Below are 113892 nucleotides of genomic sequence, written 5' to 3' on the forward strand. Positions count from 1 at the left end.
GAATGCATCTGTACCCATCTGCGTCGTGCCGCCCGTGGGGTGAGCCGGCATTACGACGAAGCCCTTGCCGGCTTTGGGGTCAATGTCGCCCAGTTTTCCCTATTGCGTCATCTGCAGCGGCTCGACCGCCCCAGTATCACCACCTTGGCAGAGGCCATGGGCCTGGAGCGCAGTACCCTGGGCCGCAACCTGCGGGTGCTGGAGGCTGAAGGGCTGGTGGCCTTGGCCGATGGCGACGACCAGCGCAACCGCGTGGTGCTGCTGACCGAGGCCGGTACGCAACTGCTGCGCGCTGCCCATCCGGCCTGGGAACAGGCCCAGGCCGATCTGGTGGAACGGCTGGGGGCAGGGCAGCGGGATGAACTGGTGCGCTTGCTGGATCAACTGGCTTGAATTGATACGACTATAAGCGGGTATGTACCCGTAAAAACCTTGCGATGTGCTGGAGATAACAATGACTTCGGTGTGGCGAACCAGCGGGTGGGTATTGGTGGGAGCAGCGTTGATCCTGGCGCTATCCTTGGGTGTGCGGCACGGCTTCGGCCTGTTCCTGGCGCCAATGAGCGCCGATTTTGGCTGGGGGCGTGAGGTGTTCGCCTTCGCCATTGCCTTGCAGAACCTGATCTGGGGGCTGGCGCAACCGTTCGCTGGCGCCCTGGCCGACCGCCTGGGCGCGGCGCGGGTGGTGATCATTGGGGGTATTCTCTATGCGGCCGGGTTGGTGCTGATGGGCATGGCCGACTCGGCCTGGTCGTTGTCGCTGAGCGCCGGCTTGCTGATCGGCATCGGCCTGTCCGGTACCTCGTTCTCGGTCATCCTTGGCGTGGTCGGGCGCGCCGTACCGGCGGAGAAGCGCAGCATGGCCATGGGCATTGCCAGCGCTGCCGGTTCTTTCGGCCAGTTCGCCATGTTGCCGGGCACCCTCGGCCTGATCCAGTGGCTGGGCTGGTCCGCCGCGTTGCTGGTGTTGGGCCTGTTGGTGGCGCTGATCGTGCCTTTCGTCGGCCTGTTGCGCGATCGCCCGTTGCCCAGTCATGGCGCCGAACAGACCTTGGGCCAGGCCCTGCGCGAGGCGTGCTCGCACTCCGGCTTCTGGTTGCTGGCGCTGGGCTTCTTCGTTTGTGGCTTCCAGGTGGTGTTCATTGGCGTGCACCTGCCGGCCTACCTGGTCGACCAGCACCTGGCCGCGACCACCGGTACCACGGTGCTGGCGCTGGTGGGCCTGTTCAATATCGTCGGTACTTTCACCGCCGGCTGGCTGGGTGGGCGCATGTCCAAGCCGCGCCTGCTGACCGGGCTATACCTGCTGCGTGCGGTAGTGATCGTGCTGTTCCTCTGGGCGCCGGTGACTGAATTCAGTGCTTACCTGTTCGGCATTGCCATGGGTCTGCTGTGGCTGTCCACGGTGCCGCTGACCAACGGCACCGTGGCCACGGTGTTCGGCGTGCGCAACCTGTCCATGCTTGGCGGCATCGTCTTCCTGTTCCACCAACTGGGCGCCTTCCTGGGTGGCTGGTTGGGTGGGGTGGTGTACGACCGCACCGGCAGCTACGACCTGGTCTGGCAGATTTCCATCTTGCTCAGCCTGCTGGCCGCCGCCCTCAGCTGGCCCGTGCGCGAACGCCCGGTCGCCCGCCTGCAGGCCCAGGCCGCATGAACCGCTACCTGGCTAGGGGGCTACTGGCCGGCGCCGCCTTGTTACTGCTGGCGCTGGTGTGGTGGGGCTGGCACAAGGGCGGGATGGCGTTGATGCAGCTGGGCATGAGTGTTTGTTAGGCGCTACCCTGCAAGTTCGAGGATTGTCTTGCGGGAGAAACGAGTCATGCGTGCACATTGGTTGACGGTGCCGGTGCTGGCCCTGCTTGCCAGCGCATCGAGCTGGGCTGCTGATTGCCCGGCGTTGTTGCAGGGCAGCCTGCCGGAGCTGCGTGGCAAGGGGCAGGTTGACCTGTGCGAGCGCTTTGCCGGCAAGCCGCTGGTGGTGGTGAACACGGCCAGCTATTGCGGTTTTGCGCCGCAGTTCGAGGGGTTGGAGGCGACGTACAAGGAATATCACCAACAAGGCCTGGAAATGCTTGGCGTGCCATCCAACGACTTCAAGCAGGAAGATGCGGACAGCGAGAAGACCGCCAAGGTCTGCTATGCCAACTACGGTGTCACGTTCACCATGACCAAGACGCAGCCGGTGCGGGGCACGGATGCGATACCGCTGTTCGCTGAACTGGCCAGCCAGAGCAGTGCGCCGAAGTGGAACTTCTACAAGTACGTGGTGGACCGCAAGGGCAAGGTGATCGGTAACTTCTCCAGCCTGACCAAGCCGGATGATCCTGCGTTCCGGGCTGCCATCGAAAAGGCTATTGCCTCGCAGCCATAACTGGCTGCTCTTGCTCTTGCTCTTGCTTCTAAGCGCGCGATAGTTCAGGCGCCGCCGATTGCGACTTCAGGAGGCCGAGCGAAGGGCTTGCGGAGGGAGGTGACGGGCATGGATGCCCGTCAAGCGCTGAGGCCCCATGGATGGGGCCTGCAGCGCGTACTCCCGGGAGCAAGCCCGTAGCGAGGGGACCCCGTAGCGCAGCGGAGGGGCCGGATGATAGGAGCCAGCGTTTTTTGGTTACTTTTTGTCGCGTTTGACAAAAAGTGACCCGCCGTAAGGGCGGAAGGGTGAATAAGCGCCACCTTCGAAAATGAATGTTGACCCCGTTGTTGATGCCCACGCTTGAAAGCGAAGAGCGAAGAGCGAAGAGCGAAGAGCGAAGAGCGGAAAAGTGCTGGTTTTGATCTCGCGCATAGTCCATTTACGATGGCGACGCTTACTCACCTTTTCGCCCTTACGGCGAGTCACTTTTTGTCAAACGCGACAAAAAGTAACCAAAAAACGCTGCGCTCCCATCATCCGGCCCCTGCGCTGCGCTCCGGGGTTCCCTCACTCCGGCCTTGCTCCCGGGAGGACCGCGCTGCAGGCCCCATCCTGGGGCCCAGCGCTTGACGGGCATCCATGCCCGTCACCTCCCTCCGCAAGGCCTGCGTTCGGCCTCCTGAAGTCGCGAAGATCAAGATCAAGATCAAGATCAAGATCAAGATCAAGATCAAGATCAAGATCAAGATCAAAGTCAAAAGCAGATAACGTGGCCGGGGTTCGGGTTATTTCACTTTGCATGCACCGTGATCGCCACCAACCGCACCACCACCGGCCTGACCATCAACACACAAACGAACGCCACAGGCATTGCCAACTGGTACGCCTTCAGCACGTTGCCGAGGTATTCGGGGTTGACCCCCGCATTCGCTGCAGTGATCACGAAACACATCAACAGTGCCATGATCGACGACATGTAGAAGGCAAAAACGTAGGGCGTGGCGCCCGGGTGCAATTTGCGTCGGCTGCGTGCCTGGGGCAGGTTGCTCATGCGAACTCCTGAAAGATGAGTAGAGGCGCAGGTTAGCAACGCACCGGGCAGCACCTGTAGACCAGTCGTATTGAGTTCTTTATAAAGAGATTCTTACGAATCCAGGGGCTCAGCATGGACCTGCTCAATGCCATTCGCTGCTTCATCAAGGTGGTCGAAGCCGGCAGTATCGCCGCCGGCGCCCGCAACCTGGGCCTGAGCCCGGCCGCGGTTAGCCAGAACCTGGCACGCCTGGAAGGCCACTTGCAGGTTCGCCTCCTCAGCCGCACCACACGCAGTATGGCGCTGACGCCCGCCGGTACCCAGTACTACCAACGCGTCAGGCACATCGAGCGCGACCTGGCCCTGGCCGAACAGGCCGTCACCACCCCCGACAGCGAACCCCAGGGGCGGCTGTGCATTGCCTCGACGTCCGCCTTCGGTCGCCACGTCCTGGCACCCTTGATACCCGCATTCAGTGCCCGCTACCCCCTGCTTTCGATAGAGTTGGTAACGACTGATCGCCGAGTCAACCATGCGCGGGAAGATGTGGATGTGAGCCTGCGCATTGCCCCACAACTGGAAGACCAGTTGCTGGCCCGGCACATCGCCCGTATCCCGTTCATTTGCTGTGCCTCGCCCGGTTACCTGCAAGACGCCGGCGTGCCGGCCACGCCCGAGGCCTTGCGTGACCACCGCTGCCTGGTGTTCCGCTACCCGGTGGATGGGCGCTTCCTGCGTTGGGGGTTCATGCGCGACGGGCTGCGGTTCGAGGCAGAGTTCGGCAGTGTCCTGATCAGCGACGACATCGATGCCCTGACCCAGATGGCACTGCACGATGGCGGCATCACCCGCTTGGCCGAATTCATCGTGCGGCCGTATCTGGCCGCCGGGGCGCTGGTACCGTTGTTCGAATACAGCGATAGCGGCCAGGCCTATGCCCAGACCGAACCGATGGATATCTACCTGTGCCTGGCCGACCGCTTCGCCATGACCACTAAAGTGCGTGTGTTCATGGACTACCTGCGCGAATGCCTGGGCGACAGTTGGCAGATGCAGGCATGAAAAAACCGCCACGAGGGCGGTTTTTCATGTAACGCGTACGAATCAGAAGCGGTAGGTAAGGGATGCACCGATACCGTGAGCACTGTTCTCATACTTGGCCTGATAGGTGCCTTTCAACGCCTGTTGTGTCGGCGAACCGGACACATTGTTGACCTTGGTATCCTCTTCCCACAGGTACGAGTAGGCAACATCGATGGTCATGTCATCGTTCGGGCTCCAACCGGCACCAAAGCTGACTGCCTTACGATCGCCGGTAGGAATGCGCGGCGAACGATCGTGGTTGTTGGTCGGCGATTGGTCGACGGAGAAGCCTGCACGCAGGGTCCATTCCTTGTTCACCTTGTAGGCCGCACCAATGGCGTGTGCCCAGGTGTCATGCCAGTTCTGCTCTTCGGTGATGGTCTGCAGTGGGTAACCCGCTGGTGCTTCGTTCTTGACAACGATGCTCTCCAGGCGGCTCCAGCGTGTCCAGGTGCTACCGGCATAGAGCGTCCAGTGGTCATCCAGTTCATGGGTGACCGAGAAGTCCACCGACTCCGGCGTCTTGATTTTCAGGCTGGCGTCGAACTTGCCGTTCAGACCAAGCTGGGGAATCGGGTAGGAAACACGGGTATCGCCTTCAAGCTTGTAGTCGACCATCGAGTGATAGGTCAGACCCAGACGGGTACGGTCTGTAGCTTGTACGAGAACGCCGATGTTGTAACCGATCGCGGTGTCGTCGCCCTTGATCTTGATTTCGCCATCAGGGCCGGTGGGGCCCAGCAGCGCCTTGCTGGCCAGGTTCGAGCCCAGCTCACCCTTGATGCGGTTGATGGTCGGGCCAAAACCGATCGACACCTTGTCATTGAAGGCGTAGCTGATGGTTGGTTGGAAGGTGACAACCTCGACCTTGCTCTTCTTGCCCCAGTAGCGGGCTGCGTCACCGCTACCGTAGTCGGTGATCAGGCCGTATGGCACGTAAACACCGAAACCAACGCTCCAATGATCATCGATCGGCTTGACGTAGTAACCCATGGGCACGCCCACGACCGGGACCATGTCGCCATCGGTTTCCCCCCCGAAATTGCTACCACGACCCGAAATATCAGACTTGGCAATGACGGCTGCGCCACCCACGGTGACCTGTTCGCGCTTCAGGCGCGACATGCCTGCAGGGTTGCCATACACCGTACTGGCATCTTCGGCAGAAGACGAACGTCCCGCAAAACCGGTTCCCATGCCGCTGATGCTTTGTTCGTTCAGCGCGAAGCCTGCGGCGAGCAGTTGGCTGGAAGCAAGTGCAACGGCAACGCCGAGGGAGGCTTTGAGCATTACTTTTTTCATTATTAGAACTCCTTGGGATCTCCGGGGCGAAAAGCTACCAACAATTCACGCGCCGCGCTATAGCCTCAATCGCAGGAGATAGAGCGGTTTTGTAGGACAATCCGACCAAAATTCCCTTTTTTCCGGGTACTTTGTAGGACACGTCTTAAGATGCCTGCGGCAATCTCTGGTCTATGCAGGTATGCCAGGCGTGGGTGAAGTCGCGCAGGCGACCTTGGGGGTTGAAAATCTGTCGCCAGATCCGTGCCAGCGCGAGAAGGTCGTCGGCGGCAGGCAGTGGCGTGGCCTGCTCTTCGACGAGCATCCAGGCAATGGCTGTGGAATAGCGCAGGTTGACGGTGAGTTCCAGATGCGGGCCGCCGAGGAAGGCGTGCTGGCTGGCCAGGCCGCGGACCAGGCTGGCCAGGTCGGGGTCACGGGCAAGGTAGTCGTCCCAGATTGCCTGGTGGCGGTGTTCGCCGATGCGGTACAGGCCATGCCCACGTCGGTCGTGCAAGGCCGACCCCAGGGCCGACTGGCTGGCGGCGATGCCCAGCAACAAGGCTTCGGCGCTGGCGCAGTGACGGTTCAGGTAGACCAGAGTGGGTCGTATCACATACTGACACAATTCATTCGCCGCGATACCCATGATGCCCTCGAGCAGGTAAGGGCCGGACGGGCGCTGGAGCTTGGCAGCTGGTGAGTGATCAGGCCCGCCGGAAGCGGTAAGCACCGCTCGAGTTGAAGTCTAGTGTGATAATCGTGGTGTAAAGGGCTGTTTTTAAATCAATTGCTGCCTGACGTACCGGGCTATATGCCTTAAGGCAATTATGCCTGGAACATTCAGGCAGGCTTGCGATGGAATGATTCAGCGCTTGAATACCGCAGTATTCGCCGCTCACGCGGTGAGCGACTGGCGGGTTCGGGCGATGACCGCCTGCAGCGGTTCACTGCGGCTGTACTGTTCGGGGTACAGGCGCTCGGTGTGGCAGGCGACGCCGTGTTCGTCTACCAGGGTGAAGCTGAAGCTGCCTTTGCGAGGGGCAACGATAAGGCACTTCAACGGCGAGAAGGCCTGGGAGAGGGTGCCAATGGCAGCCTGAATCTGATGATGAGTTTGCATATTGTTGGAGGTTCCTGCTTTAAACACGGGGTTATGATCCGTGCATGATAGAAACGTTCCAGTGACGCCTTTATTAAGGGACGAACGAACCTGACTGGAACAGGGCAGCCAGAGGGAGCGCAATCAAAAGTGGGCGCATGGGCTGACTGGTAGGTACTTCAGAGGGCAGGCAGCACGCCGTGGCCAAGGTTCTAGGCCGTCGGTGTGGGATCCTGATCAATTGTCACGTGATTCGTGCTTGAACAGCGCAGGGCTGGCGAGTGAATCATCGAAAAGGCCGGTCCTGGTTTCAGCAGCGTCACTCTTGGGGGGAGCGGGTCTGCAAGGACACTTGAGGCCAGAATTGACTTTCAGCTTGGTACTAACGAGGGGCACCTTACCGAAAATACAGGCGCTTGGCAAGCCTTTCATGTTTGTTCAGGTGAGCCGAGCAGTATGGCGTGTATTTGCACTGCTGGGAAGAGGGGGTAAAAGGCCCGCAACCGGCCTGATGTACCGATTTTGTGCACTCAAGTGAAGGCTTATGGTGCACTTGTTCACATTCCGGGCAGCGCTTGTAACTGCCCGGCAACACGCCGCGACAGCCTCGCCAATGCCTTGACTGGGCGGTTAAGTCAATGAAAAAAAACACTATTTTTAGCTGGTGAAAAAATCGTCAGTTTGACCGAAAGCCCCAATTTACGGGGGTTTGCGGGGTATGGGAGGGGGTTGTCCACCGAGTTATCCACAGGAACTGTGGATTGTCCCACGCGCTTGCTCTAGGACGGGCGTGCCAGCAATACAGCGAACTGTCCGACAATCGACATGCTCGGAGAGACCAGTTGGTCATCCACTTGAAAACGTCAAGAAAAGATCGTTGAAATTTTTTTCAATTCTCCGGAAATCGAAAGGCCAGGGCGCAGAAAAAAGGGTAGAGTGGCGCGCCTTTCGAGTTGCCAAACCTGTTGCTCATGAAGTTTCGCGGTAAACACCTCGCCAGCCCCGCTGCATCGACGCCTGCGCCTCCCCCCAAACGTTTCTCCCTCAAAGTGGCCTTGTGGCTGCTCGACAACCCGCGCCTGGGTGACAAGCCGCAGGTCAAGCACCTGGCCGGGCGCCTGTTGAAGCAGCCGGCGCGCCAGGGTGTGGTAGTGGCGCAAAGCCGCCTGGGGCAGATGTTGTGTCGTGATTGCGGCAATGCCCGTGACCGGCGTATTGGCCATGAACTGCTGCGTCAGGCCGCCCGCGCCGGTGATCGGCGGGCGCAACTGGAGTATGCGCGGCTTTGCCAGCACAGCGAGCCGGAGCAGGCGCGGTACTGGCTGGAGCTGGCGGCGGGGCAGGGGTCGCAGGAAGCGCGGCGGCTTTTGAGGCAGTGGTTCCATGCCTGAGGTGGGTTGCCTGTTCTGGCCTCTTCGCGAGTAAACCCGCTCCCACCGGAATAGCTATACCTCGGATACTGTGCAATCCCTGTGGGAGCTGGTTTACCCGCGAAGAGGCCGGAACAGGCAACACATCGCTCAGGCTGATAAGCTGCGCTGCATTCATCCAGGATCATTCGGGGTAAGCATGACAGTGGATCTGGCCAGCATTCTGCTGGGCTTGGTGGCAGGTGCATTGCCCTGCCTGGGTTGGGTCATGCAGGTGCAGCGCCGACAGGGCGCGCGACAAGGCGAGCAGGCCTTGCTCGAAGAGCGCCTCAATGCTGCCCAGCTGGCCCAGGCCGGCCTGCAGGCGCAACTGGACGCTTGCCGCGACGAGGTCAGCGACCTCAGCGAAGCCAACACCGTCAAGCAGACCCAGCTGGCCGCCCAGGGCCGTGAGCTGGAACTGCTGCAGATCGAACGCGACAACGCCCGGGACGCCGCCCACGCCTGGAACCTCGAGCGCGCCAACCGCGAAGCCGAACTGCGCCGCCTGGAGGCCCAGACTGCACGCCTGGACGCCGAACTGCGCGAGCAGCAGGAAAGCCACCAGCAGCGTCTGGAGGACCTGCAGGAAGCCCGCGATACCCTGCGCGCCCAGTTCGCCGACATGGCCACCAAAATCTTCGACGAGCGCGAGCAGCGCTTTGCCCAGACCAGCCAGCAGCATCTCGGCCAGTTGCTCGACCCGCTCAAGGAGCGTATCCAGGCCTTCGAAAAACGCGTGGAGGAAAGCTACCAGCAGGAAGCCCGCGAACGCTTCTCGCTGGGCAAGGAGCTGGAGCGTCTGCAGCAACTCAACCTGCGCCTGTCCGATGAAGCCACCAACCTGACCCAGGCCCTGAAAGGGCAGAAAACCCAGGGTAATTGGGGGGAACTGATCCTCGAACGGGTGTTGGAGCATGCCGGCCTGGAAAAGGGCCGCGAATACCAGACCCAGGTCAGCCTGAAGAGCGCAGACGGCGAGCGCTTCCAGCCCGATGTGCTGATCATGCTGCCCGGTGACAAGCAGGTGGTGGTGGATGCCAAGGTCAGCCTCACCGCCTACCAGCAGTTCGTCGCCGGCAACGACGAGGCTGCGCTCAAGCAGCACGTGCAGTCGCTGCGCAGCCACGTCAAAGGCCTGTCGAGCAAGGACTACAATCGCCTCGAAGGCCTGCATAGCCTGGATTTCGTGCTGCTGTTCGTGCCGATCGAGGCAGCTTTCTCGGCGGCCCTGCAAGCCGAGCCGAACCTGTTCCAGGAAGCCTTCGACCGGCAGATCGTGATCGTCAGCCCGACCACCTTGCTCGCTACCCTGCGGGTGATCGACAGCCTGTGGAAGCAGGAACGCCAGGGCCAGAACGCCCGCGAGATCGCCGAGCGTGCCGGCTGGCTGTACGACAAGTTCGTACTGTTCATCCAGGACCTGGACGAACTGGGCAACCGCTTGCAGCAGGTGGACAAGGCCTATGCCGCCGCGCGCAACAAGCTGTGCGAAGGGCGCGGCAACCTGGTCAGCCGCAGCGAACAGCTGAAGCTGCTGGGCGCCCGTGCCAGCAAGAGCCTGCCGGCCGACCTGCTGGAGCGGGCGCTGTCCGACGAGGCGTTGCCGGACGAAGCGCTTACTGAACCAGGCTCAGATGGCGATTGAGCAGGGCGCGCAGGGCCGCCGGCTTGACCGGCTTGGCCAGGTAGTCCAGGCCCGAGGCATGCACCATGGCGATGGTTTCCTTGCTGCCGTCGGCGCTGATCACCACGCCCGGCACCGGTTCACCCAGGCGCGCGCGTAGCCAGCCCATCAGCCCGGTACCGGTCTCGCCGTCGTCCAGGTGGTAGTCCACCAGCGCCAGGTGCGGGCGCATGCCCTTGGCCAGCAGGGCTTCGCATTCGGCGCGGTTGCGCGCGGTCCACACCTGGCACCCCCAGCGGCTGAGCAGGCTGTTCATGCCGATCAGGATGCTGTCTTCGTTGTCCACGCACAGTACCTGCAGCCCGGCCAGCGGCTGGCCGCCCTGTTCCACTGGGGCGCTGGGCACCGGCGCGGCCTGGCGGGCAATCGGTACGCTGACGCGGAACACCGTGCCCTTGCCCGGCCACGAGCGCACCTCCAGCTTGTGTCCAAGTACCCGGCACAGGCCATCAGCGATCGCCAGTCCCAGGCCCAGGCCCTTCTCGGCGCGGGTCTGGTGGCTGTCCAGGCGCTTGAACTCCTGGAAGATCACCTGCAGTTTGTCGTCGGCGATGCCCGGGCCGCGGTCCCACACCTCAAGCCACAACTGTTCACCCTGGCGCCGTGCGCCCAGCAGGATCGGGCTCTTGCCATAACGCAGGGCGTTGGTCAGGAAGTTCTGCAGTACCCGGCGCAGCAGCTTCATGTCGCTGTCCACCCGCAGGCGGCTGCCGCGCAGGCGGAATTCCAGGCCCTTCTCGGCGGCCAGCACCTTGAATTCGGCGCCCAGGGTGTCGAACAGTTCGTTGAGGGCGAAGGGCTTGGCATCCGGGGTGATCTTGCCGTTTTCCAGGCGCGAGATGTCCAGCAGGTCGCTGATCAGCTCTTCGGCCGAGCGCAGCGAGCTGTCCATGTGCTGTACCAGTTGCCGGGCTTCTTCATTCATGCCCTCGGCCTGCTGCGACAAGGCGGCGGAGAACAGCCGGGCAGCGTTCAGCGGCTGCATCAGGTCGTGGCTGACCGCGGCCAGGAAGCGGGTCTTGGACTGGCTCACCGCTTCGGCACGGCTCTTGGCTTCGGACAACGCCTGGTTCAGTTGCGACAGCTCGTGGGTACGCTCCGCTACCCGTTGCTCCAGGCCTTCGTTGGCGTCGCGCAGGGCCTGCTCGGCCTCGCGGAACGGGGTGATGTCGGTGAAGCTCATGACGAAGCCACCGCCCGGCATCGGGTTGCCGATCAGTTCGATCACCCGGCCATTGGGGAACAAGCGCTCGGAGGAGTGCGCACGGCCCTGGCGCATCCAGTGCAGGCGCCGCGCCACATGCACCTGCGCCTCGCCGGGGCCGCACAGGCCACGCTCGGCGTTGTAGCGAATGATGTCGGCAATCGGCCGGCCCACGCTGATCAGCCCGTCGGGATAGTTGAACAGTTCCAGGTAGCGGCGGTTCCAGGCCACCAGGTGCAGGTTCTGGTCGACCACGCTGATACCCTGGTTGATGTTTTCGATGGCGCCTTGCAGCAGGGCGCGGTTGAACTGCAGCACCTCGCTGGCCTCGTCGGCGATACGCACCACGTCTTCCAGCTGCATGTCGCGGCCTTCGATGGCGGCCTTGACCACGGCGCGGGTCGATGAGGTGCCGAGTACACCGGCCAGCAGGCGTTCGGTGTGTTCGATCCAGTCGCCATCGGCGTTCTGGTTGGGGTTGAAGCCCTTGCCCTGGCGGTAGGCGAAGCGGATGAAACTCTGCCGGGCGCGCTCCTCGCCGACAAAGCGTGAGGCCAGGGTCAGCAGGTCGTCGATCTGCACCGCCAGCAGCGGCTTGCTGCTGGGTCTGGCGCTGGTCTGCTGGCCGATGAAGCGGCCGGCCTGCCAATGCTCGGAAACCCGTGTGCGCGACAGCACCGAGACCCAGGCGAACAGGGTGAAGTTGCCCGCCAGTGACAGCACCACGCCCTGGGTCAGCGGGCTGATCGGCAGATTCAGCGGGTTGCCGTGCAGCCACGCCAACCCTGGGAACAGCTGCAGCGACCAGCCCACGCTGTGCGCGGCAATTGGCAGCACCAGGGTGTAGAACCACAGGAAAATACCTGCGGCCAGGCCGGCGAACACGCCACGGCGGTTGGCCTGCTTCCAGTACAGCGCACCGAGCATGGCCGGGGTCAGCTGGGTCACGGCGGCAAAGGCGATCTGGCCGATAGTCGCCAGGCTGGCGGTGGAGCCCAGCAGGCGGTAGCTGACATAGGCCAGCAGCAGGATCACCACGATGCTCACCCGGCGAACCGAGAGCATCCAGTGGCGGAACGCCTCGAATGGCCGCTCGGCGTTGGTACGGCGCAGCAACCAGGGCAGCAGCATGTCGTTGGAGACCATGGTCGACAGCGCCACGGCCTCGACGATGACCATGCCGGTTGCCGCCGAGGCGCCACCGATGAATGCCAGCAGGGCCAGGCTCGGGTGTGCTTCGGCCAGCGGCAGGCTGATGACGAACGAATCCGAGATCACCGTGCCCGGCAGCAACATCTGCCCGGCCAGGGCGATAGGCACCACGAACAAAGCGGCCAGCGCCAGGTACATCGGGAACACCCAGCGCGCCAGGCGCATGTCCTGGGGTTCGATGTTTTCCACCACGGTGACGTGGAACTGCCGTGGCAGGCAAATGATCGCCATCATCGCCACGGCGGTCTGCACCACCATCGACGGCCAGTTGATGGTCTCCTGCCAATAGTCCTGCAGGTGGATCGACTGGCGGGCCTGGTTGAACAGGTCGTCGAAGCCGTCATACAGGTTGAAGACGACGAAGATGCCCACGGCGAGGAAGGCCAGCAGCTTGATCAGCGATTCGAAGGCAATTGCCAGGACCATGCCACGGTGGTGTTCGGTCACGTCCAGGCTGCGGGTACCGAAGACGATGGCGAACAGTGCCAGTACCAGCGATACCACCAGCGCGGTGTCCTGCACGCGGGTGCCTGTGGCGTCGGCATTGGCGCCGATCAGCAAGTTGACGCCGAGCACGATGCCCTTGAGCTGCAAGGCGATGTACGGCAGCACGCCGACCAGGCAGATCAGCGCCACGACTACCGCCAGGGACTGCGACTTGCCGTAGCGCGCGGCGATGAAGTCGGCGATCGAGGTGATGTTCTGTTGCTTGCTGATCAGCACCATCTTCTGCAGCACCCAGGGCGCGAAGATCAGCAGCAGCACCGGGCCCAGGTAGATCGGCAGGAATGCCCAGAGCTGTTCGGCGGCCTGGCCGACCGCGCCGAAGAAGGTCCAGCTGGTGCAGTACACGGCCAGCGACAGGCTGTACACCCAGGCACGCAGCTTCGGCGGCAACGGCGTGCTGCGGCGGTCGCCGTAGAAGGCGATGGCGAACATGATGGCCATATAGGCCAGGGCGACCACGGCGATCAGCCCGCTGGACAACGACATGAAGACTCCGAAGCAAAAAGATAACGCGGTCCCGATCAATCAGTCTGGCACGCAGGTGCCGCTTCGTCAGCGCAGACGATGGTCGCAGTGGCAGGTGGTCGCAGGGTTCTCTTTAACCTGTGCCGGCCCTTTCGCGGGTGAACCCGCTCCCACAGGTACGGCACAGGCTTCGAAAGCGGCGCTGTCCCTGTGGGAGCGGGTTCACCCGCGAAACGGCCAGCAGAGCAAACATCATCCTTTACGGGTACCCAGCCAATAAAACACCCCTGCCAGTATCACCGACAACACCAGCAGGTAGAAGATCGCCCCCGGCCACAGGTGCACCAGGGCAAACCCCACCATCACCGGCCCCAGCGCCGCGCCGAGGTTGGACAGGTTCTGCGCACCGTAATACACCCCACGCAGGTGCTCCGGCGCGATCAGGTCGATGAACATGTACTCGGCCGGGATCACGATGATCTCGCCCAGGGTGAACACCAGCATCGCCAGGCACCACGCCAGCGCCGAGCCGGCCAGGGCAAAGCCCAGCAGCCCGGCGATGAACAGGCCCATGCCGGCCAGCAGCCAGGGCATCAGGCGCTGACGGCTGATGCGTCGGCCAATCAGGTACTGCAGGGCAATCACCGTCACCGCGTTGGTGGTCACCAGGTAACCGACCAGGCGCGCTGCCTCGGCCGGGCTGCTGGTCACCACCAGGTACTGCGACAGGTAGGCGGTGAACTGGCCGAACACCACTGCGCTAAGCACCCCGCCCAGGGTGAAGCATACCAGCCGCCGGTCACGGGCCAGCCCCAGCGCCACCTGGGCAAAGCCGACCCCGGGCTTGTCCGGCGCACTGGCCTGCAGGCTGCGATCACCCAGGCGCCAGTAGGCCAGGCACATACTCAGGCCTAGCAGGGCAGAGGCGATGAACGGCATATGGTCGTTCAACTCCAGCATGGCCACGCCCAGCAGCGGGCCGGCCGCGTAGCCGACGTTGCTGAGGGTGTACTTGATGGCGAACACTTCGGCCCGTTCCTCCACCGGCAGCAACGCGCAGAAGCCCGCCTTGGCGGCGATGTCGACCACTGCCAGGGCCAGGTTGATCAGGACCAGGCAGAGAAAGAACAGCAGCGCCGAGTTGCTGACGACCGCGCCGACGAAGGCCAGGGCAAACAGCAGGGTGCTGGCGCTGACCAGTGTGTGGTTGCGCAAGGTATCCACCAGGTGACCGCCATACAGGCTCAGCAGCGAGGCGATGATCAGCGCGCCACCGATCAGCAGGCCGATCTGGCTGATCGGCAGCTGGAAGTTGTCGGCCAGGTACACCACCAGGTAGGGCAGGGTAAGGGCGCGGGCGACAGTGAGGGTGAAGGTGGTGGTAAGCAGCAGGCGAACGGTGTGCGGGTAGCGTTTTATGGCGGCGAGCATGACCACATCCTTGTTGTTCTGTTTTGCCGGAGGGGCAGCATATGCCAACAGAGGCCTGCTGCGCAGGCCTTTCGCGGGCACGCCCGCTCCCACAGGTACGGCGCTGCCCTCAAGGCATGTGATATTCCTGTGGGAGCGGGCGTGCCCGCGAAAGGGCCGGTACAGTCCTCCAAAATCCTCGAGCGCTTGCCAGCCAGCGTATTTCCCATGCAGATTTGTGGCTTGTCGCGCCCGGCGCGCCTCCAATTGAAAAGCCCTCAGGACCAAGGACGATGAGTCACTCCTCGCAATTCACCTTGCTCGGCAAGCGGCGTTTCCTGCCGTTTTTCATCACTCAGTCGCTGGGTGCCTTCAACGACAACCTGTTCAAGCAGTCGCTGATCCTGGCGATCCTGTTCAAGCTCAGCCTGGGCGACGGTGACCGTTCGATCTGGGTCAACCTGTGCGCCCTGCTGTTCATCCTGCCGTTCTTCCTGTTTTCGGCGCTGGGCGGGCAGTTTGGCGAGAAGTTCGCCAAGGACGCGCTGATCCGGGCGATCAAGCTGGCCGAGATCGCGATCATGTCGGTCGGCGCACTCGGTTTCATCACCAATCACCTGGGGCTGATGCTGGTGGCGCTGTTCGGCATGGGGACCCACTCGGCCCTGTTCGGGCCGGTGAAGTACTCCATCTTGCCGCAGGCCCTGCGCGAGGAAGAACTGGTCGGCGGCAACGGCCTGGTCGAAACCGGTACCTTCCTGGCCATCCTCGCCGGCACCATCGGCGCCGGGGTGATGATGTCGGCCGACAGCTATGCCACCGTGGTGGCCGGTGGCGTGGTCGGCACCGCCGTGCTCGGCTACCTGGCCAGCCGCTGGATCCCGCGGGCCGCTGCCGCCTCACCGCAAATGCCGCTGGACTGGAACATCTTCAAGCAGTCGTGGGCGATCCTGCGCATGGGCCTGGGGCAGCCGCCGGCGGTGTCGCGTTCGATCGTCGGCAACTCGTGGTTCTGGTTCGTCGGTGCCATCTACCTCACGCAGATCCCGGCCTACGCCAAGGACTGGCTGCACGGTGATGGCACGGTGGTGACCCTGGTGCTGACCTTGTTCTCGGTGGGGATCGCCCTGGGTTCGCTGCTGTGCGAGCGGCTGAGCGGGCGCAAGGTGGAAATCGGCCTGGTACCGTTCGGCTCGTTCGGCCTGAGCCTGTTTGGCCTGCTGTGGTGGTGGCACTCCGGCGATGTACCTGCTGCGGCAGTACCGCACGACTGGCTGACGCTGTTGGGCATGGGCCAGGCCTGGTGGATCCTGCTGTCGATCGTTGGCCTCGGGGTGTTCGGCGGCTTCTACATCGTGCCGCTGTATGCACTGATCCAGGCCCGCACCGCCGAAGACCAGCGCGCTCGGGTGATTGCAGCCAACAACATCCTCAATGCCCTGTTCATGGTGGTCTCGGCAGTACTCACCATCATCCTGCTGGGCCTGGCCGAGTTGACCATCCCGCAGCTGTTCCTGGTGGTGTCGCTGCTCAACATCGCGGTCAACGCCTATATCTTCAGGATCGTGCCCGAGTTCACCATGCGCTTCCTGATCTGGCTGCTCAGCCATTCGATGTACCGCGTGCAGCACCGCGACCTTGAGCGCATCCCTGACGAAGGTGCGGCGTTGCTGGTGTGCAACCATGTGTCGTTCGTCGATGCACTGCTGCTGGGCGGGGCGATCCGCCGCCCGATACGCTTTGTCATGTACTACAAGATCTACAGCCTGCCAGTGCTCAACTTCGTGTTCCGCACCGCAGGCGCCATCCCGATTGCCGGGCGCAACGAAGACCAGGCTATCTACGAGCGTGCTTTCGCGCGCATTGCCGAGTATCTGGCCGATGGCGAGCTGGTGTGCATCTTCCCGGAGGGCAAGCTGACCGGGGACGGCGAAATCGATGTGTTCAAGGGCGGCGTCAACCGCATCCTCGAAGAAACTCCGGTGCCGGTCATTCCGTTGGCGTTGCAGGGGCTGTGGGGCAGCTTCTTCAGCCGGGACCCGGCCAAAGGTTTTTTCAAGCGCCTGTGGTCGCGGGTGACCATCGTGGCAGGCGCCGCCATCCCGGTGGAAGCGGCGCAGCCAGAAGCGTTGCGTGAGCAGGTCAGCCGCCTGCGCGGCGACCTCCGCTAGGGGGGCGTTAGCTGGCGCTGACTTTCAGGCCGACCAGGCCGGTAACGATCAGCGCCACGCTGGCCAGGCGTACCAGGGCCATGGACTCGCCGAACAGGATGATGCCGGCGATCACCGTGCCAACGGCGCCGACGCCGGTCCAGATGGCATAGGCGGTGCCCAGCGGCAGCTCTTTCATGGCCAGGCCCAGCAGGCCCAGGCTGATGGCCATGGCGGCGACGGTGAGGACGGTGGGCAGTGGTTTGCTGAAGCCGTCGGTGTATTTCAGGCCGACGGCCCAGCCGACCTCGAACAGGCCGGCGAAGAACAGGATGATCCAGGACATGGAGCGTCTCCATCGTTGTAAATGATGGGGCCGTCCCCGGAGTGGTCACGCGGTGCGTCGCGAGGTCGTCCTCGCAGTGGGTACCATGGTGCACATATGCAGCCCTCTGGGCAAGCCTGTGCGGGCCTCTTCGCGGGTAAACCCGCTCCCACAGGAATCTCCACAATTTTCATACCTGCGCAGTACCTGTGGGAGCGGGTTTACCCGCGAAAGGGCCAGTGCAGACACCATCAATGCCTGGCCGGCTCCCCACCTTCAGCTTCGGCCACAGGCTCCCCCATGCGCCGGAACCAGGTCGACAGCAGCGCCCCGGAAATATTGTGCCAAACGCTGAACAACGCACTCGGCACCGCAGCCAGCGGCGAAAAATGCGCCGCCGCCAGTGCTGCGCCCAGCCCGGAGTTCTGCATGCCCACCTCCAGTGCCAGCGACTTGCGCTGGGCCAGTGGCAGCTTGCACAGCCTGCCGGTCAAGTACCCCAGCAAGTAGCCGAAGCTGTTGTGCAATATCACCACCGCCATGATCAGCAGCCCCGACTCGGCGATCTTGGCCTGGCTGGCCGCCACCACCGCGCACACGATCATCACGATGCTCACCACCGACACCAGCGGCAGCACCTGCACCGCCGCCTGCACCCGGGCGCCAAGCAGCCGTTGGGCCAGCACGCCGAGCACGATCGGCAGCATCACCAACTGCAGGATCGACCAGAACATGTCCATGAAGGACACCGGCAGCCAGGCGGAGGCGAGGAACCAGATCAGTGCCGGGGTCAACAGCGGGGCGAGCAGGGTGGTCACCGCAGCGATCGCCACCGCCAGCGCCAGGTCGCCCTTGGACAGCCAGACCATCACGTTCGACGCCGTGCCACTCGGGCAGCAACCGACCAGAATCACGCCTACGGCGATTTCCGCCGGCAGGTGGAATAGCTGGCACAGCAGCCAGGCCACGCCCGGCATGATCACGAAGTGCGCGACCACCCCCAGCATCACCCGCCAGGGCTGGCGGGCGAGGGCGGCAAAGTCATCGAGCTTGAGGGTGAGGCCCATGCCGAACATCACCAGCCCCAGCAGCGGCACGATGGCCACCTTCAGGGCGATGAACCATTGCGGTTGCAGGAAGGCCAGCACGGCGAACACCAGCACCCACAGGGCGAAGGTGTTGCCGACGAAGCGGCTGAGGGCGGCGAGGGCACGCATGGGGCAAGTCCTTTTCCATTTACAGCGTTATTGAATTCACTGGCCCTTTCGCGGCGGTTCGACGCCTCGAAAGGGCCGGCACTGCCAAAAAATCACTTCAAGGCCAGCACCGGCATTTCAAAACACATCAGACCCCTTGCGGAATCTCTTCCCCACCCAGCGCCTCGAACAGCACCGGCAGGAATTCGGCAAAGGTCATCATCATCAACTGGAAGCTGGCATCGAACTGCTGGGCAGCTTCGTCGCCACCATCCTGCTCGGCCTGTTCCTGCAGCAGCTCTTCGAACTTCAGGCGCTTGATCACCATCTTGTCATCCAGGATGAACGACAGCTTGTCCTGCCAGGCCAGGGCCAACTGGGTGACCACCTTGCCAGTGCTCAGGTGCAGCTGGATTTCCTCGCCGGTCAGGTCCTGGCGCTTGCAGCGCACGATGCCGCCGTCTTCGGCGGTGTCGCGCAGTTCGCATTCGTCCAGCACATAGAAGCCTTCGGCAGCTTCCTGCGACTTGACCCAATCGGTCATGGTGGCAACCGGTGCGATTTTCACGGTGGCCGGGCGCACCGGCAGCGAACCCATCACTTCACGCAGGGTCGACAGCAGGTCTTCGGCACGCTTGGCGCTGGCCGAGTTGACCAGGACCATGCCCAGGCGCGGGGCGATGGCGGCGAAGATCATCGAGCGGCGAATGAACGCGCGCGGCAGGAAGGCCTGGATGATCTCGTCCTTGATCTGGTCGCGTTCCTTTTTATAGACCTTGCGCATCTGCTCGGTCTCGATCTCTTCGACCTTCTCCTTCACCGCGTCGTTGACCACGCTGCTGGGCAGGATGCGCTCTTCCTTGCGTGCGGCAATCAGCAGGTACTCGCCGCTGACATGCACCAGGGGAGCGTCTTCGCCTTTGCCGAACGGCGCGACGAAACCATAGGTGGTCAGCTCCTGGCTGGCGCAGGGGCGGGCTGGCTTGCTGGCCAGGGCCGCTTCCAGCGCTTCAGGCTCGAATGGGACATCCTGGGTCAGGCGGTAGGTCAGCAGGTTCTTGAACCACATGAGGGGCAATCTCTCCTTAATGCATAAGGCGGGCATTATTCTCCGAGCGGTGCTCTCAGGCCAACCCTGTCGGAGTGCCAGTAGCGGTTGCTGGAGGTAAAGATGCGCGTAGCAACGCTAGGTCTTTGAAAGGCCTGAGGTTTTTTTTGAAAAAAGTTAAAAAAGTGCTTGCCAGGGTACAGGGCCGTCCGTAGAATGCGCGCCACACCGAGACGAAGGGTGATTAGCTCAGCCGGGAGAGCATCTGCCTTACAAGCAGAGGGTCGGCGGTTCGATCCCGTCATCACCCACCACTCGATGTTTAGCGCAGCGGTAGTTCAGTCGGTTAGAATACCGGCCTGTCACGCCGGGGGTCGCGGGTTCGAGTCCCGTCCGCTGCGCCATATTTCACTTCCAGGGCCTACTGAACACCCGGAAGTAACAGAGAAAGCGACCTTAGGGTCGCTTTTTTTGTGCCTGTGATTTGGTGTTTCGCCGAAATTTGCAAAAAGTTCGATAAGTGCTTGCCAGAGCGTAAAGTCGCCCGTAGAATGCGCGCCACACCGAGAGACATGGGTGATTAGCTCAGCCGGGAGAGCATCTGCCTTACAAGCAGAGGGTCGGCGGTTCGATCCCGTCATCACCCACCACTCGATGTTTAGCGCAGCGGTAGTTCAGTCGGTTAGAATACCGGCCTGTCACGCCGGGGGTCGCGGGTTCGAGTCCCGTCCGCTGCGCCATATTTCACTTCCAGGGCCTACTGAACACCCGGAAGTAACAAAGAAAGCGACCTTAGGGTCGCTTTTTTTGTTTCTGCATTGAGCAAAAAACCAACAGGCGATGCCTGGCCCCTGTGGGCGCGGGTTTACCCGCTCCCACAGAGGATCTGTAGCAATTTCAGCTACGACGTTCTTCTTCTCGCAACGTCAGCACTTCAAACCCATCCTCGGTCACCGCCACCGTATGCTCCCACTGCGCCGACAGGCTGTGGTCACGGGTAATCACCGTCCAGCCATCCTTCAGCGTGCGCGTCCCGCGCCCACCCTGGTTGATCATCGGTTCGATGGTAAACACCATCCCCGGCTTCAACTTCATGCCCATCCCGCGCTGGCCAACGTGCAGCACCTCAGGCCCTTCATGCATCTGCTGGCCAATGCCATGTCCGCAATACTCACGTACAACGCTGTAACCCGCCGCTTCGGCATGGGTCTGGATGGCATGGCCGATATCACCCAGCGTCGCCCCGGGGCGTACCTGTTCGATGCCTTTCCATAGCGCGTCATAGGTGGTGTCGACCAGGCGCTGCGCCTCATCGCTGATCGGCCCGATGCTGTACATCTTCGACGAGTCGGCGATATAGCCGCCTTGCTCCAGGGTGATGTCGACGTTGATGATCGAGCCTTCCTTCAGCACTTCATCGACCTTGGGCATGCCATGGCACACCACATGGTCCACCGAGGTGTTGAGCGAGTAGGGGAAACCGTACTGGCCCTTGCTTGCCGGGCGGGCCTTGAGCGTGCCGATGATGAACGCATCGGCACGGTCGTTGATCTGCATCGTGGTCACGCCGGGGCGGATGAAGCTGTCGAGGTCGGCGAACACCTGGGCCAGCAACTGGCCGGCGCGGCGCATCAGGTCGAGTTGGGCGGGGGTCTTGAGAATCACCTGGGACATGGGGGAGGGCAGTGGCTCATGCTGGAATGTGCCCCAGCATAGCGCCACGGGGTGCGGGGTTGCCACCGCATGGTGCGCTCCTGTGCCGGCCTCTTCGCGGGTGAACCCGCTCCCACAGGGACTGCACAGTCTGCAAACCTGTGGTGATCCTGTGGGAGCGGGTTTACCCGCGAAAGGGCAGGCACAGCTGGCCCATTAATTGCTGATCTACCGCTACCCAGGGCTATCAACGTCGACAGCCCACAAACCTTCACGACAAAGGCGCCGTGTTGCCCCGCTTGCCCAGCAAGCAGGGGCAGCCGGCGCCTTTTTGCGTTTCTCACAGGAGCCCGCCCATGGCCAACAGCGAAGTGCGCAGCGTCTGCCCTTACTGCGGCGTCGGTTGCGGCATCGTCATGAGCGTTGCCGATGGCAAGGTCGGCAAGATCAGCGGCGACAAGCTGCACCCCAGTAACTTCGGCCGCCTGTGCACCAAAGGCCTCACCGCACACCTGCCGCTGACCGCTGCCGGCCGTATGGAAGATGCCTATGTGCGCCAGCAGCGCAGCCAGCAGCCAGCGCGTACCGGCATCGACCAGGCCATCGCCACTGCCGCTAGCCGCCTGCTCGGCATCATCGACCAGCACGGCCCGGACGCCGTGGCGCTGTACGTTTCCGGGCAAATGTCGCTGGAGGCCCAGTACCTGGCCAACAAGCTGGCCAAGGGCTTTATCCGCACTCGCCACATCGAGTCCAACTCGCGCCTGTGCATGGCCAGCGCTGGCAGCGGCTACAAGTTGTCGCTTGGCGCCGATGGCCCGCCCGGCAGCTACCAGGACTTCGAGCACGCCGACGTATTCCTGGTGATCGGCGCCAACATGGCCGACTGTCACCCGATCCTGTTCCTGCGCCTGCTCGACCGGGTGAGGGCGGGCGCCAAGCTTATCGTCATCGACCCGCGGCGCAGCGCCACCGCCGATAAGGCCGACCTGTTCCTGCAAGTGCGTCCCGGTAGCGACATGGCCTTGCTCAATGGCCTGTTGTATCTGTTGCAGCGCAACGGCCACACCAACCCCGACTTCATCGCCCGCCACACAGAAGGCTGGGACGAACTGCCGGCTTTCCTCGACGACTACACCCCTGAACGCGTGGCCGCCATCACCGGGCTGGCCGAGGCCGACATCATCAGGGCCGCCGAATGGATCGGCGGCGCCAGCAACTGGATGAGCTGCTGGACCATGGGCCTGAACCAGAGCATCCATGGCACCTGGCACACCAATGCGATCTGCAACCTGCATCTGGCCACGGGCGCCATCTGCCGCCCCGGCAGCGGGCCGTTCTCGCTGACCGGCCAGCCCAATGCCATGGGCGGCCGCGAGATGGGCTATATGGGCCCGGGTTTGCCAGGCCAGCGCTCGGCGCTGGTAGCGCAAGACCGCGCCTTCGTCGAGCAGCAGTGGCAACTGGCACCGGGCAGCCTGCGCAGTGAGGGCGGCGAGGGCACGGTGGCGCTGTTCGAACAGATGAAAAGCGGCGCGGTGAAAGCCTGCTGGGTCATCTGTAGCAACCCGGTGGCCAGCGTCGCCAACCGCCAGCAGGTGATCGACGGCCTGCGCCAGGCCGAATTGGTGATTACCCAGGATGCCTTCCTCGACACCGAAACCAACCGTTACGCCGACATCCTCCTGCCGGCCGCACTGTGGGCTGAAGGGGAAGGCGTGATGATCAACAGCGAGCGCAACCTCACCCTGATGCCACGCGCCGTCGAGCCGCCCGGGCAGAGCCTGCCCGACTGGCAGATCATCGCCCGGGTCGCCTGCGCCATGGGCTACGCCGACGGCTTCGACTACCCCGATGCCGAAGCGGTGTACGAGGAGATCCGCCGCTTCCATAACCCGGCCTCCGGCTACGACCTGCGTGGTATCGGCTATGCCGAACTGCGCGAGCAGCCGCGCCAGTGGCCCTGCGCCCCGGGCCGCGACAACCCGCGCAGCCCGCTGCGCTACCGCAACGACGGCAGCAGCCAGGCGCTGTTGCACGACGCCCAGGGCGAATGCCCGGCGTTGGCCTTCCCGACCGCCAGCGGCAAGGCCCGTTTCTTCGCCCGGCCCTGGTTGCCGGCAGCGGAGCTGCCGGATGCCGATTACCCCATGGTGCTCAATACCGGCCGCGTACAGCACCAGTGGCACACCCTGACCAAGACCGGCAAGGTGCCGGCGCTGAACAAGCTGGAGCCTGGCCCCTTCATGGAGATCCACCGCGACGATGCCGCCCGTCTGGGCATCGCCGAAAAGGACCAGGTGGCCATCCGCTCGCGCCGTGGGCAGGCCGTGCTGCCCGCGCGAATCAGCGACCGGGTCATGCCGGGCAACTGCTTTGCCCCATTTCACTGGAACGACCTGATCGGCGAGCAGCTGGCGATCAACGCCGTGACCTGCGATGCGGTCGACCCGCTGTCGCTGCAGCCGGCGTTCAAGCACTGTGCCGTGACCCTGGAGCGGGTTGCAGGCGAGCGGATCGAAGCCCTTGATCTGAACACTGCCATTCCGCCGACCGCCGCCCTGTCCCGTCTGCTTGGCCTGGACACCCTGCCAGCCCCGGTACTGCCCGATGCTGCGCTGGCGGCGCCACGGCACCAGGTGTTGTGGGCCTCGCAGACCGGCAACGGTGAGTTGCTGGCCGAACGCTGTGCCGAGCGCCTGCGTGGTGCCGGCCTCGATGTGCAGCTCAGTTGCATGGACGCGGTCAGCCCGCGTCAGTTGCAGGGCGCCGCCAGCGTGGTGCTGATCGCCAGCACCTTTGGCGATGGCGACGCGCCCGACAGCGCGGCGGCGTTCTGGCACGCCTTGCAGGGGGAGCAGGGCGCCCACTGCGCCGAACTGCGCTATGCCGTACTGGCCCTGGGCGATTCCAGTTACGACCAGTTCTGCGGCTTTGGCCGCAAGCTTGACCAACGTCTGGCCGAACTGGGTGGGCGGCGCCTGCTGCAACGGGTGGACTGCGAGCCGGACTTCGACGACGCCTTCGCCGCCTGGCTCGATGCGCTGTTGCCTACGCTGGGCAGTGCCGCCGCACCGCAACCGGTCACCGAGCCTGCGCCCGTGGCGGCTTACAGCAAGCAGCAACCCTGGGCTGCCACCTTGCTGGAAAACCGCCTGCTCAACGGCCCGGGTGCCAGCAAGGAAACCCGTCAACTGGTATTCGACCTGAGCGGCAGCGGCTTCACCTATGCCGCGGGCGATGCCTTGGGCGTGTGGCCGCGCAACTGCCCGCAGCTGGTCGACGAACTGCTGGCGCTGATGCAGCTCGATGGCCAAACCATGGTCGAGCTCAAAGGCCAGCCCGCCATGCCGCTGACTGAAGCCCTGCAAGCGCACCTGGAGATTGCCAAGGTCACCGCGCAGCAGTTGCAGGCCTTCGCCAGCAATGCCCCGGACCTGCAGCGCCTGCTGCAGCCCGAGTGCAAGGCCGAGCTGCAGGACTGGTTGTGGGGCCGGCAACTGGTCGATGTGTTGCGCGCCTTCCCCCAGCAGTTGCCGCTGGCCAGCTGGCTGGCCCTGCTCAAACCGTTGCAGCCGCGCCTCTATTCGATCAGCTCCAGCCTGCTGGCGCACCCGGAGCAGGTGCACCTGACCGTTTCCACGGTGCGCTATGGTGCGCGCAAAGGGGTGTGTTCAAGCTTTCTTGCCGACCGCGCACAGGCGCTGAAGGTGGCCATCTTCCCGCAGGTGTCGAAGCACTTCCGCCTACCCGAGGATGACAGCGTGCCGGTGATCATGGTCGGCCCCGGCACTGGTATTGCGCCGTTCAGGGCCTTCCTCGAAGAACGAGAGGCACGCGGGGCGAAAGGGGCTAACTGGCTGTTCTTCGGCGAGCAGTACGCGGCCACCGATTTCTATTACCAGGAGCAGCTACAAGCTTGGCAGGCTGCAGGGCACTTGCGGCTGGACACGGCGTTTTCACGCGACCAGGCCGAGAAGGTCTACGTGCAGCAGCGCATGCTCGAACAGGGCGCGCAGTTGTGGCAGTGGCTGGAGGCGGGGGCGTACTTCTTTGTGTGTGGCGATGCGCAGCGCATGGCCAGGGATGTGGATGCGGCGTTGCGGGCCATCGTGGCCGAGCATGGCGGCATGGATGCGGCGGCGGCGGGGGCTTATGTCGAAGCGCTGGGCAAGGCCAGGCGGTATCGGCGGGATGTGTATTGATGTGCGCCAAGATGGGGAGTGATGCACTTGGAATGTGCACTTGCCGTGCTGGCCTCTTCGCGGGCACGCCCGCTCCCACAGGTACTGCACAGGTCTGAAAAACGTGGAGGACCCTGTGGGAGCGGTCGTACACCGCGAAGAGGCCAGTACAGGAAACAGGGTTGGCACAGTCCCTGCTTTATCCCAGTTACAACAAAGCCCACTGATCAACGGCGATCAACCCGGGCCCACTACCGCGATGAATACAGGCAAAGGCGCCTGGAGCTTCGGCTCCAGGCGCTTTTTTTTTGATCGAGGATCGGCTTATGAAGGCAACAGCGAGCAGCGGGCAACGAGAGCGACTGGTCATCGTCGGCAACGGCATGGTCGGCCACCATTGCGTCGAACAACTGGTCAGCCGCGGCGCCCTGCAGCGCTTCGAGGTGCATGTGTTCGGCGAAGAGCGCCAACGCGCCTACGACCGCGTGCACTTGTCCGAGTACTTCGGCGGCAGCTGTGCCGAAACCCTGGCCCTGTGCGGGCAGGACTTCTACGGCGCCAACGGTGTGCACCTGCACCTCGGCGAAGCGGTACTGGAAATTGACCGTGAGTGCGGCGAAGTGGTCACTGCTGAGGGCCGCTACGGTTACGACCACCTGGTGCTGGCCACAGGCTCCTATCCCTTCGTGCCACCGATCGAAGGCTCCAGCGGCAATGCTCGGCTGGTCTACCGCACCCTCGACGACCTCGACGCCATCCGCGCTGCCGCAGCCAGCGCCCGCCGTGGCGTGGTAGTGGGCGGTGGCCTGCTTGGCCTGGAAGCGGCCAACGCCCTCAAGTCGCTGGGCCTGGAAGCCCATGTGGTGGAGTTCGCCCCACGGCTGATGCCGGTGCAGCTGGACGGCGAGGGCGGCGCCGCGCTCAAGGCACAGATCGAAGCGCTGGGCGTGGGTGTGCATCTGTCGCGTGCCACCCAGTCGATCAGTGCGGGGGAAGACTACCGCTACCGCATGAACTTCGATGGCGGCGAGCACCTGGAAACCGACCTGATCGTGTTCTCCGCGGGTATCCGCCCGCAGGATGCCCTGGGCCGTGCCTGTGGCCTGGATATCGCCGCGCGTGGCGGGGTGGTGATCGACAACCACTGCCGCAGCAGCGACCCACGCATTTTCGCCATCGGTGAGTGCGCCTCGTGGAACGGCAGCGTGTTCGGCCTGGTTGCCCCGGGCTACAGCATGGCGCGCAACCTGGCGGCGCTGCTGATGGGGGAAGCCGCTGGCGAATTCACCGGTGCCGACATGTCCACCAAGCTCAAGTTGCTGGGCGTGGATGTCGGCTCCATCGGCGATGCCCATGGCGCCACCCCGGGGGCACGCAGCTACCGCTTCATTGACGAAGCCAACAGCGCCTACCGCCGGCTGGTGGTGGATGCCAGCGGCAAGCACGTACTTGGTGCGGTGCTGGTCGGCGACAACAGCTACTACGACACCCTGTTGCAGTACGCCCAGAACGGCATTGCCCTGCCGGCCGACCCGGCGGCACTGATCCTGCCGCAAGGCGGCGGCGCACCGGCCCTGGGCGCCGATGCGCTGCCCGACAGCGCGACCATCTGCTCCTGCCACAACGTCAGCAAGGGCGCGGTCTGCGCCGCCATCGACAGCGGCTGCGGCGACCTTGCCGCCGTCAAGGGCTGCACCAAAGCTGCCACCGGTTGTGGTGGATGCGCGGCCCTGCTCAAGCAGGTGTTCGAGCACGAGCTGACCGCCCGTGGCGTGGCGGTGGACAAGAGCCTGTGCGAGCACTTTGCCTACACCCGCCAGGAGCTGTACGGGCTGGTGCGGGTGGAGGGCATCCGCACCTTCAGCGAGCTGCTCGAACGTCACGGCAAAGGCCATGTTGGGTGCGATATCTGCAAGCCGGCGGTGGGCAACATCCTGGCCTCGTGCTGGAACCAGCCGATCATGGACCCGGCGCTGGTGCCGCTACAGGACACCAACGACACCTTCATGGCCAACATGCAGAAGAACGGTACCTACTCGGTGGTGCCGCGTATCCCCGGTGGTGAAATCACCCCCGACAAGCTCATCGTGATCGGCCAGGTGGCCAAGAAGTACGACCTGTACACCAAGATCACCGGTGGCCAGCGCATCGACCTGTTCGGCGCCCAGTTGCACGAACTGCCGCTGATCTGGGGCGAGCTGATCGAAGCCGGCTTTGAAACCGGGCATGCCTATGGCAAGTCGACCCGCACGGTGAAATCGTGCGTCGGCAGCACCTGGTGCCGTTACGGCGTGCAGGACAGTGTTGGCATGGCCCTGCGCCTGGAAGACCGCTACAAAGGCCTGCGCAGCCCGCATAAGCTCAAGTTCGCCGTATCTGGCTGCACCCGTGAATGTGCCGAGGCGCAGAGCAAGGACATCGGCGTGATCGCCACCGACAAGGGCTGGAACCTTTACGTGTGTGGCAACGGCGGCATGCGCCCGCGGCATGCCGAGCTGTTCGCCACCGACCTTGATGACGAGACCCTGGTACGCCTGATCGACCGCGTGCTGATGTTCTACATCCGCACCGCCGACAAGCTGCAGCGCACCTCGGTGTGGCGCGAGAACCTGGAAGGCGGGCTGGACTACCTGAAACAGGTAGTCATCGATGACAGCCTGGGCCTGGCCAGCGAGCTGGAAGCGCAGATGCAGCATGTGGTGGACCAGTACGAATGCGAGTGGGCCAACGCCCTCAACGACCCCGAGAAGCTCAAACGCTTCCGTACCTTCGTCAACGACCGCCGTGCCGATCCGGACGTGCATTTCGTGCGCGAACGTGAACAGCGCCGGCCTGCTACGCCGCTGCACCTGATCCCAACTGTCGAGGAGGCTGTCTGATGAACCTGTCCAATGCTGCTGTGAAAACCCGAGAAACCTGGCAGGCCGTGTGCCAGGCGGATGACCTGGTGGCGGATTCCGGGGTGGTGGTGTGGCTTGACGGTGCCCAGGTGGCGCTGTTCTACCTGCCAGGGCAGGCGCAGCCGCTGTACGCGGTGGACAACCGCGACCCGCGCTCCGGCGCCAACATCATCGGCCGCGGGCTGGTGGGCAGTGTGCAGGGCGAACTGGTGGTGGCGGCGCCGTTGTACAAGCAGCACTTCAGCCTGCGGAGCGGGGAGTGCCTGGAAGATTCCGGGCAGCGTTTGCGGGTGTGGCCGGTGCGTTTGAGTGGTGAGACGGTGGAGTTGGCTGTGGCCTGATATTCATCTGCTGCCTGTCCCGGCCCTTTCGCGGGCGCGCCCGCTCCCACAGGGATCTGCACAGGTCTGGAGAACTGTGCAGATCCCTGTGGGAGCGGGTTTACCCGCGAAAGGGCCGGTACAGGCTATCTGCATGCGGTAAGCTTGAGCCCATGAACCTCGACACCCGCATCAAGTACCGCCACCTGCTGTGCTTCCTGGAGATTGCCCGGCAGGGCAGCCTGGCCAGGGCTGCCGACATCCTGGCAATCAGCCAGCCGGCCATCTCCAAGACCCTCAAGGAACTCGAAGAGCTGCTGGAAACACGCCTGTTCGCGCGCAGCCGCCAGGGCGTCGAGCTGACCCCGGCCGGCACGCGTTTCATGCGTTACGCCGGACCCAGCGTGCAAGCCCTGCGCGATGGCGTGAGCAGCCTGCGTGGTGAAGCGCGGGCGCCGTCGCAGGTGCGTATCGGCGTGCTGTCCACGGTCGAAGGCCTGCTCATGCCCGAGGTGCTGTGCCGCCTGCACCAGCGGCATGACGCGTTGGTGATCAGTGTGGTCACCGGGGTCAGCGCGCAACTGCTCGGCCAGTTGCGCCTGGGCGAACTGGAGCTGGTGGTCGGGCGCATGACCGACAGCCCGCAGATCCAGGGCCTGTCGTTCGAGCACCTGTACAGCGAGTCGATGAGCCTGGTGGTGCGGCCTGGCCACCCGTTGCTGGCCGGCACGCCGGTGGAGCGGGCGCAGGTGGGGCGTTACCCGTTGGTATTGCCGCCCGCAGGCACCACGATCCGCCAGCATGCCGACAGCCTGTTTGTGCAATGTGGCATCCAGATGCCGGCCCAGCGCCTGGAAACCCTGTCACTGGCACTGAGCCGGCGCTACCTGCTGGGCAGCGATGCAGTGTGGGTGGCGCCGCGCGACGCGGTGCTGCTCGACCTGCGCCGGGGCGAGCTGGTCGAGCTCGACCTGGGTGTGCGCGAGCCGGGCGGCTCGGTCGGTATCTGTCGCAATGCCGCCTTGCCCCAGAGCGTGCCGGGGCAGTGGGTGTGCGAAGTGCTGCGCGAGGTGGCGGGGCAGTACCGTGAGGGCAATTACCCCTGAGGGCCAATGCAGGCTTCTCGGCATTCAGCGAAATAAATCCCCCGCAAAACCGGGCAAAGGCGGCATAACCGGTCAATACTGGCCAATGGCTGCACATCCTTTGATGAATAACCGTTTAACTACTGAACTTCCTTACCAAAACCCGCTCCTATGCCGGTAGCCATTGGTCATGGCCGCCTGCTAAGCTCGCGGCTTTACCCTGATTGCCCTTATGGCGCATGAACAAGGAAATAGCATGAAACAGCATCGTTTGGCGGCTGCGGTTGCCCTGGTAGGCCTGGTACTGGCTGGCTGTGATCAACAGACCAGCAGCCCCGAGCTGAAGACTCCGGCACAGAAAGCCTCCTACGGTATCGGCCTGAACATGGGCAAGAGCCTGGCTCAGGAAGGCATGGAAGACCTTGATTCGAAAGCAGTCGCCCTCGGCATCGAAGACGCCGTTGGCAAGAAAGAACAGCGCATCAAGGACGAAGAGCTGGTAGAAGCCTTCACCGCGCTGCAGAAGCGTGCCGAAGAGCGCCTGGCCAAGGCCAGCGAAGAAGCCGCCTCCGCCGGCAAGAAATTCCTTGAGGAAAACGCCAAGAAGCCAGGCGTGGTCACCACTGCCTCGGGCCTGCAGTACGAAGTGGTCAAGAAGGCCGACGGCCCGCAGCCCAAGCCGACCGACGTGGTCACTGTCCACTACGAAGGCAAGCTGATCGATGGCAAGGTGTTCGACAGCTCCGTCGAGCGCGGCAGCCCGATCGACCTGCCGGTCAGCGGCGTGATCCCGGGTTGGGTCGAAGGCCTGCAACTGATGCACGTCGGCGAGAAGTACAAGCTGTTCATCCCGGCTGAACTGGCCTACGGCGCGCAGAGCCCAAGCCCGCTGATCCCGGCCAACTCGGTACTGGTGTTCGACCTGGAACTGATCGCCATCAAGGATCCGGCCCAGCTGCAAGGCGCCGAGCCGGAAGCTGAAGCCCCTGCTGACGCTCCAGCCGAAGCGCCTGCCAAGTAACACTGGCTGGCCCACGCAAAACGCCCCGTCCTGACGGGGCGTTTTCGTTTGTGCAGGGTGGTTGGACGAACCTGCAACTGCTGATACTGTCCGAGGAAATGCAGCGTGAAGCAGCAAGATGCTTCTGACGCAAATCGTTTGCGACGTAGGCACCCATGGTGTGAAACGACTGTGTAAAAAACGCCCGATCTGACCGGGGCCCTTGCCTGGCAGGCACCCGGGGTCAGAAACGTCGCCCTGTTCACAAGGTTATCCACAATAAATGTGGATAACCTTTTCCGCCTGGAGGCTCCATGAGCGCACCCTGGAATTTCGCCCGTTTCCTGCCCTTGGCCGAGCGCCTGCTCAGCCGTGGCCGGTTGCCGGCCTTGCTGTTCGCAGTCGCCCGCAAAGGCCCGCGCATCGGCCAGCTGCGTGAAGACGTGAAGCTGCTGCAGTCGTTGTGCCTGGCCTGGTGGCGCGGCGAGTACCGTGCCATCAGCCCCAAGGCCCTGGTCACCATCGTCGCTGGCCTGCTGTATTTTGTCAGCCCCATCGATGCCATCCCCGACTGGTTGCTGGGCGTGGGTTTCCTCGACGACATCGCGGTGCTGGGTTGGGTACTGAAGACCGTGGCCGACGAACTGGCGCGCTTCAAGGCCTGGCGCGACAGCCAGGCGCCCGAGCGGCTGCGTGTGGTCGAGCGCCTGCCGGCCACTCCCGAAGCCCTGCGTTTGGAGCGCAATACGCAGTGAAACTGGCCCGAGCTACTCCTCAACTGCACAGACCCCGGAGTTGGTAATATAATTGGCATAAGGGTTATGCCTACGGATTACATGCTGTAATCCTTTTTAAAGGGGTTTGTAATGGGTATTCAGGTCATCAGCCGGGACGGTCAGCCCGAGTACGCCGTCGTTCCCTGGGAGCAGTACCAGGCACTGCTCAAGGCTGCGGGGCAGGCGCCTGCCGAGGTGGTTGCCATTGAAGCGCAGGGTGATGCAGCCAGTGCGCCATTGCCGGCCTTCAGCGAAGTGGCACAGATTCGCCAGGCCAAGGGCATAGCCCCTGAGCAACTGGCGCGCAATGTCGGCGTGAGCCCGGCTTATCTGGCCATGATCGAATCGGGTGAACGCCAGCCTGATGCTGCCATCCGCCGCGCCCTGGCCTGGCATCTGGGGGTGGCTGGCTGGAGCGAGCCATCATGAGCCAGGTCAGGATCAGCCGTCAGCACTGGGATAACCTGCTGGGCGAGCTTGACCTGGCCCGTCGTCAACGTCACTTGCTGACATACCGAGCGTTGATCGAACGCTTGCAATTACCCAGCCCGGCCATGCAGACGCTGACCGCCGCGCTGGAGTACCTGGCGGTGCTGGACGCCCGCGCCGAGCAACCATTGCGCAGCTCGCTGGTGATCAGCCAGGGTGCCAGCCGTTTGCCGCGTACCGGCTTCTTCGAGTGCGTTGAACGGTTGGGCCGATTTTCCGGGCCGGTCGACGGCATGGAGGCGGCCTCATGGCATGCCTCCGAGGTGGTCAGGGTGTTCGAGTACAGCTACCCCGAATCGGCCTGACTCGTTGCCTGTTCCGGCCTCTTCGCGGGTAAACCCGCTCCCACAGATACAACACAAGGCTCAAGATCCGTGATGAACCTGTGGGAGCGGGCGTGCCCGCGAAGAGGCCATAACAGGCAGTGCATGCCTGTGAATCAATCCACAAGCCCGGCCATCGGCATCCACCACCTCCAATGCCTCCAGGTGCTGATGCCGGCCAAACAGCTCCAGCAACTGCCCAATCGTGGCATTGAGCCGCACCGTCGGCTGTTCGGCCAACGGCAGCTTCATCAGCGCCGGTAGTGGCAGGCTTTCGCGTACCCCCAGCTCCTGCGGCCGCCCCAGCAGGTAACCCTGCACCAGGTCCACGCCCATCTCCATCAGCACCGCCAGCTCCTCCGCCAACTCGATGCCTTCGGCAATCACCTGCGCCTTCGACGCCCGGGCGATCTGCAATATCGACCCGACGAACTCACGCTTGAGCGGGTCGCGGTGGATGCCGTCGATGAAATGCCGGTCGATCTTCACATATTCGGGGCGCAGCTCCGACCACAGGCGCAGGCTCGAATAACCCGCCCCCAGATCGTCGATTGCAATCGAGAAGCCCATGTCACGGTAGTGGTGCAGGGCATTGGATAGCAGCTGGAAGTCGTCGGTCGGGGTATGTTCGGTCAGCTCGATCACCACCCGGCTGGGCGACAGGCCGACCTGCTCAAGCAGTTTCAGGGTCTGGCCGGATGGGTAATGCGGCTCCAGCAGCGTCTCCGGCGAGACGTTGAGAAACAGCTTGCCCTGCAACTGCTGTTCGCTGAAACGCCGGCAGGCGCTTTCCCGGCAGGCGGCCTCCAGCTCGGTCAGGCGACCGGCCTGGCGGGCGATGGTAAACAGGTTCAGCGGTGCGTGCAGTGGGCTGTTGGACGGCCCGCGGCTCAGCGCCTCATGGCCGTAAACCCGTTGTTCGCTCAGGCACATGATCGGCTGGAACAGACTGTGAATGCTGCGTTGAGCCAGGATGGCACTCAAGGCACTGAGCTGCTCGGCAACGGTCATGACGTATTCCTGAAAATGAAAGGGCCGGGCGTTTCCACGCCCGGCCCCTCCATTTCACGACAGCGCGATGACTGCTTGATGACAGGTCGCATTATTCTGCCATCATTGCCATTGCGCCTTACTTCTTGGCCACCTTGGTGCTCGCACTCAGGTAGTCGATCAGGATGCGACCGGTTTCCGACAGGTAGGCATCGTCTTCCGGCTTGGTGTTCTCATCCTCGGTCGGCAGCGCATCCTCGTCCTCTTTCTTCAGCTCTTTCAGCGGCTCTTCACCCTTGGCCTTGCGACGGATGTTTTCCAGCGCCAGCTGCTTGGCCTCGATCTCATCGTGGCGTGCGCGGCGGTCCTGCTCGTTGAGGCTGACGGTCTTCTCGTTCAGCAGCTTCTGGGTCAGGGCCAGGCGGTCGCGGATGTAGGTGAACTCCGCGTCCTTGTCGCTGCGGGCTTCATGCTGGGCTTTCAGCTGGGCCAGGAACGGCTTGAACGGGTCGGCCGCCGGCTTGACTACCGGGCGGATGGTGTCCCACGGCATGGCCTCGGGCAGGGCGCTCTCGCCGATTTCCTTGGTGTCGATGATCGATGGGTAGTCGATGTCCGGCAGCACGCCCTGGTGCTGGGTGCTCTGCCCGGAAACCCGGTAGAACTTGGCCAGGGTCAGCTTCAGCTCGCCATGGTTGAGTGGCTGGATGGTCTGCACGGTGCCTTTGCCGAAGGTCTGGCCACCGATGATCAGCGCGCGGTGGTAGTCCTGCATGGCACCGGCGAAGATCTCCGAAGCCGAGGCCGACAGGCGGTTGACCAGCAACGCCAGCGGGCCCTTGTAGAAGGCACCTGGGTTTTCGTCTTCCAGCACGTCGACGCGGCCGTCGCTGTTGCGTACCAGCACGGTCGGGCCTTTTTCGATGAACAGGCTGGTCAGTTCGGTGGCTTCCTGCAGCGAGCCGCCGCCGTTGTTACGCAGGTCGATGACCACGCCGTCGACTTTCTCTTTCTGCAGTTCGGTGAGCAGTTTCTTTACGTCACGCGTGGTGCTCTTGTACTCCGGATCACCGGCGCGGTAGGCCTTGAAGTCCAGGTAGAAGGCCGGGATCTCGATGATGCCCAGCTTGTAGTCACGCCCGTCCTGCTTGAGCTTGAGCACCGACTTCTTCGCCGCCTGCTCTTCAAGCTTAACCGCCTCGCGGGTGATCGCCACGATCTTGCTGGTCTGGTCGCTAGGCGCGTTGCTGGCCGGGATGATCTCCAGGCGCACCACCGAGCCTTTCGGGCCACGGATCAGCTTGACCACTTCGTCCAGGCGCCAGCCGACCACGTCGACCATTTCCTTGTTGCCCTGGGCCACACCGATGATCTTGTCGGCCGGGGCCACCTGCTTGGTCTTGGCCGCCGGGCCTGCCGGCACCAGGCGCACGATCTTGACCTGGTCGTTGTCGCTTTGCAGCACCGCACCAATGCCTTCGAGCGACAGGCTCATGTTGATGTCGAAGTTCTCGGCGTTGTCCGGCGACAGGTAGTTGGTGTGCGGGTCGTAGGACTGGGCGAAGGTGTTGATGTAGGCCTGGAAGATATCTTCGGCACGGGTCTGGTCCAGGCGCGCCAGCTGGTTCTTGTAGCGCTTGGTCAGGGTTTCCTGGATCTGCTTGGGTTCCTTGCCGGCGATCTTCTGGCGCAGCACTTCGTCCTTGACGCGTTTGCGCCACAAGTCGTCGAGCTCGGCCTGGTCCTTCATCCACGGGGCATCCTTGCGGTCGATCAGCAAGGTTTCCTTGGCGTTGAAGTCGATCTTGTCCACGCCTTTGTTCAGCTCGGCCAGGGCGAAGTCCAGGCGTTGCTTGACGCGGTCCAGGTAACGTTTGTAGATGGTGAAGCCCGGGTCGAGGTTACCGCTCTTGAGGAAATCGTCGAATTGCGTTTTCCATTTGTCGAATTCGGCAATGTCGGCAGCGGTGAAGTAGCTGCGCGCCGGGTCCAGCAGCTTGATGTAGCTGTCATAGATGATGACCGAGCGGGCGTCGTCCAGCGGCGGCTTGCTGTAGTGGTGGCGCTTGAGCAATTCCACCACGTTGAGGCTGGCGACGATCTCGTCGCGGTCCGGCTGCAGGCTGTCCCACTTGTTGGCGGCCGCCGCATTGCCGCCGAGCGTGAGGCTGCCCAGGCCGATCATCAGCGCCAGGGCGGTGCTTGGGAGGAAATGCTTCATGCTGATTCGACGTGGAGACAATTGATCACGCATAGTAGGCCGTCTTTTCTGTTCACCGGTTGCAAAAAACCGGATGCATACTGCAAAAAGCCTGGGGACTTGGCGTTCCCAGGCTCGGTCATATGATTCAACTATGGAGGCACTGTGAAGGCATTGCAAGGCGTTGACGGACATGTGGCCTGGGTCGAGGCCGAACGCCCGACCTGCGACGCGGGCCAAGTGCGCATTCGCGTGGCTGCTGCGGGGCTGAACCGCGCCGATCTGCTGCAGATGAAAGGTTTGTACCCACCACCGCCAGGCGCCAGCCCGTACATGGGCCTGGAGTGTTCCGGCGTGATCGAAGAAGTGGGCGCCGGTGCCGACTGGCGCGTGGGTGACCGTGTTTGCGCGCTGCTGGCCAGCGGCGCCATGGCCGAGGAAGTGGTGGTCGATGCCCGCCACGTGCTGCCGGTACCCGAGGGCCTGAGCCTGCATGAAGCGGCGGCGTTGCCGGAAGTGTATGCCACTGCCTGGCTGAACATCTTCCAGCTGGGTGGCGTGAAAGCTGGCGAGAAGGTGCTGGTGCACGCTGGCGCCAGCGGCGTTGGCTCGGCCGCGATCCAGCTGTGCAAGGCGTTCGGCAGCCCGGTGTGGGTCAGTGTCGGTTCGCAGGACCGCCTGGCCTACTGCGAGGCGCTGGGCGCTGCCGGTGGCGTGGTACGTAACGAGAACCTGGAGGCGCTGGAAGGTTTCGGCCCGTTCGATGTGATTCTCGACCCGGTGGGTGCCAGCTACGGCGAGCTCAACCTCAAGCTGCTGGCCCGTGACGGCCGCTGGGTGATCATCGGCCTGATGGGCGGGCGCAAGTTCGAGCTGGACCTGGCACAGGTACTGGGCAAGCGTCTGGAGATTACCGGTTCCACGTTGCGCAACCGCGATGACGGCTTCAAGGCCGAGCTGCTGCGCGAGTTGCAGCAGCAGGTGTGGCCGCTGTTTGCCGAAGGGCGCCTGTCGCCGCAACTGGTGGATACCTACCCGGTGGAGTTTGCCCAGGCGGCGTATGCCGAGCTTGAGACCAACCAGGTGTCGGGCAAGCTGGTGATGGTGATAGACCCTGGCTTGGCGTAGGCAGGCCCGGCCTCTTCGCGGGTAAACCCGCTCCCACAGGGATTACCACAGGCTTGAAAACTGTGTGGTCCCTGTGGGAGCGGGTTTACCCGCGAAAGGGCCGGTGCAGGCGATGCGATTACCTCAGGCCCAGCTCAGGATCGGCCACTTGTTGATCTCGGCATGCTCCCGCAACACCGCATCCGGGTTCACCACATGCGGATGATCCACCTTCAGCAACAGTGGTAAATCATTCCGCGAATCGGAATAGAAACTTGCCCCCTCCAGGTTCTCCTGCTCCTGGTCCAGCCACTCCAGCAACCGCGTGATCTTCCCTTCGCGATAGGTCAGTACCCCATGGGTGTTGCCGGTATACACCCCGTTCACCGCCTCCAGCTCGATCGCCAGGTACTCGTCCACCCCCAGCCGCGCCGCAATCGGCCCGACCAGGTGCGTACCCGAAGCCGAAATGATCAGGATGCGATCCCCGCGTTTGCGGTGCTCGGCAATGCAGCGGCAGGCGTCGCCGTAGATGATCGGCTCGATCACCTCTTCGACCCATGGCTCCACCAGGTGCTCGACCTCTTCCAGGGTACGCCCGGCAATCGGCTCCAGGCTGAAGGCCATGTACTCCTCCATGCGCAGGTGGCCCCTGCCGTAGGCTTCCATCAGTTCATGGTCGCGGCGCAGGAATGCCTTGCCGTCGACCCAGCCCAGCCGGGCCATCTGCTCACTCCACAGCGACGCGCAGTCGCCATGGATCAGGGTTTCATCCAGATCGAAAATTGCCAGTGCCATGTGTTGATGCTCCTTAGGCCACTTCCCGTAGCGCCGTGGGGTCGATCGACAAGCTTACCCGTTGCCCGTCCGCATGCAGGTCGGCCGGTGAGCGGTTGAGCACGTCGACCACCAGTTCCACCTCGCGCACCTGCACCCGGTAGCGGATCACGTTGCCCAGCAGGCTGTGGCTGCGCACTTCGGCGTCCAGTTCGCCGTTGATACCCAGGGTGATCGACTCGGGGCGGATCGCCAGGCGGCTGGCCACCGGACGTTGCAGCAGGCGGCTGGCGCTGTCGGCGTCGAGCAGGTTGTAGTTGCCGATGAAGCCGGCGGCAAACAGGTCCACCGGCGCGGTGTAGAGGGTTTCGGCATCGCCGCTCTGGACGATGCGCCCCTGGTTCATCAGGAAGATGCGGTCGGACAGGGTCAGCGCCTCTTCCTGGTCGTGGGTGACGAAGATGGTGGTCAGCCCCAGCTCACGCTGGATGGCGCGGATCTGCTCGCGCAGGTGCTTGCGGATGCGCGCATCCAGTGCCGACAGCGGCTCGTCGAGCAGCAGCAGGCGCGGACGGGTGACCAGTGAGCGGGCCAGGGCCACGCGCTGGCACTGGCCGCCGGACAACTGGTGCGGGTAGCGCCCGGCGAAGTTGCCCAGCTCCACCAGTTCCAGCGCCTCGCGCACCCGGGCCTGGCTTTCATCGGCCTTGACCTTCTGCATGCGCAGACCGAAGGCGACGTTCTGCTCCACGGTCATGTTGGGGAACAGCGCGTAGCTCTGGAACACCATGCCAATGCCGCGCTTTTGCGGGCTCAGCGGCACGATGTCATGGCCGTCGAGGAGGATCTGCCCACTGTCCACCGGGGTCAGCCCGGCGATGCAGCGCAACAGCGTGGACTTGCCGCAACCGGACGGGCCAAGCAGGGTGACGAACTCGCCCCGTTCGATATGGCAGTCGATGTTCTCGAACACCGGGCTGCCGGCGTAGCTTTTTTGCAGTTTCTGTACGCTGACGAAGCTCATGTCAGGTCTTGTCCTTGTTCAGGCGGTTGGCGACCCAGGTCAGTACCAGCACGAAGGCGAAGTACGAGATCACCAGCGCGCTGTTGAAGTGGCCGCTGCTGTTGCGCATGTTGTTCAGGTACACCTGCAGGGTCTCGTAGCGGGTACCGACCAGCAGGTTGGCGAACACGAACTCGCCGAACAGGAACGAGAACGACAGCAGCAATGCCACCATCAGGCCCTTGCGCAGGTTCGGCAGGACCACCAGCAGCGCCGCCTGCCAGGTGTTGGCGCCCAGCAGCTGGGCGGCGTCCATCAGGTCGCGCAGGTTGATCGCCTGCAGGTTGTTGGTGATGGCCCGGTACATGAATGGCAGGGCGATGGTGAAGTAGCAGCCGATCAGGATCCACGGTGTACCGACCATGGCCATGGGGCCGCTGCCATACAGCTGCAGCAGCCCCACCGACGACACCACCGGCGGCACCGCGAACGGCAGCAGGATGAGGATGTTCATCAGTGCATCGAGCCTGGGGAAGTGGTAGTGCACCACGAACAGCAGCGGCAGGATCAGCACCACTGACAGCAGCAGCGCGCCCACGCACACCAGCAGCGACTGGCCGAAGGCAGCCAGGAAGCGCGGCTCGCTCCACAGCGCGATGTACCACTTGAAGGTCAGACCGCTGGGCAGCAGGCTGGCCGACCAGCTGGTGGCCAGCGAGTAGAGCAGGGTGCCAGCCAGCGGCAGCAGCAGGATGAGGAACAGCAGGTAGACCACGACGCGGTGGTACCAGCCGCCGGAACGGGCGTCAGCGCGCATGGTAGCTCCTTTTCAGCAGCCATTGATGCACCACCGTGACCAGTGTCATCAGCCCCACCAGGACCATCGCCAGGGCGCTGGCCAGGTTGGGGTCGAGGCTGATGTCACCGGCTACCAGGCCGGCGATGCGGATCGGCAGTACGTTGAAGTTGCCGGTGGTCAGCGCGTACACGGTGGCGTAGGCACCGAGGGCGTTGGCCAGCAGGATGACGAAGGTGCCCAGCAGTGCCGGGGTCAGCACCGGCAGGCCGATGTGCCGCCAGAACTGCCAGTGGCTGGCACCCAGCAGCGCAGCCGACTCGCGCCAGTCTTCACGCAGGGCGTCGAACGCGGGGTACAGCAGCAACACGCCAAGCGGGATCTGGAAATAGGTGTACACCAGGATCAGCCCGCTCTTGGAATAGATGCTGAAGTCTTCCAGCAGGCCGACCTGCTTCAGCAGCAGGGTCAGTGCGCCGTTGAAACCGAGCAGGATGATGAAGGCGAAGGCCAGCGGCACCCCGGCGAAGTTGCTGGTCATGTTGGCGAAGGCGCTGACGAAGTCGCGCAGCTTCGAGTCCACCTGGCGCAGCGAGTAGGCGCCGACCGTGGCGATGACGATGCCGAACAGGCTCGACCAGAAGCTGATCTCCAGGCTGCGTTGCAGGGCCTGCAGGTAGAACTTCGAGGCGAACACCTTGCTGAAGTTGTCCACGCCCCAGCCCGCTTCCGATTGCAGGCTGTTGATCGCCACCCAGGCCAGCGGGGCGATCTGGAAGATGACGAAGAACACGGCGAACGGTAGCAGGCAGAGCAAGGCCAGGTAGCGGCCACGGGTGCTGCTGCTCTTGGCTGTAGTCACTTCAGCAGCTCCCGGCAGACGCTCTTGTCATGTGGCGCGCCGAGCAGCTCGCAGATGGTCCCGCACAGCTCGGTCTGCAGCGGTTTGGCTGCCGGGTCCAGGCTGAAGGCATCGCCGAAGACGAACAGCGGCACTTCGCGCTCCTCGGCCAGCAGGCCATTGTGCGAGCGGTCGTTGTTCATGCCGTGGTCGGCGGTGACCAGTACCTGGTAGCCTTCCTCAAGCCAGTCTGGCAGGTAGTCGGCCAGCAGGATGTCGGCGCTGCGCGCGGCGTTACGGTACTGGCTGCTATCCAGACCATGGCGGTGGCCGATGTCGTCGATACTCATCGGGTGCACCAGCAGGAAGTTGGGGGCGTGGCGGCGGCGCAGGTATTCGCCATCGGCCAGCAGGTGCGAATCGGGGTAACGGTCGTCCCAGTAGAACAGCCCGTGCTGAATCGGCAGCTTCGGCGCGTGGGTATGGCGGTCGCGCTGCGGGTCGAAGGGCGAGCGGTTGTACAGCTCGCTGATCCAGTGATAGGCCGCCGCCGCAGTGCCCAGGTTGGCCTCGCGGGCGTAATGGAACACGCTGCGCTGGTTGGACAAGCGGTTGACGTTGTTGTGCACGATGCCGCTGTCGATTGGTGGTACACCGGTGAGGATGCACTCGTACAGTGGCCGCGACAGCGACGGCAGTTCGCATTCCACGCGGTACAGCGCGGCACGGTCGGCCTCGACGTAGGCGTGCAGGTGGCCCATGGCGTGGTGGGCGACCTGGTAGTTGAGGCCGTCGAGCAGGACCAGGATGACGTTGTGTTGCATGGTGGCTCCAGTCATAAACCGCGTTGGCTTCTTCGCGGGTAAACCCGCTCCCACAGGGTCATGCGCCAGCCTTGAGACGCGTGCTTTACCTGTGGGAGCTGGTTTACCCGCGAAAGGGCCCGTCCAGGCGCTAGAGAAGCTAGCCCCTTACTCCATCTCGATGATCACCTGCTCCTGCCACATCTGCGGCAGTTTCTTCGAGCTCGCTTCCCAGGCCTCGGCATTCTTGATCGGCTGCGCGGCCTTGTACTGTTCGTTGGGCAGCAGCTTGGCCTGCACGTCTTCCGGCAGCTTCAGGTGCTCGGCACGGATCGGCCGTGCATGCCCTTTGGCCAGGTTGATCTGCCCGGCGTCGCTGAAGATGTATTCACGGGCCAGCTTGGCCGCATTCGGGTGCTTGGCGTACTTGTTGATGATGGTGGTATAGCCGGAGATCACCGAGCCATCCGACGGGATCAGTACGTCGAAACGCTTGGGGTCGATCTGTTCACGGTAGCTCAGGCCGTTGAAGTCCCACACCACGCCCACTTCCACCTCGCCCTTTTCCAGGGTCTGGATGGTCGGGTTGGCCAGCGACAGGCGCTTCTGCTGGGCCAGCTTGGTGAACAGTTGCAGGCCCGGCGCCAGGTTGGTTTCGTCACCCTTGTAGGCGATCGCCGCAGCCAGCACGCCGTTGGCGGCCTGGGCGGCGGTGCCGACGTCACCGATGGCGACCTTGTACTTGCCTTTTTCCAGGTCATGCCACGAGGTTGGCCGCTCACCTTCCTTGACCAGGTCCTTGTTGATGATGAAGGCGATGGTGCCGGTATAGGCCAGCGCCCAATGGCCGTCCTTGTCCTTGGCCCAGGTCGGTACCTGGTCCCAGGTGCTCGGTTTGTATGCCTGGCTCACGCCCTTGCTCACGGCGATCGGGCCGAAGGCGGCACCCACGTCGCCGATGTCGGCGCTGGCGTTGTCCTTCTCGGCTTCGAACTTGGCGATTTCCTGGGCCGAGCTCATGTCGGTGTCGCTGTGCTTGAGGCCGTACTTGCTGGCCAGGTCTTCCCAGGTGCCTTTCCAGTTGGCCCAGGCGTCGGGCATGCCCACGCTGTTGACAGTGCCTTCCTTGCGGGCGGCGTCTTCCAGGGCCTTGAGGTCGGTGCCGGCGGCCATGGCCGTGGTACACAACGCGATGGCCGAACCGAGCAGTGACGCCATGAAGAACTTTTTCATCCGAAGCTCCTTTGGGTGGGTGCCTTTGCGATCGTTGTTCTGGGTAAAACCGTTGCAAGCCGTTGACTGGCACCTTTGGTCTAGGTCAGCAAACCTTGAGCCAAGGTAGGCCGCTTGCATGACAGTTTGATGTAGGGAAGGGCCGGTGAAGGCCCTGAAGCTACAGCGTAGACCACGCAACCAACCCGGTTCTGCTGGCTTGGCGCGTTTCTGGTAGTGTCTGGCCAAAGCCTTTGTCACAGGATGTTCATCAGCCCTGCCTAGGCTTGCACTATTCTCCACATGCCCTGTGATGGGGCTGGACTAGTCCAGATAGGTAACCTTTCGATGCAGTCGATGCCACCGCGTGCGGTAACAGCCATCTGCCATGCCTTGCAGGAGCAGATCGAGCACGGCCTGCTGGCGCCGGGCGGCAAGCTGCCGGCCGAGCGCAGGCTCAGCGAGGTGTTCGATACCACGCGCATTACCCTGCGTGAGGCGCTGGTGCAGCTGGAAGCCCAGGGGCTGATCTATCGCGAAGAGCGCCGTGGCTGGTTCGTCGCGCCCGAGCGGCTGACCTACGACCTGATCGAGCGCAGCCACTTCCATGCCATGGTCCGTGACCAAGGGCGGGAGCCCAGTACCGAACTGTTGTCGGCGCGGCTGCAGCCGGCCTCGGCGGCCATCTGTGCGCGCTTGCAGCTGCCAGCGTTGTCCAGCGTGGTGCGTATCTGCAGGTTACGGCGGATCGATGGTCGGGCGGTGCTGTATGCCGAGCACTACCTCAACCCCCGGTACTTTCCGGAGATTCTCGAACAGGACCTGGCGCAGTCGCTGACCGAGATTTATGGGCGGGTGTATGGCATCCAGTATGGGCAGGTGTGCTTCGAGATCTTGCCGACGGCGTTGCCGGTGGAGGCGGCCAGTGCCTTGAAGGTATCGGCGGGAAGCCCGGGGTTGCATATCACCCGGGTCAACAGTGACCAGCATGGGCACCTGATCGACTGTGACCTGGAGTATTGGCGGCATGATGCCATCCGCATCCGCGCTCAGGCTGGATGAAATGTTGGCCTCTTCGCGGGTAAACCCGCTCCCACAGGGACCGCACAGGTTTCAGCCTTTGCGCAGTACTTGTGGGAGCGGGTTCAGCCGCGAAGAGGCCCTAACTGGAGGAACCGGCAGTCACTACCTGCACTGACAACCTTGGCGTTGCCAAATCCAGCCCGGCCTCATCCAGCTGCCGCTTCAACGCCAGGTTGAACGCCCGCGAAACCTCCCACTGCTTGATCGGTGCGGTCTTGAACCGCGCCCGCAAGATCGCCGAACCCGACTCGAAGCTCTCCACCCCCTGCAGCTCCAGCGGCGACCAGATGTTGCGGCGCATCAGCGGGTCGTTGCGCAGCTTCTGCCCCACCTCGCGAATCAGCGTGATCGCCTGGTCGATGTTCATGCTGTGCGGGATCGCCACGCGGAAGATCGCGTAGCCGAACTCGCGCGAGTAGTTCTTGATGCTCTTGATCTCGCTGAACGGGATGGTATGCACGATGCCGTCGATATCCCGCAGGCGCACGGTACGGATGGTCAGTCCCTCCACCGTGCCCAGGTGCCCGCCCACATCCACGTAGTCGTCGATGGCCAGCGAGTCCTCGATGATGATGAACAACCCGGTGATCAGGTCGGCCACCAACGACTGCGCACCAAAGCCGATGGCCAGGCCGATCACACCGGCACCGGCCAGCAGCGGGGTGACGTTCATGCCCATGTTGGCCAGGGCGACGATCACCGCGATGATGAAAATGACCACGAACATCACGTTGCGGATCAACGGCATCATGGTTTGCGCGCGGGCGTTGGCCAGGCCCCGGCGCGAACGCACCAGGGCGTGGTGCACGGCGGTGTCGGCCAGGATCCACACCAGCCAGGCGACGATCAGCGTGCCGGCCAGGCCCAGCAGGCGCACGCTGATGTCGTGGCCGTCGCCCTCGGCGAAGCCGATCATCGACAGGCCCCACACGCGCAGGCCCAGCTCGATGAACACCAGCCAGATGAACAGGTGCACCAGCAGGTAGCCGAAGTTGCGCAGGCGTTCGGCGTACACTGCCTGGCGCTTGCTGGCGCGCTTGGGGTTGGCGGCGTGGCGGCGCACCAGGCCGTTGAGCACCATGCACACCACCACCAGCACCGTGCACATCAGCGACTGGCGCAGGGCGGTGCTGGTATCGCCGGCCGAGATGAAGGTAGCGAACAGCGAAATCGCCACCAGGATCAATGCCGGCACGAACCAGAAGCTGCCGAGGATCTCGATGGTGTCGCTGAGGGTGCGCCGGGTCAGGCGCCGTGACAGCGGCTGGTTGCGGATCAGGTGGGCGATCGGGCGGCGGAAGCGCAGAATGAACAGCCCGGTGCACAGCGCCGCAATCACGTTGGCCAGGGTGGCCAGGGCGTGGGCCAGGTGGGTGCCGAGGGCGACAGTCAGGCGCGGGTCGCTCATCGCTTCGCCAAACGCGGCGAAGCTGCCGATCAGCCACAGCGGGCGGAACGCCTGGTGGCGCAGGATGTGCAGGGCGCGGTGGCGGTGCGGGCCGTCGAGCAGCGAGAAGGCGATCACGCAGATGGCCGAGAAGCAGGTGCCGACCACCAGCGCGTAGGCCAGCACCATGGCCAGCGATTTGCCCAGTGACGGTGGTAGCACGACGCTCAGGTACACGGTGAACACCAGTGCCACCAGCCACGGGCCCAGCTTGCGCAGGGCAAAGCGCACCAGGTCCCAGGTGCGCGGGTGCTGCGGCAGTTCCTCGCTCAGGCCAAAGCGCAGGCGTACCCGGTGGCCGACCCAGTTGAAGGCGTAGGCCAGCACGCTCCAGACGGCGATGACGGCGGCAAAGCCGAACAGGATGGCCGGCCACTGGTGTACCGGCACCATCAACTCGGTCAGTTCGGCCTGGGCCTGTTCGATTTCCGCGGCCCAGCGATGGAACGGGCTGGCATCGCCGCTGAACTGTTTTTCGAAGTCATTCAGGGCGCCGCCGATCAGGCCGAGCACGCCCTGTTCGACGGTGGGTTGCGATTGCCTGGTGGCGTCGCGCAGTTTTTTCAGGTCGGCCAGCAGCTTGGCCCGCTGCTGGTCGTTTTCCAGGTTCTTGATCACCTCGTCCAGCGACTTGCCCAACGGTTCGGTCGCTTCCGGCTGTGCGGGCGCACTGCCGCCAAGCAGGCCGGGCAGGCCAGCGGCCTGTACCGGGGTGACAAACAGGAACAGCAGCAGGAAAAGGCAACGCAGAAGGGCAGGCACTGGCAAAACTACCTCAGGTCAAACGATTGACCGAGTGTAGAGGTTCACGACGGCAGTTGCTCCAGGATTTTCCAGCAGGTGAGGCCGAAGATCCCCAGCGTGCCGACCCACATCATCAGTACGCCGATGTTGCGCTCGCGCAGGCTGAAACCGATGGTCAGCAGCATCAGGAACAGGAACACCGGCACGAACAGGGAAAGGAACGGGGACATGGACAGCAATCCTTTTGCAGTGGGGCCATGTAACAAGCATAGCGGGTGGCAGGCGAAGCGGGATTGACCTTGAGCAGGCCTGGCCTCTTCGCGGGTAAACCGCTCCCACAGGTACCGCACAGCTCCTGAAGGTTGTGCGGTCCGTGTGGGAGCGGGTTTACCCGCGAAGAGGCCGGGCCTGACTACATCAAGGCAGCTCGCGGCTACGGTAGAAGGCGCTCAGCACTTTCACCAGGTGCGCCAAGTCATGGCTACCGCACAGCTCGCGAATCGAATGCATGGCAAAGGTTGGCAAGCCGATATCCACCGTACGCACGCCCAGGTGGCTGGCCGCAATCGGACCGATGGTCGAGCCACAGCCCATGTCGCTGCGCACCACAAAGCTCTGCACCGGCACTTCCTCGGCCATGCACAGATGGCGGAAGAACCCGGCGGTCTCGCTGTTGGTGGCGTAGCGCTGGTTGTTGTTCACCTTGATTACCGGCCCGGCGTTGAGCTTGGGCCCGTGGTTGCCGTCGTGCTTGTCGGCGTAGTTGGGGTGCACGCCGTGGGCGTTGTCGGCCGACACCATCAGCGAGCGCTGGATGGTGCGCACGTAGGCGTCACCATCCGGCAGCAGGCGCTGCAGGGTCTGCTCCAGCATCGGGCCGTCGGCACCACAGGCCGAGCAGCTGCCGACTTCTTCATGGTCGTTGCACACCAGTACGCAGGTTTCGTCGCTGTCGGCGGCCAGCAGGGCCTGCAGGCCGGCGTAGCACGACAACAGGTTGTCCAGGCGCGCACCGGCGATGAAGTCGCCGTTCAGGCCGACCAGGGCGGCGTCCTGGGTGTCGTAGAAGCTCAGCTCGTAATCCAGCACCACGTCGGCGATCAGCTCGTGCTCGCGGGCCAGTTGCTCGGTGAGCAGGGCGCGGAAATCGATGCGCTCGTCACCCGCCACCTGGGCCAGGATGGGCGGCAGCTCGTTCTGCGGGTTGATCGCCCAGCCTTCGTTGGCGGTGCGGTTGAGATGGATGGCCAGGTTGGGGATGATCGCGATCGGCAGCTTGAAGTCGATCAGCTGGCTTTCGACCTTGCCGTCACGGCGATAGGTGACCCGGCCGGCCAGCGACAGGTCGCGGTCGAACCATGGCGCCAGCAAGGCGCCGCCATACACTTCTACACCCAGTTGCAGGAAGCCCTGGCGCTGCAGTTCAGGCTGCGGCTTGACGCGCAGGCACGGGCTGTCGGTGTGGGCACCGACCATGCGGATACCGTTCAGCAGTGGGGCTTGCTTGCCCAGCTTGATGGCGATGATCGACGAGTCGTTACGGGTGACGTAGTAGCGACCGCCAGGCACTGTGGCCCAGCTGTCGCGCTCGTCCAGGCGCTGGTAGCCGGCAGCTTCCAGGCGCTGGGCCAGGCTGGCGGTGGCGTGGAAGGGCGTGGGGGAGGCCTTGAGGAAGTCGATAAGGCCAGAATTCAGTGCGTCGCGCATAGCTCACTCCAGACAGCAGTGGCGCGAGTTTAGCGTATTAAGTCGACAAATTGTGTCTGCCTCTTCGCGGCTGCAGCCCCACAGGTACTGCACAACCCTCGAAAGCGGTGCGGTCCCTGTGGGAGCGGCTTTAGCCGCGAAGAGGCCAGTACAGGCTGTACACATTCAGAAGGGCGCAGGGCACTCGAACTTCAGCCGCTCCCCGGACACCGGGTGGGTAAAGCTCAGCATCGAGGCATGCAGGCACAACCGCTCATGGGCCGCCAGTGCCTCGGGGTTGGCATACAGCCGGTCGCCCAGCAGCGGGTGCCCGATCGACAGCATGTGCACGCGCAACTGGTGCGAGCGCCCGGTAATCGGTGTCAGTTCTACCCGGCAGTAATCACCGCAGCGCTCGACGATGCGCCAGAAGGTCAGCGCGTGCTTGCCCTGTTCGTGGTCCACCACATGCCGTGGCTTGGTCGGCGGGTCGTAGCGCAGCGGCAGGTCGATGCTGCCGCTGTCCAGCGCCGGTTGGCCCCAGCACAGCGCGGTGTAGGCCTTTTCGGTTTCGCGGTCGTGGAACTGGCGCGACAGCTCACGGTGGCTGTCGGCATCCCGGGCCAGCAGGATGATGCCAGAGGTTTCCCAGTCCAGGCGGTGCACGATCAGCGCGTCGGGGTAGCCGTTTTCCTGCAGGCGGGTGATCAGGCAGTCCTTGTTGTCCTCGGCGCGGCCGGGTACCGACAGCAGCAGGGTCGGTTTGTTGATCACCAGGATGGCGGCGTCTTCGTGCAGGATCTGGATGTTGGACAGCGGCATTGCTTGGTCTCGGTTATATCGGGGAAAACACTGGGGCCGCTTTGCGGCCCATCGCCGGCAAGCCAGCTCCCACAGGTACAGCGCGAACCCTGTGGGAGCTGGCTTGCCGGCGATGGGCTGCAAAGCAGCCCCAATGATCCAGGCCTGGTCGCGAAATCAGCGATCCGGCAAGGTGATGTTCAGCTCCAGAATCGAGCAGCTACCCTGGTTTTCCAGCTCGATATGCACATCATCGTTGCCGATGTTTACATATTTGCGGATCACTTCCAGCAGTTCTTTCTGCAGCGCTGGCAGGTAGTCCGGTTCGCTGCGTTGGCCGCGCTCGTGCGCCACGATGATCTGTAGACGCTCTTTCGCTACCGACGCGCTGGTCTGTTTCTGTCTGCCACGAAAGAAGTCAAAAAGGTTCATGGTTTACTTGCCTCCAAACAGGCGCGCGAAGAATCCTTGCTTCGGCACTTCGATGAACCGCAGGGGCTTTTCTTTGCCCAGCAGACGGTCGACGGTATCGCTATAGGCCTGGCCGGCATCGCTCTGGTCGTCGAGGATGACCGGGATACCCTGGTTGGAAGCCTTGAGCACGGCCTGGCTCTCGGGGATCACACCCTTGAGCTTGATCGCCAGGATTTCTTCGACGTCGGCGATGCTCAGCATTTCGCCCTTTTCCACGCGCTCCGGGTGGTAGCGGGTGATCAGCAGGTGTTCCTTGATCGGCTCTTCGCCATTCTCGGAGCGGCGCGACTTGCTCGACAGGATGCCCAGCATGCGGTCGGAGTCACGTACCGAGGACACCTCGGGGTTGGTGACCACGACGGCTTCGTCGGCAAAGTACATGGCCAGGTGTGCGCCTTTCTCGATACCGGCTGGCGAGTCGCAGATGACAAAGTCGAAGTCTTTCTTCAGCTCCATCAGGACCTTTTCCACGCCTTCCTGGGTCAGCGCGTCCTTGTCACGGGTCTGGCTGGCGGCCAGCACGTACAGGTTCTCGAGGCGCTTGTCCTTGATCAGGGCCTGTTGCAGGTTGGCTTCGCCGTTGACCACGTTGACGAAGTCATACACCACGCGGCGTTCGCAGCCCATGATCAGGTCGAGGTTACGCAGGCCCACGTCGAAGTCGACGATGACGGTCTTGTGGCCACGCAGTGCGAGGCCGGTACCAATGGCGGCGCTGGTAGTGGTCTTGCCCACCCCCCCCTTGCCGGAAGTAACCACGATAATCTTGGCCAAGGTGTTTCACCCCTAAAATAATCGGGACACAAGTCCCTGCAAAAATACAAAAAAATGGCAACGGTAAGAAAAGTTGCACTAAAAATGCTGGCAAGTATCCGTTAAAGACGGGTGATGTTCAACACGTCGCCAGACAGGCTGACTTGCACACCGGTGCCCCACAGCGGGTCGCGGCGCAGGTCTTCGCAGACCTTGTACTGGCCGGCGATGGAGACCATTTCGGCGGTCATCTGCTGGCAGAAGATACGTGCCTTGGTATTGCCTTTGATGCCGGCCAGGGCGCGGCCGCGCATGGCGCCGTACACATGGATGTTGCCATCGGCCAGAAGTTCCGCCCCCGGGCTGACCGAACCGGTCACCACCAGGTCGCCGCCCTGGGCATAGATCTGCTGGCCGCCACGTACTGGCGAAGTGATGATGCGGGTCGGGCGCACCTCGGGTTCAAGGATCGGCGGCGGGACCGGGGCCGGCTCGGGCTTCTTCACCTCGGGCTCGGGCTCCAGCGGCCGTTCGCGGGCGCCGGATGGTGGCAGCACCGGCAGGTCGATGGCGATGGCCGCGGCGATGTCTTCGATACGGCTGGCACGGATGGCCAGGGTGCGCAGGCCGTGGTGGCGGCAGATCCGCATCAAGCCGGGCAGGTCGATTGCCCCTTCGCCGGCCGGCAGCTTGTCCAGCGCCAGCACCAGCGGCGTGTTGCTGAAGAAGTTCGGTGCCTGGGCGACTTTGGCCGCCAGTTGGCGGTCGAGGGCCTCAAGGTCATTGCGCGCCAGCTCCAGCACTGTAATGGCGAGCATGCTGCCCTTGAGCTGGAACACGGAGGCGGTATCGGGTGTGTGGTTTGGGCTCATGGTCTGCATAGACGGCTTGTTGCGAAAAAAGTGCCCTGACTTATAACGATAAGACCGGTTGCCCGCAACATGCGCTGATCCGTTGTAGAATGCGCGGCCTTTGTCTTTCCGGAAGCTTCAATGGAACGCCCGCGTTTTCGTCCCTATTTCCTTCACCCACGTTTCTGGGGCCTGTGGTTGGGCCTGGGCCTGCTGTGGCTGGTGGTCCAGTTGCCGTACCGGGTCCTGTTGAAAGTCGGTGCCGCGCTGGGTGCGGTGATGTACCGCTTTGCCGGTGAGCGGCGGCGCATTGCCGCGCGCAACCTGGAACTGTGCTTCCCGGAGCTGTCGGTCGACGAACGGCAGCGTCTGCTCAAGGCCAACTTCGCCTCCACCGGTATCGCCTTCTTCGAAATGGCCATGAGCTGGTGGTGGCCCAAGGCCCGGCTGGCGCGCCTGGCCCATGTCGAGGGGCTGGAGCACCTGCAGGCCGCCCAGCAGGCGGGGCAGGGTGCCATCCTGATGGCGGTGCACTTCACCACCCTGGAAATCGGCGCCGCGCTGCTCGGCCAGCAGCACACCATCGACGGCATGTACCGCGAGCACGGCAACCCGCTATTCGACTTCATCCAGCGCAGCGGCCGCGAGCGGCATAACCTCGACTCGCTGGCGGTGGAGCGCGAGGATGTGCGCGGCATGCTCAAGCTGCTGCGTTCGGGCCGGGCGATCTGGTACGCACCGGACCAGGACTACGGCGCCAAGCAGAGCCTGTTCGTGCCGCTGTTCGGCATCCCGGCGGCGACGGTGACGGCCACCACCAAGTTTGCCCGGTTGGGCAAGGCGCAGGTGATTCCGTTCACCCAGAAGCGCCTGGAAGATGGCAGCGGCTATCGTCTGGTGATCCACCCGCCGTTGGCGGACTTCCCCGGGGAGAGCGAAGAGGCGGACTGCCTGCGCATCAACCAGTGGGTCGAAAGCGTGTTGCGCGAATGCCCCGAGCAGTACCTGTGGGCGCATCGCCGGTTCAAGTCGCGGCCCGAAGGGGCGCCGCGGCTGTATGACAAGAAGAAGCGTTGAATCTTGTTTTGCCTGTGCCGGCCTATTCGCGGGTGAACCCGCTCCCACAGGTTCTCCACAGGCCCTGAAGGCTTTGTAAGACCTGTGGGAGCGGGTTTACCCGCGAAAGGGCCGGCACTGACAGCACATCAACCCCAGGAAGGACTCCTATGGCGCCACCCCCGGTAACCGGTCTCATCCTTTCTGGCGGCGGCGCCCGCGCCGCCTACCAGGTCGGCGTGCTGGCCGGCATTGCCGAGTTGCTGCCCGCCGGCGCGCACAACCCGTTCCCGGTCATCGTCGGTACCTCCGCCGGCGCCATCAACGCCGTCACCCTGGCCAGCGGCGCCACCCATTTCAGCGAAGCCGTACAACGGCTCACCGCCTTCTGGCAGAACTTTCGCAGCCATCTGGTGATCCGCAGCGACTGGCCCGGCGTGGTCCGCCAGGCCAGCCGCTTCGTCGGCCACAACCTGCTGGGCCTGGGTGGCCCGGCGCCGGTGGCGCTACTGGACAGCAGCCCATTGCGCGGCCTGCTGCAGGCGCACCTGAACCTGGACGGCATCGCCCACTCCCTGGCCGCCGAGCAACTGCGCGCCGTCGCAGTGACCGCCTTTGGCTACGAATCCGGCCAGGCGGTGACTTTCTACCAGGGCCGCGGCACCATCGAAGCCTGGTTGCGCCACCGCCGCATCGGCATGCCCACGCCGTTGACCATCGACCACCTGCTGGCCAGTGCGGCCATCCCGCTGCTGTTCGCCCCGGTGCGGCTGGGCGACGAATATTTCGGTGATGGTGCGGTACGCCAGTCGGCGCCGATCAGCCCAGCCTTGCACCTGGGCGCCAGCCGGGTACTGGTCGTCGGGGTCAGTGGCAACCCGCAGCGGCCGGCGCCACCGTTGCCGACCCAGCGCGTGTTCAGCGGGCAGCAGCCGAGCCTGGCGCAGATCGGCGGGCACATGCTCAACAGCACGTTCATTGACAGCCTGGAAGATGATATCGAGCTGCTGCAGCGCCTGAACCACCTGAGCCACCTGTTGCCGGCGCACCTGGATGCCCGGCGCCTGGGCCTGGCGCCTATCGACGTGCTGGTGGTGGCGCCCAGTCAGCCGCTGGACGAGATTGCCGCGCGGCACCGGCGCGAGTTGCCGGCGGCGTTGCGCGTGTTCCTGCGTGGGCCGGGGGCGACGCGTACCAGCGGGGCGGGGGTGTTGAGCTATTTGCTGTTCGAGGCCAGTTACTGCAGCGAGCTGATAGAGCTGGGGCGAAAGGATGCCTTGGCCAAGAAGCGGGAGCTTTGCCAGTTCCTGGGGACTTGATGTTGCCAGTGCCGGCCTCTTCGCGGGTAAACCCGCTCCCACAGGGATCGCACAATACCTGAGGGTGGTGCAGTCCCTGTGGGAGCGGGTTTACCCGCGAAGAGGCCTGGCCTGCCTACTCGGCTATCTGCAGCTTGCGCGCCTGGGTATACACATACCGCACCTTCTCGTACTCGAACGGCGAGTTGAGCTGGCCATAGCGGAATTTGGTGCTGTAGCGCTTGTCCACCACACGCAGGACGGAGATTTCCGGGTGGTCGCTGCTGGCTTCGGCCACATTCAGGTAGTTGATCGCCTGTTCACCCGCATAATCCACCACCAGCCCGGTGGTATCGCGCAGGTTCGACGGCCCCAGCACTGGCAGCATCAGGTACGGCCCGTCCGGTACGCCGTAGAAGCCCAAGGTCTGGCCGAAGTCTTCACTTTGCCGCGGCAGGCCCATGCTGGTAGCCGGGTCCCACAGCCCACCCACGCCGATGATGGTGTTGAACATCAGCCGTGCGGTGATCTCCGCCGAGCGCTTGGCCTTCAACTGCAACACGCTGTTGAACAGGTTCGGCACGTCGCCCAGGTTGTTGAAGAAGTTGGTCACCCCGGTGCGCACGAAGCGCGGCGTGACGTACTGGTAGCCGCTTACCATGGGCAGCAGCACCCATTGGTCCAGGCGGTAGTTGAAGTGATAGACGCGCCGGTTGATCGACTCCAGCGGGTCGTACACGTTCAGTGCCTGCAGGGTAGAGCGCTCGAACTCGCGCTGGTCCAGCCCCGGGTTGAATTTCAGCTCGCGCAGCGGGTCGAGGAAACCATCGGCCTCGGGCGCCAGTGGTGCTTCGGTAACTTGCGGGTCGGCTTCGACCACGCTGGCCCGGGGGGCGGTTTCGGCGGCCAGGGCATGGCCGGTGGCGAACAGGGCAGTGGCGAAGAGGAGTTTGTTAACCACGGAAGAACTCCAGCATGGCGTCACTGTTGACGCGGTAATTGAGGTTGCCGCAATGGCCGCCGTGGGGGTAAAGGGTCAGGCGCTCACCGAATACCTTGCGCAGGAAGCCGATGTCGCCGGGGCCGAGGATGACGTCGTCGGCGTTGTGCATCACGGCGATCTTGTCGCTGCTGCTCAGGTAGTCCTCCAGCGCATACAGGCTGACCTGGTTGACCAGTTGCAGGATGCTGTTGCCATCGGTGCGGGCGCGCCACATGGGGATGACCTGCTCGGTCATGTAGCAGTCGAAGTCGCACTGCAGGGCACGCTTGAAGAACGGCGTGAGGCTGCTGCCTTCGGTGATCGGGAACTTCGGCGGAATGATCAGGCCGCGGCGGTTGATCAGGTCGGAGGTGAAGGCAATGTCGGCCGCCGAGAAGCGGAACGAGGTGCCGATCAGCATGGCCATCTGCTCGTTGGACAGGTGCTGGCGCGACTGCTGGAAGTCGTACAGCAGGGCTTCATTGAGGTCGATGTAGCCCTTTTCCTGGAAGTAGCGGGTCAGCTTGGCCAGCATCAGCTCGTAGAAGGTAGTGCTGCGGTCGATACCCTTGACCTGGGTCTGTACCAGCTTGTCGAGGTTGTTGATCGAGGTGTACAGGTTGACCGGCGGGTTCAGCAGCAGCACGCGCTTGAAGTTGAAGCTGCGGCGGGTTTCGTCCAGGTGGCTGACGAAGGCCGCGTCGAGTGCGCCCAGGCTGTAGCCGGTGAGGTAGAACTCGCTGATTGGCAGGCGCGGGTGCTGGGCGCGCACGGCCTGCATCACCCGGTACATGTCTTCGGCATCCTCCTGGCTGACGCCGGGGGTGGCGAAGCGCGAGGCGGCGCTCATGAAGTCGTAGCTGGTGGGCGACGACAGCTGCACCACGTGGAAGCCGGCCTGGTAGAACAGCTTTTTCAGGTATTCGTTGATGCTGCTGGTGTAGGGCGCACCGGTGCCGGCGATGATGAAGATCAGCGGTGCCTCGTGGTCCTGGCGGGCCAGGCGGTACTTGAGTTTTTTCACTGCCCAGAAGTTGTCGGGCAGGGTGAACTCACGGTCCGGGCGCAGATTGAGGCTGTAGTCGGACTGGCTGATTTCGTCATCGTCGGGCAGGGTGGGGCGCTGGTCTGGCGGCGTGGTGGCGATGGTTGCCTCGAACGGGTTGGTCAAGGGGTAGCCATAGCTCGCGGCGTCGATATCCCGCGCCGAAGCGGCCACAGCCATGAGCAGGCCGCCGAGCAAGGCAGCGAGGCGCAAAGATCGAAGCATGTAATCCCCCAGAAGAACGCAAGGTCGAGCAGTGTGCAGGCTAGGACCACAGCGGACCGGGCAAAGTTGCCAAGTGCGGTGGTCTTTGGTGTGCTTGTTAACTGCAACATAGCTGCAGAGATGTGATTTTGCCTTACAACAGGGCATAAGCGATCATGGATGCTTTCGATTACCGCTATTGGAGAACTGGATGTCTCGTTCGCTGCCGGCTGCGCTGCTTTTGCTGTTTCTGGGGCTGTGGCTTGCTGCCAGTTATGGCGTGCGCTACGGGCTGATGGAAGACGGGCAATGGGTTGGGCTGTGCACGGCGCCGGTGGCGTACTGGCAGTGTGAGGTGCGGTCGTTGCTGGGGTTGGGCATTCATCATCAGGTGATGGCCTGGAGCGGGCTGGCGCTGGCGCTGCTGGCGCAGGTCGTTGCTGGCCGTAGCGGCTGGTGGCTGGCAGTGGTGGCGTTGGTGTTCGCAGTACCGGCGCTGGTGCTGTATACCGCCAGCATTGCTGTGTTCGCGCTGGTGCTGGCGGGGTTGCGGTTGGTCAGGCAAGCGCGGCGTGGCTGACAGGGAGATGCCTTGGTTGTTGTGCCCCTGCCGACCCCACCCTAATGCTCAAGCCGGTCGCAATCGCAAGCTCCGCCACAAGGCAGCCGTCATCAGCACACTCACCCCGGCCCACCCCCAGGCCTGCTGGTTCTCCAGCCCTTCCACAAACAACTGCGGCGCCACCCCGGCACCGACGATGAACGCCAGCAACGCCACCTCCGCCCGCGGCGCCCGCACCGGCCACCGTGCAAACACCAGCGCCGGCAGCGCCAGCGCTGCGCTGGGGAAGCTGCGATAGCGTGGGTCGAACACCATCGCCAGCATGCTGACCGCTGCGGCAAAACCTGCCGCCAGCAACAACCAGCCGGCCCGCGCCTGCAGCCAGGCGTACAGGCGCTCGCGCCAGCCCGTGCGCCGCGCCAGGGCCAGCACGGCATGGGCCAGTACCAACAGGTTCAGCCCCGCCAGCAGCAGCGCCCACAGCCATTCCCCGGCAAACCGCGCATGGGTGCGCATCAGCTCGCCCCAAAGCCCCAGGCAAGCGACACCAAACGCCGCCAGCAACGGCAGCAATATGGCCGCTGTCGGGGTGGCAGGGCGCCCGGCAAGCATCAGCATCAGCACCATCAGCACGGCACCGGCCAGCAACCATTGCGGCCAGTTAGGCAGGTTGCTCACCGGCCCTTCAAGTACGCCCTTGTCCTGCCGGTCGGCATCGTAAAGCCCCCAGTAACCACCGACCGCCCCTTCATTGGCGCGCTTCCATGGCTGGTCGAACGCCTCGATCAGGTTGTAATGCCAACCGTTGTTTTCGGCCATGGCCACAAACCCACGAATGAAGCGCGCCTCGTTGACCCGGCTGGGCTCCGCGGTCTCGCGCTGGCGGCCTTCGCTGGGCCAGCCGGTTTCGCCGATCAGAATGTCCTTGGGCGCGAAGCGCGTGCCAAACACCCGGCGCACATCGGCGACGTGGGCCAGGGCTTCGTCGATGCCTCGCGGGTCGTCTTCCCAGTAAGGCAGCAGGTGGATAGTCAGGAAGTCCACCGCAGGTGCCACCTGCGGGTGCTGCAACCAGAATTCCCACACATCGGCGTAGGTTACCGGCACCTTGACCTGGCTTTTCACCCGGGCGATCAGCGTGGCCAGGTGCGCGCCGGTTACTTCCTTGCGAAGCAGCGTCTCGTTGCCGACGATCACCGCGCTGACCACGTCGGGGTTGGCGTTGGCGGCGGCGATCAGCAGGTCGATTTCTTTCTCGGTGTCTGCCGGGTGGGCATTGACCCAGGCACCCAGCATCACTTTCAGGCCATGCTTGCGCGCCAGCGCCGGGATCGCCTCAAGACCGGTCTGGGAATAGGTACGGATGCACTGAAAACGCTCGGCCAGCAACGCCAGGTCGGCATCCATGCGTGCCGGGCGCAGGCGCAACGGCTGGTCGTAGGGCGACTGGTCCTTGTCGAACGGGGTGTACGAGGCGCATTGCAACTTGTGTGTCGGGCTGGCCGCGTCGGGCAGTTGCACCGGCTTGCCAAGCCCGTACCAGAGCCCTCCGAGCCCGAGCAGGGCGAGCAGGCAGGCAAGCAGGTACAACGGCAGCAGCAGGCGGGTAGAACTGGGCATCGGGCGGTCCATCGTCAGGCGCAAAAGGGTAGATAGTAGCCCGGCGCCAAACCTTTGGCATGCAAGGATCGCGCAGGTCGGCGTACGCCGATGCCGCTAATGGCATAGTGCTGTCGCATATGGGGCGGCTACAGGTCGTAGCTGGAGCAGGTCGACTATTGTTGCAGGACGATGATGCAAATTCCGAGACCTGACGAGGGGATGCTTTGATGGCTGCTATTACAAGAATGCGACGTTTCCTGGGTGTGGGCACCGCCATGGTACTGGCCATGAGTGCGGCACAGGCAATGGCCAAAGAAGTAAGCATTGGTTACGTGGATGGTTGGGCTGACAGCGTGGCGACCACCAACGTGGCCGCCGAAGTGATCAAGCAGAAACTCGGTTACGACGTGAAGTTGCAGGCCGTGGCCACCGGGATCATGTGGCAGGGCGTGGCAACCGGCAAGCTCGATGCCATGTTGTCGGCCTGGTTGCCGGTGACCCATGGCGAGTACTGGGCCAAGAACAAGGACAACGTGGTCGACTACGGCCCGAACTTCAAGGACGCCAAGATCGGCCTGATCGTCCCCGAGTACGTCAAGGCGGTGAGCATCGCCGACCTCAAGACCGACGACACCTTCAAGCAGAAGATCGTCGGCATCGACGCAGGCTCCGGCGTAATGCTCAAGACCGACCAGGCCATCAAGGACTACGACCTGAGCGGTTACAAGCTGCAGGCCAGTTCCGGCGCGGCGATGACTGCGGAACTGGGCCGTGCCTATGCCAAGCAGCAGTCCATTGCAGTGACTGGCTGGGTACCGCACTGGATGTTCGCCAAGTGGAAGCTGAAGTTCCTCGAAGACCCGAAAGGCGTGTATGGCGCCGCGGAAACCGTGAACAGCATCGGCAGCAAGGAACTGGCGACCAAGGCCCCGGAAGTGGCGGAGTTCCTGAAGAAGTTCAACTGGCAGTCGAAGGACGAGATTGGCGAAGTGATGCTGGCGATCCAGGAAGGCGCCAAGCCTGAAGCGGCGGCCAAGGACTGGGTGGCCAAGCACCCTGATCGTGTGAAGGAGTGGACTGGCAAGTAACAACCTGTCAGGACCAGTTTTGCTGCTTCGCGGGTAAACCCGCTCCCACAGGGATATCCACAGTCTTCAGGCTTGTGCACATTCCTTGTGGGAGCGGGTTTACCCGCGAAGAGGCCATCACTTTGTTACGCAACCGGTAAAACACCGTTGCATCTAAGACTAAGGTCGTCTGGTTGGCGTCCGATAGCCGCATAAAGTAAGGGTCGTGGGTTCCACCCCTATCTGTGCTGCTAGGACAAAAACAATGAACGACAGCATTTACCTCTCGATACAAAACAGCCCCCGCTTCAAGGAGCTGGTCACCAAACGCGAACGGTTCGCCTGGATTCTCTCGGCGATCATGCTCGGCCTGTACTGCGCCTTCATCCTCCTGATCGCCTACGGTCCTCAGATCCTGGGCACCAAGCTCAGCCCTGAGTCATCGATTACCTGGGGTATTCCCCTGGGCGTCGGCCTGATCGTCTCGGCATTCGTCCTGACCGCCATCTACGTACGCCGTGCCAACGGCGAATTCGATGAGCTGAACAAGGCCATCCTGAAGGAGGCGCAACAATGATTCGCCATGCCAAAGCCCTGGCCGTACTGGCCTGCGGAGCCTTCGCACCCGCCGTGTGGGCCGCCGATGCCCTGACCGGCGAGGTGCAGAAGCAACCGCTGAACGTTTCCGCGATCGCCATGTTCGTGGCTTTCGTCGCCTTCACCCTCGGCATTACCTACTGGGCCTCCAAGCGCAACAAGTCGGCGTCGGACTACTACGCCGCCGGTGGCAAGATCACCGGCTTCCAGAACGGCCTGGCGATTGCCGGTGACTACATGTCGGCTGCCTCGTTCCTGGGTATTTCCGCACTTGTGTTCACCTCTGGCTACGACGGCCTGATCTACTCGATCGGCTTCCTGGTCGGCTGGCCGATCATTCTCTTCCTGATCGCCGAACGCCTGCGCAACCTGGGCAAATACACCTTCGCCGACGTGGCCTCGTACCGCCTCGGGCAGAAAGAAATCCGCACCCTGTCGGCCTCCGGCTCGCTGGTGGTAGTGGCCTTCTACCTGATCGCCCAGATGGTCGGTGCTGGCAAGCTGATCGAGCTGCTGTTCGGCCTGGACTACCATGTGGCGGTGATCCTGGTGGGTATCCTGATGTGCCTGTACGTACTGTTCGGCGGCATGCTGGCCACCACCTGGGTACAGATCATCAAGGCCGTGCTGTTGCTGTCCGGTGCCAGCTTCATGGCGCTGATGGTGATGAAGCACGTGGGCTTCGATTTCAACACCCTGTTCTCCGAAGCGATCAAGGTGCACGCCAAGGGCGAGGCGATCATGAGCCCGGGCGGCCTGGTCAAGGACCCGATCTCGGCGTTCTCGCTGGGCCTGGCACTGATGTTCGGTACTGCCGGCCTGCCGCACATCCTGATGCGCTTCTTCACCGTCAGTGACGCCAAGGAAGCGCGCAAGAGCGTGCTGTACGCCACCGGCTTCATTGGCTACTTCTACATCCTCACCTTCATCATCGGCTTTGGCGCCATCCTGCTGGTCAGCACCAACCCGGACTTCAAGGACGCCGCTGGCGCTCTGCTGGGCGGTAACAACATGGCCGCGGTGCACCTGGCCAACGCCGTGGGTGGCAGCGTGTTCCTCGGCTTCATCTCGGCGGTGGCCTTCGCCACCATCCTGGCGGTGGTTGCCGGCCTGACCCTGGCCGGTGCCTCGGCGGTGTCCCACGACCTGTACGCCAGTGTATGGCGCAAGGGCAAGGCCAACGACAAGGACGAGATCCGCGTGTCGAAGATCACCACCGTTGCCCTGGGCGTGCTGGCGATCGGCCTGGGCATCCTGTTCGAGAAGCAGAACATCGCCTTCATGGTCGGCCTGGCGTTCTCCATCGCGGCCAGCTGCAACTTCCCGGTACTGCTGCTCTCGATGTACTGGAAGAAGCTGACCACCCGCGGCGCCATGATCGGCGGCTGGCTGGGCCTGGTGAGTGCGGTGACGCTGATGATCCTCGGCCCGACCATCTGGGTACAGATCCTCGGCCACGAGAAGCCGATCTACCCGTACGAGTACCCGGCGCTGTTCTCCATGGCTATTGCCTTCGTCAGCATCTGGTTCTTCTCGGTCACCGACAAGTCCAAGGCTGCTGAAGACGAACGTGCGCTGTTCTTCCCGCAGTTCGTGCGTTCGCAGACTGGCCTGGGGGCTTCGGGGGCTGTTTCGCACTGATCCTTCCGGCAATAAAAAAACCGCGCTTCGGCGCGGTTTTTTTGTTTTCGCCGCTAGATCATGCCTAGCAGCAACAACACCAACAGGACAACCAGCACCACGCCGATGATGCCGGACGGGCCGTAGCCCCAGCTGCGCGAGTGCGGGAAGACCGGTAAGCCACCAATCAGCAGAAGGATCAGGATGATGATGAGGATCGTGGTCATGACGGAGTCCTTGCGTGGTTGAAGGTCAAGGGCCTCGGACTGCTGGCCTCTTGCAAGTAGGGACTAGTGGGGGGTGTAAAAAATTCCATTTGAGTGGTTGCTTGGGCCGGCCTCTTCGCGAGTAAACCTGCTTCCACAGGATCATCACAGGCCTGTGGGTTGCGCTGTCCCTGTGGGAGCGGGTTTACCCGCGAAGAGGCCGGAACTGACCACACAATCATGCCCTTCCATTCACTACCCTGATGAACCCTGCCTGCCCCCGAGGCCTTGATTAGACTTGTTGCTCAACCCATCAGAACAAGGCCAGCCACCATGCAAAACCGCATCATGATCACCGGCGCCGGGTCCGGCCTCGGTCGCGAGATCGCCCTGCGCTGGGCGCGTGAGGGCTGGCGCCTGGCGCTGGCCGATGTCAACGAAGCCGGCCTGCGCGAAACCCTGGCGCTGGCCCGCGCGGCCGGCGGCGAGGGCTTCGTCCAGCGCTGTGACGTGCGCGACTACAGCCAGCTCACTGCCCTGGCCCAGGCCTGCACCGAGCAATTCGGCGGCATCGATGTGATCGTCAACAATGCCGGCGTCGCCTCGGGCGGGTTCTTCGCCGAACTTTCGCTGGAGGACTGGGACTGGCAGATCGCGGTCAACCTGATGGGCGTGGTCAAGGGCTGCAAAGCCTTCCTGCCGTTGCTGGAGCGCAGCAAGGGGCGGATCATCAATATCGCCTCGATGGCCGCGCTGATGCAGGGCCCGGGCATGAGCAACTACAACGTGGCCAAGGCCGGCGTGCTGGCCCTGTCGGAAAGCCTGCTGGTAGAGCTGCGCCAGCTGGAGGTGGCGGTGCACGTGGTGTGCCCGTCATTCTTCCAGACCAACCTGCTGGACTCGTTCCGCGGGCCGAACCCGGCGATGAAAGCGCAGGTTGGCAAGCTGCTGGAAGGCTCGCCGATCAATGCAGCGGAAATCGCCGACTACATCCACCAGCAGGTTGGCGCGGGTGAGTTCCTGATCCTGCCCCATGAGGCCGGGCGCCAGGCCTGGCAACTGAAGCGTCAGGCCCCCGAGCGGCTGTATGACGAGATGGCTGAAATGGCGGTGAAAATGCGGGCCAAGGCTCATTCGCGATGACACGTCTGTAAGGAAAATTACCTCAAGATGTAGGGTGCTTCTGATTCGCAGCAGAGCTATTGAGTAGCCGAATGCCATCAAGGCAGGCTCCGGTTTTCCCTTTCGTCAGGAGGATCGGAGCATGCTGGTAATAGGGCGCGAAGTAGGGGAGGTCATCGTGATTGGTGATGACATTCGGATCATGGTGGTAGAGACGCGGGAAGGGGTGGTGCGCTTTGGCGTGGATGCCCCGCGCCAGGTGCCGGTGCATCGGGCCGAGGTGTACAAGCGCATCAAGGAAGGGCAGCAGGGTAAAGCCCGCAGGTTTTGATGTTGCCTGTGCCCGCGAAGAGGCCGTACCTGCTAGTCGAGCAGCTCGCGGGGCACATCATGCCTGGCCAGCAACTGGCACTGCTGGCTTTCCGGGTCGAACAGGATGAACGCCTGCCCCTTGGCCAAGGCCTGGCGCACTCGCAGCACACGGGTTTCCAGCGGGGTGTCGTCGCCGTTGTCGGTGCCGTCGCGGGTGACGAAGTCCTCGATCAGGCGGGTCAGGGTTTCGGCTTGCAGTTGGTCGTAGGGGATCAGCATGGTGGGCGTTGCCTAGGGTGTTGGTGGGGACATGCTACGCGAAACATTCGGGATTTTGGGGCTGCAAAGCAGCCCCCTGGGCCCTCAAGGCTTGTTCCCGACCAGGCTATCCACCGCCGGCACCCGCGTATCGCTCTCCATCTGCGCATCATGCTCCAGCTGATGGCTGAAACGTTCCAACGATGCATTGGCCGGTTGCGAATCACTGGCAAACACCGGCGGGCTCAGCAGGTACGCTGACAGCAACCGGCTCAGCGCCGCCAGGCTGTCGATATGGGTCCGCTCATACCCATGGGTGGCATCGCAGCCAAACGCCACCAGCGCGGTACGAATATCGTGCCCCGCCGTCACCGCCGAATGGGCATCGCTGAAGTAGTAACGGAACACATCGCGCCGCACCGGCAGGTCGTGGTCACCGGCCAGCTTCAGCAGATGGCGGGACAAATGGTAGTCATAAGGCCCCGACGAGTCCTGCATGGCCACGCTCACCGCATGCTCGCTGGAGGCCTGTCCTGGCGCTACCGGAGCGATGTCGATGCCCACGAACTCGCTGACATCCCAAGGCAGCGCGCCAGCGGCGCCCGAGCCGGTCTCCTCGGTGATGGTGAACAGTGGATGGCAGTCGATCAGCGGCTGGCGGCCGCTTTCCACCACGGCTTTCAGCGCCGCCAGCAGTGCTGCCACACCGGCTTTATCGTCCAGGTGGCGGGCGCTGATGTGGCCACTTTCGGTGAATTCGGGCAGTGGGTCGAAGGCAACGAAATCACCGATGCTCACGCCTAGCGCCTCGCAGTCGGCACGGGTGGCGCAGTAGGCATCCAGACGTACCTCCACGTGTTCCCAACTGATCGGCATCTGGTCGATGGCGGTATTGAAGGCGTGCCCGCTGGCCATCAGCGGCAGCACGCTGCCACGGTATATGCCCGTGTCGGTGAACACACTGACCCGGCTGCCTTCGGCAAAGCGGCTGGACCAGCAACCGACCGGCGCCAGGGCCAGGCGGCCGTTGTCCTGCAACTGGCGCACGCTGGCGCCGATGGTGTCCAGGTGGGCGGATACAGCGCGGTCGGGTGAGGTCTGCCGGCCCTTGAGGGTAGCGCGTATGGTGCCGCGGCGGGTCAGCTCGAAGGGGATGCCCAGCTCGTCCAGGCGTTCGGCCACGTAGCGCACGATGGTGTCGGTGAAACCGGTGGGGCTGGGGATGGCGAGCATCTCCAGCAGCACGCGTTTGAGGTAGTCGAGATCGGGTTCGGGATGGCGGTCGGACATGGTTGGGGCTCCTTATATCCTGCGGCGGCCTCTTCGCGGGTAAACCCGCTCCCACAGGGACCCCACAGGGCCTGAGCGCAGCGCCGTACCTGTGGGAGCGGGTTTACCCGCGAAGAGGCCAGCAGCGGTTACGCCAGAGGCCGGCTATGCGGAAACAGCAGGTCGATAAAACGCTCGGCGGTCGGCTGTGGTTCATGGTTGGCCAAGCCGGCACGCTCGTTGGCCTCGATGATCACGTACTCCGGTTGCCCGGCATCACGCACCATGAAGTCCAGCCCCACCACTGGAATCTCCAGCGCCCGCGCAGCGCGTATGGCGGCGTCGGCCAGCACCGGGTGCAGGCGTTCGGTCACGTCCTCCAGGGTGCCGCCGGTGTGCAGGTTGGCGGTGCGCCGCACGGCCAGGCGCTGGCTGGCGGGCAACACGTCGTCGTAGCCAAAGCCCGCTGCGCGCAGGGTGCGCTCGGTTTCGTCGTCCAGTGGAATGCGGCTTTCGCCAGCGGTTGCCGCCTGGCGTCGGCGGCTCTGGGCATCGATCAGCTGGCGGATGCTGTGCTTGCCATCACCCAGCACCTGCGCCGGGTGACGGATGGCGGCAGCGACCACTTCATAGCCGATCACCACGATGCGCAGGTCATGCCCGGCGTGGAAGCTTTCCAGCAACACGCGGCTGTCGAACTGGCGGGCATGCGCCACGGCGTGGGTGATGTCTTCGATGCAGGTGAGGTTCACCGCCACCCCCTGGCCTTGCTCGCCATCGACCGGCTTGACCACCACCGCGCCGTGCTCGTCGAGAAACGCCAGGTTGTCGTCGGCATTGCCGGCCATTTGCTGCGCCGGCACCTGCAACCCGGCGTTGTGCAGGGCATGCCGGGTCAGGCGCTTGTCCTGGCACAGGGTCATGGTCACGGCGCTGGTCAGGTCGCTGAGCGACTCACGGCAGCGAATGCGGCGCCCGCCCAGGCTGAGGGTGAACAGCCCGCCGGCGGCATCGTCCACTTGTACCTCGATGCCTCGACGCAGCGCTTCGTCGACGATGATGCGTGCGTACGGGTTGAGGTCGGCTTGTGGCCCAGGCCCCAGAAACAGCTGCTCGTTGATGCCGTTCTTGCGCTTGACCGCGAAGGTCGGCAGGTTGCGAAAACCCAGCTTCTGGTACAGGCGCTTGGCCTGGCGGTTGTCGTGCAGCACCGACAGGTCCAGGTAGGCCAGGCCGCGGCTCATGAAGTGCTCGATCAGGTGGCGCACCAGCACTTCACCCACGCCGGGGCGGGTGCAGTGCGGGTCTACTGCCAGGCACCACAGGCTGCTGCCGTGCTCGGGGTCGTCGAACGCCTTGGCGTGGTTCAGGCCCATGACGCTGCCGATCACTGCGCCGCTGTCTTCGTCCTCGGCCAGCCAGTACACCGGGCCGCCCAGGTGCAGTGGAGTGAGCAGCTCGGCGTCGACCGGTAGCATGCTGCGCGCCTGGTACAGGGTGTTGATCGCCTGCCAGTCGCCCGGGTTCTGCGCCCGGCGCACGCGGAAGCCGCGGAACACGCGCTGCGCCGGGCGGTAGTCGGTGAACCACAGGCGCAGGGTGTCGGAGGGGTCGAGGAACAGTTGCTGCGGGGCCTGGGCCAGCAGCTGTTGTGGCGCGGCCACGTACAGGGCGATGTCGCGCTCGCCGGGGCGTTCTTCCAGCAGGTCGGCGGCCAGGTCGGCCGGGTTGGGGTAGGTGTGGCCGATCAGCAGCCGGCCCCAGCCGCAATGCACGGCGCGCGGCTGGTCGTGGGGCTGACTGCCATCGCCGGCCAGGCGCGCCTGCAAGCGCTCGTAGGACGGCGCCTGGCCGCGCAGCAGGCGCTGACCGTAAGCAGTTTCGTGAGCTTTCATCGGTCAGATTCCTTGTTCGCTCAGCCACAGGTTCAGCGCCGCCAGCTGCCACAGCTTGGAGCCGCGCAGCGGCGTCAACTGGCCGTGTGGGTTGCTCAGCAGGCGGTCGAGCATGGTCGGGTTGAACAGCCCGCGGTCCTGGCTGGGGTCGGTCAGCAGCTCACGCACCCAGCCGAGGGTAGCGCCTTCCAGGTGCTTCAGGCCCGGCACCGGGAAGTAGCCCTTCTTGCGGTCGATCACCTCGTGCGGGATCACCCGCCGCGCCGCCTGCTTGAGCACCTGCTTGCCACCGTCAGGCAGCTTGAAACGTGCCGGAATGCGCGCCGAAAGCTCCACCAGGCGGTAGTCGAGGAATGGCGTGCGCGCCTCCAGGCCCCAGGCCATGGTCATGTTGTCGACCCGTTTGACCGGGTCGTCGACCAGCATCACCGTGCTGTCCAGGCGCAGCGCCTTGTCTACCGCATCGGGGGCACCAGGGCGGGCGAAGTGTTCACGGACGAAGTCGCCGGCCGCGTCGGTTTCCAGCAGCCAAGGTGCCTGCACCGTGTCTCGGTACTCGGCGTGGCTGCGATCGAAGAAGGCCTCGCGGTAGGCGGCAAAGGCATCCGCGGCGCCGTCCACCTGCGGGTACCAGTGGTAGCCGGCGAACAATTCGTCGGCGCCCTGGCCGCTCTGCACGCCCTTGCAGTGTCTGGCCACTTCCCGCGACAGCAGGTAGAAGGCGATGCAGTCATGGCTGACCATCGGCTCGCTCATGGCGCGGAAGGCGGCGGGCAGTTGTTCGATGATCTCGTGCTCGGCGATGCGCAGCTGATGGTGACGGGTGCCGTAGTGCCTGGCAATCAGGTCGGAATACTGGAATTCGTCGCCGCGTTCACCGCCGGCATCCTCGAAACCGATGGAGAAGGTCGACAGGTCGTCCACGCCCACTTCGCGCAGCAGGCCGACCAGCAGGCTGGAGTCGACCCCGCCAGACAGCAGCACACCCACATCCACTGCTGCCCGTTGGCGGATGGCCACGGCGTCGCGGGTGGCGTCGAGTACGCGGGTGGTCCAGCCTTCCAGGTCCAGCTCACGTTCGTCGGGGTTGGCGCCGTAGTGCAGCTGCCACCAGGTCTGGCGTTCCACTTCGCCATGGTGGTCGATGCGCATCCAGGTGCCGGGTTCCAGCTTTTGCACGTTGGCCAGCAGGGTGCGTGGCGCCGGCACCACGGCGTGGAAATTCAGGTAGTGGTTGAGTGCCACCGGGTCGAGCATCGGGTCGATGTCACCCCCCTTGAGCAGCGCTGGGAGGGTCGAGGCGAAACGCAGGCGCTCGCCGTTGCGCGACAGGTACAGGGGTTTGACGCCCAGGCGGTCGCGGGCGAGGAACAGGCGCTGGTTGTCGCGCTCCCAGATGGCCAGGGCGAACATGCCATTGAGCTTGGGCAGCAAGGCCGCGCCCCAGGCGTGGTAGCCCTTGAGCAGCACCTCGGTGTCGCCATCGGACCAGAAGCTGTAGCCCAGGGCCTGCAGCTCCTGGCGCAGTTCGGGGAAGTTGTAGATGGCGCCGTTGAAGGCCAGCGAAAGGCCCAGGGTGTTGTCGACCATCGGCTGGGCAGAGCCGTCGGACAGGTCCATGATTTTCAGGCGCCGGTGGCCGAGGGCGATCGGGCCTTGGCTATGGAAGCCCCAGGCATCCGGGCCGCGGGGCGCCAGGTGGTGGGTGATGCGCTCTACCGCAGCCAGGTCGGCTGGGCGAGGGGCTTGATCGATGGGGGTGAAACGCAACTCTCCTGCTAATCCGCACATAGGTCCTTACCGGTTTTTCCGTTGGGGAGGGGGTGCCCCGGATTAGGGCACCTTAAGGAACTGACCCATGTGGTTTGTGAGAGTTTTAGATCGATCTGTTATATGAGGTTGGAGTGAAGGGGATGGCGTTGGATTTGTTGTGGCTTTGAGACCGAGCGCCGCCCGCGCGGCGCTCGGTCTCAAAGCCACAACAAATTCAACGGCATGTACCCGATGCAATCACTTCCCGCGGATCAACCTGCGCAAGGCAAACCGGTTCGGGTGGCAGGCCTCCGCCACCGCCCGTGGCAACGGCAGCGGTTCCCCGCACACCCACGCCGCCACCAGTTCGCCGCTCAACGGCGCCGTGATCAACCCGCGTGACCCATGCCCACTGTTCACATACAACCCGCCCAGCCAGGGGCAGGCCACATCCGGCACCTGGCGCGCATCCCGGCCCAGCACTGCGTAGGCCTCGGCGAACGCCTGCGCATCCGCCACCGGCCCGACGATCGGCAGGTAATCCGGGCTGGTGCAACGGAACGCCGCACGCCCCTGCAATTGCCCGGGGTCCAGTTCGGTGGTGCCCAGGCGCCGGGCCAGGTCGACAGAGATCTCGTCCAGCAATGCCAGGTTGCCCTGGTGCTCGGCCGCCGTCGGCGCCAGGTCTGTGCTGTGGAAGTCGAAGCTCGCGCCCAGGGTATGTTCATCCCCGCGCGGCGGTGCCACATAGCCTTCCGCGCACACCACGGTTCGCAGCGCGCGGCTTTCGGCGGTTGCCGGCAGGCGGGTGATCTGCCCGCGGATGCGCTTGAGTGGCAACTGCGCGCACGGCTCGAAGCGCTGTACGTCGGCGGCACCGGCCAGGACCACCACCGGCGCGCTGGCCAGCAGGCGTTCGCCAGCCCAGGCTTGCCACTGCCCGTCGACTTTGCGCAGGTCGAGCACCTCCTGGTGCGTCAGCAGGCGAATACCCGGGTGCTGCAACTGCTGCTCGCACAGCGCCGGCGGGTGCACCCAGCCACCTTCGGGATAGAACAGGCCACCCGCCGGCAAGGCCACCCCGGCGATGGCTTCAGCCTCTGCACGTTCCAGTGGCTGCAGCAGGTCATGTTCGAAGGCGGCGGCCAGTTTGCCCTGGCGTTCGGCTTCCTTGCTGTCGAAGGCCAGTTGCAGCACGCCACAGGCATCCCAGTCGCGGCCACGTTGCAGGCGCTGCAGCTGGCGCCGGGTGTAGCCGAAACCGGCCAGGATCATCTGCGACAGCGCCGTGCCATGGGCGGACAGCTTGAGGTACAGCACCCCTTGCGGGTTACCCGAAGCTTCCTGTGCCGGGGTATCGTGGCGTTCCAGCACGGTAACCTGCCAGCCACGCCGGGCCAGGCTGGCGGCGGTTGTGCTGCCGGCGAGCCCGGCGCCTATGACCAGTGCTTCACGCGGCCCTGCTGCGGCAGCCGGGCGCGCGTACCACGGTGCGCCGGGGCTGGGCACAGGGCCGACGTAGGCGCCGCTCATCACTTCCCATTTCTTGCCGATGCCCGGCACCTTCTTCATGGCGAAGCCGGCGTCGACCAGGCTGCGGCGTACCCAGCCGGTAGTGGTGAAGGTGCCTAGCACCGTGCCCGGGTGTGACAGCCGTGCCAGCTGCGCGAACAGCTCCGGGGTCCACATGTCGGGGTTCTTGGCCGGGGCGAAGCCGTCGAGGAACCACACATCGATCTGCGCATCGAGTTGCGGCAGCTGTTCCAGCACATCACCGATCAGCAGGGTGAGGGTGACCCGGCCGTTGTCGAAGGTGAACTGCTGGAAGCCCGGGTGCACTGCCACGTACTGCTCCAGCAGGGGCTGGCTGTAGGCCGCCAGTTCCGGCCACAGGCGTATGGCGCGGGCCATGTCGTCGCGACCGAGGGGGTACTTTTCGACGCTGACGAAATGCAGGCGGGTCTCGGCGTGGGCGTGTTGCTCGAACAGTTGCCAGGCACAGTAGAAGTTCATGCCGGTGCCGAAACCGGTTTCGCCGATCACCAGGCAGGTGTGCGGGGCGAGGTTGGCAAAGCGCTCGGCCAGGCGGGTTTGCCCAAGAAACACGTGCCTGGTTTCTTCGATGCCTTCGTTGACCGCGAAATAGACGTCGTTGTATTGCCGCGAATGGGGGCGGCCCTGGTCGTCCCAGTCGATCTGGGCGTGCTGGAGGAGGGTGGACATGGTTGGCTCGGTTGCAGCGGATGGGCGGATTTTATGCCATCCGGGACGTTTGCGCAGGCTGTGCCGGCCTCTTCGCGGGCACGCCCGCTCCCACAGGTACTGCACAAGCCTTCAAATCCGCTAGTCTTGCTTATCCATTGAAGGAGCCAGTGCATGTTCGAATCCGCTGAAATCGGCCACAGCATCGACAAGGAGGCTTATGACGCCGAGGTACCCGCTTTACGCGAGTCCCTGCTCGAAGCCCAGTACGAACTCAAGCAGCAGGCGCGCTTCCCGGTGATCGTGCTGATCAACGGTATCGAAGGCGCCGGCAAGGGCGAGACGGTCAAGCTGCTCAACGAGTGGATGGACCCGCGCATGATCGATGTGCTCACCTTCGACCAGCAGACCGACGAAGAGCTGGCCCGCCCACCGGCCTGGCGCTACTGGCGGGCGCTGCCACCAAAGGGGCGGATGGGCGTGTTCTTCGGCAACTGGTACAGCCAGATGCTGCAGGGGCGGGTACACGGGGTGTTCAAGGATGCCGTGCTCGACCAGGCCATCACCGGCGCCGAACGGCTGGAGGAGATGCTGTGCGACGAAGGTGCGCTGATCATCAAGTTCTGGTTCCACCTGTCCAAGAAGCAGATGAAGGCAAGGCTGAAGTCGCTCAAGGACGACCCGCTGCACAGCTGGAAGATCAGCCCGCTGGACTGGCAGCAGTCGGAAACCTACGACCGTTTCGTGCGCTTTGGTGAACGCGTGCTGCGCCGCACCAGCCGCGACTATGCGCCTTGGCATATCATCGAGGGCGTCGACCCGAACTACCGCAGCCTGGCGGTAGGGCGCATCCTGCTGGAAAGCCTGCAGGCGGCACTGGCCAACAACCCCAAAGGCAAGCATCAGGGCAACGTCGCCCCGCTGGGCCGCAGTATCGACCAGCGCAGCCTGCTCGGTGCGCTGGACATGACCCTGCGCCTGGACAAGGCCGACTATCAGGAGCAACTGGTCACCGAGCAGGCCCGCCTGGCTGGCCTGCTGCGCCACAAGCACATGCGCCGACATGCCCTGGTGGCGGTGTTCGAAGGCAACGATGCTGCCGGCAAGGGCGGTGCCATCCGCCGCGTGGCCGCCGCGCTGGACCCGCGCCAGTACCGCATCGTGCCGATTGCCGCGCCCACTGAAGAAGAGCGTGCGCAGCCATACCTGTGGCGGTTCTGGCGGCACATTCCGGCGCGCGGCAAGTTCACCATCTTCGACCGCTCCTGGTATGGCCGGGTGCTGGTGGAGCGGGTGGAAGGCTTCTGCAGCCCGGCTGACTGGATGCGCGCCTACAGCGAGATCAACGATTTCGAAGAACAGTTGGTGAATGCCGGCACGGTGGTGGTCAAGTTCTGGCTGGCGATCGACCAGCAGACCCAGCTGGAGCGCTTCGAAGAACGCGAACAGATCCCGTTCAAGCGCTACAAGATCACCGAGGATGACTGGCGCAACCGTGACAAGTGGGACGACTATGTCCAGGCGGTGGGGGACATGGTCGACCGCACCAGCACCGAGATCGCACCGTGGACGCTGGTGGAGGCCAACGACAAGCGCTGGGCGCGGGTGAAGGTACTGCGTACCATCAACCAGGCGCTTGAGGCGGCGTTTGCCAGGGACAAGAAATAATCGAAGTTCCTGTTTGCATGTGCCGGCCTCTTCGCGGGTGAACCCGCTCCCACAGGGATCACACAAAATTCGACTCTGTGATATTCCTGTGGGAGCGGGTTTACCCGCGAAGAGGCCAGAACAGGCAGCACACCTGCCAAGCCATGCCGTAGAAGAATGACCTGATGAATTCTTTTCCCGGCACCCGCCACCGTCCCCGCCCTCCAAGCCCGTAGAATTCAATCACCCCCACCACGGGCTTGAACGAGGACTTTATGCATACCACTACCGGCCGCTGGGGCTATGGCCTGTTCCTGGCACTTCTGACTGCGCTGCTGTGGGGCATCCTGCCGATCAAGCTCAAGCAGGTGCTGCAAGTGGTCGACCCGGTCACCGTCACCTGGTACCGCCTGCTGGTCTCCGGCGGCCTGCTGTTCGCCTGGCTGGCTGCCAAGCGCAGGTTGCCTTCCCTCAGCAAACTGACGCCCAAGGGCAAAGGCCTGGTGCTAGTGGCCGTGCTCGGCCTGATGGGCAACTACGTGCTGTACCTGATCGGCCTCAACCTGCTCAGCCCGGGCACCGCGCAACTGGTCGTGCAGATCGGCCCGGTGCTGTTGCTGGTGGCCAGCGTGTTCGTGTTCCGCGAGCGTTTCAGCCTGGGGCAGGGGGTGGGCCTGCTGATCCTGCTGGCGGGGTTTGGCCTGTTTTTCAACCAGCGCCTGGAAGAGCTGCTGACCTCGCTCGGCGCCTATACCACCGGGGTGCTGACCATCCTGCTGGCCACCAGCATCTGGGTGTTCTATGCGCTTAGCCAGAAGCAACTGCTGACTGTGTGGCATTCGCAGCAGGTAATGATGGTGATCTACCTCGGCTGCGCCGCGCTGCTGACGCCCTGGGTCCACCCGTTGGAGGCCTTGCAGCTGACCCCGGTGCAAGGCTGGCTGTTGCTGGCCTGTTGCCTGAATACCCTGGTGGCCTATGGCGCGTTTGCCGAGGCGCTGGCGCACTGGGAGGCGTCGCGGGTGAGTGCCACGCTGGCGTTGACCCCGCTGGTGACCTTTGTCGCGGTGGCGCTGGCGGCGTTGGTGTGGCCTGAGTATGTGCATGCCGAGGCCATCAATGCCTTGGGTTATGTGGGGGCGGTGACCGTGGTGCTGGGCTCGGCGCTGGTGGCACTGGGGCCGTCGCTGGTGGCCGGGTGGCGGGCGCGCAGGGCGCGGTTGGCCCAGGCTCATTGATCGCCTGTACCGGCCTCTTCGCGGGTGAACCCGCTCCCACAGGGATCCTACAATATTCAGCCTTGTGGTAATCCTGTGGGAGCGGGTTCACCCGCGAAAGGGCCGGTAAAGGCAGTGCACGACTCAGCCCTTGCCCCCCGGGGCCAGCATGTTCTCCGGCCTCACCCACTGGTCGAACTGCTCATTGGTCAGGTACTTCAACTCCAATGCCGCCTCGCGCAAGGTCTTGCCTTCGCCATAGGCCTTCTTGGCAATTTCCGCCGCCTTGTCATAGCCAATATGCGGGTTCAGCGCCGTTACCAGCATCAGCCCCCGCTCCAGGTGCGCCGCCATCTGCTCGGCATCCGGCTCGATGCCCGCCACGCAGTGCTGCTGGAAGTTGCGGCAGCCGTCAGCCAGCAATTCGATCGACTGCAGCAGGTTGTGGATGATCACCGGCTTGAACACGTTCAGCTGCAAATGCCCCTGGCTGGCGGCAAAGCCGATTGCAGCATCGTTGCCCAGCACCTGGCAGGCCAGCATCGACAGCGCTTCGCACTGGGTAGGGTTGACCTTGCCTGGCATGATCGAGCTGCCTGGCTCGTTGGCCGGCAGGCGTACCTCGGCCAGCCCGGCGCGCGGGCCGGAACCCAGCAGGCGCAGGTCGTTGGCGATTTTCATCAGGGCCACGGCCAGGGTCTTCAGGGCGCCAGCCAGGCTGGTCAGCGGCTCGTGGCCGGCGAGGGCGGCGAACTTGTTCGGCGCAGTGACGAATGGCAGGCCAGACAGCGCTGCCAGCTCGGCGGCGACGGCTTCGGCAAAACCATGCGGTGCATTGAGCCCGGTGCCCACGGCAGTGCCGCCCTGAGCCAGTTCGCACACCGCCGGCAGGGTGGCGCGGATGGCGCGCTGGGCATAGTCGAGCTGGGCGACGAAGGCCGACACCTCCTGGCCGAAGGTGATCGGCGTGGCGTCCATCATGTGCGTGCGGCCGGTCTTCACCAGCTTGTGGTGGCGTGCCGACAACTCGGCCAGCCCCGAGGACAGCTCGGCGATGGCCGGCAGCAGCTTGTCGTGCACCGCCTGCGCCGCGGCAATGTGCATGGCAGTGGGGAAGCAGTCGTTGGAACTCTGCGAGCGGTTGACGTGGTCGTTGGGGTGCACGGGTGCCTTGCCGCCACGGCCCTTGCCGGCCAGTTCGTTGGCCCGCCCGGCGATCACTTCGTTGACGTTCATGTTGCTCTGGGTGCCGCTGCCGGTCTGCCAGACCACCAGCGGGAACTGGTCGTCATGCTGGCCGTCCAGCACTTCGTCGGCGGCCTGCTCGATCAGCCGGGCGATGTCGGCCGGCAAGTCGCCATTACGGTCGTTGACGCGTGCCGCGGCCTTCTTGATCAGCGCCAGGGCGTGCAGCACCGCGATGGGCATGCGTTCCTTGCCAATGGCGAAGTTGATCAGCGAACGCTGGGTCTGCGCACCCCAGTAGGCGTCCTCAGGAACTTCGACCGGGCCCAGGCTGTCTGTCTCGATACGGCTCATTCTGTACTCACTCCTGTGTAGTTCGAAATCGCAGTTTAGGCCCTGATTCGACCGAGCGGTTCAGTCGCTCGTCGTGCCACTTGAGCACATCGCCACCACGGCGCAGAATGCTCTACTTTGAGGTACCCGCCTCCCTCTCTTGTGAAGGAAATGCAATGACCCGTCTCCGTGTCCTTTGTGCCGCCGTTGCCCTGGCTTGCGCCAGCGGCCAGGTATTCGCTGCCACCGCCAGCCACAATGCTGCTGCCGAGAAATTCCTGACCCTGGCCAACGCTGACAAGCTGGGTACCCCGGTATACATGCAGGTCCAGCAGATGTTCGCCCAGCGTTTCGCCCAGACCAAGGCCCCGGCCACCAAGCAGCCAGTGCTGGAAAGCTACCAGGCCAAGGCCAACGCCGCGCTGGACAACGCCATCGGCTGGAACAAGCTGAAGCCGAAGATGGTCGACCTGTACACCCAGACCTTCACCGAGCAGGAGCTCAAGGACCTGGTCAAGTTCTACGAATCGCCGCTGGGCAAGAAAGTGCTGCGCGAAATGCCCAAGGTCACCCAGCAGTCGGCCCAGCTGACCCAGCAGAGCCTGGAGCCAGCGGTACCGGTGGTGAACAAGCTGCTGGACGACATGACCAAGGAACTGGACCCGAACGCTGGCAAGGCCGCCGCCCCGGCGAAGAAGTGAGTACGCCGCGATGACCATGCAACAGCGTATCGAACAGCAACTGGCCGCCCTGGCGCCGCAACACCTGCAAGTGCTCAACGAAAGCCACATGCACAGTCGTGGTCAGGAGACCCACTACAAGGCAGTGATCGTCAGCGAGCAGTTTGCCGGGTTGAACAGCGTCAAGCGCCACCAGAAGGTGTACGCCACCATGGGTGAGCTGATGGGCGAGATCCATGCTCTGGCCATCCACACCTACACCGCCGAAGAGTGGGCCAAGGTCGGCGTTGCACCGGCCTCGCCGGTGTGTGCGGGCGGCGGGCACTGAAACCTTGCTGTTGTTCTGGTAGAATCCGCAACATCCCAAAAGGGGGCTGCTGTGCAGCCCATCGCCGGCAAGCCGGCTCCCACAGGTAAAGTGCCCTCCTTGAGTGTGGCGCAATACCTGTGGGAGCTGGCTTGCCGGCGATGGGGCGCGCAGCGGCCCCCTGTTTCTTGTGTAACCCGGTCCGCCCCTTACGAGGGCAACCACCTGGAGAACCTGCTTCATGTCCCAACCCATCGTCGTCGCGGCGCTGTACAAGTTCGTCACCCTGGAAGACTACGTCGAGCTGCGTGAGCCGCTGCTCAAGACCATGCTCGACAACAACGTCAAAGGCACCCTGCTGCTGGCCCACGAGGGCATCAACGGCACCGTGTCTGCCACCCGCGAAGGCATCGACGGCCTGCTGGCCTGGCTGCGCAACGACCCGCGCCTGGTCGATGTCGACCACAAGGAATCGTACTGCGACGAACAGCCGTTCTACCGCACCAAGGTCAAGCTCAAGAAAGAGATCGTCACCCTCGGCGTGCCGGGCGTGGACCCGAACCAGGCGGTCGGCACCTACGTCGAGCCCAAGGACTGGAACGCGCTGATCAGCGACCCGGAAGTGCTGCTGATCGACACCCGCAACGACTACGAAGTGGCCATCGGCACCTTCAAGGGCGCCATCGACCCGAAGACCGAAACATTCCGCGAGTTCCCCGACTACATCAAGGCCAACTTCGACCCCAGCAAGCACAAGAAGGTTGCCATGTTCTGCACCGGTGGTATCCGTTGCGAAAAAGCCTCCAGCTACATGCTCGGTGAAGGCTTCGAGGCGGTCTATCATCTTAAGGGCGGCATCCTGAAATACTTCGAGGAAGTGCCTCAGGAAGAAAGCCTGTGGGACGGCGACTGCTTCGTCTTCGACAACCGCGTCACGGTGCGCCATGACCTGAGCGAGGGCGAGTACGACCAGTGCCACGCCTGCCGCCACCCGATCAATGCGGAGGAGCGCGCGTCGGAGCACTATTCGCCAGGGGTCAGCTGCCCGCATTGCTGGGACACCCTGAGCGAGAAGACCCGGCGTAGCGCTATCGACCGGCAGAAGCAGATCGAGCTGGCCAAGGCCCGCAACCTGCCGCACCCGATCGGTTACAACTACAAAGCCGAGGCTTGATGCATGTCTGCACGCCTGATCTATGTGATGGACCCGATGTGCTCCTGGTGCTGGGGTTTTGCGCCAGTGGCCGCGGCCCTGATCGCCCAGGCGCGTGAGGCAGGCGTGCCGACCCGCCTGGTGCCGGGCGGGCTGCGCACCGGCGGCAGTGCCCTGGACAGCGCTACCCGCAAGTACATCCTCGAACACTGGCAGGCAGTGGCCGATGCCACCGGCCAGCCGTTCCGCTTCGAGGGGGCCATGCCCGACGGCTTCGTCTACGACACCGAGCCGGCTTGCCGTGCCCTGGTCACTGCCCGCGAGCTGGACGCCGAGCGCGTCTGGCTGCTGCTGGCGCTGATCCAGCGTTCGTTCTACGAGCAGGGCGTGGATGTGACCGTTGCACCGCATCTGGTCGAACTGGCCGAACAGGCAGGCTTTGACCGGGCCGTGTTCGCCGAGGCCTTTGCCCGTGCCGACACCCGCGCCGCCACCGCAGCCGATTTCAGCTGGGCCCATGACTTGGGCATCGCCGGTTTCCCGACCCTGCTGGCCGAACGCAAGGGTCAACTGGCCCTGCTGACCAATGGCTACCAGCCGCTGGAGCGCCTGCAACCCTTGCTCGACCGCTGGCTGCAGCAGGCCGCCTGTGCTTGATGTGCCTGGGTCACCCGACCCGGTGCCGGGTAAGCCTCACGCTGTGGCCGATCGACTGAGCTGGGCGGAAATCCGCCGCCTGGCCCTGCACCACAAGAAAAACCTCTGGTCCGCCAACTTCATCGCCGTATTGGCGGCTTGCTGCAGCGTGCCCATCCCGCTGCTGCTGCCGCTGCTGGTGGACGAAGTGCTGCTGGGCCATGGCGACGCCGCGCTGAAGTGGATGAACCACTTGCTGCCGTCCAGCTGGCAGGTGGCGGCCGGCTACATCGGCCTGATGTTGCTGCTGACCCTGTGCCTGCGCCTGTCCGCCCTGGCGTTCAACGTGATCCAGGCCAAGCTGTTCGCCGGCCTGGCCAAGGACATCGTCTATCGTCTGCGCATCCGCCTGATCGAGCGGCTCAAGCGCATCTCGCTGAAGGAATACGAAAGCCTGGGCAGCGGGACGGTGACCACCCACCTGGTCACCGACCTGGACACCCTCGACAAATTCGTCGGCGAAACCCTCAGCCGCTTCCTGGTGGCCATGCTGACCCTGACCGGCACGGCGGCCATCCTGATCTGGATGCACTGGCAGCTGGCCTTGCTGATATTGCTGTTCAACCCGCTGGTGATCTACTTCACCGTGCAGTTGGGCAAGCGCGTCAAGCACCTGAAAAAACTCGAGAACGACAGTACCGCGCGGTTTACCCAGGCGTTGGCGGAAACCCTCGATGCCATCCAGGAAATCCGCGCTGGCAACCGCCAGGGCTACTTCCTCGGTCGCCTTGGCCTGCGCGCCCGCGAAGTGCGTGACTACGCCGTGGACTCGCAATGGAAGAGCGATGCCAGCGGCCGTGCCAGTGGCCTGCTGTTCCAGTTCGGCATCGATATCTTCCGCGCCGCGGCCATGCTCACCGTGCTGTTCTCCGACCTGTCGATCGGCCAGATGCTGGCGGTGTTCAGCTACCTGTGGTTCATGATCGGCCCGGTGGAGCAGTTGCTCAACCTGCAATATGCCTACTACGCCGCCGGTGGTGCGTTGAGCCGCCTCAACGAACTGCTGGCGCGTGCCGACGAGCCGCAGTACCCGGCCGCCAGTGACCCGTTCGTCGGCCGCGAGACGGTGGGCATCGAAGTGCGCGACCTGCGCTTTGCCTATGCCGACGAGCCGGTGCTCGAGCACCTCGACCTGTCCATCGCCCCAGGCGAGAAGGTAGCGATCGTCGGTGCCAGCGGTGGTGGCAAGAGCACCCTGGTGCAACTGTTGCTGGGCCTTTATAGCGCCCAGGCCGGCACCATCCGCTTTGGCGGTGCCAGCCTGCAGGAAATCGGCCTGGAAACCCTGCGCGAGAACGTCGCGGTGGTGTTGCAGCACCCGTCATTGTTCAACGACACCGTGCGCGCCAACCTGACCATGGGCCGTGACAGCAGCGACGAGGCCTGCTGGCAGGCACTGCGCATCGCCCAGCTGGATGCCACCATCGCCGCCTTGCCACAGGGCCTGGACAGCGTGGTGGGGCGCTCCGGCGTGCGCTTGTCCGGTGGCCAGCGCCAGCGCCTGGCCATTGCCCGCATGGTGCTGGCCGAGCCCAAGGTGGTGATCCTCGACGAAGCCACCTCGGCCCTGGATGCCGCCACCGAATACAACCTGCACCAGGCCCTGGCGCGCTTCCTCAGCGGCCGTACCACACTGATCATCGCCCACCGCCTGTCGGCGGTGAAACAGGCCGACCGGGTGCTGGTGTTCGATGGCGGGCATGTGGCCGAGGATGGCGACCATCAGCAGCTGATTGCCGAGGGTGGGTTGTATGCCAAGTTGTATGGGCACCTGCAGCAGAGCTGAATTTTTGCCAGCCAGTGCGGGCCCTGTCGTCGGCAAGCCAGCTCCCGCAGGATTACCACAGGCCTGAGTATTGTGGGGTACCTGTGGGAGCTGGCGTGCCTGCGATAGGGCCGGGAAGTCCGTGTGAAAATCCCCAGGCTCCCTGTCATAAAAAACCCAGCCATGGGGATGGCAAATGGCCTACGCTGTGCTTGTCTGGGTTGATTTGCGCCTTATCTGCTCTGTGACAGGGACTCCATGAAGGGACATCGCACTCTAGAAGCGCCAAAGTTGCTCGGCATCACCTGGCCCTTCATCGCCGTGGTGGTCTTCCAGGTCGCCTTGGGCAGCCTCAGCCTTTATACGCTCTCGGCCGTGCGTGCCTATGTCGCGGGCGAAAGCCTGTGGTCCAAGGCACAGAAAGACGCCATCTACTACCTCAACCTGTACGCCGAAACCCGCGACGACAGCACCTACCAGCGCTATCGCCAGGCTATCACCGTGCCCCAGGGCGACTACCAGCTGCGCGAGGTGCTCGACCAGCCCAGCCCCGACCTGAACGCCGCGCGCCAGGCCGTGCTGCAAGGCGGCAACCATCCTGACGATGTCGAGCGGATCATCTGGTTCTACCGCAACTTTCGCAACGTCAGCTACATGCAGACGGCAATCGACTACTGGGACATCGGCGACGACTACCTGGGCAAGCTGGATATGCTGGCCGTGGAAATGCGCAGCAGCTTCGCCGCTGGCCCGGTCGACGCCCGCACGGTCAGCGACTGGAAGGCGCGCATCGTCACCATCAATGAAGGGGTAACCCCGGCCGCCAGGGCGTTCAGCGATGCTCTGGGCGAAGGCTCGCGCATGCTGCTGCGGGTACTGCTGATCACCAACCTGCTGACTGCGATGTTCCTGATTGCCATTGCCTGGCGTCGCTCCAGCAAGCTGCTGGCCCAGCGCCAGGCCTTTGCCAGCGCCCTGCAGGAAGAAAAGGAGCGGGCGCAGATCACCCTGCAGGCCATCGGCGATGCGGTGATTGCCGCTGATGTGGAGGGCAGTATCGGCTACATGAACCCGGCCGCCGAGCAACTGACCCACTGGCAGGCCGGCCAGGCCCAGGGCCTGCCGCTGTCGGCGCTGTTCAGCCTGGTGGACGAGCAGGCCGAGGAAGACGGCCGCAGCCTGGTGGAGCAGGTGCTCAGCGGCAGCCTCAAGGGCGGCGCTGAACATGCCCGGCTGATCCAGCGCCTGGACGGTAGCACTGTGTCGGTCAACCTGGTCGGTTCGCCGATCGTCAGTGACGGCCAGGTCAGCGGTATCGTGCTGGTGCTGCACGACATGACCCAGGAGCGCCAGTACATCGCCAACCTGTCCTGGCAGGCCACCCACGACGCCCTGACCGGCCTGGCCAACCGCCGCGAGTTCGAATACCGCCTGGAGCAGGCGCTCAATGACCTGGCGCGCCAGGCCGGGCGGCATTCGCTGATGTTCCTCGACCTTGACCAGTTCAAGCTGGTCAACGACACCTGCGGGCATGCCGCCGGCGACGAACTGCTGCGGCACATCTGCGCCGTGCTGCAATCCGGCCTGCGCGAAGGCGACACCCTGGCCCGGCTGGGGGGTGACGAATTTGGTGTGCTGTTGGAAAACTGCCCGCCCGACCAGGCCGAGCGCATTGCCGAGCAACTGCGCCAGCTGGTGCAGAGCCTGCATTTCGTGTGGAAGGGGCGACCGTTCGTCACCACCGTCAGCGTCGGCCTGGTGCACATGGCCCAGGCTCCCGGCACCCTCGAAAGCTCGCTGCGCGCCGCCGACATGGCCTGCTACATGGCCAAGGAAAAGGGCCGCAACCGCGTGCAGGTGTACCATGCCGACGACAGCGAGCTGTCCATGCGTTTTGGCGAAATGGCCTGGATCCAGCGCTTGCATGTGGCCCTGGAGGAAAACCGCTTCTGCCTGTACGCCCAGGAAATCGCCCCGCTGAAAACCTTCGAAGGCCCCGGCCATATCGAGATTCTGCTGCGTCTGCACGACGAAAGCGGCCGTACCATTCTGCCCAGCAGTTTCATCCCGGCGGCCGAGCGCTACGGCCTGATGACCGCGCTGGACCGCTGGGTGGTGCGCAATGTGTTCCAGGTCATTCGCCAGTGCCTGGACGAAGGGCGCGAGGGGCCGCTGTCGATCTGCGCGATCAACCTGTCGGGCTCGAGCATTGGCGACGACAAGTTCCTCGAATACCTGCAGCGCCTGTTCGTCGAATACGCCATCCCGCCGCGGATGATCTGTTTCGAAATCACCGAAACCAGTGCCATAGCCAACCTTGGCAGCGCCATTCGCTTCATCAACGAGCTGAAGGGGCTGGGTTGTCGCTTCTCGCTCGATGACTTCTGCGCCGGCATGTCGTCGTTCGCCTATCTCAAGCATTTGCCGGTGGATTACCTGAAGATCGACGGGAGTTTCGTCAAGGACATGCTCGACGACCCGGTCAACCGGGCCATGGTCGAGGTCATCAACCATATCGGTCACGTAATGGGCAAGCGCACCATTGCCGAATTCGTCGAAACACCCTTGATCGAGCAGGCCTTGCAGGAAATTGGCGTGGATTACGCTCAGGGCTATCTCATCGAACGCCCCCAGGTGTTCACCTGTGACAGTCTGCAGCGCCAACGGATCGCCGCCCGGCCTCTGTTGCAGCGGGCACCTGGCACGTTTCGTTAGCTAGAAATCACAAGGATCAAGGAGCTGAAAGTGATTGATGCATTCGTTCGTATCGGGCCTTTGATGGATCCCGCCAGCTATCCCCAATGGGCCCAGCAACTGATTGAAGACTGCCGCGAGAGCAAGCGCCGGGTAGTTGAGCATGAGTTCTACACGCGCCTGCGCGATGGCCAGTTGAAACAATCGACCATTCGCCAGTATCTGATCGGTGGCTGGCCGGTGGTGGAGCAATTCTCGCTGTACATGGCCCACAACCTGACCAAGACCCGCTATGGCCGGCACCAGGGCGAAGACATGGCGCGGCGCTGGCTGATGCGCAACATCCGTGTCGAGCTCAACCACGCCGACTACTGGGTGAACTGGTGCCAGGCGCATGGCGTGCACCTGCACGAGTTGCAGGCCCAGGAAGTGCCGCCTGAGCTGAACGGCCTGAACGACTGGTGCTGGCGCGTATGCGCTACCGAGAACCTGGCCATTTCCATGGCGGCGACCAACTACGCCATCGAAGGTGCGACCGGCGAATGGTCGGCGGTGGTGTGCTCCACCGACACCTATGCGTTGGGTTTTCCGGAGGATCAGCGCAAGCGGGCGATGAAGTGGCTGAAGATGCATGCCCAGTATGACGACGCGCACCCGTGGGAGGCGCTGGAGATCATCTGCACCCTGGCCGGCGAGAACCCGACCCTGGGGCTGCGCAACGAACTGCGCAGGGCGATTTGCAAGAGTTATGACTGCATGTACCTGTTCCTGGAGCGGTGCATGCAGCTGGAAGGGCGCCAGCAGGGGCGCATGCGCCCGGCACTGGCCGCGGGCTGATCGCTCTCCTGTCCTGGCCTCTTCGCGGGTAAACCCGCTCCTACAAGTACTGCGCTGCCCTCATGGCGGTGAATAACCCTGTGGGAGCGGTCGTACACCGCGAAGAGGCCGGTGCAGGCCTACTGGGCGTTGAACGCCTGCCCATTCACCCCTTTGCTGTCCGGCCCCATCAGGTACAGGTACACCGGCATGATCTCTTCCGGCAGCGGGTTGTTCTGCGGGTTTTCGCTGGGGTAGGCCTGTGCCCGCATCGCCGTGCGCGTGGCGCCCGGGTTGATGCTGTTGGAGCGCACCGGTGCCACGCCGTCCAGTTCATCGGCCAGGGTTTGCATCAGGCCCTCGGTGGCGAACTTGGACACGCCATAGGCGCCCCAGTAGGCCCGGCCCTTGCGCCCGACGCTGCTGCTGGTGAATACCACCGAAGCATCTTCCGACAGCTTCAGCAGCGGTAGCAGGGTGCTGGTGAGCATGAAGGTGGCATTGACGTTGATGTGCATCACGCGCATGAAGTTGTCGCCCGACAGCTGCTCCAGCGGCGTGCGCGGGCCGATGATCGAAGCATTGTTCAGCAGGCCGTCGAGGCGGCCGAACTGCTCCTCGATCATCACCGCCAGTTCGTCGTACTGGTGGGGCAGGGCGGTTTCCAGGTTGAACGGGATCACCACCGGTTGCGGGTGCCCCGCGGCTTCGATCTGGTCGTAGACCTCGTTGAGGTTGGCCTCGGTCTTGCCCAGCAGCAGCACGGTGGCGCCCAGTGCAGCGTAGGCCTTGGCGGCAGCGGCGCCGATGCCGCGGCCGGCACCGGTAACCAGGATGACCCGGCCTTGCAGCAGGTCGGGGCGGGCGGTGTAGTCGAACATGGTAGGTCCTTCGAGTTCGTTGGCGCGGCACCGTCCCCTGTGGGAGCGGGTTTACCCGCGAATGCGTGCGATCAGGCGCCGTTGTCGTCTGGGCTGACGCATTCGCGGGTAAACCCGCTCCCACAGGGGCTGTGCTGCGGTCTAGACGGGGTTCAGCAGCCGCACAGCGCGCTGTCGATCACTTTGCGCAGCTCCAGCGGGTGGTCCACCACCACGTCGGCGCCCCAGTTGTTGGGGTTGTCCTCTGGATGAATATAGCCGTAGCGCACCGCCGCCGTGCGGGTGCCGGCGTCGCGGCCAGACTCGATGTCGCGCAGGTCGTCGCCGACGAACAGTACGCTGGCGGGGTCCAGGCCCAGGGTCTTGCAGGCCAGGATCAGCGGCTCGGGGTCGGGTTTGCTGTTCTTGACGTGGTCCGGGCAGATCAATAGCGCCGAACGCTCGGCCAGGCCCAGCTGTTGCATGATCGGCTCGGCGAAGCGCACCGGCTTGTTGGTGACCACGCCCCACAGCAGGTTGCCTTTCTCGATGTCGGCCAGCAGCTCGGCCATGCCGTCGAACAGCTTGCTGTGCACCGCGCAGTCGCGCTGGTAACGTTCGAGGAACTCCAGGCGCAGGGGCTCGAAGCCTTCGGCCTCCGGGCTCATGGCGAAGGTGGCGGCGACCATCGCCCGGGCACCGCCGGAGATCACGTCGCGGATCAGCTTGTCATCGACGGCCGGCAGGCCGCGCTCGGCGAGCATGGCCTGGCAGATGGCGATGAAGTCCGGCGCCGTGTCGAGCAAGGTGCCGTCCATGTCGAAGAGTACTGCTTGCAAGCGCATGCTCATTCCTCGCGCAGGGTCTGGATCATGTAGTTGACGTCAACGTCGCTGCTGAGCTTGTAATGCTTGGTCAGCGGGTTGTAGGTCAGGCCGATGATGTCCTTCACCTGCAGGCCGGCAACGCGGCTCCAGGCGCCCAGCTCGGACGGGCGGATGAACTTCTTGAAGTCATGGGTGCCGCGCGGCAGCATCTTCAGGATGTATTCGGCGCCGACAATGGCCAGCAGGTAGGCCTTGGGGTTGCGGTTGATGGTGGAGAAGAACACCTGGCCGCCAGGCTTGACCATGCGGTAGCAGGCGCGGATGACCGAAGACGGGTCGGGCACGTGCTCGAGCATTTCCAGGCAGGTGACCACGTCGAACTGTTCGGGCATTTCCTCGGCCAGGGCTTCGGCGGTGATCTGCCGGTATTCCACCTGCACGCCCGACTCCAGCTGGTGCAGCTGGGCCACGGCCAGCGGCGCCTCACCCATGTCGATGCCGGTGACCGTGGCGCCGCGCAGGGCCATGGCCTCGCTGAGGATGCCGCCACCGCAACCCACGTCCAGCACTTTCTTGCCGGCCAGGCTGGCGCGCTCGTCGATCCAGTTGACGCGCAGCGGGTTGATTTCGTGCAGCGGCTTGAACTCGCTTTCGCGGTCCCACCAGCGGTGGGCCAGCGCTTCGAACTTGGCGATTTCGGCGCGGTCGACGTTGCTCATTGAACAGTCCTCTGAAACTTCGCAAAATTGCGCCGGAGTATACCCGAGCGCTCGGCCCCGAGGGTCGCTATAATCGCCGGCTTTTGATATCCGAACGACGGGGAGAGGCGATGCGCGAGCGACTTTTGGCGGCGGAGAAGGTGACCGGGATCCGCTGGCAGGACGGCGTCTTGCATCTGCTCGACCAGCGCCTGCTGCCGTCAGAAGAACGCTGGCTGGCCTGCGACAATGTCGCGCAGGTGGCGGCGGCGATCCGCGACATGGTCGTGCGCGGCGCCTCGGCCATCGGCATTGCCGCGGCCTATGGCCTGGTGCTGGCCCTGGAAGAGCGGCTGGCCGAGGGGGGTGATTGGGAAATGGACCTGGAAGATGACTTCCTCACCCTGGCCGAAGCGCGCCCTACCGCCGCCAACCTGTTCTGGGCGCTGAACCGCATGCGCGAGCGCCTGCAGCGCCTGCGTCCGGATGAGGGCGTGCTGGCGGCGCTGGAGGCCGAAGCGGTGGCCATTCATGAAAGCGACCGCGAAGCCAACCTGACCATGGCCCAGCAGGGTGTCGAGCTGATTCGCCGTCACCAGGGCAACGCCCAGACCCTGCTCACCTACGGCAATGCCGGCGCCCTGGCCGGTGGTGGTTTCGGCACTGCGCTGGGGGTGATCCGCGCCGGCTACCTGGAGGGCATGGTCGAGCGGGTGTATGCCGGCGAGACACGCCCCTGGCTGCATGGCTCGCGCCTGACCGCCTGGGAACTGGCCAACGAAGGCATCCCGGTGACCCTGTGCGCCGACTCGGCGCTGGCCCACCTGATGAAGAGCAAGGGCATCACCTGGGTGGTGGTAGGTGCGGACTGCATTGCCGCCAACGGCGACGTTGCCAGCAAGATCGGCACCTACCAGCTGGCAGTCAGCGCCATGCACCATGGCGTGCGTTTCATGGTGGTGGCGCCGAGCACCAGCATCGACCTGAACCTGGCCACGGGTGAGGACATCCCGCTGGAAGAGCGCACTGCCGACGAGTTGCTGGACATTGGCGGCACCCGCGTGGCGCCGGATGTCGAGGTATTCAACCCGGTATTCGACGTGACCCCGGCCGACCTGATCGACGTGATCGTGACCGAGCGCGGCATCGTCGAGCGGCCGGATACCGCCAAGCTGGCGCAACTGATATGCCGCAAGCGGTTGCACTGATATTCGTAGTGCCTGTGCCGGCCTCTTCGCGGGTAAACCCGCTCCCACAGGTGTGCCGTCTCCCTCAGGCCTTGTGATAACCCTGTGGGAGCGGGTTCACCCGCGAAGAGGCCGGCACAGGTTATGGAAGATCAATATCCAAAGCCGCTTGAGGCCACCTGCCACATCTCCCCACCGCCCCTGCCTTTGTGATAACATCCGGCAGTTTCCAAGACCGCCCACCACAGCGGCCTTCATTGCGCAGATCCATGGCACAACTCATTGATTTGTCGTAAGTCGTCGCACCCTTATGCGCTGCGGCGGCGAGCTTCGTTCGGCCCTTGATGGAGCTGCGAAGTTTCACCAGAAAAAGGAATCAGGCTTCTCATGGGCGAACTGGCCAAAGAAATCCTCCCGGTCAATATCGAAGACGAACTGAGACAGTCCTACCTCGACTACGCGATGAGCGTGATTGTCGGGCGAGCGCTGCCCGATGCGCGTGACGGCTTGAAGCCCGTGCATCGCCGCGTTCTCTATGCGATGAGCGAACTGGGCAACGACTGGAACAAGCCGTACAAGAAATCCGCCCGTGTGGTCGGTGACGTGATCGGTAAGTACCACCCGCATGGCGACACCGCGGTCTACGACACCATCGTGCGTATGGCCCAGCCGTTCTCGCTGCGCTACCTGCTGGTCGATGGCCAGGGCAACTTCGGTTCGGTGGACGGCGACAACGCCGCAGCCATGCGATACACCGAAGTGCGCATGGCCAAGCTGGCCCACGAGCTGCTGGCCGACCTGCACAAAGAGACCGTCGACTGGGTGCCCAACTACGACGGCACCGAGCAGATCCCGGCGGTCATGCCGACCCGTATCCCCAACCTGCTGGTCAACGGTTCCAGCGGTATCGCCGTGGGCATGGCAACCAACATCCCGCCGCACAACCTCGGCGAGGTCATCGATGGCTGCCTGGCACTCATCGACAACCCCGAAGTCACCATCGATGAGCTGATGCAGCACATCCCCGGCCCGGACTTCCCGACTGCCGGCCTGATCAACGGCCGCCAGGGCATCATCGAGGCCTATCGCACCGGTCGTGGCCGCATCTACATGCGCGCCCGCTCCGAAATCGAAGACATCGACAAGGTCGGCGGCCGCCAGCAGATCGTGGTCACCGAGCTGCCGTACCAGCTGAACAAGGCACGCCTGATCGAGAAGATCGCCGAGCTGGTCAAAGAGAAGAAGATCGAAGGCATCACCGAGCTGCGCGACGAGTCCGACAAGGACGGCATGCGCATCGTCATCGAGCTGCGTCGCGGCGAGGTGCCGGAGGTGGTGCTCAACAACCTGTATTCGCAGACCCAGCTGCAGAGCGTGTTCGGCATCAACGTCGTCGCCCTGGTCGACGGTCGTCCGCGCCTGCTCAACCTCAAGGACCTGCTCGAGGCGTTCGTCCGTCACCGCCGTGAAGTGGTGACCCGCCGTACCGTGTTCGAGCTGCGCAAGGCCCGCGAACGCGGCCACATCCTTGAAGGCCAGGCGGTCGCACTGTCCAACATCGACCCGGTCATCGCCCTGATCAAGGCCTCGCCGACCCCGTCCGAAGCCAAGGAGGCCCTGGTCTCCACCGCCTGGGAATCCAGTGCCGTGCAGGTCATGGTCGAGCGCGCCGGCGCCGATTCCTGCCGCCCTGAGGACCTGCCGGAGCAGTACGGCCTGCGTGAAGGCAAGTACTACCTGTCGCCGGAACAGGCACAAGCCATTCTCGACCTGCGCCTGCACCGCCTGACCGGTCTTGAGCACGAGAAGCTGCTGGCCGAGTACCAGGAAATCCTCGAGCAGATCGGTGAGCTGATCCGCATCCTCAGCAGCGCCGAGCGCCTGATGGAAGTGATCCGCGAAGAGCTGGAAGCCATCCGCGCCGAATACGGCGATGCCCGCCGCACCGAAATTCTCGATGCGCGCCACGACCTCAACTACGGCGACATGATCCCGGAAGAAGAGCGCGTGGTGACCATTTCCCACGGCGGCTACGCCAAGACCCAGCCGCTGTCCGCCTACCAGGCCCAGCGCCGTGGCGGCAAAGGCAAGTCGGCTACCGGGGTGAAGGACGAGGACTACGTCGAGCACCTGCTGGTTGCCAACAGCCACGCCACCCTGCTGCTGTTCTCCAGCAAGGGCAAGGTTTACTGGCTGAAGACCTACGACATCCCTGAAGCGTCCCGCGCCGCCCGCGGCCGCCCACTGGTCAACCTGTTGCCGCTGGAGGAAGGTGAGCGCATCACCGCCATGCTGCAGATCGACCTCGAGGCCCTGCAGCAGAATGCTGGCGCCGATGAAGAGCTGGAGGACGCGGAAGACACCGTGCTCGAAGGTGAAGTGGTCGAGGCCGAGGAAGTGGACGAGGAAGACGGCGACACCCCTGAGTGGGTGGCCGAGCCGACCGGCGCCTACATCTTCATGGCCACCGCTTCGGGTACCGTGAAGAAGACCCCGCTGGTGCAGTTCGCCCGTCCGCGCTCCAACGGCCTGATCGCCCTGAAGCTGAAGGAAGGTGACACCCTGATCGCTGCGGCCATCACCGACGGTGCCAAGGAAGTCATGATGTTCTCCGACGCCGGCAAGGTGATCCGCTTCGCTGAAAGCGTGGTGCGCGAGATGGGCCGTAACGCCCGTGGCGTGCGCGGCATGAAGCTGGGCAAGGGCCAGCAGATCATCTCCATGCTGATCCCGGAATCCGGCGCGCAGATCCTCACCGCCTCCGAGCGTGGCTTTGGCAAGCGCACCCCGCTATCCAAGTTCCCGCGTCGCGGCCGTGGTGGCCAGGGCGTGATCGCCATGGGCACCAAGGGGCGCAACGGCCTGCTGATCGGCGCCATCCAGGTGCAGGAAGGCGAAGAGATCATGCTGATCTCCGACCAGGGCACGCTGGTGCGTACCCGCGTTGGCGAAGTGTCCAGCCTGGGGCGTAACACCCAGGGTGTGACCTTGATCAAGCTGGCCACTGACGAGACACTGGTAGGCCTGGAGCGTATCCAGGAGCCGTCCGAGGAAGAGCTCGATGATGTGATCGAGACGGACGAAGAGGGCGTCGAGGCTGAAGCGCCAGATAACGAAGAAGCTGCTGGCGCCGAAGAGGCCCCGCAGGAGTAAGCAAGCGTAGAACCCGAACGGGGCGACCAAGGTCGCCCCGTTTGACTGATTAGAGTTGGCAACGTCCTCAAGGGCGGTGCAATAGCCTGTGGGAGCGGGTTTACCCGCGAAGAAGACACCGCGGTGCATGGCAAGGGCTTCGCCCTTGTTCGCGGGTAAACCCGCTCCCACAGGGTTCCTGGCAGCATCGAAGATTGACGATTTGTTCTATTTGGCAGAGCGAGAGTGGATGTGAGCAAACGAGCCTTTAACTTCTGCGCGGGCCCTGCCGCGCTTCCTGACGCTGTTCTGCAGCGCGCCCAGGCCGAGATGCTGGATTGGCGTGGCAAGGGCTTGTCGGTGATGGAAATGAGCCATCGCAGCGACGATTACGTGGCCATCGCCGAAAAGGCCGAACAGGACCTGCGTGACCTGCTTTCCGTCCCCTCCAACTACAAGGTGCTGTTCCTGCAGGGCGGCGCCAGCCAGCAGTTCGCCGAAATCCCGCTGAACCTGCTGCCGGAAAACGGCACCGCCGACTACATCGAGACCGGCATCTGGTCGAAAAAGGCCATCGAGGAAGCGCGCCGCTTTGGCAACGTCAACGTCGCCGCCAGCGCCAAGCCCTACGACTACCTGGCCATCCCGGGCCAGAATGAGTGGAAGCTGACCAAGGACGCCGCTTACGTGCATTACGCGTCCAACGAGACCATCGGTGGCCTGCAGTTCGACTGGGTGCCGGAAACCGGTGACGTGCCGCTGGTGGTCGACATGTCCTCCGACATTCTCTCGCGCCCGATCGACGTATCGCAGTACGGCCTGATCTACGCCGGCGCGCAGAAGAACATCGGCCCGAGCGGCCTGGTAGTGGTGATCGTGCGTGAAGACCTGCTGGGCCACGCCCGCAGCTGCTGCCCGACCATGCTCGACTACAAGGTCTCGGCCGACAACGGCTCGATGTACAACACCCCGGCCACCTACTCCTGGTACCTCTCGGGCCTGGTGTTCGAGTGGCTGAAAGAGCAGGGTGGCGTCGATGCCATGGAGCAGCGCAACCGCGCCAAGAAAGACCGCCTGTACGGCTTCATCGACAGCAGCGAGTTCTACACCAACCCGATCAGCCACAACGCCCGTTCGTGGATGAACGTGCCGTTCCGCCTGGCTGACGAGCGGCTGGACAAGGCCTTCCTCGCCGGCGCCGATGCCCGTGGCCTGCTCAACCTCAAGGGCCACCGTTCGGTAGGCGGCATGCGCGCCTCGATCTACAACGCCCTGGGCCTTGACGCAGTCGAAGCTCTGGTGGCCTACATGGCCGAATTCGAGAAGGAGCACGGCTGATGTCCGAGCACGAACTGAAGGCGCTGCGCGTTCGCATCGACAGCCTCGACGAGAAGATCCTCGAGCTGATCAGCGAGCGCGCCCGTTGCGCCCAGGAAGTGGCCAAGGTCAAGACCGCCTCGCTGGCCGAGGGCGAAAAGCCGGTGTTCTACCGCCCCGAGCGTGAAGCTGCCGTGCTCAAGCGCGTTATGGAGCGCAACAAGGGCCCGTTGGACAACGAAGAGATGGCGCGGCTGTTCCGCGAAATCATGTCATCGTGCCTGGCCCTGGAAGAGCCGCTGAAAATCGCCTACCTCGGCCCTGAAGGTACCTTCACCCAGGCTGCGGCCATGAAGCACTTCGGCCACGCGGTGATCAGCCGGCCGATGGCGGCCATCGACGAAGTGTTCCGCGAAGTGGCGGCCGGTGCCGTCAACTTCGGCGTGGTGCCGGTGGAAAACTCCACCGAAGGTGCGGTCAGCCACACCCTGGACAGCTTCCTCGAGCACGACATGGTGATTTGCGGCGAGGTCGAACTGCGCATCCACCACCACCTGCTGGTGGGCGAGAACACCAAGACCGACAGCATCACCCGCATCTACTCCCATGCCCAGTCGCTGGCCCAGTGCCGCAAGTGGCTGGATGCGCACTACCCGAACGTGGAACGCGTGGCTGTGTCGAGCAATGCCGAGGCAGCCAAGCGGGTCAAGGGCGAGTGGAACTCGGCGGCGATCGCCGGCGATATGGCGGCCAACCTGTATGGTTTGACGCGCCTGGCCGAGAAGATCGAAGACCGCCCGGACAACTCCACGCGCTTCCTGATGATCGGCAGCCAGGAAGTGCCGCCGACCGGCGACGACAAAACCTCGATCATCGTTTCGATGAGCAACAAGCCGGGTGCCTTGCACGAGCTGCTGGTGCCGTTCCACCAGAACGGCATCGACCTGACCCGCATCGAGACCCGCCCGTCGCGCAGCGGCAAGTGGACCTACGTGTTCTTCATCGATTTCGTCGGCCACCACCGCGACCCGCTGATCAAGGCGGTGCTCGAGCAGATCAGCCAGGAGGCTGTGGCGCTGAAGGTGCTGGGTTCGTATCCGAAGGCGGTGCTTTGATTTGAGATGGTTGGGGCCGCTTCGCGCCCCATCGCGACACAAGGCCGCTCCTACAGGTATTGTGCAGACCTCGAAACTGTACTGGCCCCTGTAGGAGCGGCCTTGTGTCGCGATGGGCTGCAAGACAGCCCCAATGGCCCTCACAGGCTGTCTAGATTTCTGAACAGGGTTCGCACCAGTGGTAAAAGCAGTAACAACCAAACCCGCGCCAATCATCAACCGCCTGGTCGTGGTCGGCCTCGGCCTGATCGGTGGCTCGTTCGCCAAGGGCCTGCGTGAAAGCGGTCTGTGCCGCGAAGTGGTCGGTGTCGACCTGGACGCCCCCTCGCGCAAGCAGGCCGTGGCTTTGGGCGTGGTCGATCGCTGCGAAGAAGACCTTGCCGCCGCCTGCGTCGGTGCCGATGTCATCCAGTTGGCCGTGCCGATCCTGGCCATGGAGAAGGTCCTGGCCCGCCTGGCCGCGCTCGACCTTGGCGATGCCGTCATCACCGACGTCGGCAGCGCCAAGGGCAACGTCGTGCGTGAGGCGCGGGCCGTCTTTGGAGAGCGCCTGCCGCGCTTCGTCCCCGGCCACCCCATCGCCGGCTCCGAGCAGAGCGGGGTAGATGCCTCCAATGCCGCCCTGTTCCGCCGGCACAAGGTCATTCTCACGCCGCTGGCCGAAACCGACCCGACCGCCCTGGCCCTGGTCGATCGCCTGTGGCGCGCGCTGGATGCCGATGTGGAGCACATGTCGGTCGAGCGCCACGACGAAGTGCTGGCTGCCACCAGTCACCTGCCGCACCTGCTGGCCTTCGGCCTGGTGGATTCACTGGCCAAGCGCAATGAAAACCTCGAGATCTTCCGGTACGCTGCGGGGGGCTTCCGCGATTTCACGAGAATCGCCGGCAGCGACCCGACCATGTGGCACGACATCTTCCTCGCCAACCGCGACGCTGTCCTGCGCACGCTTGATACATATCGCAGTGATCTCGACGCTTTGCGCGACGCGATCGCTGAAGGGGACGGGCACCAGTTGCTGGGTGTATTCACCCGCGCACGCGTTGCCCGCGAGCATTTCAGTAAAATCCTGGCCCGACGGGCCTATGTGGACGCTATGAACGCCAACGATCTGATTTTCCTGGCCCAACCGGGTGGCCGCCTGTCCGGGCGAATCCGCGTACCGGGCGACAAGTCGATTTCCCACCGCTCGATCATGCTCGGCTCGCTGGCCGAAGGTACCACCGAGGTCGAGGGCTTCCTCGAAGGTGAGGACGCGCTGGCGACCCTGCAGGCATTCCGTGACATGGGTGTGGTCATCGAAGGGCCCAACCATGGTCGCGTGACCATTCACGGCGTTGGCCTGCACGGCCTCAAGCCGCCACCCGGGCCGCTGTACGTGGGCAACTCGGGTACCTCGATGCGTCTGCTGTCGGGCCTGCTGGCCGGCCAGCCGTTCGACGTGACCATGACCGGCGACGCTTCGCTGTCCAAGCGCCCGATGAACCGTGTGGCCAACCCGCTGCGCGAAATGGGTGCCGTGGTCGAGACCGGCCCGGACGGCCGCCCGCCGCTGACCATCCGTGGTGGCCACAAGCTCAAGGCGCTGACCTACACGCTGCCGATGGCCAGTGCCCAGGTCAAATCCTGCCTGCTGCTGGCCGGCCTGTACGCCGAAGGCAAAACCACCGTCACCGAGCCTGCACCCACCCGTGACCACACCGAGCGCATGCTGCGCGGCTTCGGCTACAGCGTCGAGAGTAACGGCCCGGTAGCCTCGCTGCAGTCCGGCGGCAAGCTCACTGCCACCCGTATCGAAGTGCCGGCCGACATTTCCTCGGCAGCGTTCTTCCTGGTGGCAGCGTCCATTGCCGAAGGCTCCGAGCTGGTGCTGGAACACGTTGGCATCAACCCGACCCGCACCGGCGTGATCGACATCCTGCGCCTGATGGGCGGCGACATCACCCTGGAAAACCAGCGTGAAGTCGGCGGCGAGCCAGTGGCCGACCTGCGTGTGCGCGGTGCCAAGCTGAAAGGTATCGATATCCCTGAAGAGCTGGTGCCACTGGCCATCGACGAATTCCCGGTGCTGTTCGTTGCCGCTGCCTGCGCCGAGGGGCGTACCGTGCTGCGTGGTGCCGAAGAACTGCGGGTGAAGGAATCCGACCGCATCCAGGTCATGGCCGACGGCCTGATCACCCTGGGCATCAAGTGCGAGCCGACCCCGGACGGCATCATCATCGACGGCGGCCAGCTCGGCGGCGGCGAAGTGCATGGCCACGGTGACCACCGTATCGCCATGGCCTTCAGCGTTGCCTCGCTGCGCGCCAGCGCGCCGATCCGCATCCATGACTGCGCCAACGTCGCCACCTCGTTCCCCAACTTCCTGGCACTGTGCGCCGAAGTGGGCATCCGCGTGGCGGAAGAGGGCAAGTCGTGAGTGCCCTGGCGCCGGTCATCACCATCGACGGGCCAAGCGGCTCGGGCAAGGGCACGGTCGCCGGGCTGCTGGCTCGCGAGCTGGGCTGGAAGCTGCTGGACTCCGGCGCGCTGTACCGGTTGCTGGCGTTCAACGCCAGCAACCACGGTGTCGACCTGACCAACGAAGAGTTGCTGACCAAGCTTGCCGCCCATCTGGATGTGCAGTTCATCGCCGCCGAGCCCGGTAAGCTGCAACAAATCATCCTTGAGGGTGAGGACGTCAGCAACGTCATCCGCACCGAAACCGTCGGCGCCGGTGCGTCGATGGTTGCCTCGCTGCCGGCCGTGCGGGATGCACTGCTGGTGCGTCAGCGCGAATTCCGCGAGGCTCCGGGCCTGATTGCCGACGGCCGCGACATGGGCACCGTGGTGTTCCCGGATGCGCCGTTGAAAGTCTTCCTCACCGCCAGCGCGGAGGAGCGCGCGCGTCGCCGCTACCTGCAGTTGAAGGACAAGGGTGAAGATGTTAGTCTGTCGAGTCTGCTGGATGAGATTCGTGCGCGTGATGAGCGCGACACCCAACGTGCAGTGGCCCCGCTGAAGCCAGCGGCTGACGCCATTCAGTTGGACTCTACCGAGTTGTCCATCGAGCAGGTGTTGCAACGTATCAGGAGCGAGATCGCGCTGCGCGACCTTCTCTGATAGCCAGGAGAGCAGGCAGGGGCACCAGTCAACGTCCTGCCGGCTTTCCTTTACTTAAAACAAACCCACATTGTCTGGAATGTGGCGATGGGCGTCTGTTTCGCCCGAATCTACAGGAATTAAAATGAGCGAAAGCTTTGCAGAACTCTTTGAAGAAAGCCTGAAAACCCTCAATCTTCAGCCGGGTGCCATCATCACCGGTATCGTTGTCGACATCGACGGCGACTGGGTTACCGTACACGCTGGCCTGAAGTCCGAGGGCGTCATCCCGCTCGAGCAGTTCTACAACGAAGCTGGCGAGCTGACCATCAAGGTCGGTGACGAAGTTCACGTTGCGCTGGACGCGGTCGAAGACGGCTTTGGCGAAACCAAACTGTCCCGTGAAAAAGCCAAGCGCGCCGAGTGCTGGATTGTTCTGGAAGCAGCTTTCGCCGCCGAAGAAGTGGTCAAGGGCGTTATCAACGGTAAGGTTAAGGGCGGCTTCACTGTCGACGTTAACGGCATCCGTGCGTTCCTGCCGGGCTCCCTGGTTGATGTCCGCCCTGTGCGCGACACCACCCACCTGGAAGGCAAAGAGCTGGAATTCAAGGTCATCAAGCTGGACCAGAAGCGCAACAACGTTGTCGTTTCCCGTCGCAGCGTGCTGGAAGCCGAGAACAGCGCCGAGCGCGAAGCCCTGCTGGAAACCCTGCAGGAAGGCCAACAAGTCAAAGGTATCGTCAAGAACCTCACCGACTACGGCGCCTTCGTGGACCTGGGCGGTATCGACGGCCTGCTGCACATCACCGACATGGCCTGGAAGCGCATCAAGCACCCATCGGAAATCGTTAACGTTGGCGACGAAGTCGACGTACGCGTTCTGAAGTTCGACCGCGAGCGCAACCGCGTTTCGCTGGGTCTGAAGCAGATGGGCGAAGATCCGTGGGTAGCTATCACTGCCCGCTACCCGGAAGGTACTCGCGTACAAGCTCGCGTTACCAACCTGACCGACTACGGCTGCTTCGCTGAGCTGGAAGAAGGCGTTGAAGGTCTGGTACACGTTTCCGAAATGGACTGGACCAACAAGAACATCCACCCGTCGAAAGTCGTTCAGGTTGGCGACGAAGTGGAAGTCATGGTTCTGGACATCGACGAAGAGCGTCGTCGTATCTCCCTGGGCATCAAGCAGTGCAAGTCCAACCCATGGGAAGACTTCTCCGGCCAGTTCAACAAGGGTGACAAGATCACCGGTACCATCAAGTCGATCACCGACTTCGGTATCTTCATCGGTCTGGACGGCGGCATCGACGGCCTGGTTCACCTGTCCGACATCTCCTGGAACGAAACCGGCGAAGAAGCCGTACGTCGTTTCAAGAAGGGCGACGAGCTGGAAACCGTCATCCTGTCGGTCGACCCAGAGCGCGAGCGCATCTCCCTGGGCATCAAGCAGCTGGAAGACGATCCGTTCTCCAACTTCGTTGCTGTCAATGACAAGGGCGCTATCGTCAAGGGCATCGTGAAAGAAGTTGACGCCAAAGGCGCCATCGTCACTCTGGCCGACGACATCGAAGCTACTCTGAAGGCTTCCGAAATCAGCCGTGACCGCGTTGAAGACGCGCGTAACGTCCTGAAGGAAGGCGAAGAGATCGAAGCCAAGATCATCAGCGTTGACCGCAAGTCCCGCGTTATCAGCCTGTCCATCAAGTCGAAGGACGATGCTGAAGAGCGCGAAGCCATCCAGAGCCTGAAAAACGCTCCGGAAGCGGCTGCCGACACCACCATGGCTGCGCTGCTGCGCGAAGCAATGGCCAAGCAGAACTGAGTTCTGTTTGATCGGTAAAAAAGGGCGACCCTCGGGTCGCCCTTTTTTTATGTCGGAAATGGGTCATTTCAAGGAGCGTGGATGATGTTGATGTTTGGCGACGTCATGAAAGGTCGCGGGCGTGATAACAATTTCCTGATTATCAGGTTGCTGGCGGCAACCGCTGTGGTGGTTGGGCATTCCTTTGCTCTGTCCTACCTGGAGTGCCTGAGTTGTACCGACCCGGCGCTGCTGCTGGGTATGCCGGTGCCGGTTCACAGCCTGGGCGTTGAAGTGTTCTTCATGGTTAGCGGTTTTTTGATCGCTGCCAGTGGTGAGAGGAATGATGCCCGGGATTTCTACCTGGCGCGTGCGCTGAGGATCTTGCCTGGTTTGCTGGTGTGCCTGTTGCTCATGGCCTTTGTGCTGGGGCCTGTGGTTACCTCGTTGCCGCTTGCCGAGTATTTGGCGAAAGGCCAGGTTTACAAGTACGTCTATAGCCCGCTGTTGATATTCAAGGACGCCCAGTTCGTGCTGCCCGGGGTGAGCTTTACCCCGCGCTTCCATGGGGTATCGGTCAATGGCAGCTTGTGGACCATTCCGCTGGAAATGCGCATGTACCTGGTGCTGGGGGTGTTGGTGCTGGTGGCCAGGGTTTGTCGATGGCCATTGGCAGGGCTGACGCTGGCGGCGCTGGTGATTGCGCTGGGGCTGCATACCCTGCATCCGGCTTATGGGGAGTATCCGTTCAAGTTGGTGGTGTGCTTCCTGGCGGGTTCGGCGTTCTATTCGTGCCGGGCGGTGATCCCGCATCGGTGGTGGCTGCTGCTTGCCTGTGCCGGGCTGTTCCTGCTGAGCAAGGGTGGGCGCTTTGAGGTGTTCACCTGTGCCATCCTGACGCTTTACGGCACGCTGTACTTTGCTTACTGCCCGCAGGTGAAGCTGCCTTCGTGGGTGCAGGATTACTCGTACGGCATCTACCTGTATGCATTTCCGATCCAGCAAGTGTTGGCGGGTGCGATGCCATGGGCCGGGCCATATTGGTTGATGTTGGCTGCCGTGCCGGCGTCCTGGTTGGCCGGGTATGTGTCGTGGGAGCTGGTAGAGAAGCCAGCCCTGGCGATGCGAAAGCGCTTTTCCCGAGCGGACTCCCGGCAGCAATTGGCATAGGCGCATGGGGTAACGGTGTACCCAGCTCTCGAGAAACTGGCGCGATACCCTGCGGGAGCGGGCACGTCGATGCGTCGAGCCGCCGCGAAGCAGGTGGTGCGGTGGACGGCACGGGCTTCGCCCGTGTTCGCGGGCGCGCCCGCTCTCGCATAGGAATGCGTAGCCTCCAAGGCATGTGCTGCCCGGCGATGAAGCCGGGCCTTTCTATCCCCGCCGGCTAGACCATTCCTGTAAAACTTCAATCTTGAATTTTTTTATTAAGTCAAGAACCACCCTGTTCAAATCCCTCCCAGCGTGCTACAAACTGGTTAAGCAATGATCTAGCTGCTTGATAACGAAGGGAAAAATATGACGAAGTCGGAGCTGATCGAACGTATTGTCACCCATCAGGGGCTGCTCTCGTCCAAGGACGTGGAGTTGGCCATCAAGACCATGCTTGAGCAGATGTCACAATGCCTTGCCACTGGTGATCGCATCGAAATCCGCGGTTTTGGCAGCTTCTCGCTGCACTATCGCGCCCCTCGCGTAGGCCGTAACCCGAAGACTGGCCAGTCGGTCAGCCTCGAAGGCAAGTTCGTGCCGCACTTCAAACCCGGCAAAGAGTTGCGCGACCGGGTCAATGAAGAAGAGCATGAGGCCCACACCTGATTCCACAAGGAGCAATCTGATGCGTAACCTCAAGCGCGCCCTGGCGGCGGTGTTCGTGCTGCTGTTGGCGGCTGTGGTGCTGTTCTTCGTGCTGGAGAACCAGCAAACCGTCTCGTTGGTCCTGTTCGGTTGGGCAGCCCCGGCCATGCCGGTCGCCGTGCTGGTGCTGGCGGCCCTGGTCATTGGCCTGGCAGTCGGGCCACTGCTGGGTGCCTACGGCGTACTGCGCAGCAAGCGCAAGATCAGGGCTTCTGCCCGCCAGGCAGCTCTGAGCGGTAACTAAGGATATTTCCTACACCTGTTTGGGAAAGTCTCACCTATGCCTGCGCCGGCTGTCATGGAGTAATAGCGCACTTCATTTTCGGCCCAGGCGAGTGTGCGCAGCATGGATTTTCCCGTCCTTTCCCATCACGGTGGTACCCGCGGCGTTACCGGCTCCTGCCATCAACTGCACCTCGGCCCGGCCAGCAGCCTGCTGATCGACTGCGGCCTGGAGCAGGGCGCCGAGGCGGCGCCACTGGGCTTCGACGTGCAGGGCATTCAGGCCCTGGTCATCACCCATGTGCATCTCGACCACGTTGGTCGCATCCCGGCGCTGCTGGCGGCAGGCTATCGTGGCCCCATCCTGTGCAGCGAGCCGTCTGCCCGGCTGCTGCCACTGGTGCTGGAAGACGCTTACAAGCTGAGCATCAGTAGCCAGCCCGCCCATGTGGCGAGGTACCTCGAATTCATCCGCGACCTGATCGTGCCCCTGCCTTTCGAGCAATGGCACACCCTGGTCGAGCACCCCGGTCTCACCTGTCGCGTTCGCCTGCAGCGCACCGGCCATCTGCTGGGTTCGGCCTATGTCGAATGCGACGTGCAGTACGAACAAGCCAACACCCGCTACGTGTTCTCCGGTGACCTCGGTGCTTGTGGCAACCCCTTGCTGCGCCCCGTGCAGCCTCCGGAACGGGCCGATGTCCTCGTGTTGGAAAGCACCTACGGCGACCGCCTGCACCCGCCTGCAGGCGACCGTCAGCAACGGCTGGAAGCGGCCATCGACCGCGCCCTGGCCGATGAGGGGACACTCCTCATTCCGGCCTTCAGCCTCGGCCGGACCCAGGAGCTGCTGTACGAGCTCGAAGGCATTCTTCACCGCAAGGCCTTGCTGAACAATGCCGGCCCGGCCCCCGATGGCGACCCGCTCGACTGGTCGCAGCTGCCCATCATCCTTGACTCACCCCTGGCACAGCGCATTACCGGTGTGTACCGGGAGCTGCACGACTACTGGAATGCCGAAGCCAGGGCACGCTTTGCCGAAGGGCGCGACCCGCTGGGTTTCAGTCAGTTGATCAGCGTGGACACCCATGCCCGTCACCAGCAAGTGGTCAATTATCTAAAGAGCACCGGGCGGCCAGCGATTGTCATTGCCGGCAATGGCATGTGCTCGGGCGGGCGCATCGTCAATTACCTCAAGGCCATGCTTGGGGACCCGCGGCATGAGGTGATGTTTGTCGGTTACCAGGCCAAAGGGACGCCGGGCTCGGTGATACAGGCCAGCGAAGGGGCGGAAGGCTTCGTGCAGATAGACCTGGATGGGCAGATGCATGAGCTGCGGGCCAAGGTCATGACATTGCCGGGATATTCCGGGCATGCGGACCAGCAGGGGCTGGTGCGGTTTGCCTTGGGCGGCCAGGTGCAGCCCGCGAAGGTGGTGCTGGTACATGGCGAAACTGGCGCAAAAAAGGCCCTGCAAGGAGCGTTGCGCCAGCAGGCTGAGCAGGCGGGTGCCTGCCTGGAGGTTTCGATACCTTGAACCCTTGGTCTGACCAGGCGTGCTGGCCGACGCAAGGCGGGAACTAATCCAGGTGGGGTTTATCTACTGCGGCTAACCCCGACGCTGGATGGGCTGGATATTGGCATATTGCCGCTACACTGGGGAGGGAGCGCGTCTTGCCAGTTTCCATGCAGTCGCTCGTGTTGTTTTGGTATACCAGAAACCGTGCACACAGTCAGACCCAAGGAAAAACCCAAGAAATGCGCAATGACGTTGAGCACCGCAGTAGCAATAGTGAAGAAGTTGACTTGTTGGAGTTTCTGGAGGGGGTATGGCGGCAAAAGCTTCTCATCTTTCTGGTGACGATTGCTGTCACTGCGGTTGCACTGGCTTATGCGCTGTTGGCCAAGCCGGTTTATGAGGCGAAAGTTTTTCTGGCGGCGCCTTCGTCCAGTGATATTGCCGACTTGAACTATGGGCGCACTAACCAGACCGGGCTCGAGCCTTTTACCTCGCGCAAGGTCTTTGATATCTTCGTCGAACATTTGAACGGTGAGACCCTGCGCCGGCAGTTTTTCAAGGAAGTGTACTTGCCTTCCATTCCGCCGGGGCAGGGCGCACAAGGCGCATTGTATGCTGCGTTCAATGGCTCTTTTGACGTGGTGCAAATGGCGGGTGAGCCGGCGCGGGCCTACGTGGCCTTCCGCGGTCGTGACCCTGCTGTGGCGTCCGAGTGGGCTGCGGCTTATGTCGACAAGGCCAGCGCCGCCGCCAAGGCCGAGTTGTTGCACGATGCGACCAAGGAGGCCGAGGTCCGCGCCAGCGCGCTGCAACTGGAACTCGACAACCTGCGGGAGAACGGCCAGCGGGAACGTGAAGACAAGATCACCCGCTTGCAAGAGGCATTGCGCATTGCAACTGCGATTGGCCTGGAAAATCCACCGCTGATAGACGGCGAAGTTTCCAAGGCGTTGTCGTCGAAAATGGACGGCGAACTGACTTACATGCGCGGGAGCAAAGCGCTGGCTGCGGAAATTGGTAATTTGCAGCAGCGTAAAAGCGAAGATCCGTTCATTCTTGAACTTCGTGACCTGCAAACAAGGCAGCAGTTTTACCAAGGGCTTGTAGCCGCGAAGCGCAATTTTAGTGTTTATCAGCTTGACGGCACGATAGAACAACCGGACGTGCCGATTAAACCCCGGCGCAACTTGATCATTGCGCTGGGTGTGATTGTTGGCCTTGGGCTGGGTTGCCTGGTTGCAACCCTCAGATATGCCTTGCAAAATTTGCAAAGACGCCGGGCCTGACCCGGAAGATGAACATCAGCGCGCACGCCACATTTTGCGCGAGACATTTGCCGTGCAAACGGTGAAACTGCCGTAATAAAGGGGGCTGGCCAGGCTGGCCCCGACAAAAAATCATGCCAAAGGTTTACCGATGAAGCTTGTTCAAACGAACATTCCCGATGTTGTCATAGTGGAACCCGCCGTGTATGAGGATGATCGCGGGTGGTTCACGGAAACCTTCAATGAGACCCGCTTTCATGGTGCATTGCTGGAGCTTGGCCTGAGCAAGCCCCGTGCGTTCGTCCAGGACAACCATTCCATGTCTCACCGCGGTGTCTTGCGCGGGCTGCATTTCCAGCGCGCGCCGCACGCCCAGGGCAAGCTGGTGCGGGTGGTGCGTGGTGCGGTCTATGACGTGGCTGTCGATATCCGCCCGGGCTCCCCGACCTTCGGGCAGTGGGTGGGAGTGGAACTGAGCGAGCGCAACAACCGCATGCTGTGGATCCCCGAAGGGTTTGCGCACGGTTTTATCGCCCTCGAGGACGACACCCACTTCCTGTACAAAACCACGGATGTGTACAACAAGGAGGCCGAAGGCAGTATTCACTGGGATGACCCCGACCTGGCGATCGACTGGCCCATGCGCGATGGCCTTATCGTCAGCGAAAAGGACAACCAGGCCCCATCGTTCCGGCACCACCTCAGTGCTGCCGACGAAGGCGCCCTGGCCCAGATCGAACTGTTCAAGGTACTGGGTGACCACCGCGGCCAGCTGGTGGCCCTGCAAGCCCTGGACAACGTACCGTTCGCCATCCAGCGGGTGTATTACCTGACCGAGACGCTGCCCGGGGTTTCCCGAGGCTTCCACGCCCACAAGGAGCTCAACCAGCTGGCCATCTGCGTGTCCGGGCGCTGCCGGATGCTGATGGATGACGGTACCACCCGCACTGACCATTGGCTGGACGCGTTCAACAAAGGCATCCTGATTCCGCCCATGGTCTGGCACGAAATGCATGATTTCAGCCCGGATTGCGTGCTGCTGGTACTGGCCGACGCGCATTACGACGAGTCCGACTACATTCGTGACTACACCACGTTCACGGAGCTCAAGCGCGATGCCTAGCATTCATCAACTGGCCGATGTGAAAAGCGACGCCATCGGCGAAGGCACCCGGGTCTGGCAGTTTGTCGTGATCATGAAAGGTGCGCAGGTCGGGCGTAATTGCAACATCTGCGCGCATACCCTGATTGAGGGCGATGTGGTGCTGGGCGATAACGTCACAGTCAAGTCTGGCGTTTACCTGTGGGACGGTACCCGCATTGCCGATGATGTGTTCATCGGCCCCAATGCCACCTTTACCAACGACGCGATGCCACGTTCCAAGGTTTACCCGGAGCAGTTCAACGGCATTACCCTGGAGCGCGGTGCCAGCATCGGTGCCAATGCCACCTTGCTGCCAGGCGTTGTCGTAGGCGAGTACGCCATGGTGGGGGCAGGGGCGGTGGTGACCAGGAACGTCCCGCCTTATGCCGTCGTTGTAGGCAATCCAGCAAAAATTATCAGGGTGATAGACCGCAATGGTTAAGTTTCTCGATCTGCAGGGTGTGAATGCGCAGTACCGTCAGGCATTGATCGATGCCTGCACCGAGGTCATCGACTCGGGCTGGTACATCATGGGCGAGAAGCTCAAGCAGTTCGAAGCCCAGTTCGCCAGCTACTGCGGTGTAAAGCACTGCATTGGCGTGGCCAACGGCCTGGATGCGCTGATACTGACCCTACGTGCCTGGAAACAACTGGGCCGTATCGCCGAGGGCGACGAGGTGCTGGTACCTGCCAACACCTATATCGCTACCATCCTCGCGATTACCGAGAACAAGCTGGTGCCGGTGCTGGTGGAGCCCGATGAAGCCAGCTTCAACCTGGGCGCCCATAACCTGGCGCAGGCGCTTACCCCGCGTACCCGGGTGATCATGCCGGTACACCTGTACGGGCGCTTGGCCGACATGCCAGCGATCAACGCATTCGCCAGGCAGCATGGCCTGCTGGTGCTGGAGGACTCTGCCCAGTCCCACGCTGCCGAGCTGGACGGGCGTCGTGCGGGTGCCTGGGGCGATGCCTCGGGCTTCAGCTTCTACCCGGGCAAGAACCTGGGGGCGCTGGGGGACGCCGGTGCGGTCACTACCAACGATGATGCGCTGGCCGAGACGCTGAAATCGTTGCGCAACTATGGCTCGCACGTGAAGTACATGAATATGTACCAAGGGGTGAACAGCCGCCTGGACGAACTGCAGGCTGCGCTGCTGAGCGTGAAGCTGCCGTACCTGGACGAAGAAACCCGCTTGCGCCAGCAGGTTGCACAGCAGTACCTGGCCGGCATCGACAACCCGGCCATCCAGTTGCCTGACCCGGGCGTTGCCGGCCAGCATGCCTGGCACCTGTTCGTGGTGCGCAGTGAATGCCGTGAACAGTTGCAGCAGCATCTGGCCCGGCACGGTGTACAGACCCTGGTGCACTACCCGATTCCGCCGCACCGGCAGCAGGCCTACCCGCAGCTGGCTGACCTGTCGCTGCCGCTGACCGAGCGGCTGCATGAGCAGGTGCTGAGCCTGCCCATGGATCCAACCTTGACTGCATCCTCAGTCCAGCACGTCATTGACGCCTGCAACAGCTTTTCGCGTCCTTGAGTGCCAGGTATGACCCTGATCAGAACTAGCCTGCTCAATGCCATAGCGGTTGCGGTAAGAATGGCCACCTTGCTTGGCCTCAACAAGGTGCTGGCCCTGTACGTAGGGCCGGCCGGGTATGCGGCCATCGGCCAGCTGCAGAATGCGGTGACCATGTTTACCACCCTGGCCAGCGGTGCTGTCAGCACGGGTGTGACCAAGTACACGGCGGAGTTTGCCGAACAGCCCGAAGAACAACGCAAGGTGTGGAAAACCGCCGGTACGTTGTCGGTACTGGTGTCGCTGCTGCTTGCGGTGCTGATCATCGTGCTGCGCAAACCCTTGGCCAGTTGGTTCTTCAATGATGAATCGCTGGCTTCGGTGCTGCTGTGGTTTGCCGCTACCCTGGTGTTCTTTGCCTTCAACTCGTTGTTGCTGGGGGTACTCAATGGCAAGAAGGATGTGCCCCGCTATGTGCTGGCCAACATCCTTGGTAGCCTGATTTCGCTGGTCGTCACCTGTGCGTTGACCATCCAGTTGGGGCTGTACGGCGCACTGGTGGCCCTGGCCGTGTACCAGTCGTTGAGCTTTGTGGCCACCTTGCTTATCTGCATGCGCACACCCTGGTTCCACCTGGCCGACTTTTTTGGTGGCCTGGACCGGCAGGCTCTGAGCCGGCTCTCGAAGTTCGCGCTGATGGCCGTGGTCACGGCCTGCTCCCTGCCGGTTTGCCATGTGTTCCTGCGGGACTACCTGGGCAACACCTTCGGCTGGGAGCAAGCCGGCTATTGGGAGGCCATGTGGCGCCTGAGCTCGGCGTATCTGATGCTGATCACCACCACCCTGGCGGTGTATTACCTGCCGCGGCTGTCCGAACTGGCAGATGCCGGCGAGTTGCGCCGGGAGATTTTGCAAGGCTACAAGCTGATCCTGCCCATGACCATTCTCGCCGGGCTGGTGATCTACCTGCTGCGCGACTTCATCATCCAGGTGCTGTTCTCCGAATCGTTCCTGCCAATGCGCGAGCTGTTCGCCTGGCAGATGGTCGGCGACAGCCTGAAGATCGCCAGCTGGCTGATGGCCTACCTGATGTTGGGCAAGGCCCTGACGCGGCTGTACCTGGTGACGGAAATCCTCGCCACCCTGTCGCTGTACGCATTGACGGTGTACCTCACGCAGCTCTGGGGGTACGAGAAGGTCACACTGGCCTATGCAGTCAATTACCTTTTGTACGCGATCGTCATGTATTTCACGGTTTTCCGGCGTTTGTCGTCGATTGTTGCTGATTCGGCACGGAGCTGAGCAATGAAGCAAGTGGTAGAGCAGCTGCAGGCACGGATACAGAAGGCAGCGCCGGGGCCGGCTTTGACCCAGGCGCAAGTCTATGGCGCGCTGCTCTGGGCCGTGGACCTGAACATCTACGAAGCGGCCACGCTGGAGCGCCAGTTGGTGGCCAAGTGCGCCAGCCAGGTTACGCTGCCGGCTGCCAGCAGCGTATCGCGCGGCTGCCTGCATGTGGTCAGCGAACCCTATATGCAAGGCGGGCACACCCGGCTGATGGAGCGCCTGGCGCACATGCACGAGGGGCCTGTGGACCTGCTGGTGGCGCGCAGCGCCAAGCCCCAGGTGCTCGAACGCCTGGCAGGCTATTTCGCCCATATCGAGGTAGCGCGCGGCGATGACCCGTGCGCCCGCCTGCAGTCCATCGTCGACACCCTGGCCCAGTACGACAAGGTGGTGCTGCACATTCATCCGGACGACATCATCACCACCGTCGCCTGCGGCCTGCTGAAGCAGCAGCGTGGCGCTGCGCTGACGGTGTATTTCGTCAACCATGCCGACCACGTGTTCAGCTTTGGCGCGTCGGTGGCCGATGTGTATTTCGAGATCAGCGCCTACGGGCACCACCTGGACAAGAAAAAGCACCTCACCTGCCAGAAGAGCTTCCTGGCGATCCCGATCGAGACTAGCGGCGCCAAAGTGCCGAATGCCGTGCCCACTCACGAGCGGATCAAGGTGTTCAGCGCTGCCTCGGCAGCCAAGTACAAGCCCCACGGCGGGCTGGACATGCGCCCGTCGATCACGGCGATTCTCGAGCGCTTCCCCAATGCCGAGTGCTGGATCATCGGCGCCAACCCCCTGACCAACACTTGGTGGTGGACAGTGAAGCTGCGCTACCCCAGGCGTTTCTTCATCCGCCGCCACCTGCCGTACAAGGACTACCTGGCCTTTGCGGAAAAGGCCGACTTCTACCTGGACAGCTACCCTGTGCCCGGTGGCACGGCGTTCGCCGAGCAGTTGCTCAAGGGCCGGCGTTGCGTGGGGCTGGTTGCGCCGATCCAGGGCTACTCCCCCGCAGACAGCCTGAAGGTGGCCAGTGTCGACCAGCTGCTGGCCAGCATCGCACAGCCCCGGCCCAGTGCCCCGGTGGTGGAGGCGGTGCAGCGGGTCAACTCGGTGGAGGCGGTGAAAGCGCGTTACCTGGCCTGCATCGAGCGGGGCGAATTCAGTGAGAACGAACTGGCAGCCATGTTGCCGTGGACGGGCAACCTCGATTTCATGAAACCGACAGGTAAGGTCACTAGCATGATCCCTACGGATGTTTTCGACGCCCTGTGCCGCATAGACACGAACCTGGCGCTGCGAACTCTGCTTTCCTACGCCTGGGTGCCGAGAATCAAGCTCTTGATCAAGGTCACGCTGTTCCGGCTGGCCAGGCTGACCAGAGCGCGAGGGTGAGTGTGATCAGGATCTTTATCGGCGTGCTGTTCTGCCTGCTGTTCTTCAGCGACTTCGTCGTGTTGACGCTGGGGCTGGGCAGTGTGTTTGCCGGTTGGCGAGAAATGATCAGCCTGCTGATGATCTCGGGGCTGTTGCTGCGGGCACTGGCCAGCGTCACGGCACGTGGCATGGTCAACCTCGAAGTCGGGCGGTGGTTGCTGGTCGTGCTGTTCTTTGCCTTCCTGTACCTGCTGTTCGGCGACCTGAGCGCATCGTCGGTGCGCATGTTCCGTGCATTGGCCGTGCCGGTGTTCGTCGGTATGGCGGTGGCCATCTGGGCCCAGGCGGTGTCGACCGAGAAGAAGCTGCGCCATGTGTACTGGTCGGTGCTGGCAATGAGCATCCTCACCGGCGTGTATGCGTTGTACCAGTACCTGACCATAGCCTCGGCCGAGCAATTCTGGTACTGGCCGCTGCTTACCGCCAAAGGCTATGAACTGCAACCGTACAACTCGATGCGTGACGGGCTGCCGCGGGTTTCCGGCTTCTTTACCGGCACGCTGGAATTTTCTGCAGTAATCCTCAACACCGCCGCCATGACCCTGGCTGTGTTGCTCAGTGGGCGCAACTGGTCGTTGATCCGGCGCCTGCTGCTGAGTGCCGCTTTCCTGCTGCTGTGCGGGCTGGTTGTGATCGGTTCGGTACGCACGGCCATGATCGGCCTGGTGTGCATCTGCACGATGCTGGTGGCGGCCCGGGTACTGCGCACGGCCTGGTTGATCTCGCTGTTGGGTTATTTGCAGTTCGTTGGCCTGACCGTGGCGATTTTCGTATACCTGTCGATGGGCTACACCCAGGATTTGTCGGCGCTGGACCGCGAGCGCCAGTGGCTGCACATGTATGAGGTGCTGAGCACGCACCCCATGGGTTATGGCTTTGGCGCGGTGGGCCCGGGCCAGCCGCACTGGTTCGATTCATTCTGGCTCAACCTGCTGGCCACCTGTGGTTGGGTCGGCCTGCTGATCATGGCCGGGTTGATCCTTTGGTATCACAAGCTGGTGACGATCGTCGTCCGGGACAGGGCCCATGCCAGCTCCTGGAAAAACGGCCTGGGCAATTTCGTGATTGCCAGCTACCCGTTCTTCCTGAGCTCGTTCTTTTTCCAGTCCTATACGAACAGTGTTGTCCTCTACATTTTCGCGATCGTGGTGATGGTGATCATTGGTGAAAACAGAAGAACAAAAGTTGAGCCTGGCAGTCCTGATCGTTCTGTATCGGAAAGCTAGCCATGACTCGATTGCCCTGCAGTCACTACTCGCGCAGCAGGCGCTGCTGCGTGACGAGGGTATCGACCTGCAGCTGTACGTCTGGAACAACTCCCCCGGCGTGGCGCAGCCGTGCCCGGGGGTGCGCTGGTACGAGGCGGACAACCAGCGGCTTTCGGTGGTCTACAACCAGGTTGCCGAACAGGCGTTTGCCGCTGGGGTCGACCTGTTCATGATCTCGGACGACGATACCAACTACTCGAACATCCGCCTGTCCAGCTGCCTGGCGCAGATCGGCCAGGTGCGCCTGGCGGCGGGGGGCGACCAGGTGGGCGTGTTCATGCCCCGGCTGGTCAGCCATGGGCAACTGGTCAGCCCCGGCAAGCGCTGGCTGTTCATGGGCCGCCTCACGCCCAACGTGGCCGCCGGCCTGGTGGATTCGAAGAACCTGCTGGGCATCAACAGCGGCCTGATCTTCACCCGCGAGTGCTTCCAGCGCATGACGCCGTTCTATGACGAGCGGTTGCGTTTCTATGCCACCGATACCGACTTTTTCATCCGTTACGAGGGGTATTTCCCCAAGGCCTGCGTGCTGGATGTGGAAATTGCCCACGACCTGTCCGAGCACAGCGCCGATACCCCCGAGCGTGCCTTGTTCCGCTTCGAGGAAATGATCCACGGGCTGCGTATCAGCTTCCATTCCCACGGCCTGCTGGAGCGCGGCCTGCTTGACCTGTACCTGGTCTATGCGGCCATTCGCAAAGCGGTGGCTTACCGCCGTCCGGCCTTCGTCAAGGCCTTGTTTACCCAGGTGAGGGCCGTGAAATGATGCATGCCTTGCTCGAAAAGCTGGTGCTGCTGGTTAAAAAGCGCCCATTGGTGGTCGACCGGCGCATCTCGTCGGGCTACCTGCTGGGGCTGTTCGTGACCAAGCTGCTGATGGCCTGCCGCGGCGTGATCCGCCTGCGCCGGCGGCGCCTGGCGTTCATCGGCTCGGGGGTAACCCTTAAGGAAGTGGGCAAGATCGAGTACGGCCCGGGGCTGGTCATCGACCAGGGCTGTTTCGTCGATGCCTTGTCCAATGACGGCATCCGCTTCGGCACCGCCGTGTCGCTCAACAAGCACATCATCATCGAGTGCACTGGCAGCCTGGCCAACATCGGCAAGGGCCTGGTGATTGGCGACAACGTCGGCCTGGGTGCTGGCTGCTTCCTGGGCTGCGCCGGCGGCATCGAGATTGGCAGTGACACAATCATCGGCAACTTCGTCAGCTTCCATTCGGAAAACCACAACTTCGAAGACCCGCTGCAACCCATCCGTCTGCAGGGTGTGAGCCGCCAGGGCATCAAGGTGGGACGCAACTGCTGGATCGGTGCCAAGGTGACCGTGCTCGATGGCGCGGTGATCGAAGACGGCTGCGTGTTCGCTGCAGGGGCGGTGGTGGCTGCGGGCGTTTACCGCAAGAATTCGATATATGGCGGCGTGCCGGCCAAGTTCATCAAGGCGCGCGTAGCGGAAGAAGGGGTGGCATGAAAACGTTGCACTTTGTCCATCTGCTGAATGACTACAGCGGTAGCCCCCGGGTATTGAACCAGACCATCACCGCGCTGCAGCAACATGGCGCCGACTGCACCCTGCATGTAGGCAGCAGCGGCCACGGCGTGCTCGATGAACTGCAGGTACGCACCTGCAAGTTTGCCTACAAGCGCTTCGACAACCGCTGGCTGACCTTGCTGGCGTATGCCGGCTCACAGGTGGCGCTGTTCTTCAGCCTGTTGCGCCAGGTGCGGCCGGGCTCGGTCGTGCTTGTGAACACCATGCTGCCCTTTGGTGCCGCCCTGGCCGCCCGTTTGCGCGGTACCAAGGTGGTTTACCACGTGCACGAAACCTCCATCCGGCCTGCGCTGCTCAAGGCGTTCCTGCGCCGGGTGATTGCCGGCTGTGCCTGCAAGGTGGTCTACGTGTCGAAATACTTGCAGGTACAAGAGGGTGTCGCCGGCGTGCCGGCGGTAACCGTTTACAACGGCTTGGCCGAGGGCTTCCAGCAGCAGGCGATGGCCACGCCGTACCAGCCCTTGCACGACGGCCGCTTCAATGTGCTGATGCTGGCGTCGTTGAAGGGCTACAAGGGAGTGGACGAGTTCGTCGCCCTGGCCACGGCACTGGCCGCGCACCCTGTGCTGAAGTTCACCTTGGTGCTCAACGCCAGCCCGCAGGAAGTGGACGCCTACTTCGCCGGCAAGGCGCTGCCGCAAAACCTCATGCTCAGCCCGGCCAGTGCCGAGGTAGCGAAGTTCTACCGCAATGCCAGCCTGGTGCTGAACCTGTCCCATGTGGATGGCTGGGTCGAAACCTTTGGCCTGACCATTCTCGAGGCGATGGCCTTCGGCATCCCGACCATCGTGCCCCCGGTAGGTGGCCCGGTCGAACTGGTCAGCGACGGGGTAGAGGGCTACCAGATCGATTCGAAGAACCATGAACAACTGGTGCGCACCGTTGCGCGCCTGTCGCAGGACTCACAGGCGTGCCTGGCACTGTCCGAGCGCGCACGCAGGAAAGCGAGTGAGTTTTCCACTGCCAACTTCCAGAAAAATATCGTGATGGTGTTTGATGACCTATAAGATTGCAGTGATTGGCACGGTAGGTTTACCCGCTCAATACGGTGGTTGGGAAACACTGACCGAACAATTGGTGCGCAACCTGCCGGGTGACTGCGAACTCACTGTTTATTGCAGTGCGCCTCATTACCCCCAGCGCCCGAAGTTTTTCGAGCGTGCCCGCCTGGTCTACCTGAACCTCAAGGCCAATGGCGTGCAAAGCATCCCGTACGATGTGCTGAGTATGCTGCACGCCTACCGCAAGCATGACCTGATGCTGATTCTGGGGGTTTCCGGCTGCATTGCCCTGCCGTTCATGCGCCTGCTGACCCGCAAGCCGATCGTGGTGAACATCGACGGCTACGAGTGGAAGCGCGCCAAATGGTCCAACTTTGCCCGCTGGTTCCTGAAGTTGTCCGAAGCGGTGGCCGTGCGTTTTGCCCATGCGGTCATCACCGACAACAAGGTGCTACAGGAATACGTGACCGCCGAATACAACAAGCCCAGCGAACTGATTGCCTATGGTGGCGACCAGGCGCGGGCGGGTGAGCCAACCGAACAAGCCCGCCTGGCTTACCCGTTCCTTGGTGCGCCCTATGCCTTTACGGTGTGCCGCATAGAGCCGGAGAACAACATCCATGTCATTCTCGAGGCCTTCGCCGGCTCTGGCATGCCGCTGGCGATCATCGGCAACTGGAATCACAGCGAATATGGCGTGCAACTGCGCAAGCAATACGAAGGGGTAAGCAATATTCACCTGCTGGACCCGATCTACGACGTGGAGCAACTGAGCCCGCTGCGCAGCAATGCCACGGTGTACCTGCATGGCCACAGTGCCGGCGGCACCAACCCTTCGCTGGTCGAAGCCATGTGGCTGGGCCTGCCGGTGGTAGCCTTCGATGTGTCGTTCAACCGCGCCACCACCGAAGACCAGGCGCTTTACTTTGCCGACAGCACCTCGCTGCGCAACCACGCCCAGGCACTGTTTGCCGATGAGGGCGCCCGTGCGCAACTGTCTGCGCGCCTGCACGAAATTGCCAACCGCCGTTACCGCTGGTCGGTTGTGGCAGACCAATACCGCAGCGTGTTCACCCGCCTGCTGGGCCGGGCGGGGAGAGGCTGATGGCCGGGCAAGGCAACGTGCAACGGCCGAGTATCCTGGTCACCGGCGGTAGCGGTTTTGTCGGCAAGGTGTTGCTGCAGCGTCTTGCTGCGGACACACGCTGGGCACCGCGCGCACTGGTGCGGCAGTCGCCCGGCCAGCGGCTGGCTGGTGTCGATTACCGGCCATTCAGCGAGTTGGCGGCGGTAGAGGTGGCGTCCGGGCATTTCGAGCAGGTCGACACCGTGATCCACCTGGCCTCCCGCGTGCATGTGATGCAGGAAACCGCCGCCGACCCGCTGGCCGAATTCCGTCGGGTAAATGTGGAAGGCACCCTGAGCCTGGCCCGTGCCGCTGTCCAGGCCGGCGTGCGGCGCTTCATTTTTGTAAGCTCGGTGAAGGTCAACGGCGAAGCCACCGACGGCCGCCGGCCCTTCACCGCCGATGAGGCCCCCGCGCCTTCGGACCCGTACGGCATCTCCAAGCGCGAGGCCGAAGACGGCCTGCGCCAACTGGCGGTTGAAACCGGGCTGGAAGTGGTGATCGTGCGCCCGGTGCTGGTGTATGGCCCGGGCGTGAAAGCCAACTTCCGCAGCATGATGAACTGGCTGAGCAAAGGCGTGCCGCTGCCGTTTGGTGCCATCCACAACCAACGCAGCCTGGTGGCGCTGGACAACCTGGTGGACCTGCTGGTGACCTGCATCGACCACCCGGCCGCCGCCAACCAGACCTTTCTGGCCAGCGATGGCCACGACCTGTCCACCACCGAACTGCTGCAACGGCTGGGCAAGGCGCTGGGCAAGCCAGCCAGATTGCTGCCTGTGCCCGCCGCCTGGTTGAAGGGCGCGGCCACCTTGGCCGGCAAGGGCGGGCTGGCCCAGCGCCTGTGCGGTTCGCTGCAGGTAGACATTGGCAAAACCCGTGAACTGCTGGGCTGGCAGCCCCCGCTGGATGTCGACCAGGCACTGCGGGCCACGGCACTCAACTTTTTGAAAGAGCAAGACAAATGACGGCATGGTGGCTTATTCCCCTGGTCGCGGGGGCATCCCTGCTTTTGACCGCAGCGCTGCGGCGCTACGCCCTGAACAAGCAGATCATCGACGTGCCCAACGCGCGCAGTTCGCACACCGTGCCCACCCCACGGGGTGGCGGTGTGGCCATTGTGCTGAGCTTTCTGGGCTGTCTGCCGCTACTGGGCCTGGCCGGTGCGGTGCCGCTGCCGGCGCTGGTCGCCATCGGCGGGGCAGGGGCACTGATCGCGGCAATCGGCTTCATGGACGACCACGGCCACATCGCCGCCCGCTGGCGCCTGCTCGGCCACTTCGCCGCAGCCGCCTGGATGCTGTACTGGCTGGGCGGCCTGGCGCCGCTGCAGGTGTTCGGCTTTACCCTGGACCTGCAGTGGTTCGGCTACATCCTGGCCGCGCTCTACTGTGTGTGGATGCTCAACCTGTATAACTTCATGGACGGCATCGACGGCATCGCCAGCGTCGAAGCGGTGACCGCCTGCCTGGGCATGGTGCTGCTCTCGGCCCTGGCCGGTGCGCCGCAACTGATGGCGCTGCCACTGTTGCTGGCTGCGGCCACGTTCGGCTTCCTGTTCTGGAACTTCCCGCCGGCCAGGATCTTCATGGGTGACGCCGGCAGCGGCTTTCTTGGCATCGTGCTGGCTGGCCTGTCGCTGCAGGCGGCCTGGGCCGCGCCACAGCTGTTCTGGTGCTGGCTGATTCTGCTGGGCGTGTTCGTGGTCGACGCCACCTTCACCCTGATCCGCCGCCTGCTGCGCGGTGACAAGGTGTACGAAGCGCACCGCAGCCACGCCTACCAGTTCGCCTCGCGCCACTACGGCAAGCACCTGCCGGTGACTCTGGCGGTAGCCGCGCTCAACCTGTTCTGGCTGCTGCCGATAGCCCTGTGCGTGCTGTTGCTTGGTCTGGACGGCGTGTGGGGCGTGATCATCGCCTACCTGCCATTGGCATTTCTGGCCGTGCGCTGGCGCGCCGGCGAACTCGAACACTAGCTAGAGTGATAGAAAGAAGACGCTAGACATGTCACTTTGTAAAGCTCTCAGAGGTTCTATGGATAAGCTGCGCTCAAGACTGCTTGGACTACCTCGGCGCCACAAGCGGGCGATCCAGGTAGCGACTGATGTCATTCTGGTCTGGTTTGCGCTGTGGCTGGCGTTTGTCGTACGCCTGGGTATCGATGACCTGGCCAACCCTGTCCGTGACCACACCTGGCTGTTCATCACGGCACCGATCATCTCGATTCCGCTGTTCATCCGCTTTGGCCTGTACCGGGCGGTGATGCGCTATTTCGGCAATGATGCACTGATCGCCATCATCAAGGCCGTGACCCTGTCGGCACTGATCCTCGGCTTCATCATCTACTGGGCCAGCAACCACCAGAACGTGGTGCCGCGCTCGATCACCTTCAACTACTGGTGGCTGAGCCTGATCATGGTTGGCGGCTTGCGCCTGGCCATGCGCCAGTACTTCCTCGGTGACTGGTTCGCCACTGCCGTGCAGCACGTGCCTTTTGCCAACCGTGACGACGGCCTGCCACGGGTGGCCATCTATGGTGCCGGCTCGGCCGGTAACCAGCTGGTGGCGGCGCTGCGCATGGGCAAGGCCATGCGCCCGGTCGCCTTCATCGACGACGATGCCAGCATCACCGATCGGGTGATTGCCGGCCTGCAGGTGTACCAGCCGGAACAGCTGCAGCGCATGATCGACGACACAGGCGCCGAAGAAATCCTGCTGGCGTTACCCTCGGTCAGCCGCAGCCGCCGCCGCGAAATCCTCAACTTGCTGGAGGGCTACCCGCTGCACGTGCGCAGTGTGCCCGGCTTCATGGACCTGGCCAGCGGCCGGGTCAAGGTGGACGACATCCAGGAAGTGGACATTGCCGACCTGCTGGGCCGCGACGCGGTGCCGGCGCAAGGCGACCTGCTGCAACACTGCATCATCGACCAGACGGTGATGGTGACCGGTGCCGGCGGCTCGATCGGCTCCGAACTGTGCCGCCAGATCCTTGGGCAGGCGCCGCGCACCCTGCTGTTGTTCGAACATAGCGAATTCAACCTGTACACCATTGCCGGCGAACTGGAACAGCGCATTATCCGAGAAGGCTTGGCTGTGCAGTTGATCCCCATCCTCGGCTCGGTACGCGACCAGGCCAAGATGCTTGACGTGATGCGCGCCTGGCAGGTGGACACCGTGTACCACGCCGCAGCCTACAAGCACGTGCCAATTGTCGAGCACAACATTGCCGAAGGCCTGTCGAACAACGTGTTCGGTACCCTGTACACCGCCCAGGCAGCGCTGCAGGCCGGCGTTGCCAACTTCGTGCTTA

General features: G+C 63.4%; 99 protein-coding genes, 4 tRNA genes and 1 pseudogene (2 of these 104 only partly in view). 66 read left to right on the forward strand and 38 right to left on the reverse strand.

Translation table 11 applies throughout. The annotated features are described in order from the left end of the window. The 5 genes from ACIQYU_RS03490 to ACIQYU_RS03510 form a co-directional block, all read left to right on the forward strand. Positions 1–393, forward strand: partial view of a MarR family winged helix-turn-helix transcriptional regulator gene (locus tag ACIQYU_RS03490; protein WP_207829276.1) — the 3' portion only. 12 nt of this gene lie to the left of the window's left edge; the window shows 393 of its 405 coding nt (coding positions 13–405); its start codon lies beyond the left edge, outside the window; the stop codon is at positions 391–393. Positions 394–454: 61 nt separating this feature from the next. Next, positions 455–1657, forward strand: coding sequence for an MFS transporter (locus ACIQYU_RS03495; RefSeq protein ID WP_243434036.1), 1203 nt, complete (start codon positions 455–457; stop codon positions 1655–1657). Beyond that, positions 1654–1776: a hypothetical protein gene (locus tag ACIQYU_RS03500; protein WP_267933606.1), complete on the forward strand. Its 123-nt coding sequence runs from the start codon at positions 1654–1656 to the stop codon at positions 1774–1776. The genes ACIQYU_RS03495 and ACIQYU_RS03500 overlap by 4 nt, the downstream gene beginning before the upstream one ends. A gap of 46 nt (positions 1777–1822) precedes the next feature. Next, complete coding sequence (locus ACIQYU_RS03505; RefSeq protein ID WP_207829274.1) at positions 1823–2374, forward strand: glutathione peroxidase; 552 nt, start codon at positions 1823–1825, stop codon at positions 2372–2374. A 621-nt stretch (positions 2375–2995) separates the two neighbouring features. Next, the gene (locus ACIQYU_RS03510; RefSeq protein WP_272493179.1) at positions 2996–3124 is read left to right on the forward strand and encodes a hypothetical protein; all 129 of its coding nucleotides are present in this window, start codon (positions 2996–2998) and stop codon (positions 3122–3124) included. A 22-nt stretch (positions 3125–3146) separates the two neighbouring features. Here ACIQYU_RS03510 and ACIQYU_RS03515 read toward each other — a convergent pair whose 3' ends face one another. Then, on the reverse strand, positions 3147–3407 hold the full coding sequence (locus tag ACIQYU_RS03515) for a DUF2798 domain-containing protein (RefSeq protein ID WP_207829272.1): 261 nt from the start codon (positions 3405–3407) through the stop codon (positions 3147–3149). 114 nt (positions 3408–3521) lie between these two features. Between ACIQYU_RS03515 and ACIQYU_RS03520 the strand changes: the two genes are divergently transcribed. Next, a complete protein-coding gene (locus ACIQYU_RS03520) occupies positions 3522–4451 on the forward strand; it encodes a LysR family transcriptional regulator (RefSeq protein ID WP_207829269.1) in 930 nt (309 codons plus the stop codon). Positions 4452–4493: 42 nt separating this feature from the next. On the opposite strand, the gene ACIQYU_RS03525 is transcribed toward ACIQYU_RS03520, so the two are convergent. From ACIQYU_RS03525 to ACIQYU_RS03535, 3 genes are all read right to left on the reverse strand, one after another. Further along, the gene (locus ACIQYU_RS03525) at positions 4494–5774 is read right to left on the reverse strand and encodes an OmpP1/FadL family transporter (protein ID WP_207829260.1); all 1281 of its coding nucleotides are present in this window, start codon (positions 5772–5774) and stop codon (positions 4494–4496) included. A gap of 145 nt (positions 5775–5919) precedes the next feature. Next, positions 5920–6402 carry a hypothetical protein gene (locus tag ACIQYU_RS03530; RefSeq protein ID WP_025338041.1) on the reverse strand — a complete coding sequence of 161 codons (483 nt, stop codon included), beginning with the start codon at positions 6400–6402 and terminating at the stop codon, positions 5920–5922. A gap of 249 nt (positions 6403–6651) precedes the next feature. Beyond that, positions 6652–6876, reverse strand: a complete 225-nt coding sequence (locus tag ACIQYU_RS03535; protein ID WP_003257337.1) for a hypothetical protein — start codon at positions 6874–6876, stop codon at positions 6652–6654. A 950-nt stretch (positions 6877–7826) separates the two neighbouring features. On the opposite strand from ACIQYU_RS03535, the gene ACIQYU_RS03540 reads away from it, so the two are divergent. Together ACIQYU_RS03540 and rmuC are read left to right on the forward strand one after the other, a co-directional pair. Further along, a complete protein-coding gene (locus tag ACIQYU_RS03540; RefSeq protein WP_063911568.1) occupies positions 7827–8246 on the forward strand; it encodes a tetratricopeptide repeat protein in 420 nt (139 codons plus the stop codon). A 292-nt stretch (positions 8247–8538) separates the two neighbouring features. Continuing rightward, positions 8539–9912 carry a DNA recombination protein RmuC gene (gene rmuC / locus ACIQYU_RS03545; RefSeq protein WP_207829543.1) on the forward strand — a complete coding sequence of 458 codons (1374 nt, stop codon included), beginning with the start codon at positions 8539–8541 and terminating at the stop codon, positions 9910–9912. Here the strand turns inward: rmuC and ACIQYU_RS03550 are convergent. Next, positions 9884–13360, reverse strand: coding sequence for a NahK/ErcS family hybrid sensor histidine kinase/response regulator (locus ACIQYU_RS03550; RefSeq protein WP_402798283.1), 3477 nt, complete (start codon positions 13358–13360; stop codon positions 9884–9886). The two genes, rmuC and ACIQYU_RS03550, sit on opposite strands and share 29 nt — an antisense overlap. Positions 13361–13591: 231 nt before the next feature. Further along, positions 13592–14770, reverse strand: coding sequence for an MFS transporter (locus tag ACIQYU_RS03555; RefSeq protein ID WP_207829244.1), 1179 nt, complete (start codon positions 14768–14770; stop codon positions 13592–13594). 272 nt (positions 14771–15042) lie between these two features. Between ACIQYU_RS03555 and ACIQYU_RS03560 the strand changes: the two genes are divergently transcribed. Then, complete coding sequence (locus tag ACIQYU_RS03560) at positions 15043–16920, forward strand: 1-acyl-sn-glycerol-3-phosphate acyltransferase (RefSeq protein ID WP_207829242.1); 1878 nt, start codon at positions 15043–15045, stop codon at positions 16918–16920. Between the two features lie 7 nt (positions 16921–16927). Here the strand turns inward: ACIQYU_RS03560 and sugE are convergent, their stop codons facing one another. The 3 genes from sugE to rdgC all read right to left on the reverse strand — a co-directional run bounded on the left by sugE (position 16928) and on the right by rdgC (position 19489). Continuing rightward, positions 16928–17245, reverse strand: a complete 318-nt coding sequence (gene sugE, locus ACIQYU_RS03565; protein WP_023379200.1) for a quaternary ammonium compound efflux SMR transporter SugE — start codon at positions 17243–17245, stop codon at positions 16928–16930. A 230-nt stretch (positions 17246–17475) separates the two neighbouring features. Beyond that, a complete protein-coding gene (locus ACIQYU_RS03570) occupies positions 17476–18441 on the reverse strand; it encodes a bile acid:sodium symporter family protein (RefSeq protein WP_233687915.1) in 966 nt (321 codons plus the stop codon). A 127-nt stretch (positions 18442–18568) separates the two neighbouring features. Next, positions 18569–19489 (reverse strand): recombination-associated protein RdgC, encoded by a 921-nt coding sequence (gene rdgC, locus ACIQYU_RS03575; protein WP_207829237.1) that lies wholly within the window; start codon positions 19487–19489, stop codon positions 18569–18571. Between the two features lie 217 nt (positions 19490–19706). Here rdgC and ACIQYU_RS03580 point away from each other — a divergent pair. The 4 genes from ACIQYU_RS03580 (at position 19707) to ACIQYU_RS03595 (ending at position 20208) form a co-directional block, all read left to right on the forward strand. After that, positions 19707–19782: transfer RNA gene (locus tag ACIQYU_RS03580), tRNA-Val, on the forward strand. 13 nt (positions 19783–19795) lie between these two features. Further along, positions 19796–19872 (forward strand) — tRNA-Asp (locus tag ACIQYU_RS03585). 170 nt (positions 19873–20042) lie between these two features. Continuing rightward, positions 20043–20118: transfer RNA gene (locus ACIQYU_RS03590), tRNA-Val, on the forward strand. Between the two features lie 13 nt (positions 20119–20131). Next, positions 20132–20208, forward strand: a tRNA-Asp gene (locus ACIQYU_RS03595). Between the two features lie 157 nt (positions 20209–20365). Here ACIQYU_RS03595 and map read toward each other — a convergent pair. Beyond that, on the reverse strand, positions 20366–21142 hold the full coding sequence (gene map, locus ACIQYU_RS03600; protein ID WP_402798288.1) for a type I methionyl aminopeptidase: 777 nt from the start codon (positions 21140–21142) through the stop codon (positions 20366–20368). Between the two features lie 335 nt (positions 21143–21477). On the opposite strand from map, the gene ACIQYU_RS03605 reads away from it, so the two are divergent. The 8 genes from ACIQYU_RS03605 (at position 21478) to ACIQYU_RS03640 (ending at position 32180) form a co-directional block, all read left to right on the forward strand. After that, on the forward strand, positions 21478–25326 hold the full coding sequence (locus ACIQYU_RS03605; protein ID WP_402798290.1) for a molybdopterin-dependent oxidoreductase: 3849 nt from the start codon (positions 21478–21480) through the stop codon (positions 25324–25326). 305 nt (positions 25327–25631) lie between these two features. Further along, positions 25632–28184 (forward strand): nitrite reductase large subunit NirB, encoded by a 2553-nt coding sequence (gene nirB, locus ACIQYU_RS03610; RefSeq protein WP_402798292.1) that lies wholly within the window; start codon positions 25632–25634, stop codon positions 28182–28184. Beyond that, the gene (gene nirD, locus ACIQYU_RS03615) at positions 28184–28546 is read left to right on the forward strand and encodes a nitrite reductase small subunit NirD (RefSeq protein ID WP_207829200.1); all 363 of its coding nucleotides are present in this window, start codon (positions 28184–28186) and stop codon (positions 28544–28546) included. The genes nirB and nirD overlap by 1 nt, the downstream gene beginning before the upstream one ends. A gap of 152 nt (positions 28547–28698) precedes the next feature. Next, the gene (gene pcaQ, locus ACIQYU_RS03620; protein ID WP_233693972.1) at positions 28699–29631 is read left to right on the forward strand and encodes a pca operon transcription factor PcaQ; all 933 of its coding nucleotides are present in this window, start codon (positions 28699–28701) and stop codon (positions 29629–29631) included. Positions 29632–29866: 235 nt separating this feature from the next. Next, positions 29867–30631: an FKBP-type peptidyl-prolyl cis-trans isomerase gene (locus ACIQYU_RS03625; protein ID WP_063911580.1), complete on the forward strand. Its 765-nt coding sequence runs from the start codon at positions 29867–29869 to the stop codon at positions 30629–30631. A gap of 293 nt (positions 30632–30924) precedes the next feature. Further along, positions 30925–31365 (forward strand): YkvA family protein, encoded by a 441-nt coding sequence (locus tag ACIQYU_RS03630; protein ID WP_015269270.1) that lies wholly within the window; start codon positions 30925–30927, stop codon positions 31363–31365. A 111-nt stretch (positions 31366–31476) separates the two neighbouring features. Then, on the forward strand, positions 31477–31815 hold the full coding sequence (locus tag ACIQYU_RS03635; RefSeq protein ID WP_063911581.1) for a helix-turn-helix transcriptional regulator: 339 nt from the start codon (positions 31477–31479) through the stop codon (positions 31813–31815). Then, positions 31812–32180 carry a hypothetical protein gene (locus tag ACIQYU_RS03640; protein WP_063911582.1) on the forward strand — a complete coding sequence of 123 codons (369 nt, stop codon included), beginning with the start codon at positions 31812–31814 and terminating at the stop codon, positions 32178–32180. The genes ACIQYU_RS03635 and ACIQYU_RS03640 overlap by 4 nt, the downstream gene beginning before the upstream one ends. A gap of 60 nt (positions 32181–32240) precedes the next feature. Here the strand turns inward: ACIQYU_RS03640 and ACIQYU_RS03645 are convergent, their stop codons facing one another. Further along, on the reverse strand, positions 32241–33209 hold the full coding sequence (locus ACIQYU_RS03645; RefSeq protein ID WP_207829189.1) for an EAL domain-containing protein: 969 nt from the start codon (positions 33207–33209) through the stop codon (positions 32241–32243). Positions 33210–33327: 118 nt separating this feature from the next. Next, positions 33328–35409, reverse strand: coding sequence for a carboxy terminal-processing peptidase (locus tag ACIQYU_RS03650; RefSeq protein ID WP_172827471.1), 2082 nt, complete (start codon positions 35407–35409; stop codon positions 33328–33330). A 144-nt stretch (positions 35410–35553) separates the two neighbouring features. Here ACIQYU_RS03650 and ACIQYU_RS03655 point away from each other — a divergent pair, with 144 nt between their 5' ends. Beyond that, positions 35554–36516, forward strand: a complete 963-nt coding sequence (locus ACIQYU_RS03655; RefSeq protein ID WP_207829181.1) for an NAD(P)H-quinone oxidoreductase — start codon at positions 35554–35556, stop codon at positions 36514–36516. A gap of 123 nt (positions 36517–36639) precedes the next feature. Here the strand turns inward: ACIQYU_RS03655 and ACIQYU_RS03660 are convergent, their stop codons facing one another. The 6 genes from ACIQYU_RS03660 to ACIQYU_RS03685 all read right to left on the reverse strand — a co-directional run bounded on the left by ACIQYU_RS03660 (position 36640) and on the right by ACIQYU_RS03685 (position 41948). Continuing rightward, on the reverse strand, positions 36640–37293 hold the full coding sequence (locus ACIQYU_RS03660) for an HAD family phosphatase (RefSeq protein WP_233687912.1): 654 nt from the start codon (positions 37291–37293) through the stop codon (positions 36640–36642). Between the two features lie 13 nt (positions 37294–37306). Beyond that, entirely contained in the window at positions 37307–38296 is a 990-nt protein-coding gene (locus tag ACIQYU_RS03665) for an ABC transporter ATP-binding protein (protein WP_207829177.1), read from the reverse strand. 1 nt (position 38297) lies between these two features. Then, positions 38298–39092, reverse strand: a complete 795-nt coding sequence (locus tag ACIQYU_RS03670; RefSeq protein ID WP_063911588.1) for an ABC transporter permease — start codon at positions 39090–39092, stop codon at positions 38298–38300. Then, positions 39082–39933, reverse strand: a complete 852-nt coding sequence (locus ACIQYU_RS03675) for an ABC transporter permease subunit (RefSeq protein WP_207829175.1) — start codon at positions 39931–39933, stop codon at positions 39082–39084. Before ACIQYU_RS03675 ends, ACIQYU_RS03670 begins: the two co-directional genes overlap by 11 nt. After that, positions 39930–40736, reverse strand: a complete 807-nt coding sequence (locus tag ACIQYU_RS03680) for an alkaline phosphatase family protein (protein WP_063911590.1) — start codon at positions 40734–40736, stop codon at positions 39930–39932. Before ACIQYU_RS03680 ends, ACIQYU_RS03675 begins: the two co-directional genes overlap by 4 nt. Positions 40737–40883: 147 nt before the next feature. Then, a complete protein-coding gene (locus tag ACIQYU_RS03685) occupies positions 40884–41948 on the reverse strand; it encodes an ABC transporter substrate-binding protein (RefSeq protein ID WP_233687911.1) in 1065 nt (354 codons plus the stop codon). A gap of 327 nt (positions 41949–42275) precedes the next feature. Between ACIQYU_RS03685 and phnR the strand changes: the two genes are divergently transcribed. Beyond that, complete coding sequence (gene phnR, locus ACIQYU_RS03690) at positions 42276–42989, forward strand: phosphonate utilization transcriptional regulator PhnR (protein ID WP_063911592.1); 714 nt, start codon at positions 42276–42278, stop codon at positions 42987–42989. Positions 42990–43089: 100 nt separating this feature from the next. Here the strand turns inward: phnR and ACIQYU_RS03695 are convergent, their stop codons facing one another. The 7 genes from ACIQYU_RS03695 to minC all read right to left on the reverse strand — a co-directional run bounded on the left by ACIQYU_RS03695 (position 43090) and on the right by minC (position 49796). Next, a complete protein-coding gene (locus ACIQYU_RS03695; protein WP_207829171.1) occupies positions 43090–45219 on the reverse strand; it encodes a mechanosensitive ion channel family protein in 2130 nt (709 codons plus the stop codon). Between the two features lie 44 nt (positions 45220–45263). Next, on the reverse strand, positions 45264–45431 hold the full coding sequence (locus tag ACIQYU_RS03700) for a hypothetical protein (RefSeq protein WP_166674223.1): 168 nt from the start codon (positions 45429–45431) through the stop codon (positions 45264–45266). 187 nt (positions 45432–45618) lie between these two features. Continuing rightward, positions 45619–46908: a M18 family aminopeptidase gene (locus tag ACIQYU_RS03705; protein ID WP_207829169.1), complete on the reverse strand. Its 1290-nt coding sequence runs from the start codon at positions 46906–46908 to the stop codon at positions 45619–45621. Between the two features lie 165 nt (positions 46909–47073). Then, positions 47074–47709, reverse strand: coding sequence for an RluA family pseudouridine synthase (locus ACIQYU_RS03710; RefSeq protein ID WP_011532730.1), 636 nt, complete (start codon positions 47707–47709; stop codon positions 47074–47076). A 156-nt stretch (positions 47710–47865) separates the two neighbouring features. Further along, positions 47866–48120 (reverse strand): cell division topological specificity factor MinE, encoded by a 255-nt coding sequence (gene minE / locus ACIQYU_RS03715; RefSeq protein ID WP_003252572.1) that lies wholly within the window; start codon positions 48118–48120, stop codon positions 47866–47868. Between the two features lie 3 nt (positions 48121–48123). Further along, entirely contained in the window at positions 48124–48936 is an 813-nt protein-coding gene (gene minD, locus ACIQYU_RS03720; RefSeq protein WP_013971423.1) for a septum site-determining protein MinD, read from the reverse strand. 101 nt (positions 48937–49037) lie between these two features. Next, a complete protein-coding gene (minC, locus tag ACIQYU_RS03725) occupies positions 49038–49796 on the reverse strand; it encodes a septum site-determining protein MinC (protein ID WP_063911594.1) in 759 nt (252 codons plus the stop codon). Positions 49797–49907: 111 nt separating this feature from the next. Here minC and ACIQYU_RS03730 point away from each other — a divergent pair, with 111 nt between their 5' ends. Together ACIQYU_RS03730 and ACIQYU_RS03735 are read left to right on the forward strand one after the other, a co-directional pair. Beyond that, positions 49908–50843 (forward strand): lipid A biosynthesis lauroyl acyltransferase, encoded by a 936-nt coding sequence (locus ACIQYU_RS03730; protein ID WP_063911595.1) that lies wholly within the window; start codon positions 49908–49910, stop codon positions 50841–50843. Between the two features lie 149 nt (positions 50844–50992). Then, the gene (locus ACIQYU_RS03735) at positions 50993–52141 is read left to right on the forward strand and encodes a patatin-like phospholipase family protein (RefSeq protein WP_207829167.1); all 1149 of its coding nucleotides are present in this window, start codon (positions 50993–50995) and stop codon (positions 52139–52141) included. A 115-nt stretch (positions 52142–52256) separates the two neighbouring features. Here the strand turns inward: ACIQYU_RS03735 and ACIQYU_RS03740 are convergent, their stop codons facing one another. Next, positions 52257–53081, reverse strand: coding sequence for a VacJ family lipoprotein (locus ACIQYU_RS03740; RefSeq protein WP_207829158.1), 825 nt, complete (start codon positions 53079–53081; stop codon positions 52257–52259). After that, positions 53074–54372: a serine/threonine protein kinase gene (locus ACIQYU_RS03745; RefSeq protein WP_046616718.1), complete on the reverse strand. Its 1299-nt coding sequence runs from the start codon at positions 54370–54372 to the stop codon at positions 53074–53076. The genes ACIQYU_RS03740 and ACIQYU_RS03745 overlap by 8 nt, the downstream gene beginning before the upstream one ends. A 190-nt stretch (positions 54373–54562) precedes the next feature. Between ACIQYU_RS03745 and ACIQYU_RS03750 the strand changes: the two genes are divergently transcribed. Beyond that, complete coding sequence (locus ACIQYU_RS03750; protein WP_233687909.1) at positions 54563–54931, forward strand: hypothetical protein; 369 nt, start codon at positions 54563–54565, stop codon at positions 54929–54931. A gap of 48 nt (positions 54932–54979) precedes the next feature. Here ACIQYU_RS03750 and ACIQYU_RS03755 read toward each other — a convergent pair whose 3' ends face one another. After that, positions 54980–56545 (reverse strand): beta (1-6) glucans synthase, encoded by a 1566-nt coding sequence (locus ACIQYU_RS03755; RefSeq protein ID WP_233687908.1) that lies wholly within the window; start codon positions 56543–56545, stop codon positions 54980–54982. A 197-nt stretch (positions 56546–56742) separates the two neighbouring features. Here ACIQYU_RS03755 and ACIQYU_RS03760 point away from each other — a divergent pair, with 197 nt between their 5' ends. The 3 genes from ACIQYU_RS03760 to ACIQYU_RS03770 all read left to right on the forward strand — a co-directional run bounded on the left by ACIQYU_RS03760 (position 56743) and on the right by ACIQYU_RS03770 (position 59820). Beyond that, positions 56743–57603: a glycine betaine ABC transporter substrate-binding protein gene (locus tag ACIQYU_RS03760; protein WP_233687907.1), complete on the forward strand. Its 861-nt coding sequence runs from the start codon at positions 56743–56745 to the stop codon at positions 57601–57603. A 244-nt stretch (positions 57604–57847) separates the two neighbouring features. Continuing rightward, positions 57848–58159, forward strand: a complete 312-nt coding sequence (locus tag ACIQYU_RS03765) for a DUF485 domain-containing protein (protein WP_003260090.1) — start codon at positions 57848–57850, stop codon at positions 58157–58159. After that, positions 58156–59820: a cation acetate symporter gene (locus tag ACIQYU_RS03770; protein WP_063911601.1), complete on the forward strand. Its 1665-nt coding sequence runs from the start codon at positions 58156–58158 to the stop codon at positions 59818–59820. The genes ACIQYU_RS03765 and ACIQYU_RS03770 overlap by 4 nt, the downstream gene beginning before the upstream one ends. Before the next feature lie 53 nt (positions 59821–59873). Here the strand turns inward: ACIQYU_RS03770 and ACIQYU_RS03775 are convergent, their stop codons facing one another. Next, entirely contained in the window at positions 59874–60026 is a 153-nt protein-coding gene (locus ACIQYU_RS03775) for a DUF3309 family protein (protein ID WP_013971433.1), read from the reverse strand. A gap of 312 nt (positions 60027–60338) precedes the next feature. On the opposite strand from ACIQYU_RS03775, the gene ACIQYU_RS03780 reads away from it, so the two are divergent. Both ACIQYU_RS03780 and csrA read left to right on the forward strand, forming a co-directional pair. Beyond that, entirely contained in the window at positions 60339–61148 is an 810-nt protein-coding gene (locus tag ACIQYU_RS03780) for an SDR family oxidoreductase (protein WP_207829152.1), read from the forward strand. 121 nt (positions 61149–61269) lie between these two features. Further along, the gene (csrA, locus tag ACIQYU_RS03785) at positions 61270–61458 is read left to right on the forward strand and encodes a carbon storage regulator CsrA (RefSeq protein WP_207829142.1); all 189 of its coding nucleotides are present in this window, start codon (positions 61270–61272) and stop codon (positions 61456–61458) included. A 32-nt stretch (positions 61459–61490) separates the two neighbouring features. On the opposite strand, the gene ACIQYU_RS03790 is transcribed toward csrA, so the two are convergent. From ACIQYU_RS03790 to mnmC, 5 genes are all read right to left on the reverse strand, one after another. Further along, positions 61491–61718, reverse strand: coding sequence for a YheU family protein (locus ACIQYU_RS03790; protein WP_051099660.1), 228 nt, complete (start codon positions 61716–61718; stop codon positions 61491–61493). A gap of 84 nt (positions 61719–61802) precedes the next feature. Continuing rightward, entirely contained in the window at positions 61803–62987 is a 1185-nt protein-coding gene (locus tag ACIQYU_RS03795; protein ID WP_207829140.1) for an osmoprotectant NAGGN system M42 family peptidase, read from the reverse strand. Positions 62988–63115: 128 nt separating this feature from the next. Further along, on the reverse strand, positions 63116–64861 hold the full coding sequence (ngg, locus tag ACIQYU_RS03800) for an N-acetylglutaminylglutamine synthetase (RefSeq protein ID WP_207829131.1): 1746 nt from the start codon (positions 64859–64861) through the stop codon (positions 63116–63118). 3 nt (positions 64862–64864) lie between these two features. After that, the gene (locus tag ACIQYU_RS03805) at positions 64865–66652 is read right to left on the reverse strand and encodes an N-acetylglutaminylglutamine amidotransferase (RefSeq protein WP_207829128.1); all 1788 of its coding nucleotides are present in this window, start codon (positions 66650–66652) and stop codon (positions 64865–64867) included. A 219-nt stretch (positions 66653–66871) separates the two neighbouring features. Beyond that, positions 66872–68836 (reverse strand): bifunctional tRNA (5-methylaminomethyl-2-thiouridine)(34)-methyltransferase MnmD/FAD-dependent 5-carboxymethylaminomethyl-2-thiouridine(34) oxidoreductase MnmC, encoded by a 1965-nt coding sequence (gene mnmC, locus ACIQYU_RS03810; RefSeq protein WP_207829126.1) that lies wholly within the window; start codon positions 68834–68836, stop codon positions 66872–66874. A 153-nt stretch (positions 68837–68989) separates the two neighbouring features. Here mnmC and pap point away from each other — a divergent pair, with 153 nt between their 5' ends. Both pap and ACIQYU_RS03820 read left to right on the forward strand, forming a co-directional pair. Further along, entirely contained in the window at positions 68990–70483 is a 1494-nt protein-coding gene (gene pap / locus ACIQYU_RS03815) for a polyphosphate:AMP phosphotransferase (protein WP_207829110.1), read from the forward strand. Positions 70484–70737: 254 nt separating this feature from the next. After that, positions 70738–71700 (forward strand): DMT family transporter, encoded by a 963-nt coding sequence (locus ACIQYU_RS03820; protein WP_207829108.1) that lies wholly within the window; start codon positions 70738–70740, stop codon positions 71698–71700. 123 nt (positions 71701–71823) lie between these two features. On the opposite strand, the gene ACIQYU_RS03825 is transcribed toward ACIQYU_RS03820, so the two are convergent. Then, a complete protein-coding gene (locus ACIQYU_RS03825; RefSeq protein ID WP_207829105.1) occupies positions 71824–73218 on the reverse strand; it encodes a class II fumarate hydratase in 1395 nt (464 codons plus the stop codon). Between the two features lie 155 nt (positions 73219–73373). Between ACIQYU_RS03825 and ACIQYU_RS03830 the strand changes: the two genes are divergently transcribed. The 7 genes from ACIQYU_RS03830 to ACIQYU_RS03860 all read left to right on the forward strand — a co-directional run bounded on the left by ACIQYU_RS03830 (position 73374) and on the right by ACIQYU_RS03860 (position 81329). Then, complete coding sequence (locus tag ACIQYU_RS03830) at positions 73374–73898, forward strand: DUF2059 domain-containing protein (RefSeq protein ID WP_207829102.1); 525 nt, start codon at positions 73374–73376, stop codon at positions 73896–73898. Positions 73899–73908: 10 nt separating this feature from the next. Next, positions 73909–74205 carry a BolA family transcriptional regulator gene (locus tag ACIQYU_RS03835; RefSeq protein WP_003252644.1) on the forward strand — a complete coding sequence of 99 codons (297 nt, stop codon included), beginning with the start codon at positions 73909–73911 and terminating at the stop codon, positions 74203–74205. Positions 74206–74425: 220 nt separating this feature from the next. Further along, positions 74426–75358, forward strand: a complete 933-nt coding sequence (locus tag ACIQYU_RS03840) for a rhodanese-related sulfurtransferase (RefSeq protein WP_025338092.1) — start codon at positions 74426–74428, stop codon at positions 75356–75358. 3 nt (positions 75359–75361) lie between these two features. Then, positions 75362–75994 carry a DsbA family protein gene (locus ACIQYU_RS03845; protein ID WP_402798308.1) on the forward strand — a complete coding sequence of 211 codons (633 nt, stop codon included), beginning with the start codon at positions 75362–75364 and terminating at the stop codon, positions 75992–75994. Then, positions 75987–77819, forward strand: coding sequence for an ABC transporter ATP-binding protein (locus tag ACIQYU_RS03850; RefSeq protein WP_402798309.1), 1833 nt, complete (start codon positions 75987–75989; stop codon positions 77817–77819). Before ACIQYU_RS03845 ends, ACIQYU_RS03850 begins: the two co-directional genes overlap by 8 nt. Positions 77820–78056: 237 nt before the next feature. Further along, positions 78057–80513 (forward strand): EAL domain-containing protein, encoded by a 2457-nt coding sequence (locus tag ACIQYU_RS03855; protein WP_207829088.1) that lies wholly within the window; start codon positions 78057–78059, stop codon positions 80511–80513. 30 nt (positions 80514–80543) lie between these two features. Beyond that, a complete protein-coding gene (locus ACIQYU_RS03860) occupies positions 80544–81329 on the forward strand; it encodes a TenA family transcriptional regulator (RefSeq protein ID WP_207829086.1) in 786 nt (261 codons plus the stop codon). A gap of 119 nt (positions 81330–81448) precedes the next feature. On the opposite strand, the gene ACIQYU_RS03865 is transcribed toward ACIQYU_RS03860, so the two are convergent. The 3 genes from ACIQYU_RS03865 to ubiG all read right to left on the reverse strand — a co-directional run bounded on the left by ACIQYU_RS03865 (position 81449) and on the right by ubiG (position 83714). Then, entirely contained in the window at positions 81449–82189 is a 741-nt protein-coding gene (locus tag ACIQYU_RS03865) for a YciK family oxidoreductase (protein WP_207829084.1), read from the reverse strand. A gap of 152 nt (positions 82190–82341) precedes the next feature. Continuing rightward, complete coding sequence (mupP, locus tag ACIQYU_RS03870) at positions 82342–83013, reverse strand: N-acetylmuramic acid 6-phosphate phosphatase MupP (RefSeq protein ID WP_207829082.1); 672 nt, start codon at positions 83011–83013, stop codon at positions 82342–82344. Positions 83014–83015: 2 nt separating this feature from the next. Further along, complete coding sequence (gene ubiG / locus ACIQYU_RS03875) at positions 83016–83714, reverse strand: bifunctional 2-polyprenyl-6-hydroxyphenol methylase/3-demethylubiquinol 3-O-methyltransferase UbiG (protein ID WP_025338098.1); 699 nt, start codon at positions 83712–83714, stop codon at positions 83016–83018. A gap of 110 nt (positions 83715–83824) precedes the next feature. Here ubiG and mtnA point away from each other — a divergent pair, with 110 nt between their 5' ends. The 26 genes and pseudogenes from mtnA to ACIQYU_RS04005 all read left to right on the forward strand — a co-directional run. Then, positions 83825–84901, forward strand: a complete 1077-nt coding sequence (gene mtnA / locus ACIQYU_RS03880; protein WP_402798312.1) for an S-methyl-5-thioribose-1-phosphate isomerase — start codon at positions 83825–83827, stop codon at positions 84899–84901. 366 nt (positions 84902–85267) lie between these two features. After that, a complete protein-coding gene (gene gyrA, locus ACIQYU_RS03885) occupies positions 85268–88033 on the forward strand; it encodes a DNA gyrase subunit A (RefSeq protein ID WP_207829065.1) in 2766 nt (921 codons plus the stop codon). A gap of 231 nt (positions 88034–88264) precedes the next feature. Then, positions 88265–89350, forward strand: a complete 1086-nt coding sequence (serC, locus tag ACIQYU_RS03890) for a 3-phosphoserine/phosphohydroxythreonine transaminase (protein ID WP_207829062.1) — start codon at positions 88265–88267, stop codon at positions 89348–89350. Next, on the forward strand, positions 89350–90444 hold the full coding sequence (gene pheA / locus ACIQYU_RS03895; protein ID WP_025338102.1) for a prephenate dehydratase: 1095 nt from the start codon (positions 89350–89352) through the stop codon (positions 90442–90444). The genes serC and pheA overlap by 1 nt, the downstream gene beginning before the upstream one ends. A gap of 211 nt (positions 90445–90655) precedes the next feature. Then, positions 90656–92863: a bifunctional prephenate dehydrogenase/3-phosphoshikimate 1-carboxyvinyltransferase gene (locus ACIQYU_RS03900; protein WP_402798527.1), complete on the forward strand. Its 2208-nt coding sequence runs from the start codon at positions 90656–90658 to the stop codon at positions 92861–92863. Continuing rightward, positions 92860–93546, forward strand: a complete 687-nt coding sequence (gene cmk, locus ACIQYU_RS03905; protein WP_063911621.1) for a (d)CMP kinase — start codon at positions 92860–92862, stop codon at positions 93544–93546. The genes ACIQYU_RS03900 and cmk overlap by 4 nt, the downstream gene beginning before the upstream one ends. A 124-nt stretch (positions 93547–93670) precedes the next feature. Next, on the forward strand, positions 93671–95347 hold the full coding sequence (rpsA, locus tag ACIQYU_RS03910; RefSeq protein ID WP_003252673.1) for a 30S ribosomal protein S1: 1677 nt from the start codon (positions 93671–93673) through the stop codon (positions 95345–95347). Between the two features lie 81 nt (positions 95348–95428). Continuing rightward, entirely contained in the window at positions 95429–96496 is a 1068-nt protein-coding gene (locus ACIQYU_RS03915) for an acyltransferase (RefSeq protein WP_207829058.1), read from the forward strand. A 348-nt stretch (positions 96497–96844) separates the two neighbouring features. Beyond that, on the forward strand, positions 96845–97144 hold the full coding sequence (ihfB, locus tag ACIQYU_RS03920) for an integration host factor subunit beta (protein WP_013971456.1): 300 nt from the start codon (positions 96845–96847) through the stop codon (positions 97142–97144). Positions 97145–97163: 19 nt separating this feature from the next. Continuing rightward, positions 97164–97427, forward strand: coding sequence for a lipopolysaccharide assembly protein LapA domain-containing protein (locus ACIQYU_RS03925; RefSeq protein ID WP_207829056.1), 264 nt, complete (start codon positions 97164–97166; stop codon positions 97425–97427). A gap of 102 nt (positions 97428–97529) precedes the next feature. Further along, on the forward strand, positions 97530–98942 hold the full coding sequence (locus tag ACIQYU_RS03930) for an MBL fold metallo-hydrolase (RefSeq protein WP_402798317.1): 1413 nt from the start codon (positions 97530–97532) through the stop codon (positions 98940–98942). Positions 98943–99163: 221 nt separating this feature from the next. Next, positions 99164–100210, forward strand: a complete 1047-nt coding sequence (locus ACIQYU_RS03935; RefSeq protein ID WP_233687208.1) for an LPS O-antigen chain length determinant protein WzzB — start codon at positions 99164–99166, stop codon at positions 100208–100210. A 130-nt stretch (positions 100211–100340) separates the two neighbouring features. Then, a pseudogene (gene rfbC / locus ACIQYU_RS03940) lies at positions 100341–100880 on the forward strand (dTDP-4-dehydrorhamnose 3,5-epimerase); the annotation flags it as partial. 60 nt (positions 100881–100940) lie between these two features. Further along, a complete protein-coding gene (locus ACIQYU_RS03945; RefSeq protein WP_402798528.1) occupies positions 100941–101312 on the forward strand; it encodes a sugar 3,4-ketoisomerase in 372 nt (123 codons plus the stop codon). Beyond that, positions 101305–101775, forward strand: coding sequence for an acyltransferase (locus ACIQYU_RS03950; RefSeq protein WP_333957529.1), 471 nt, complete (start codon positions 101305–101307; stop codon positions 101773–101775). The genes ACIQYU_RS03945 and ACIQYU_RS03950 overlap by 8 nt, the downstream gene beginning before the upstream one ends. Further along, entirely contained in the window at positions 101768–102874 is a 1107-nt protein-coding gene (locus ACIQYU_RS03955; protein WP_207829035.1) for a DegT/DnrJ/EryC1/StrS aminotransferase family protein, read from the forward strand. The genes ACIQYU_RS03950 and ACIQYU_RS03955 overlap by 8 nt, the downstream gene beginning before the upstream one ends. Positions 102875–102883: 9 nt before the next feature. Next, complete coding sequence (locus tag ACIQYU_RS03960) at positions 102884–104155, forward strand: O-antigen translocase (protein WP_207829033.1); 1272 nt, start codon at positions 102884–102886, stop codon at positions 104153–104155. Positions 104156–104158: 3 nt separating this feature from the next. Continuing rightward, on the forward strand, positions 104159–105592 hold the full coding sequence (locus tag ACIQYU_RS03965; RefSeq protein ID WP_207829030.1) for a hypothetical protein: 1434 nt from the start codon (positions 104159–104161) through the stop codon (positions 105590–105592). 2 nt (positions 105593–105594) lie between these two features. Then, positions 105595–106860, forward strand: coding sequence for a hypothetical protein (locus ACIQYU_RS03970; RefSeq protein WP_207829022.1), 1266 nt, complete (start codon positions 105595–105597; stop codon positions 106858–106860). Further along, on the forward strand, positions 106820–107668 hold the full coding sequence (locus ACIQYU_RS03975; RefSeq protein WP_207829019.1) for a hypothetical protein: 849 nt from the start codon (positions 106820–106822) through the stop codon (positions 107666–107668). Before ACIQYU_RS03970 ends, ACIQYU_RS03975 begins: the two co-directional genes overlap by 41 nt. Next, positions 107665–108372 carry an acyltransferase gene (locus ACIQYU_RS03980; protein ID WP_063911631.1) on the forward strand — a complete coding sequence of 236 codons (708 nt, stop codon included), beginning with the start codon at positions 107665–107667 and terminating at the stop codon, positions 108370–108372. The genes ACIQYU_RS03975 and ACIQYU_RS03980 overlap by 4 nt, the downstream gene beginning before the upstream one ends. Beyond that, positions 108369–109460 carry a glycosyltransferase family 4 protein gene (locus ACIQYU_RS03985; protein WP_402798323.1) on the forward strand — a complete coding sequence of 364 codons (1092 nt, stop codon included), beginning with the start codon at positions 108369–108371 and terminating at the stop codon, positions 109458–109460. Before ACIQYU_RS03980 ends, ACIQYU_RS03985 begins: the two co-directional genes overlap by 4 nt. Then, complete coding sequence (locus ACIQYU_RS03990; RefSeq protein ID WP_233687205.1) at positions 109450–110559, forward strand: DUF1972 domain-containing protein; 1110 nt, start codon at positions 109450–109452, stop codon at positions 110557–110559. Before ACIQYU_RS03985 ends, ACIQYU_RS03990 begins: the two co-directional genes overlap by 11 nt. Next, entirely contained in the window at positions 110559–111548 is a 990-nt protein-coding gene (locus ACIQYU_RS03995) for an SDR family oxidoreductase (RefSeq protein ID WP_333957527.1), read from the forward strand. The genes ACIQYU_RS03990 and ACIQYU_RS03995 overlap by 1 nt, the downstream gene beginning before the upstream one ends. Continuing rightward, entirely contained in the window at positions 111545–112558 is a 1014-nt protein-coding gene (locus tag ACIQYU_RS04000; RefSeq protein ID WP_402798326.1) for a glycosyltransferase family 4 protein, read from the forward strand. Before ACIQYU_RS03995 ends, ACIQYU_RS04000 begins: the two co-directional genes overlap by 4 nt. Before the next feature lie 58 nt (positions 112559–112616). Beyond that, positions 112617–113892: the 5' portion of a nucleoside-diphosphate sugar epimerase/dehydratase gene (locus tag ACIQYU_RS04005; RefSeq protein ID WP_207829008.1), read on the forward strand. The gene runs 722 nt beyond the window's last position; only the first 1276 of its 1998 coding nucleotides appear in the window; the start codon lies at positions 112617–112619; the stop codon falls past the right edge of the window.

This window comes from Pseudomonas sp. NPDC096925 (assembly GCF_044762545.1).
Taxonomy (GTDB): domain Bacteria; phylum Pseudomonadota; class Gammaproteobacteria; order Pseudomonadales; family Pseudomonadaceae; genus Aquipseudomonas.

What these genes read in the sequence shown, in the direction of transcription:
- ACIQYU_RS03495 (WP_243434036.1), top strand. Translation starts at nt 455, where the DNA reads ATGACTTCGGTGTGGCGAACCAGCGGGTGGGTATTGGTGGGAGCAGCG.
- ACIQYU_RS03500 (WP_267933606.1), top strand. Translation starts at nt 1,654, where the DNA reads ATGAACCGCTACCTGGCTAGGGGGCTACTGGCCGGCGCCGCCTTGTTA.
- ACIQYU_RS03505 (WP_207829274.1), top strand. Translation starts at nt 1,823, where the DNA reads ATGCGTGCACATTGGTTGACGGTGCCGGTGCTGGCCCTGCTTGCCAGC.
- ACIQYU_RS03510 (WP_272493179.1), top strand. Translation starts at nt 2,996, where the DNA reads ATGCCCGTCACCTCCCTCCGCAAGGCCTGCGTTCGGCCTCCTGAAGTC.
- ACIQYU_RS03515 (WP_207829272.1), bottom strand. Translation starts at nt 3,407, where the DNA reads ATGAGCAACCTGCCCCAGGCACGCAGCCGACGCAAATTGCACCCGGGC.
- ACIQYU_RS03520 (WP_207829269.1), top strand. Translation starts at nt 3,522, where the DNA reads ATGGACCTGCTCAATGCCATTCGCTGCTTCATCAAGGTGGTCGAAGCC.
- ACIQYU_RS03525 (WP_207829260.1), bottom strand. Translation starts at nt 5,774, where the DNA reads ATGAAAAAAGTAATGCTCAAAGCCTCCCTCGGCGTTGCCGTTGCACTT.
- ACIQYU_RS03530 (WP_025338041.1), bottom strand. Translation starts at nt 6,402, where the DNA reads ATGGGTATCGCGGCGAATGAATTGTGTCAGTATGTGATACGACCCACT.
- ACIQYU_RS03535 (WP_003257337.1), bottom strand. Translation starts at nt 6,876, where the DNA reads ATGCAAACTCATCATCAGATTCAGGCTGCCATTGGCACCCTCTCCCAG.
- ACIQYU_RS03540 (WP_063911568.1), top strand. Translation starts at nt 7,827, where the DNA reads ATGAAGTTTCGCGGTAAACACCTCGCCAGCCCCGCTGCATCGACGCCT.
- ACIQYU_RS03550 (WP_402798283.1), bottom strand. Translation starts at nt 13,360, where the DNA reads ATGTCGTTGTCCAGCGGGCTGATCGCCGTGGTCGCCCTGGCCTATATG.
- ACIQYU_RS03555 (WP_207829244.1), bottom strand. Translation starts at nt 14,770, where the DNA reads ATGCTCGCCGCCATAAAACGCTACCCGCACACCGTTCGCCTGCTGCTT.
- ACIQYU_RS03560 (WP_207829242.1), top strand. Translation starts at nt 15,043, where the DNA reads ATGAGTCACTCCTCGCAATTCACCTTGCTCGGCAAGCGGCGTTTCCTG.
- sugE (WP_023379200.1), bottom strand. Translation starts at nt 17,245, where the DNA reads ATGTCCTGGATCATCCTGTTCTTCGCCGGCCTGTTCGAGGTCGGCTGG.
- ACIQYU_RS03570 (WP_233687915.1), bottom strand. Translation starts at nt 18,441, where the DNA reads ATGCGTGCCCTCGCCGCCCTCAGCCGCTTCGTCGGCAACACCTTCGCC.
- rdgC (WP_207829237.1), bottom strand. Translation starts at nt 19,489, where the DNA reads ATGTGGTTCAAGAACCTGCTGACCTACCGCCTGACCCAGGATGTCCCA.
- map (WP_402798288.1), bottom strand. Translation starts at nt 21,142, where the DNA reads ATGTCCCAGGTGATTCTCAAGACCCCCGCCCAACTCGACCTGATGCGC.
- ACIQYU_RS03605 (WP_402798290.1), top strand. Translation starts at nt 21,478, where the DNA reads ATGGCCAACAGCGAAGTGCGCAGCGTCTGCCCTTACTGCGGCGTCGGT.
- nirB (WP_402798292.1), top strand. Translation starts at nt 25,632, where the DNA reads ATGAAGGCAACAGCGAGCAGCGGGCAACGAGAGCGACTGGTCATCGTC.
- nirD (WP_207829200.1), top strand. Translation starts at nt 28,184, where the DNA reads ATGAACCTGTCCAATGCTGCTGTGAAAACCCGAGAAACCTGGCAGGCC.
- pcaQ (WP_233693972.1), top strand. Translation starts at nt 28,699, where the DNA reads ATGAACCTCGACACCCGCATCAAGTACCGCCACCTGCTGTGCTTCCTG.
- ACIQYU_RS03625 (WP_063911580.1), top strand. Translation starts at nt 29,867, where the DNA reads ATGAAACAGCATCGTTTGGCGGCTGCGGTTGCCCTGGTAGGCCTGGTA.
- ACIQYU_RS03630 (WP_015269270.1), top strand. Translation starts at nt 30,925, where the DNA reads ATGAGCGCACCCTGGAATTTCGCCCGTTTCCTGCCCTTGGCCGAGCGC.
- ACIQYU_RS03635 (WP_063911581.1), top strand. Translation starts at nt 31,477, where the DNA reads ATGGGTATTCAGGTCATCAGCCGGGACGGTCAGCCCGAGTACGCCGTC.
- ACIQYU_RS03640 (WP_063911582.1), top strand. Translation starts at nt 31,812, where the DNA reads ATGAGCCAGGTCAGGATCAGCCGTCAGCACTGGGATAACCTGCTGGGC.
- ACIQYU_RS03645 (WP_207829189.1), bottom strand. Translation starts at nt 33,209, where the DNA reads ATGACCGTTGCCGAGCAGCTCAGTGCCTTGAGTGCCATCCTGGCTCAA.
- ACIQYU_RS03650 (WP_172827471.1), bottom strand. Translation starts at nt 35,409, where the DNA reads ATGAAGCATTTCCTCCCAAGCACCGCCCTGGCGCTGATGATCGGCCTG.
- ACIQYU_RS03660 (WP_233687912.1), bottom strand. Translation starts at nt 37,293, where the DNA reads ATGGCACTGGCAATTTTCGATCTGGATGAAACCCTGATCCATGGCGAC.
- ACIQYU_RS03665 (WP_207829177.1), bottom strand. Translation starts at nt 38,296, where the DNA reads ATGAGCTTCGTCAGCGTACAGAAACTGCAAAAAAGCTACGCCGGCAGC.
- ACIQYU_RS03670 (WP_063911588.1), bottom strand. Translation starts at nt 39,092, where the DNA reads ATGCGCGCTGACGCCCGTTCCGGCGGCTGGTACCACCGCGTCGTGGTC.
- ACIQYU_RS03680 (WP_063911590.1), bottom strand. Translation starts at nt 40,736, where the DNA reads ATGCAACACAACGTCATCCTGGTCCTGCTCGACGGCCTCAACTACCAG.
- ACIQYU_RS03685 (WP_233687911.1), bottom strand. Translation starts at nt 41,948, where the DNA reads ATGAAAAAGTTCTTCATGGCGTCACTGCTCGGTTCGGCCATCGCGTTG.
- phnR (WP_063911592.1), top strand. Translation starts at nt 42,276, where the DNA reads ATGCAGTCGATGCCACCGCGTGCGGTAACAGCCATCTGCCATGCCTTG.
- ACIQYU_RS03700 (WP_166674223.1), bottom strand. Translation starts at nt 45,431, where the DNA reads ATGTCCCCGTTCCTTTCCCTGTTCGTGCCGGTGTTCCTGTTCCTGATG.
- ACIQYU_RS03705 (WP_207829169.1), bottom strand. Translation starts at nt 46,908, where the DNA reads ATGCGCGACGCACTGAATTCTGGCCTTATCGACTTCCTCAAGGCCTCC.
- ACIQYU_RS03710 (WP_011532730.1), bottom strand. Translation starts at nt 47,709, where the DNA reads ATGCCGCTGTCCAACATCCAGATCCTGCACGAAGACGCCGCCATCCTG.
- minE (WP_003252572.1), bottom strand. Translation starts at nt 48,120, where the DNA reads ATGAACCTTTTTGACTTCTTTCGTGGCAGACAGAAACAGACCAGCGCG.
- minC (WP_063911594.1), bottom strand. Translation starts at nt 49,796, where the DNA reads ATGCAGACCATGAGCCCAAACCACACACCCGATACCGCCTCCGTGTTC.
- ACIQYU_RS03730 (WP_063911595.1), top strand. Translation starts at nt 49,908, where the DNA reads ATGGAACGCCCGCGTTTTCGTCCCTATTTCCTTCACCCACGTTTCTGG.
- ACIQYU_RS03735 (WP_207829167.1), top strand. Translation starts at nt 50,993, where the DNA reads ATGGCGCCACCCCCGGTAACCGGTCTCATCCTTTCTGGCGGCGGCGCC.
- ACIQYU_RS03745 (WP_046616718.1), bottom strand. Translation starts at nt 54,372, where the DNA reads ATGCTTCGATCTTTGCGCCTCGCTGCCTTGCTCGGCGGCCTGCTCATG.
- ACIQYU_RS03750 (WP_233687909.1), top strand. Translation starts at nt 54,563, where the DNA reads ATGTCTCGTTCGCTGCCGGCTGCGCTGCTTTTGCTGTTTCTGGGGCTG.
- ACIQYU_RS03755 (WP_233687908.1), bottom strand. Translation starts at nt 56,545, where the DNA reads ATGGACCGCCCGATGCCCAGTTCTACCCGCCTGCTGCTGCCGTTGTAC.
- ACIQYU_RS03760 (WP_233687907.1), top strand. Translation starts at nt 56,743, where the DNA reads ATGGCTGCTATTACAAGAATGCGACGTTTCCTGGGTGTGGGCACCGCC.
- ACIQYU_RS03765 (WP_003260090.1), top strand. Translation starts at nt 57,848, where the DNA reads ATGAACGACAGCATTTACCTCTCGATACAAAACAGCCCCCGCTTCAAG.
- ACIQYU_RS03770 (WP_063911601.1), top strand. Translation starts at nt 58,156, where the DNA reads ATGATTCGCCATGCCAAAGCCCTGGCCGTACTGGCCTGCGGAGCCTTC.
- ACIQYU_RS03775 (WP_013971433.1), bottom strand. Translation starts at nt 60,026, where the DNA reads ATGACCACGATCCTCATCATCATCCTGATCCTTCTGCTGATTGGTGGC.
- ACIQYU_RS03780 (WP_207829152.1), top strand. Translation starts at nt 60,339, where the DNA reads ATGCAAAACCGCATCATGATCACCGGCGCCGGGTCCGGCCTCGGTCGC.
- csrA (WP_207829142.1), top strand. Translation starts at nt 61,270, where the DNA reads ATGCTGGTAATAGGGCGCGAAGTAGGGGAGGTCATCGTGATTGGTGAT.
- ACIQYU_RS03790 (WP_051099660.1), bottom strand. Translation starts at nt 61,718, where the DNA reads ATGCTGATCCCCTACGACCAACTGCAAGCCGAAACCCTGACCCGCCTG.
- ACIQYU_RS03795 (WP_207829140.1), bottom strand. Translation starts at nt 62,987, where the DNA reads ATGTCCGACCGCCATCCCGAACCCGATCTCGACTACCTCAAACGCGTG.
- ngg (WP_207829131.1), bottom strand. Translation starts at nt 64,861, where the DNA reads ATGAAAGCTCACGAAACTGCTTACGGTCAGCGCCTGCTGCGCGGCCAG.
- ACIQYU_RS03805 (WP_207829128.1), bottom strand. Translation starts at nt 66,652, where the DNA reads ATGTGCGGATTAGCAGGAGAGTTGCGTTTCACCCCCATCGATCAAGCC.
- mnmC (WP_207829126.1), bottom strand. Translation starts at nt 68,836, where the DNA reads ATGTCCACCCTCCTCCAGCACGCCCAGATCGACTGGGACGACCAGGGC.
- pap (WP_207829110.1), top strand. Translation starts at nt 68,990, where the DNA reads ATGTTCGAATCCGCTGAAATCGGCCACAGCATCGACAAGGAGGCTTAT.
- ACIQYU_RS03820 (WP_207829108.1), top strand. Translation starts at nt 70,738, where the DNA reads ATGCATACCACTACCGGCCGCTGGGGCTATGGCCTGTTCCTGGCACTT.
- ACIQYU_RS03825 (WP_207829105.1), bottom strand. Translation starts at nt 73,218, where the DNA reads ATGAGCCGTATCGAGACAGACAGCCTGGGCCCGGTCGAAGTTCCTGAG.
- ACIQYU_RS03830 (WP_207829102.1), top strand. Translation starts at nt 73,374, where the DNA reads ATGACCCGTCTCCGTGTCCTTTGTGCCGCCGTTGCCCTGGCTTGCGCC.
- ACIQYU_RS03835 (WP_003252644.1), top strand. Translation starts at nt 73,909, where the DNA reads ATGACCATGCAACAGCGTATCGAACAGCAACTGGCCGCCCTGGCGCCG.
- ACIQYU_RS03840 (WP_025338092.1), top strand. Translation starts at nt 74,426, where the DNA reads ATGTCCCAACCCATCGTCGTCGCGGCGCTGTACAAGTTCGTCACCCTG.
- ACIQYU_RS03845 (WP_402798308.1), top strand. Translation starts at nt 75,362, where the DNA reads ATGTCTGCACGCCTGATCTATGTGATGGACCCGATGTGCTCCTGGTGC.
- ACIQYU_RS03855 (WP_207829088.1), top strand. Translation starts at nt 78,057, where the DNA reads ATGAAGGGACATCGCACTCTAGAAGCGCCAAAGTTGCTCGGCATCACC.
- ACIQYU_RS03865 (WP_207829084.1), bottom strand. Translation starts at nt 82,189, where the DNA reads ATGTTCGACTACACCGCCCGCCCCGACCTGCTGCAAGGCCGGGTCATC.
- mupP (WP_207829082.1), bottom strand. Translation starts at nt 83,013, where the DNA reads ATGCGCTTGCAAGCAGTACTCTTCGACATGGACGGCACCTTGCTCGAC.
- ubiG (WP_025338098.1), bottom strand. Translation starts at nt 83,714, where the DNA reads ATGAGCAACGTCGACCGCGCCGAAATCGCCAAGTTCGAAGCGCTGGCC.
- mtnA (WP_402798312.1), top strand. Translation starts at nt 83,825, where the DNA reads ATGCGCGAGCGACTTTTGGCGGCGGAGAAGGTGACCGGGATCCGCTGG.
- gyrA (WP_207829065.1), top strand. Translation starts at nt 85,268, where the DNA reads ATGGGCGAACTGGCCAAAGAAATCCTCCCGGTCAATATCGAAGACGAA.
- pheA (WP_025338102.1), top strand. Translation starts at nt 89,350, where the DNA reads ATGTCCGAGCACGAACTGAAGGCGCTGCGCGTTCGCATCGACAGCCTC.
- rpsA (WP_003252673.1), top strand. Translation starts at nt 93,671, where the DNA reads ATGAGCGAAAGCTTTGCAGAACTCTTTGAAGAAAGCCTGAAAACCCTC.
- ACIQYU_RS03915 (WP_207829058.1), top strand. Translation starts at nt 95,429, where the DNA reads ATGATGTTGATGTTTGGCGACGTCATGAAAGGTCGCGGGCGTGATAAC.
- ihfB (WP_013971456.1), top strand. Translation starts at nt 96,845, where the DNA reads ATGACGAAGTCGGAGCTGATCGAACGTATTGTCACCCATCAGGGGCTG.
- ACIQYU_RS03925 (WP_207829056.1), top strand. Translation starts at nt 97,164, where the DNA reads ATGCGTAACCTCAAGCGCGCCCTGGCGGCGGTGTTCGTGCTGCTGTTG.
- ACIQYU_RS03930 (WP_402798317.1), top strand. Translation starts at nt 97,530, where the DNA reads ATGGATTTTCCCGTCCTTTCCCATCACGGTGGTACCCGCGGCGTTACC.
- ACIQYU_RS03935 (WP_233687208.1), top strand. Translation starts at nt 99,164, where the DNA reads ATGCGCAATGACGTTGAGCACCGCAGTAGCAATAGTGAAGAAGTTGAC.
- ACIQYU_RS03950 (WP_333957529.1), top strand. Translation starts at nt 101,305, where the DNA reads ATGCCTAGCATTCATCAACTGGCCGATGTGAAAAGCGACGCCATCGGC.
- ACIQYU_RS03955 (WP_207829035.1), top strand. Translation starts at nt 101,768, where the DNA reads ATGGTTAAGTTTCTCGATCTGCAGGGTGTGAATGCGCAGTACCGTCAG.
- ACIQYU_RS03960 (WP_207829033.1), top strand. Translation starts at nt 102,884, where the DNA reads ATGACCCTGATCAGAACTAGCCTGCTCAATGCCATAGCGGTTGCGGTA.
- ACIQYU_RS03965 (WP_207829030.1), top strand. Translation starts at nt 104,159, where the DNA reads ATGAAGCAAGTGGTAGAGCAGCTGCAGGCACGGATACAGAAGGCAGCG.
- ACIQYU_RS03980 (WP_063911631.1), top strand. Translation starts at nt 107,665, where the DNA reads ATGATGCATGCCTTGCTCGAAAAGCTGGTGCTGCTGGTTAAAAAGCGC.
- ACIQYU_RS03985 (WP_402798323.1), top strand. Translation starts at nt 108,369, where the DNA reads ATGAAAACGTTGCACTTTGTCCATCTGCTGAATGACTACAGCGGTAGC.
- ACIQYU_RS03990 (WP_233687205.1), top strand. Translation starts at nt 109,450, where the DNA reads ATGACCTATAAGATTGCAGTGATTGGCACGGTAGGTTTACCCGCTCAA.
- ACIQYU_RS03995 (WP_333957527.1), top strand. Translation starts at nt 110,559, where the DNA reads ATGGCCGGGCAAGGCAACGTGCAACGGCCGAGTATCCTGGTCACCGGC.
- ACIQYU_RS04000 (WP_402798326.1), top strand. Translation starts at nt 111,545, where the DNA reads ATGACGGCATGGTGGCTTATTCCCCTGGTCGCGGGGGCATCCCTGCTT.